The organism is Streptomyces sp. NPDC005728 (assembly GCF_040630895.1).
Classification (GTDB): Bacteria; Actinomycetota; Actinomycetes; order Streptomycetales; family Streptomycetaceae; genus Streptomyces.
The window spans coordinates 1-110,482 of record NZ_JBEXYL010000008.1; the positions used below are offsets into that span (position 1 = coordinate 1).

The window sequence follows — 110,482 nt, forward strand, 5'->3', positions numbered from 1 at the left end:
TACGACTTCCACAAGTGGTTCGGCAACGCCGACATCCAGTCGGACTCGTTCGTCGGCGTCAACGAGTTCTCCTGGTTCGCCCTGTCCTCCAAGCGGGTCACCAGCCTCGCCAACGTCTACCAGCTGGACCAGGGCGACGTGCTCCAGATGGACTTCAACAAGGACGGGTCCAAGGACCACTCCATGGTCGTCACCTACCGCAGCCCGCAGGGCGTGCCGTACGTGACGTACCACTCCACCAACACCTACAACCGGTCGGTGGCCAGCCTCGTCGCGTCGTACCCCACCGCGGCCTTCTACGCCTACCGCACCTGATGCCGCCGGTCCCGCCGCCCCTATGACGAGTCGGGGTGACGGGCCCGCCAGTACGGGTTGTCGTGCGGAAGGGTCGAACTGACCCTTCCGTACATCCCGAACACCATCAGCAGCAGGCCGACCACGAAGCTGAACAGCACGTTCTGGATCTTGAAGGCCAGGAAGTTGTAGTCGGTGTCGAGCAGCGAGAGGTTCAGGAACCCGCTGAGCAGGAACAGGATCCCGAGGGTCATGTTCAGCGTCGAGGCGAAGTTCCCGCCGATCACCATGCCCACGAGCAGCAGCAGCCCCACGCAGATCGACAGGATGCTGAGCGTTCCGTTCGTGTTCAGGCCCATGACGGCGTTTCCGCCGGTGTCGAAGAAGCCGATGTGGTCGACGATGCCGAGGATGCCGAAGGCGATCAGGAACGCGCCCATCACGCCCGCGCCGATCCGGTAGACCATGTTCAGGCGGTGGTCGACCGGAAGGTGATCGTCGAGCCGGATCCGATGCCGCGGTTCCTGGTGCACTGAGTGTGTGGCCATATCCGCCTCCTTCGTGTGCAGCGGAGGCCATACGTATGTCCCAATATCCGCCCGCTGCGGCTCGGCGGCAAACGGCTCAGTGAGCGCCCCGCTCCTCACGGATCTGCGCCACGACCCGGGTCACCGTCTGCCGCACGGCCTCGGTCTCGGTCAGGAAGTGCCAGTAGTCGGGGTGCCGGCCCTCCAGCGTGCCGATCGCCCGCTCCAGCCGGGCCACCGCATCGTCCAGCGGCCGCGCGTGGCGCGGATCCGGCGTCGTACGGCCCGTCATCGCCAGCCGCTGGGCGTCCCGGATCGCGAACCGGGTCCGGTCGATCTCCTGCTGCGGGTCCTTCTGCACGGCGTTCAGCCGGGTGAGCCGGTCACCCGCGGCCGACACCGCTTCGTCCGTGGTGTTCAGCAGCGCCCGCACCGTCGACAGCAGCGAGGTCGCGTCCGCCCAGCGCTGGGCGTCCCGGGCGGCCTGGGCCTCCCGCAGCTTCAGCTCGGCCTGCCGCACGTTCTCCGCGGCCAGCGCCGGCACCTGCTGCAGATCCTGCCAGCACGCCGCCGCGAACCGCCGCCGCAGCTCGCTCAGCACCGGATCGACCTGCCCGGCCCGGGTGGTCAGCGCCTGCGCCCGGGTCCGCAGGCTGACCAGCCGGTGATCGATCTCGGCCGCCTTCTCCGGCAGCCGCTCGGCCTCGGCCCGGATCGCCCCGGCCTCCCGCTGCACCCGCTCGGCGCGCTCCAGGGTCGGCGCCACGCCGTGCTGGCCGGCACCCTGGTTCAGTCTGGTCAGATCCGGCGAGAGAGCGGCGAGCCGCGCGGCGAGATCATCAGCCGCCAGTCCCCTCTCCCGTACGGCGTCCAGCGCGTTGCTCGCACCCAGCAGCGCCTGCCGGGCCCGCTCCACCGCGGGAGCGAGCCGAGCCAGCTGCGTCTCGGCCTTGCCGAGCAGGGGCCCGAGCGAACTGCCGAAGCGGTCCAGCTCCTGCTTGACCTTGGCCAGTTCGTCCCTGGCCGCGGTCAGCTCGCTCCGCGCCCGGGCCGCCGTCGCGGCCTCCAGGTCGTCCCGGTCCAGGTCATGGGCGTCCACGGCCTGGATGTACCGCTGGCTGACCTCGTCGATCCGCCCGCCCAGCGCCGCGAAGTCGGCCACCGCCCGCCGGGCCGCGGGGGTGTCGTCCACGGCCGTGATGGTCTCGATGGAGATCCGCAGGTCCCGCTGCGCGGTGTCCAGTTCGTAGAAGGCGGCCGCCGCGGCGTCCTTCGCGGCCTGCGCCTCGGCCCGCTGGCTCTCCGCCCGCCCGCCGAACCAGCGCCGGGTGCCGCCGCCGGCGAACGCGGCCGGCAGCGCGAGCACGGCGAGCACCGGCAGGCTCATCAGGGTGAGGGTGTCGGCCAGAGCCGAGGGTCGGCCCCGGCCCCGTACGGTGGACGGCGGGTGCGGGTACGACCGCGTTGCTGGCGTGCCCGGTGTCGCCGTCACATCCCTCTCCCGTGCCGTGGTTCGCCCTGGGTGGTGTCATTCTCCCACCCGTTGAAGACGAACACACGGGCCGGTCAGTTCGCCGTGCGCACCGTTACATTCCCCGCAGAAGCCCGCACCGACCCGTCGTCGGAGTGCGGACTCGGCGCCCCGCTCGAATCGGTGACCCGCACGGGCCCGTGATGCCGCGATACGGGTTTGCCGTGCACTGCCCTCGGCAAGGTAGGCTGGCCACTCGTCCTGGGCCCGTGGCTCGGGGCTGGGGTGCGTAGCTCAGGGGTAGAGCGCCTGCCTTACAAGCAGGATGTCGGCGGTTCGAAACCGTCCGCGCCCACCAGGTAGATCGAGAAGCCCCCGACCGGTGCCGGTCGGGGGCTTTCGTGTCACTCCGTCTCCTCGGTCTTCTCCTCGTGGGCGTGCTTCAGCTTCATGCGGGCCTCGACCCGCTCCGGTGCCGCGACCTCGGCCCAGAAGCGGTGGCCGCTGACGAAGACCGCCAGTTCGTGCTCCCGCCGCCGCAGCTTCTCCACCTCGGCCTGCTCGTCCGACGTCCAGCCGGGGGACGCGGGCCGCTCCGCCTTGCGCCAGCCGCTGGTGTCGCTGAAGCCGTCCATCGGCTCGACCGACCAGGGCAGCCGCTTGAGCAGGGCCGACAGCTCGGCCCGGACCTGATGCAGCTCCTCCTGGCCGGCGCGGAGGTCACCGGGGAATTCATAGGTCGTAGCCACGCGGCAATGCTACGCCTGTTCGATTTTGAGTGGCGAGTTCGGTTGTGGGGTTCACGCGAACGAGTTCGTCTCACAGCTGTTCGTGTCACAGCTGGGGGAGCTGTGTCGTCCCAGGGGTGCACCCAGCCGGTGACGACACAGGAGCGCACCATGGAAGCTCGGTTGAACCTCTCCGCCGGCCAGGTCGCAGCGAAGTTCGGGAAGCACCTCGTGGCGGCGGACAGGGCGCTCGCGGGCTCGGCCCTGCCGGCCGCGACGCAGGAACTGGTGAAGATCCGCGCCAGTCAGATCAACGGCTGCGGTTTCTGCGTCGACATGCACACCAAGGATGGCGCGCACGCCGGGGAGACCTCGACGCGCCTCAACCTGGTCGCGGCCTGGCGGGAGGCCACGGTGTTCACCGATGCCGAGCGCGCCGCCCTGGAGCTGACGGAGCAGGGCACCCGGATCGCCGACTCCGCCGGCGGCGTCACGGACGAGGTCTGGGCGAATGCCGCCAAGCACTACGACGAGGACCAGCTCGCCGCCCTGGTCTGCGTCATCGCCCTCATCAACGCCTACAACCGCGGGAATGTCATCGTCCGGCAGCCCGCCGGCGACTACCGGCCCGGCCAGTTCCACTGACGGGCAGGCGGTGGCCGCCGGCGTCGCGCTCGTCTCGGCGGCCTCCACCGTCATGCCGGTGCTGCTCGGCGCCGGCGCCCGGGACTCCTTCGGTCCCGTGCCGACGGGGCCCTCAGTGGCCCGCGGCCCGCAGTTCTCCCATCAGTCGGGCCGCCACCGGGACCGGTACGCCGTGCCGGTCCGACGCGCGCAGCAACGCTCCGCCGATGGCGTCCAGTTCGAGCGGTCGGCCCGCCTCGGCGTCGCGTTGCATGGAGGACTTGGCGGAGGCCGGGAAGGCGTCGTACCGGGACAGGGCCTGGGCCGGGTCCGCGGGGGCGCCGCAGGAGCGGCTGACCGCGGTGGTCTCGGCCACCAGGGCCTCCAGTTCGTCGCGGTGGCGGGTGCGGACCTCGCCGAGGGGGAGGCCGTAGCGGGTGGTGAGCAGGGCGAAGGGGGCGAGGAAGGCCATTTTCGCCCACAGGGCGGCCGTCTCGTCCTCCAGTACGCGGGTGGTCGCGCCGGTGGTGGAGAGGGTGGCGGCCAGAGCGTCGAGGCGGGGACGGGGGACGGGGTCGCCCGTCAGGTCGATCTCCGTGAAGGGGCTGCCGTGGTCGATGACGCCGGGGGCCACGCGGGTCGACTCCACCCGGATCACGGCGGGGGCCACGCGGTCGGGGCGGTAGCGGGTGCGCAGGGCCGCGGGGTGTTCGATGCCGTTCAGCAGCGGTACGACGAGGGCGTCGCCGAGTGCGGCGGGCGGGACGCGGGTGAGGGCGGCGTCCAGGGCGGTGTGCTTGACGGTGATCAGGCAGGCGTCCACCGGTTCGCGCAGCTCGGTGTCCGCCTCGACGGCCGCGGTGAAGTCGCCGAACTGGCGGCTGCGGACCTGGATTCCGGTGCTGCGCAGGGTGTCGGCCGTGGTCTTGCCGGCCAGGCAGATGACGCGGTGGCCGGAGCGGGACAGGAGGGCGGCGAGGAGGCCGCCGGTGCCGCCGGGGCCCAGGACGGCCACGGTCTGCTTCGTCGTCATGAGGATGTTCCTCTCGTCGGTCGGCCCCGGGGTTCGGTGGCCGCCTTCGGTGTGATCCTCGCAGGGGCGTGGGGTGTGCGTGAGACTGGGGGCATGTGCCGGAGTATCAAGACGCTGCGTCCGCCCGTGCTGCCCGGTGAGGCCACCGAGGACGACATCCGCGCCGCCGCGCTGCAGTACGTGCGGAAGGTCTCGGGGTTCCGGGCGCCCGCCGCCCACAACCGCGAGGTGTTCGAACGGGCCGTGGAGGCCGTGGCGGAGGCCACGGCGGACCTGCTCGGAGGACTGGAGGTACGGGGGCAGTCCGTGCGGCAGCCGGGGTAGCTGCCGGTGGCGCGAGCCACCCCGGCCGACGGCCGGTCGCTGCTTCCTCGCCGGGTCCGGTACGGCCTGGTCCTCGTCCGGATGATCGGACGGTTCGGCCCCGGAACCGCCGGCGGCTGTGATCGACTGGGTCGGTCGTCCGGGCGTCGAGAGCGGGGACGGCTCGTCGACCGACCGAAAGGGCCGTATGTCCGCCGCACGACTGGAAGTGGCCGCCACCCCATCGGACCCCGCGCTCCTCCTGCGGCCGTGGCGCGCTGCGGACGCTGCCGCGCTGGCGGAGGCGTACCGGGACGACGACCTGCGTCGCTGGACGAGCGCGGCCGTGGAGGACGAGGCGGACGCGGCCCGGTGGATCGAGGAGCAGCGGCGCGGGTGGGAGGACGGGCGCCGGTTCGCCTTCGCCGTCGTGGAGTCCGGCGGCGATGCGGGCCGGTTGCTGGGGCACATGGTCCTGAAGTTCGCCGCGGATTCCGGCGGCTCGTCCGCCGAGGTCGGCTACTGGACCGCGGCCCCCGCGCGCGGCCGGGGAGTGGCGCCCCGCGGGCTGCTGGCGTTGACCGACTGGGCCTTCGCGTCCTTCGGCGGTGACGGGCTGGCCCGTCTCGAACTGCTCCACCAGGCGGACAACGCGGCGTCGTGCCGGGTCGCGCAGAAGTGCGGGTACGCGTGGACGCGGCTGCTGCCGGCGGCGCCGCCCGCCTTTCCGCTCGACGGGCATGTGCATGTGCGGGAGTACCGCCGGTAGCACCGATCGTGCCGAGACCGAAATGACGGACAACTCGGGCCCGGGAAGGGCATCTTGGCCCGGCCGGAGACGGGGGTGTCCCCGACCGTGCGAGTACCGGGCAGGCATGATGAGGCGGACCGTCCGCTTCCTGTGGACGGTCTGCTGCCATGCGCCCCCACACGCCCGGGAGTCACACCTTTGTCTGCACCGACCCAGGAATCCCCCACGGTCTCCGTCGCCCTGGTCGGGGCCGGACCTCGCGGAACCAGCGTCCTGGAGCGTCTCTGTGCCTCCGCACCGGAACTCCTCGCGCCCGGGGTCCCGCTGACGGTCCACGTGATCGACCCGGCGCCGCCCGGCCCGGGCCGGGTCTGGCGGACCGCGCAGTCGGCCGAGCTGCTGATGAACACCGTGGCGAGCCAGGTGACGCTGTTCACCGACGCCAGCGTGGACTGCTCGGGGCCGATCCGTCCGGGCCCGAGCCTGCACGAGTGGGCGGACGGCGAGCTGGGCCCGGACGACTACCCCACGCGCGCCCACTACGGCCGCTACCTGGAGTGGGTGTTCGCGCGGACGGTCCGGGCGGCCCCGCGGGCGGTGCGCGTCGAGACCCACCGGGCCCGTGCCGTACGACTGGACGACGGCCCCGACGGCAGCCAGGTGCTGACTCTCGAGGACGGCCGCGTGCTGCCCGGCCTCTCGGCGGTGGTCCTGGCCCAGGGGCACCTGCCGACGGCCGCGGACGAGGGGCAGGAGCGGGCGGCCGGACATGCGGCGCGGCACGGTCTGCGTCTCGTCCCGCCCGCCAATCCGGCCGACGTCGACCTGTCCGCACTCGCGCCGGGCGAGCCGGTGCTGCTGCGCGGCCTGGGCCTCAACTTCTTCGACCACATGGCCCTGTTGACCACCGGGAGGGGCGGACGCTTCGTCCGTGACGCCGACGGGGTCCTGCACTACCGGCCGTCCGGCCGGGAGCCGCGCCTGTACGCGGGGTCGCGCCGCGGGGTGCCGTACCAGGCGCGCGGCGACAACGCCAAGGGCCCCTACGGCCGTCACCTCCCGCTGGTGCTCACGCCCGAGGTGATCGAGGGTTTCCGCAAGCGCGCCGACTCCGGTGCGGCGCCCGACTTCCTCGCGGAGGTATGGCCGTTGGTCGCGAAGGAGGTGGAGGCGGTCTACTACGGCGCGCTGACCGGCCGGGCCGATGTCGCCGAGCGCTTCCTGGCCGTGCCGCACGGCGACTCCCGGGAGGCCGTGCTGCTGGACGAGTCCGGGGTCCGTGCCGAGGACCGCTGGAGCTGGGAGCGGGTCTCCCGGCCCTACGGGGACCTGGAGTTCACCGGTCCCGGGCAGTGGCGGGGGTGGCTGCTGGCGTATCTGCGCGAGGACGCGGCGCAGGCCGCCCTGGGCAACGTACGCGGCCCGCTGAAGGCCGCCCTGGACGTGCTGCGCGACCTGCGCAACGAGATACGCCTGGTCGTCGACCACGGCGGCCTGACCGGGGAGTCCCGGCGCGCGCACCTGGACCGCTGGTACACCCCGCTCAACGCCTTCCTGTCCATCGGCCCGCCCAGGCGCCGGATCGAGGAACTGGCGGCCCTGGTGGAGGCGGGGGTGGTCCAGGTGCTGGGCCCGCGGCTGGAGGTGCGCGCCGGGCAGGGGGCGTGGGTGGCGCACTCGCCGGACGTGCCGGGCTCGGCGGTGCGTGTGACGACCCTCATAGAGGCGCGCCTTCCGGAACCCGATCTGCGGCGGACGGCGGACGAGTTGCTCGCGGGGCTGCTGCGCGGGGGCGCCTGCCGGCCGCACACGGTGGACGGTTACGAAACCGGGGGACTGGATGTGACGCGCCGTCCCTATCGCCTGATCGACCGTCAAGGACTGGTCCACACAAGGCGGTTCGCGTTCGGTGTGCCGACGGAAGGGGTGCACTGGGTGACCGCGGCGGGGGCCCGTCCGGGGGTGGATTCGGTCACGCTGTCGGACGCCGACGCGGTGGCGCGGGCCGTCCTGCGGGCGGCCGCGGCCGAAGCGGAACCGCGGGCGGAAGCGGAACCCCGACCTTATGTTGAACTTGCAAGCATTGATTAGGTCCGCCTAACCTGGGTCCCTCGTTCGGTACTGCCGTCCCCCCACCACCGGCCCGTCCCCGGCCGGCACCGAAGAGGAGAACCCCCCACATGTCCGCACGCCTCAACTCCGCTCAGCCGTACGTCATCGGGCTGTTCCGCGTCGTCGCCGGCCTCCTGTTCGCCGTGCACGGCGCCGCCTCGCTCTTCGGTGTCCTCGGCGGCGCCATGGGCTCCGGCGGCGGCACGATCCCGTCCGGCACCTGGCCCGGCTGGTACGCGGCCGTGATCCAGCTGGTCGCCGGCGGGCTCGTCCTGCTCGGCCTCGGCACCCGGGGCGCCGCGCTGGTCGCCTCCGGTTCGATGGCCTACGCGTACTTCGACGTCCACCAGCAGGCCGCCCTGTGGCCCATCCAGAACGGCGGCGAGCTGTCCGTCCTGTTCTGCTGGGCCTTCTTCCTGCTGGTCTTCACCGGCTCCGGCGCCTTCGGCCTGGACCGGCTCGCCACCCGCCGTACGGCGGCGGCGCAGGAGCCGGCCGCCGAGAAGGCCCCGATAGCCGCCTGACCGACCCGGCACGGCACCACGGCCGCGGCCGGCGCGAGAACGAAGAGCGTCGGCCGCGGCCGACGTGTGACCGCAGCGGCCGACGTGTGACCGCAGCGGCCGATGTGTGAACAAGCCATGTCGATCCCATGAGCCCCCCGCGGATCTCCTGTCACACCCCCGGCGTACGCTGTATGGCTGTCATCGGGGGAGCTACGGGGGAGTAGTCGTGTGGGAGAGCGTGGGGTCACTGACCGCCGGTCCATGGATCTATGTCATGGTCAGCCTGTCCGTGCTGCTCGACGTGTTCGTGCCGGTCCTGCCGAGCGGTGTGCTCGTCATCACGGCGGCCACGGCAGCGGCGGCGGGTTCGGGTGCGGCGACGGGACGGGTCCCGCACGACGTGCCGGACATCCTCGCCCTGATCCTGTCCGCCGCGACCGCCTCGGTCCTCGGCGATCTGGTCGCCTACCGGCTGGCCTGGCGCGGCGGTGACCGCCTGGACCGCGCGATAGCCCGTTCGCGCCGTCTGACCGCCGCGCAGGAACGTCTCGGCGACGCGCTGTCCCGGGGTGGCGGCGCCCTGGTCGTCCTGGCCCGCTTCGCCCCCGCCGGCCGCTCGGTGGTCTCGTTCTGTGCGGGGGCCGCCCATCGCCGCGCCCGCGACTTCGTCCCGTGGTCGGCGCTGGCGGGCCTGTCCTGGGCCGCCTACAGCGTCGCCCTCGGCTACTTCGGTGCCCGCTGGCTCGGCGCCACGTGGCTGGCCACGGCCGTGTCGCTCGCGGCGCTGTTCGGGGCCGGGGCCGTGGCCGGGTTCCTGATGCGGCGGCGGCCGGCGTAGCCGTCCGGACACGCGGCCGCCCCCCTCGGGCGGCCGTACGCAGGCGGCGGCCGAGGGGGGCGGGTGGACTCCGGCGGTCTGCGGGACTCCCGGCGGTCAGCGGGCGGTCAGCAGCTCGCCAGGTCGTTCGTCAGCGCGGACTTCTCCGCGGAGTCGACCGAGAGGTCGTAGTAGTACTTCACCTGGACCCAGGCGCGCACGTACGTGCAGACGTACGCGGAGCGGGACGGGATCCACGTCGACGGGTCCTGGTCGCCCTTGGCCTGGTTCACGTTGTCGGTGACGGCGATGAGCTGGGGGCGGGTGACGTCGTTGGCGAAGGCCTGGCGCTGGGCGGTGGTCCACTGGCTCGCCCCGGAGTCCCAGGCCTCGGCGAGCGGCACGAGGTGGTCGATGTCGAGGTCGGAGGCGGCGGTCCAGGTGGCACCGTCGTACGGGGAGTACCAGCTGCCGCTGGTGGCGGTGCAGGCGGAGTTGGTGACGACGTTCGAGCCGTCCCGCTTGAGGATCCACTCGCGGGTGTTGCAGGTGCCCGAGATGGTGATCCAGGTCGGGAAGAGGTCGCGGTTGTAGCCGGTGCGGTTCTCGGTGGCCACGGTGAGCTGGGAGAGGTAGCTGCGGGCGGTGGCGGCGCTGACCGGTGTGGGGAGGGCGGCGGAGGCGCTCGGGGAGTTGAACAGGGCGGCGGAGGCTATCAGGCCCGTGAGGGTCGCGAGTATGCTCAGTCGTCGACGCGCGTAGAACTTCGGCATGCGAACTCCCTGGTGGGGTGGGGGTGTTGGAGCGCGAGCGAGGGAATGCTCGCGGTGCCGTGTTGCGGGAAAGTGAGCGCTCGGTAAGAAGCTAATGACGCGTTCATGACACGACAAGGTCCGGGGCGGAACTTTTGCGTCCCGTACTATGGGGTGTGCAGAAGGGGAGTAGCTCTTCGCCGGACCGTCGACATACTGCTCAGCCAGCCTGAGCCGGCGCCCGGAGGGCGGATTCCGTGAGGACGCCCAGCGAGACCTTCGGCAAGCAGTGCACGCCTGTGCCCCACGGCACGGGTGCCGAGTGTGCTGCCATGCCGAGGTGTCTCATGTGAGGTTCAGCACTCTCGGCGGGGCAGCCCGACCGATTGAGGACTCTTGATCAGCATCACCGTGACGGCGCTCGTCTTCGGCGTCGTCCTCCTCGCCGAACTGCCGGACAAGACCGCGCTCGCCGGCCTCGTGCTCGGCACCCGCTACCGCGCCTCGTACGTCTTCGCGGGCGTCGCCGCCGCCTTCCTGCTGCACGTCGTGCTCGCCGTCGCGGCCGGCAGTGTGCTGACGCTGCTGCCGCAGCAGATCGTGCACGCGCTCACCGGTGTCCTCTTCCTCGGCGGCGCCTCGGTGCTCTTGATGCAGAAGGGCGGGGCCGATGATGACGCGGACGTCCGCAAGCCGGCCGACCAGTCCTTCTGGAAGGTCTCGGGCGCGGGCTTCATGCTCATCCTCATCGCCGAGTTCGGCGATCTCACCCAGATCATGACCGCGAACCTCGCCGCCCGTTACGACGACCCGATCTCCGTCGGGCTCGGTGCGGTCCTGGGTCTGTGGGCGGTGGCCGGACTCGGCATCGTCGGCGGAAAGGCCCTGATGAAGCGGGTGCCGCTGCAGCTGATCACGCAGATCGCCGCCCTGCTGATGCTGGGGCTCGGCGCGTGGAGCCTGTACGAAGCCGTCGCGGGCTGAGCTGAACGGACGGTGAACCCTCGGCGGAGGTGGTGGCGGGACCCGGACAGGTTTTGTACCGTAGAGAAACAAAGTGGCTCCCGCTCGTTCTCCCTGACCGGCGGGCGGGGCCGCCTTGTCCCTCTGTACCTCGGGGTCCCTCGCTTTTGGAGCTGCCGATGCCGGCCACCGTTCTCACCGCCCGCGCCCTCCTGCTCGACATGGACGGCACCCTCGTCAACTCGGACGCCGTCGTCGAGCGCATCTGGCGGCGCTGGGCCGGGCGGCACGGGCTGGACGGCGACGAGGTGATGAAGGTCGTCCACGGCCGGCAGGGCCACGCCTCGATGGCGGTGCTGCTGCCCGCCCGGCCGGTGGAGCAGAACCTCGCCGACAACGCCCGCATGCTCGCCGAGGAGACCGCCGACATGGACGGCGTGGTCGAGGTGCCCGGTGCGGCCGCCTTCCTCGCCTCCCTGGACGGCGTGCCGCACGCCCTGGTGACCTCCGCCGACGTCGCCCTGTCCACCGCGCGGATGGCCGCCGCCGGCCTCCCGCTGCCCGAGGTGCGCATCACGGCCGAGTCGGTCGGTGCGAGCAAGCCCGACCCCGAGGGGTTCCTGAAGGGCGCCGCGGAACTGGGCGTCGATCCGGCGGACTGTGTCGTTCTCGAGGACTCCGGTGCCGGTATCGCGGCCGGGCGCGCCGCGGGCATGACGGTCGTGGGCGTCGGCCCGCGCGCCGCCCTCCACGGCCCCGACGTCGTCGTACCCGACCTCACGCGGGTGCGGGTCGAGGCCCTGGGGGACGGGACGGTCCGGCTGCACGTGGCCTGAACGGCCTCGTCCTCAGTCGTCGGACGGGCCGAGGGAAGGCTCCGTCGTCTCCGACTCCAGGCTCTCCCGGGTGGCCGGGCCGTACACGCCCAGCTCGTCGGCGCGGATGTCGCGGGCCCACTGGTAAGTGCGTACGGCGTCCTCCACGGGGTCGGTGAAGACGCCGTTCGCCTGGTCGTCGTAGAGGTTCAGCTGCCTGAGCCGCAGCTGGAGTTCGGTGACCTCCGGGCCCTTGTCGCCGTGCCGCAGCACCGGCGTGGCGGTGGGTGCCGCGTTCGGGGTGCCGACGGCCGTCGTCGAGGGGGCCGGGGACGCCGACCGGGACGGGGTCGGGGACGGTGTGGGGGCCGGGGCGGAGGAGGAGACGCTGGGGGACGGGCTCGCGGAGGCTGTCCGGGAGGGGGCCGGCGAGGCCGGGCGGGTCGAGGGCGGCGGTGCGGGCGCCGACGACGTGGCCGCTGCCGTCACGTCCGGGACGCTCTCCCGTACCTCCTGGGCCGCCCGCTCCCGCGAGGGCGTGTGGTACGAGAACAGCCCGCTCGCGAAACCGGCCACCGCCACGACCGCGACCCCCGCGCCCGCGACGGACAGCAGGAGCCTGCGGCGGGAGCGGCGCCGGGGTTCCTCCACCGGTGCTCCGCCGGTCTCGGGCGGGTGCGGTGGTTCCGTTTCGAAGAGCCGCAGGTCCGTGGCGTCGGCGCCGGGCAGCGGGCGCAGCGGCAGGGTGGCCTCGACGGCCGGTGCCGGGCGGGTCTCCTGCGGGGCAGGCCCGTCGGGGACTCCCGCGACCTCGACGTACGGGCGGATGCGCAGCGGATCGAAGTCCTCCGCCGCTGCCGCCTGAGCCGTACGTGCCTCGCGCAGGGCGTCGGACGCCCGCTGTGTGCAGTCGCAGGACGGGGTGTTGTCCGCCCCCCTGGGCGCCCCGCACTCGGGGCAGGTGTGCCCCCTCGGTTCCGTCACGCGTTCGTCCCCTCCCCTCGGGAACTCCCGAGTTTATGCAGACCTCCTCCACATACGCCGAACCGGAACACGCGGCAAACCGGCCAGACAGGGACCTCAACAGGCCATAAACGGTGACACCGCCCACGATGAGAGGAGTGCATTCGAGCCCCGGGAGGTCTCCATGGCCCTGGACACGCACGGCACGGAGAAGGAGTCGAACGCCGACGAGCAGGTCTCCGCCCATGTGCTCGTCTCGATCGGCGCCCTGCTGCTCGGGCTGCTGCTCGCCGCGCTCGACCAGACCATCGTGTCGACCGCGCTGCCCACCATCGTCAGCGATCTCGGAGGCCTGGAGCACCTGTCCTGGGTGGTCACCGCCTATCTGCTGGCCTCGACCGCCGCGACCCCGCTGTGGGGCAAGCTCGGCGACCAGTACGGGCGCAAGAAGCTCTTCCAGACCGCGATCGTCATCTTCCTGATCGGCTCCGCGCTGTGCGGCATGGCGCAGAACATGCCCCAGCTGATCGGCTTCCGGGCGCTTCAGGGCCTGGGCGGCGGCGGCCTGATGGTGCTGTCGATGGCGATCGTCGGCGACCTCGTGCCGCCCCGCGAACGCGGCCGCTACCAGGGGCTGTTCGGCGCCGTGTTCGGCGCGACCAGTGTGCTCGGGCCGCTGCTCGGTGGCGTGTTCACCGAGCAGCTCAGCTGGCGCTGGGTGTTCTACGTCAACCTGCCCGTCGGCGTCGTCGCCCTCGCGGTGATCGCCACCGCCCTGCACATCCCGCGTCGGGCCGCCCACCATGTCATCGACTACCTCGGCACCTTCCTGATCGCCGCGGTCGCCACCTGCCTGGTGCTGGTGGCCTCCCTCGGCGGTACGACGTGGGCGTGGGGGTCGCCGCAGATCATCGGGCTCGCCGTGCTGGGCGTCGTCCTCGTCGTCGCGTTCGTCGCCGTGGAGCGCAGGGCCGCCGAACCCGTCCTGCCGCTCAAGCTGTTCCGCATCCGCACCTTCACCCTGGCCGCCGTCATCAGCTTCATCGTCGGCTTCGCCATGTTCGGCGCGATGACCTACCTGCCGACCTTCCTCCAGGTCGTGCACGGCATCTCGCCGACCCTGTCCGGAGTGCACATGCTGCCGATGGTGGTCGGCCTGCTGCTGTCCTCGACCGCCTCCGGGCAGATCGTCAGTCGCACCGGCCGCTGGAAGGTCTTCCCGGTCACGGGCACCGCCGTCACCGCCATAGGCCTGCTCCTGCTGCACCGGCTGGACGAGAACAGCCCGACCGCCGAGATGAGCGTCTACTTCTTCGTCTTCGGCCTGGGCCTCGGCCTGGTCATGCAGGTGCTCATCCTCATCGTGCAGAACGCGGTGTCGTACGAGGACCTGGGCGTCGCCACCTCCGGCGCGACCTTCTTCCGCTCCATCGGCGCGTCCTTCGGCGTCGCCCTCTTCGGCACCGTCTTCACGAGCCGCCTCGGTGACCAGCTCGCCGCCGCCTTCCGGGGCGTGAGCCTGCCGCCCGGCACGACGGCCGACGCCCTCAAGGCCGACCCGCGCGGCATCGCCGCCCTGCCGCCCTCGCTGCGCCCGGCGGCCCTGCACGCGTTCGCGTCGGCCATCACCGACGTGTTCCTGTACGCCGCTCCGGTCGCCGCCCTCGGCTTCCTCCTGGCCTGGTTCCTGAAGGAGGACCGGCTGCGCGGCTCGGTCACCGCGCCGGACGTCTCCGAGACCCTCCCGCCCAACCCGGTCGAACGCTCCTCCTACGACGAGGTGTGCCGCGCGCTGTCCGTGCTCGGCACCCGCGAGGGACGCCAGGAGATCTACCGGAAGATCACCGAGCGGGCCGGGTACGACCTGCTGCCCGCCGCGAGCTGGATGCTGCTGCGCATCCGCAGGTACGGCTCGGTGGAGCCCGGTGTGCTCGCCGAGCGCACCGACGTCCCGCTGCAGGTCGTCCTCAGTGCGGAACGCCAGATCGAGGAGCGGCGCCTGGTCGAACGCAAGGGTCTGGACCTGACGCTCACCGAGTCCGGCCGTGAGGCCGCCGAACGGCTGGCGAAGGCCCGCGAGGACTCCCTGGCCGAGTTGCTGGGCGACTGGTGGCAGCCCGGCCGGTCCACCGATCTGGCCAAGCTGGTGAAGCAACTCACCGGCGAACTGTGCGGCTCGGAGCGCGAGCGGCCACGCGACGGGACGGCGGCCAGGGTCATGTGACGGCCCCGGGTGCCGACAGGTCCTTGCGGAACCAGTGTTCGGCGTACTGGTCGTCGTTGTGCGGCTCGGTCTCGCGGTAGCCGAGGCGGGCGTACAGGGCGCGCGCCTCCACCAGGTCGCTGCGGGTGTCGAGGATCAGGTGCCCGGCCCCCAGGGTCCGGGCGGCCTCCTCGGCGGCGGCGACCAGGAGCGCGGCCCCGCCCTGGCCGCGCATCCCCTCGTACACGAACACCCGGGTGAGTTCGGCCGTGTCCGGGGCGAGCAGCCGCACGCCCGCCGAGCCGGCCGGCTCACCGTCGTACCGGCCGATCAGCAACTGCCCGGTGGGCGGCGCGAGTTCGGCACCGGTCCCGGCCGCGACCTCGCGCTCCAGCTCGTCCGGGTCGGTGCGGTGTCCCTCGTGCAGCAGGTACCAGCGGTCGCTGACCTCCGTGTAGTACGCCCGCCACAGGGCGGCGGCCGCCGGGGAGTCGTACGGTTCCGGGGTGATCGTCCAGGTCATGCCGGCCATTCTCAGGCGCGGTCGCGGACCCTGCGCAAGCGAATATGGGTGACCTCCGGGGAGTCCAGCCAGTCCTCCCGGAGGAACTGCTGTACCAGGTCGGCACAGTCGGCGAGGGACACGTCCTTGCCGCCGGCCGCCTCCCGGGCCGGCTCCAGGGCGAGCGGCGGGGAGAGCTGTCTTCACCCTTGCGCCGAGCGGGCCGCCACGGAATCGACGCGCCGGGCGGCGGAATTTCCGGAGACTGTCCTTCGTGAACCGAACAGATCGTCTCTACGCCCTGGTCGAGGAGTTGCGGGCCGCCGCCCCCCACCCGCGCAGCGCCCGCGCGCTCGCCCGGCGCTTCGAGGTCAGCCTCCGCACCATCGAGCGGGACCTGGCGGCGTTGCAGCAGTCCGGGGTGCCGATCCACGCCGAACCCGGCCGCACCGGCGGGTACGTCCTCGACCGGGAGCGCACCCTGCCGCCGCTGACCATCACCCCGGCCGAGGCGACCGCCCTGGCCGTCGGGCTGCATGCCCTCACCGGGACGCCGTTCGCGGCCGACGCGCGCAGCGCGCTGCACAAGGTGCTGGCCGTGATGCCCGGCCGGGAGCGGCGGGCGGCGGGGGAGCTGGCCGGGCGCGTGCAGCTGCTCGTACCGGTCACGCGGCCGGCCCGGAGCGCCGAGCCGGTGGTGCCCGCCGCGCTGCGGGAGGCGCTGTCGGCGGGGAGGGTGCTCCGCCTGGAGTACGCCGACGCGGCAGGCGCCGCCACCGCCCGGGACGTCGAACCGCTCGGCTTCCTCGGTGGCGAGGAGCACTGGTACCTGGCCGCCTGGTGCCGGCTGCGGGACGCCCCGCGCGGCTTCCGCCTCGACCGCATCCGCACGGTCACGGCCCTCGACGAGCGGGCCCCGGACCGCCCCGTCGACCTGGCCGCGCTGGACACCGTCGGCTCGGACCTGTTGCCCCTCGGCGAGCTGGGAATGTGACGGCAATCACCGACAGGGGGGTGTCGCGGACGGGGCGGAGGCTGGTGCCCGTTCCGAGCAGCGACGATCCTCATCGGAGGCACCAGCCATGACGACGACACCCCTGACGACCGGCACCCTCACCCCCGCCACCGGCATCGCCCTCTTCGACCGCTGGACCGCCCTGTGGAACGGCGACTTGAGCGACCCGGAGGCGTTCCTCGCGCCCGCTTTCCGTATCCGTTTCGGCAACGACCCCGAGAACGCGGCCACCGACGAGATCCACGGCCCGGCCGGCATCGCCTCCTACGTTTCCGACTTCCGTATCCGAAAGCCCGGACTGCGGTACGCCGTCGAGGGGACCCCTCTGGTGGACGGTGGGCTGGGGCAGGTCGCGTCCCGCTGGTACGTGACAGGGCCGGACGGCGCCCAGAAGAGCGGCATCGACATGCTGGAAGTGGTGGACGGGCGCATCGCGACCGTGTGGTCGGTGACCGGACTGCGCCGCTTCGCGCGCTGACGGCCGTTTGTGGCCCGTCTTCCGGGTCACCCGGGGAGAGAGCCGGCCGAAGGAGAGATGGGCCATGGCCAAGGACTGGGAGACCGGGCCGGTGCGGCCCGCACCCGCTGCGGAGGGCCTGGCGGCGGATGCGCGAGGGGAGCAGGCCCTGGGTACCGTCGCGCCTCGCCGGGACGTCGGCGCGGCAGACGACGAGATGCCCGAGGACGGGCTCGGCGTGCCCTCCCCGGGTGAGGTCACCGGGCGTGAGGCGGCGACGACGGAGGGCCGGGGGGCGGATGCCTGGCCGGCCCCGCCCGGCCAGGAGAGCACCGCGCTGCGGGTCCCGCTGCTGCCGCACGGGGAGAGGGAGCAGTGGGAGACGCGGCTGCTGCAGACGGTCGCCGGGTTCGTGGACGCGCCGCGTGCCGCGGTCGAGGAGGCCGACCGGGAGCTGGAGGAGATCGCCGCGCGGTTCGGCGAGGCCGTGACACGACGCCGCCGGACCCTGCGCATGTCCTGGCAGGAAGGAGTGGAGAGCGACACCGAGCAGCTGCGCCTTGCCCTGCGGGACTACGAGGAGCTGGCCGGACGCCTGCTGCACTTCTGACCGGCTACCCCTCCGACCCCGCAACGTCCCCTGTGGCGGCGGCCCTCCGCTGCCGCCACTCCCGTACGACCTCCTCGACGTCGTACGGCTTCTTGCCCAGTGGTGGGCCGGGCGGCGGCCGGAACATCATGTCGCGGATCTTCACGTTGACGTCGGTGATGATCTTGCGGACGATCCGCTCCGTGGGCGCTGCATAGGCCGCCGCGAGCGCGTCCTCGGCCTCCTTGCGCAGCGCCAGCGCCGGAGGCAGCACCGCCAGCCCCTCGCGGGCCATCTTCCGCTTGACCCACCACAGTTCGTCGTACGTGGAGTCGAGGTCGGCGGGCAGCGGCTCGCCCGCGCCCGCCAGCCGGTCGAACTCCCCCCGCTGCTGGGCATCGCGGATCTGGTGGTCGACCCAGGACTCGAACGGGATACCCGGTGGCTTTCGCTCGGTCATGAACCCATTGTGCCGGACGCGGCCCGGCCGGGCGTTTTATCATGCGGCGGCGGTCCGGCAAACGGGCCGCGGCACAAGGACGTTTCAGACGTCGCCGCTTCTTCAGGGGGAACGCACGTGCTCGAACTGACCATGGCCACCGTCTCCGGGGCCGACGCGGGCGCCACGGCCGGCATGACGATGGCCGACGCACCCAGCGAGCCGGGGGCCGTGCTCCGGGTGGGCCGGGACGCGTCCGTGTGCCGGCTGGTCACACCCGAGGACTGGCTGTTCGTCTCCCGGGTCCACCTGGAGTTCCTGTGCGGCCCCGACGGCAGCTGGCAGGTGTCCTGGCTGCGCGGCTCGCAGGCCGAGCCGTCCGCCGAAGTGCGGCTGATCGTCGGCGAGTACGCGCAGACCGTCGGCTACGGCGCCGCCGTCACGCTGCCGCGCGGCGGCTCCGGCGAGATCATCGTCCAGGACCGCACCGCGCCGCGCAGCGTCAACGTGGGCTTCTACCACGAGCTGTGAGCCCCGGGACGGCTCAGCTCAGCACCCGGGCCAGCGCGAAGCCGTCGTACCCCTTGCTGCCCACCGTCTGGAGCGCCGTGCCGGTGAGCCTCGGGTGGGCGGCGATCAGTTCGAGGGCGGCACGGGTGCCGACGATGTCCGCTTCCGTGCTGTCGGCATCGGTGACCCGGCCGCCGCGCACCACGTTGTCCACGACGATGAGGCTGCCCGTGCGGGAGAGTCTGAGCGCCCACTCCACGTAGTGGCTGTTGTTGGCCTTGTCGGCGTCGATGAAGACCAGGTCGAAGGGGGCCGGGTTCTCGTCGGCGAGCTTGGGCAGCGACTCCAGGGCCGGGCCCACCCGCACCTCCACGATCCGGTCCAGGCCGGCGCGGGCGATGTTGCGGGTGGCCACCTCGGCGTGCTTGGCGCTGTACTCCAGGGAGACCAGCCTGCCGTCCTCCGGCAGGGCGCGGGCCAGCCAGATCGTGCTGTAACCGGCGAGCGTGCCGATCTCCAGGATGTTCCGGGCGCCCTGGATCTCGGCGAGCATCTGGAGGAACTTGCCCTGGGGGGCCGTCACGCTGATGTGCGGCAGTCCGGCGGCCTCACTGTCGCGCAGGGCGGCCTGGAGCACATCGTCCTCCGGCGAGAGGTGGCTGCTGAAGTAGAAGTCGACGTCGTCCCAGAGCTGCGACCCGCTCATGCGTCTGCTGCCTTTCCCGAGTGTCTGCCCCGAGTCTTCACCCGAGGCTCTTGGCACGTCTCCCTGAATGGTCTCAGCCGAGCGGCGCGGACGGAGGGAAAGGCGGCGGGGTCCGGACCGGCGGCGGGGGAGCGACCGGCCGCCGGGAACGCCGTACGACGACCAGGACGACGGCCGTGACGACCAGCAGCAGACCGCCACCGACGGTCAGCAGCCACGCCGGGATCCCGGCCACCTCGCGCAGCCGGTCCTCGTGGACCACCTGCTGGACCGGGGTGTCGGCGGCCGTGCGGCGCAGCTCGTGGTCGCCGGAGATCCGGGCCGGGTCCGGGAACTGCTGGTTCAGGGCCGTCAGATAGGGCGTCCCCGTGGCGAGCCTGCCGAGCGCACCGGCCGGCTTGTCGAGGCGGCCGGCGAAGACGACGTCCGGCTGCTGCCCGCCGATCGCCGTGCGTGTCTCCATGCGGTGCGCGGCGAGCACGTACAGGCCGAGGGACTGCGGGGTGCGGGCCAGGCGGGACAGGCGCATCGGGTACACCGGCCGGTCGCTGGCGAAGGTGAGGTGGAGCGGGTCGAGGGCGCCGTGCAGCGGGGTGTGCGAGGACCGGGGCGCGAGCCGTACGGCCACGTACTCCCAGCGCCGGTCGACGTACGGCTGGAGGGCGGTCCTGAGCCTGGCCGGGAAGGTGAAGCCGTTGTCGTGCAGCCAGGTGTCCAGGGCGGCCGGGTCGGTGGCGGTCAGCCGGGCCACGTCGAACGGGCCCAGCCGCTGCCGGTCGACCACGTCGACGCCGCCCGCGGCGGGGGGCGCGGCGGCGGCCGCGTCGTCCTGGTCGTCGAAGGGCCAGTCGCCGTTCCGCGGCCAGAAGTGGTAGCGGGTGCGGTGCACGGGGGCGATGGCGGTGGCCAGCTGGTCGAAGAGGGCCGGGTCGCCGAGGCGGACCGTCGCCCGGTGCGGGACCGGCATGATCCAGGCGGCGCGGTCGGCGTCGCCGCCGACCGTCAGCCGCATGACGATCTGTTCCTGCCGTCCGTCCCAGCGCAGCAGGGACTGCTCGCTGGAGACGGCGATCTGCGAGGCGGGATCCGCGACCATGGCGCCGCAGCCGCAGGCGTAGGCGGGGGCGATGAGCCAGCCGAGCTGGACGCCGAGGAGGGCGAGGACGACGGCGAGGATGCGGGCGCGATTCACGGGGCTACAGACGGCGCCGGTATGTGATCGGTTCCGGCGCTGCGGCCACGCCGCCCCGAAGGGGCGCGGGGAACTGCGCGATCAGCCCCCGCCGGCCCGCACGTAGGCACGGCCCGCCCCCCCCCGACGGCGCTTACCGGGCTTCCACCGAGGGCGCCGACCCCGGCAGCGGCCGCCCCGCGGACTCCGCCATCCGCCACACCGCGAACCCGCCCACGACAGCCGCGGCCATCATGTAGTACGCGGGCATCATCATGTTCCCGGTCGCCCCGATCAGCGCCGTGACCACCAGCGGAGTCGTGCCGCCGAACAGGGACACCGACACGTTGAAGCCGATGGACAGGGAGCCGTAGCGGACCCGGGTCGGGAAGAGCGCGGGCAGCGCGGCCGGCATGGCCGCCGTGAAGCAGACCAGCAGGAGACCCAGCGCACCCATGCCGAGGGCCACGGCCACCAGGCTGCCGTCGCGGATCAGCAGCAGGGCGGGGATCGACAGGAACAGGAAGCCCGCACAGCCCGCGGCGATCACCGGGCGGCGGCCGACCCGGTCGGTCAGCGCACCCGCGAACGGCTGGACGATCATCATCAGCGCCATCACGCCGAGCACGACCAGCAGACCGTGCGTCTCGTCGTACTTCAGCTCGCTGGTGAGGTAACTCGGCATGTACGACAGCAGCATGTAGTCGGTGACGTTGAAGACCAGCACCAGACCCATGCAGAGGAGCAGCGCCTTCCACTGGCCGGCGACCATCTCGCGCAGCGGCACCTTCGGCCGGGCGGCCTCCGCCTTCTCGACCTCCGCCGCGAACGCCGGCGTCTCCTCCAGACGCGTCCGCAGGTACAGCCCGATGATGCCCATCGGGCCCGCGATCAGGAACGGGATCCGCCAGCCCCAGGAGAGCAGGTCGTCCGAGGAGAGCAGGGCCGTCATCAGCGTGACCAGACCCGCGCCGCCGATGTACCCGGCCAGCGTGCCGAACTCCAGCCAGCTGCCGAAGAAGCCGCGCCTCCGGTCCGGCGCGTACTCGGCGATGAACGTCGAGGCGCCCGCGTACTCGCCGCCGGTGGAGAAGCCCTGCACCAGACGCGCGGCCAGCAGGAGCAGCGGCGCTCCGACGCCGATCGTCGCGTACGACGGGATCAGGCCGATCGCGAAGGTGCCCGCCGCCATCATGATCATGGTGAGGGCGAGGACCTTCCGGCGGCCCACGCGGTCGCCCAGGGGGCCGAAGACCAGGCCGCCGAGCGGACGGACCAGGAAGGCCGCGGCGAAGGCGCCGAACGTGGAGAGCAGCTGCGCGGTCGGGTTGCCGGACGGGAAGAAGACCTTGCCCAGGGTGACCGCGATGTAGCTGTACACACCGAAGTCGAACCACTCCATCGCGTTGCCCAGCGCGGCCGCCTTCACGGCGCGCTTGACGAGTGCGGGGTCGGTGACGGTGACGTCGGCGGGGGCCTGTACGGCCCGCGGGGTCTTCAGATGCGGGGTGACGGCTGTGGCGGTCGCCAAAACGGGGCTCGCCTGCCTTTCGTAGGGGACGGGACAGAAAGCGACCATAGGAGCACTTCACCCCTTTACGTCCCGTACCCATATCGATGCAGAGTGCAGCCAAATGCGGTCTACGCAGGTACGCGTGCCCGCTCCCGCGGCCGCCGACGGAGACCGCACTGTGATCCTTGTCGCCCCCGACCGGGGCAACCGCACGCTGCGGTGACGGCCCAGGAGACACGGGAGCCGGTGAAGGCCGGCCGGATCACTTCGGTGGCCGGGCCAGCCGCTCCTGGAGCCGGGCGTGCCGGAACTGGTACACCGGGCCCGTCGCGCGCAGGAGGTTGCGGCGGCGGGCGTCCTCCAGGAAGGACATCAGGCGTACGGGAGTGCCCTCCCGGGCGGAGAGCTGGACGGCGGTGAGGGCGGTGGTGACGGCCAGGTTGTTGACGGGGCCGGACCAGAGGACGGGACCGATGCCGCCCGCCAGGGCGGTGAAGGCGGCACTCTGCAGTCCGAACGGCAACCCGGTGAAACCGGCGAACACCGCCACGGCGAGGCCGGTCAGGATCCCGAGGACCAGTCTGAGTCCGGCGTGGTGCCGCCACACCTCGCGCGGTCCGATCGACCGGGTCTCCGACGTCAGCCGCGGAACCAACTCACGTCTCAGCTGTTCGTACCGCGGGTGCCGCGCACCGATGCCCAGGACGGTGTCGCCCATGAGTTCGTAGCCGCGTCCGCTGACCAGGGTGGCGGCCAAGCCGATCGTTGCGGCGACCGTGTAGAGCACCCACACGGGCACGGGAATACCCAGGAGCCACGCGCCGAGCCAGGAGGTGGTGCCCCAGAAGAGCCAGTTGACGAGCCCGATACGGATCGCCGTCGGCGGGAAGATGTCGCGCCACCCGGCGCTCGGCAGCGGCTGCGGGAAGTTCAGCACCACCACGCCCCAGGCGGTCACTCCGCCGGCCAGGTTGGCGCCCACGAAGCCGATGAGCAGAGCCCAGTACGGGCCCATGATCTGTGAGAGGACGAGGAAACCCGCTGCCGTGTACAACAGGAGGACCACGGTCCCCCAGAGCTTCGCCCTGCCTCGCGGATCCACCCACGACGGCAGGTGCCACCACCGCAGATCCCGCGTGCCCTCCTCGGTGAGCCGCGCGGCGATGTAGCGCAGCGTCCGCTCGGCCGTCTCGGGAGAGCAGGGCGGGCGCCGTTGCCCGGGCCTCGGGGTGTACGCGGCCGTGACCGCGCGGTCCAGCAGGTGGTCCTCGACGGCGCGCGGGGCGGGGAAGTGGTCCGCGTCCAGGAGTTCGTCGACCGGGCCGTCCTCCGGATAGACGTCCCGCAGCAGGCTGATGGCCAGCGGACTGGTCAGTGCCCGGGCGACGGTGCTGTCCGGCTCCTCCCGCAGACGGCCGGTGAGCCTCAGCCAGGCGGGCGGGACGGACTCGGGCAGCCGATGGAGCAGGTACGCGGCGGCGTCGGCGGGACGCACCGGCTGGAGTTCCAGCCCCAGGGAACCGCCTAACCGGGCCTTCTTGGCCACACCCACAGCCTCCAGCGCACGGGAGATCAGGACCAGCCGGAAGGGTGCCGGCTCCAGCGCCCGTACGACGGCCTTCCGCAGCTGAGGACCGACCTCGTCGAGCCCGTCCAGGAACAGCGCGACGCGCCCGTCACGCAGTAACTCACGGGCGCGTTCCTCCCCTTGCCCGCCCCGCAGCAGCGTGTACTCGCGGGACAGCCGGCCCGCCGCCCAGTCGACCGCGCTCTCCCTCTCCGGCTCCCAGCCGTCCAGCGACAACAGCACCGGTACGGGGATGCGCGCCCGGTCCTGCGGGGCCGCCCGCTCGCGGTACGTGAGGGCGTCCAGGAGCAACAGCACGGCGGCCGCCGTCTTGCCCGCCGCCGGAGGACCGACGAGCAGCAGACGGCCCGAGGCCAGGCCCCCGTAGACCTGGTGCAGTTCATCCAGGCCGCCGCCCCCGCGCAGCCGGGCGCCGGTGGCCGCGGGCAGACCGGGCAGCGGGGCGAACCGGGCCCGCGCCCCCTCGGCGGTCGCCCCGGCCGTCCCGCCCGCCACCTGACGTTCACTCACCCGCCAACGGACGGGCAGCGGAGCCGGGTTCAGCAGGCGCCGCAAACCCGCCTCCTCCTGCCACTGGGCGCCCACCACACGAGCCAACTCGTCGGTGACCGCGTCGAGCGGCGATACGGCGACGGTGTAGTTCGTGATGTTGTTCTGGGTGCTGTGACTGCCGATCTGGACGTTGGCCGCGGCGTTGAACGTGTTGTGCGAGACCTCGCCCGAACCGGTCATCCCGCCGACCCGAAGAAGTTCCTCTGGCGGTTGTTGTCGCCGATCTGGACGTTCGCGGGCCCGAGGAAGGTGTTCCCGGACACGACCGGCCCCGCTTTCTCACCGGCCGACCCGAACTCTCGTGCCAGCGCGTTGAGTTCAGCCACGGCGCGGTCCCGCTCCTCCTGCCCCAGGATCTCCAGCAGCGAGGCGAACTCGCCCTGCCACAGCCGCGCGTGCGCGGCCCTGACCCGCTCCCGCTCCTCCTCGTCCGACGCGGCGGCCAGCGCGGCCGCGGTCCGCTCCAGGCGGTCCAGGGCCTCGCTCTCCCGCTCGACGTCGCCCCGCCCGATCAGCCGGGCGCCCCGCGTCTTGAACCAGGCCCAGACATCCGAGCCCGCGGACTCCACGACAGCCGTTCCTCCGGCCGCCGCGGCCGCCGACAGCACCTCTGCAAGCATCGTCGCTCGCCTCCCCGCCCTCAGGTCACCCCGCACTCGAACCACACGTTCTTGCCGCCGCCGGCCCCCGGTGCCACGCCCCATTTGTCGACCACGGCGTCCAGCAGAGTAAGCCCACGGCCACTCTCCGTCTCCGGATTCGGCACGCTTGGTACCAAAGGGAGTTCGCGCCAGCCGTCCGTCACCTCCACCCGCACCCCCGCCGTCTGCCGCATCACCACCAGGGAGCAGCGGCGGTCCGGGACATGGCGTACGACGTTGGTGACCAGCTCGCTGACGGCGAGCTCCAGGGTGTCGGTCAGATGCCCCAGGCCCCACTCCCCGAGCAGCGAGCGGACGATACGGCGGATGTGGCGTACGGAGTGCTCGCCGACGGTGAGGTTCATGCGGTACTGGGGAGTCCGGGGGAAGTAGAGGTTCACAGGACGAGGTTGATGTTGCACAACTACTCTGGGCTACGGAACGGATACAACCGGTCCCGCTGTGGACCGAGTTGCGCGAGAGGGGACCGTGCGTGCCCCATATCAACGTCCTCGACCCGGGCGCCTCGCCGCTCGACTACTACGGCTTCGAGCTGCGCCGCTACCGAGAAGCGGCCGGCCTGACCCAGCGCCAGCGCCGCCGCTCTATCCCTCAAGGGCTCGGCGGAGTTGATCCGGCGCGTGATGGAGGACCGCTATGGAGAGCAAGTGGCGTAAGTCCAGCTACAGCGGCGACCAGGGCGGTGATTGCGTCGAGTGCGCGCCCCTCGGTGGCCTGGCCTGGCTGAAGTCGTCGTACAGCAGTGATCAGGGCGGCAATTGCGTGGAGATCGCCGACGCCCCCTGCGCCACCATCGCCATCCGAGACTCCAAGAACCCGGCGGGACCGATCCTCACGGTCGACCCCGCCGCCTTCGCCCGCTTCCTGGGCTGGACCTCTACAACCGCTGAATGATCGTCCCGGTCGCCAGCCCACCGCCCGCGCACATCGTGATGAGCGCGAACTCCTTGTCGGTGCGCTCCAGTTCGTGCAGGGCGGTGGTGATCAGGCGGGCGCCCGTCGCGCCGACCGGGTGCCCCAGGGCAATCGCACCGCCGTTGACGTTGGCCTTCTCCAGGTCCTGCTCGAAGACCTGAGCCCAGCTCAACACCACGGACGCGAAGGCCTCGTTGATCTCGACCAGGTCGATGTCCTTCAGGGTCATCCCGGCCTTGCCGAGCACGGCCTTCGTCGCGTCGATGGGGCCGTCCAGGTGGAAGTGCGGGTCGGCGCCCACCAGCGCCTGGGCGACGATGCGCGCCCGCGGCTTCAGCTTCAGGGCGCGAGCCATCCGCTTCGAGGCCCACATGATCGCGGCCGCGCCGTCCGAGATCTGTGAGGAGTTCCCGGCCGTGTGGACGGCCGTCGGCATCACCGGCTTCAGTCCGGCGAGCGCCTCCATCGACGTGTCGCGCAGCCCCTCGTCCTTGTCGACAAGGCGCCACATGCCCTGTCCCGCGTGCTGCTCCTCCTCGGTGGTGGGCACCTGCACGGCGAAGGTCTCCCGCTTGAAACGTTCCTCCGCCCAGGCGTGCGCCGCGCGCTCCTGCGAGAGCAGGCCGAGAGCGTCGACGTTCTCCCTCGTCAGCCCCCGGTGCCGGGCGATCCGTTCGGCCGCCTCGAACTGGTTGGGCAGGTCGACGTTCCACTCGTCCGGGAAGGGCTTCCCGGGCCCGTGCTTCGAGCCGGAGCCCAGCGGCACCCGTGACATCGCCTCGACCCCGCAGCTGATCCCGACGTCGATCACGCCCGCGGCGACCATGTTGGCCACCATGTGCGAGGCCTGCTGCGAGGAGCCGCACTGGCAGTCGACGGTGGTCGCCGCCGTCTCGTACGGCAGCCCCATGGTCAGCCAGGCCGTGCGCGCGGGGTTCATGGACTGCTCGCCGGCATGGGTCACCGTGCCGCCGACGATCTGTTCGACCGCGTCGGCGGGGATGCCGGTGCGGCCGAGGAGTTCACGGTAGGTCTCGCCCAGCAGGTAGGCGGGGTGCAGATTGGCGAGCGCGCCGCCGCGCCTGCCGATGGGGGTGCGTACGGCTTCGACGATCACGGGTTCCGCGGCCATGGGGGTGCGTCCTCTCCTCGGTCGCCCGCGCGGCGCGGAGGCGTCCCGGCCCGCCCGCCACGCAGAACTAGAACGCGTACTAGTTCTGTCTGCAGTCTGCTGACATCCTGTCCATTGCCGCAAGAGTCGTGCAGTCTCCGAAGTCGTGATCTGCACGAATTACACACGCGATTGGGGCCGTCGCATGTCTTGCGACTTGTAGAACCCGTTACTACCTTCACGGCAGCCTGTATTCCTGATGAACCGTCAGATGGGTCGTCAGTATGGATCGTCAGCACGGACGACGGGAGCCGCCGATGCACTGCCCCGCGCTGCCCGACGGGTTCGACTTCACCGACCCCGACCTGCTGCACCACCGTGTGCCCCTCCCGGAGTTCGCCGAGCTGCGCCGCACCGAGCCGGTCCGCTGGATCCCGCAGCCGCACGGCCTGGCGGGCTTCGCCGACGACGGCTACTGGGCCGTGACCCGGCATGCGGACGTCAAGTACGTCTCCACACACCCCGAACTCTTCTCCTCGACCCTCAACACCGCGATCATCCGCTTCAACGAGCACATCGAACGCGACGCGATCGACGCCCAGCGGCTGATCCTGCTGAACATGGACCCACCCGAGCACACCCGGGTGCGCCAGATCGTGCAACGCGGATTCACGCCACGCTCCATCCGAGCCTTGGAGGAGCGCCTGCGGGCCCGCGCCGGGGCGATAGTCGAGGCGGCCCGCGCCCGCTCCGGCCCCTTCGACTTCGTCACCGAGGTCGCCTGCGAGCTGCCCCTGCAGGCCATCGCCGAGCTGATCGGCGTACCGCAGGAGGACCGGTCCAAGATCTTCGACTGGTCCAACAAGATGATCGCCTACGACGACCCCGAGTACGCGATCACCGAGGAGGTCGGCGCGGAGTCGGCCACCGAGATCCTCGCCTACGCGATGAACATGGCCGCCGAGCGCAAGCAGTGCCCGGCCCACGACATCGTGACGACGCTGGTGGCGGCGGAGGACGAGGGCAACCTGAACTCCGACGAGTTCGGTTTCTTCGTGCTGATGCTGGCAGTGGCGGGCAACGAGACGACCCGCAACGCCATCACCCACGGCATGCACGCTTTCCTCACCCACCCCGAGCAGTGGGACCTGTTCAAGCGCGAGCGCCCGGCGACGACGGCCGAGGAGATCGTCCGCTGGGCGACCCCGGTCAACTCCTTCCAGCGCACGGCCACCCAGGACACGGAGCTCGGCGGCGTGCAGATCGGGAAGGGCGACCGGGTGGGCCTCTTCTACGCCTCCGCCAACCACGACCCGGAGGTCTTCGCGTCCCCCGACGCCTTCGACATCGCCCGCGACCCCAACCCCCACCTCGGCTTCGGCGGCGGTGGCCCCCACTTCTGCCTCGGCAAGTCCCTGGCGGTGCTGGAGATCGACCTCATCTTCACCGCGATAGCCGACGCCATGCCGGACCTCCGCCTGGTCGGCGACCCCCGCCGGCTGCGCTCGGCCTGGATCAACGGCGTCAAGGAACTCCAGGTCAGCACCGCCTGACCCACCGATCGGGGCCGACGGCTCCCGGCGCCGCCGGCCCACCCCGAGGGAGGCAGGAACACCTCGTCCCTATGCCCGGTTCCTGCCTCCCCCGAGGACGGGGTGCGGCGAGACGCGCGGAGTCGTCGGCCTGCCGGGCCGGGGCTCGGCATCGCCGAGGTGGTAGACGGCTCCGGACTCGCGGCGCGGTGTGCTCACGAGCAGCCAGCCGACCGTCTGTCCCCGTGTGTTCCGGACCTGCCAGGGATCGGAACCCGCCCCCCAGTACACCCGCTGCTCGGAGCGTTCTCCGGGGGCGAGCCGACCGCTCATGTCGTGGCAGTCGTGTCCACGGCTGTCGCCGCACTCGAACAGGACGGCGGGAGAGTCGGTGTCATTGACGAAGACGACCGAGCTGAAGTTGCCAGGGTCCGTGGGATCCATGCCCGCCGGATCGCAGGCACTCAGAGCCAGCGCGACGAGTGCGGCGAGCGGCCAGGCTCTGCGCGGACAAGCACCCAAGTTCAAACTCCCGTTCGGTGACGGCGCTAGAGTCTGGGCCCGATGGATCGCCTTGGGGTGGCGATTCCGGTCACAGGGGGAGTGTGCACGTGGGGAACGGGGCGGCGAGGCGCGGGGTGCTCGTCATGATCGCGGCTGTTCTGGTCGCAGGGTGCGGGGACGGGAAGGGGCGGCCGAGCACGACCGAGGCGGCCCGAGCGCGTGCCTCTCATGCCGTGAACGGAGCGCCGCCGACCGTTCGGCAGCTCAAGGCCCTCGTCTTCCGCGACGGGGAAGTGTCTCAGGTGCAGGGCGGTGAGGCTCCGTTGGAGCCGAGCCGTGCGGACAAGGGTGAGGGCAGGACGTTCCCTCCGGTGTCGGATCCGGCGTGCCAGGTCGTGATCGACACCCGTGACGCGAAGGGGTCGTTCGCCCGGATCTCGCAGATCTTCAACTGGAAGAACAGCGTCTGGCCAGGGACCTCGACCCTCGCGTCCTACGAGGGCGGCAAGGCGGCCACGGCCTTCGGACGGCTCCGGGGTGGTCTGAAGTCCTGCCGGTCCTACACCGGCACCGGCTGGGTCGGCCCGTACAAGGCGCAGTTGACGCCCGAGAAGGCGCCCCGCCTGGGGGACGAAGCCGTGCGTTACCGGCTCGCCATGCCCATGCCGGAGGACCGCCGGCTCAACGAGATGCAGTACACCGTGGTGAGGGTGGGGTCCGTCATCGTCACCTTCGGTGCACAGGACCTCGGCAAGCCACCCGCGTTCCCGGCCGACCTGATCCGGAAACAGGTCGAGCGGCTCAGCGCCGCGCAGCGGCAGCACTGAAGTCCGTACCGCTGCTGCGGGTTCACTCCCGACCCGACGCCACCACGGCCAGCACTCCCGACAACGCCGCCGCGATCAGCAGCGGGATGCCCAGGCCGTGGTGGAGGACCAGCCAGGCGCCGACGGCGGCGCCCGCGGCCATCGCGATCACCGAGGCCGTGCGGCGCGGGGAGCGGTGGCCGGTGGCGTCGCCGAGGCGGGATTCGGAGGCCAGCGCGGTCAGGGTCATCGTCAGGACCGTGGTCGTCAGGTCGGGCACGCCCAGTTTGCGGACCGTCGCGTTGCGCAGGCCCATCGCGAAGGCGGTGAGGGCGATGAGGCTGTAGCGGGTGCCGTTCGTGTCCGGCCAGGCGAAGGCCACCGCCGCCGACGCGCCGACCAGCAGCGCTTCCGCCGCCAGCGTCAGGCGGGTCCATCTGCGGCGCGAGCCCTTGCCGTACCGGGCCGCCACCCGGCCGCCCGCCACCGCGCCCAGCAGGAAACAGCCGAGCGAGGTCGCGGTGTGCGGCACGGAGAAGCCGGGTGCACCGGCCGCGGCGAAGCCGAGAACCACCACGTTGCCGGTCATGTTGGCCGTGAAGACCCGGCCCAGGCCCAGATAGCTCACCGCGTCGATCAGGCCGCTGACCACGGTCAGCGCCAGGAGTACGACCACGAGTCGAACCCCCCGCACCTCCGGGTCCGGCCGGGGCGGCGACGCCGTCGTCATGGTTCCTCCGGTCAGCCGGACGGGCAGGGTGGTGACCAGTCCACCACAAAGGGTGCGCGTCCCTCGGTAACGCCCGGACATACGCGTGCACCCTCGCCGCGACGGGGGGCGAGGGTGCACGTGACGATATGGGGCCCGTCGACCCGCGCAGGGTCGTATCGGGCGGCGCCGGCCGGCAGCGCGCGCTGGTTCAGCGGGGCGGCCCGGCGCCGTGGCGCGGCCGGGAGCCGGGTGGCTCAGTACCAGCCGTTGGCCTGCCAGAAGCTCCAGGCCTGGACGGGGCTGCCGTAGCGGGAGTTCATGTAGTCCAGACCCCACTTGATCTGGGTGGCCGGGTTGGTCTTCCAGTCCGTACCGGCCGTGGCCATCTTGGAGCCCGGCAGGGCCTGGACCAGGCCGTAGGCGCCGGAGGAGCTGTTGGTGGCGGCCGCGTTCCAGCCGCTCTCGTGCTCGACGATCTTGCTGAAGGCGTTGAACTGCGCGGCGTCCGGGATCATCTTGTGCGCGATCGCCTGGGCGGAGGAGGCCTCGGTGGTGGCGGCCTGGGCGGGCGCCGCGGTCAGGGCCATACCGGCGGTGGCGGCAGCCAGAGCGGCGGCGGTGAGGGCCTTCTTCGGGGAAGCGATGCGGCGGATGAAGGAGACGGACACGGAGCACCTCTTGCGTCGGGGACAGGGGATCGCCCGTATGTCCGGGCCGCGCTTCATGCGTGGCCCCATACGTCGGCGCCGCGATCCGTTCGGGTTCGTGGCGCCTGGCGACGTCCTCAACAGAAGCAGGGTCGGGACGGGTCCGCAATGACCCCTTTTACTAGTTGTGGCCGGATCGGCGGCAAAGGTCGCTCGTGTGGCGCCCGTCTCAATGTGCAGGTCGGAAGGGGTGCATGAGAGGACGTATCGGACATTTAGGGCAACGATCCCGGATCGTAGGTGACCTGCGTCATGTGGGGTGCTTCACCGGCGACCTGACAGCCCGGATACGGACCCTCACGCAGCGGGTGCGTCGAATGTGACCGCGGTCTCGAAAGCGGCACGCCGGGTGGCCCGGCGGAGCGCCCGCAGCAGGGCCGGACCGAGGACGAGGGTCAGGACGACCGTGCACAGGGCCCGGCCCAGGTCCCAGCCGAGGGAGGTGGCCAGGCAGTAGGCGACGAACCGGGCCAGGTTGGCGGGGACCGACGCGTCCGGGTCGAAGGCGATGTTCGAGGTCAGGGCGCCCATGAAGGGCCAGCCGGCCAGGTTCATGACCGTGCCGTAGGCGAAGGCCGCGAGGAAGCCGTAGGCCGCCAGCAGAAGCCGTTCGCCACGGCCGCGCAGGCGGGCCCCGCCCGGGAGAAGGCCGGCGCCCATGGTGAACCAGCCCATCGCCAGCATCTGGAACGGCATCCACGGACCGACCCCGCCCGTGAGCAGCGCGGACGCGAACATCGTCACCGAGCCGAGCACGAAGCCGAAGCCGGGGCCGAGCACCCGCCCGCTGAGCACCATAAGGAAGAACATCGGCTCGATCCCGGCCGTGCCCGCGCCGATCGGGCGCAGCGCCGCCCCGGTCGCGGCCAGTACGCCCAGCATGGCGACGGCCTTCGGACCGAGACCGGACTCGGAGATCGTCGCCGCCACGACCGCGACCAGCAGGATCAGCAGGCCCGCGAACAGCCAGGGCGCGTCCTCGGCGTGCGCGCCGATCCGGGAGGCGGGCGGGGCGAGGAACGGCCAGAAGAAGGCGACCACACCGACCGCGCTGACCAGGACCAGGGCAGCGAGGGAGCGGGGGCCCAGCGGGACGGCGCGGACCCGGGTCCGCGAGGAGGCGGTCCGGCCGGAGCGTTCCGGGCTCGTGCCGGAGCGTTCCGGACTCGCGCCGGAGCCTTTCGGGCTCGTGCCGGAGCCGTCCGGACTCGCGCCGTGGCCTTTCGGGCTCGTGCCGGAGCCGTCCGGACTCGCGCCGTGGCCTTGCGCACTCATGCCAGAGCCTTTCGGACTTCGGCCACGGTCAGCCACGGCTGCGGGGCCAGGATCTTGGTGACCTGCGGGGCGAAGGAAGGGGAGGAGACCACGATCTCCGCCGTCGGACCGTCGGCGATCACCTCGCCGTCGGCGAGCAGCACCACCCGGTGCGCGATCTCGGCCGCCAGTTCCACGTCGTGCGTGGCCAGCACGATCGCGTGCCCCTCGGCGGCCAGCGTGCGCAACACCGTGACCAGGCGGGCCTTGGCCGCGTAGTCCAGACCGCGGGTCGGCTCGTCCAGCAGGAGCAGGGGCGGCCGGGCGGTCAGGACGACCGCCAGGGCGAGTGCCAGACGCTGCCCCTCGGACAGGTCACGGGGGTGTGTGTCGTCCGTGATGTCCGGCAGCAGCTCGGACACCAGGGCCCGGCAGGTGCCCGGCGCGGCACCCGCGTCCCGGTCGGCGGCCGCGCACTCGGCGGCCACCGTGTCCGCGTACAGCAGATCGCGCGGCTCCTGCGGGACGAGACCGACCCGGCGCACGAGGTCCCGGGGCTGTGTGCGCCGCGGTACGGCGCCGCCGACCCGGACGGTACCGGCGGTGGGCTCCACCAGCCCCACCAGCGAGCCGAGCAGCGTGGACTTCCCGGCGCCGTTGCGGCCCATCAGCGCGACCGTCTCACCGGCGGCCACGGTCAGGTCGACGTGCCGCAGGGCCGTGATCCGGCTCCGGCGCACGGCCAGGGAGCGGACTTCGGCGACCTGCGCGGGAGCAGCGGGGTCGGGGGCGGCCGCGGCAGCGGTCCGCCGGAAGAGGCGGCGCCGGGGCGACGGCAGCGCGACGCGGAGGGGCTCGGCGGACGGGGACGGCTGGGGTGGGGCCGGCCGGGGCAGGGTCGGCTGGGGTGGGGTCGGCTCGGCCGGGGGTGCTTCGGCGACGAGCGCCTGCCGGCCCTGGGACAGCTGTTCCCGCAGCTCACCGGCGCGGCGGCGGGCGTCCCGGACCGTCAGGGGCAGCGGGGACCAGCCCGCGAGCCGGCCCAGGTCCACCACCGGCGGACACACCGGCGAGACGGCCATCACCTCGGCCGGATCGCCGTACAGCGGGGCGGCGCCCGGGGCGGGCATCAGGACGACCCGGTCGGCGTACTGGATCACGCGTTCCAGGCGGTGCTCGGCCAGCAGGACCGTCGTACCGAGGTCGTGGACCAGACGCTGCAGGACGGCCAGGACCTCCTCCGCGGCGGCCGGGTCGAGCGCCGAGGTCGGCTCGTCGAGGACCAGCACCTGCGGGTGCGGGGTGAGGACCGAGCCGATCGCCACCCGCTGCTGCTGCCCGCCGGAGAGCGTGGCGATCGGGCGGTCACGCAGGTCGGCCAGGCCCAGCAGATCCAGGGTCTCCTCGACCCGGCGCCGCATCACCTCCGGGGCGAGCCCCAACGACTCCATGCCGTAGGCGAGTTCGTCCTCCACCGTGTCCGTCACGAAGTGGGCGAGCGGATCCTGGCCCACCGTGCCGACCACGTCCGCGAGTTCGCGCGGCCTGTGCGTACGGGTGTCCCGGCCGGCCACCGTGACCCGGCCGCGCAGGGTGCCGCCGGTGAAGTGCGGGACCAGCCCGCTGACCGCGCCCAGCACGGTCGACTTGCCGACCCCGGACGGGCCTACGAGCAGCACGAGTTCACCCTCGGGCACCTCGAAGTCCACGCCCCGGACGGTCGGTTCGGCCGCGCCCTCGTACGTGACGCTGACCTCCTCGAAGCGGATCACGACGGCTCCTTGGGGTGGTCCTTGAGGCCCCGGGGGTCCCGGGGAGCCCGGGGCTCCTGGGGGTCCTGGGGTTCCTGAGGGTTCTCGGGTTCCTGGGGGAGGACGAATGCGGGCAGCAGGCCGAGCAGGACGGCCGCGGCCGGCCAGAGCGGGAGGGCGGGGGCGACCAGGGGGACGACTCCGGGGTGCAGCGCGTCCGGATCGCGCACGGACGCGAGCGCGAGCAGCGCGGCGACCGCGGCACCCGAGCCCGCGACCAGCCACGCGTGCACACCCCACGGCTCCGGGCGGTACCGGGTGCGCGGGGTGCGGCGGCCGCCCAGGCGCAGGCCCGCGAGCGCGGCGACGACCCCGGCCCCCAGCACCGGCAGCCCGTACGTGCCGCCCTCCGCCGTGAGCAGCCCGTACGTTCCCGCGCACACGCCGAGCAGTCCGCCGAGGGTGAGCGCGGCCGTCGTACGGCGCACGCGGGCGGGAACGTCGGCGGTACGGCCGTAGCCACGGGCGTCCATCGCCGCGGCGAGGGCGACCGAGCGCTCCAACGCGCCTTCCAGGACCGGCAGTCCGACCTGGAGCAGGCCCCGTACCCCCCGGTCCGGGCGGCCGCGCAGCCGGCGGGCGGCGCGCAGGCGCTGGACGTCCGCGATGAGGTGCGGTGCGAAGGTGAGCGCGACGACCACGGCCACGCCCGTCTCGTACAGCGCGCCGGGCAGGGACTTGAGCAGGCGGGCCGGGCTGGCCAGGGCGTTGGCGGCGCCGACGCAGATGAGCAGGGCGGCCAGCTTCAGGCCGTTGTACCCGGCGAAGAGGAGAGCTTCCGCGGTGACCGGGCCGCCGAGGCGGATGCCCTGCGCCCAGTGGGGGAGGGGGATCTCGGGGAGGGTGAGCAGGACATGGGTGCCCGGGATGGGGGAGCCCAGGACGACCGTGAAGGCGAGGCGGATGAGGAGGACGGCGGCGGCGAGTCGGGCGAAGGCGGAGTAGGAGTGGGCCCAGGGGGCGGTGGAGCGGTGCGTGGCCACGACGTAGCCCGCTGTGGCTATGAGGAGGGCGAGGAGGAGGGGGTTGGTGGTGCGGGTGGCGGCGGTGCCCAGGCCCAGGGACCAGAGCCACCAGGCGCCGGGGTGAAGCTGTGCGCGGCGCTGGTGCCGGGCGGGGGCGGGCAGCGCCTGCCCGCGCTTGCGGGGTGCCGCCGCGCCTCGTGGGTCAGTCACGTCGGCGCCGTCGTGCCTGCCAAGCCGCTGTTGCGCCGAGCAGTACGACCACACTCGCTCCCGCCAGCAGCCCCAGCGAAGGGCCGCCACCCGAGTCCTTCTTCTCCTGCTTCTCCTGCCCCACAGCGCCCGTCCCGTCCGTGGACACCTGCTCACCGCACCCCTTCTGCGGATACCCGCCGATCGCGCACAGCAGGGCGTTGCTGTCGTAGCGGAGGGGCTTGGCCGTCGCGGCCAGGGCCTCGGCCGCCGTCGCGTCGGGGGAGACGCGGGCGCAGGCCGTACGGCGGGCGGGCGGGGTCTCGCCGGACGGGGCGTCCGCGGACGTGCCGAAGTCGATGACGAGCGCCACCCGCTTCGTACCCTGCTTCGCGGGCGTCCCCGCGCAGATCGTCGTGAAGTCCGCCGTGCCGCGCGGCCGGCTCGCGTCCGCGGAGTCCTCGCTCACCGCGAAGCGGAAGCCCTGGACGGCGCCGTCGTCGGGACGCGCCGTCGACGGGCCCGCGGTGGCGTACGACCACCGGCCGCCGTCCCGGTCCCAGAAGGACCAGTAGCGGTAACCGGCGGCATGCGCCTGGGAGGTACCGGCGAGGGCGAGGGCGAGGGCGAGGGCGAGGGCGAGGGCGAGGGCGAGGAGCGCGGCGGCCGGCAGGGCCGCGGCACGGCGGACGGCGGTCACGGCTGCTGCTTCTTCCGGCGGCCGCTGAGCAGGAAGCCGATGCCGATGCCGGCGACGAGGCCGACGCCGACGATCCACCAGACGCGGGTGCCCGAGTCGCTCTCCGTCGTCTCGTCGGGTTCCACGGTGCGGCCGGCCGCCTGCGGGGCCGGACCGGTCGCGTTGAGCGCCTCCACCAGGTTCGTGCCGCCGAAGTCCCGCGGCTGGGCGCCGACCGCGTGGGCGGCGAGGATCAGCTGGGCGTAGGCGGCCGGACCGCTCTGCTGCGCCCACTTCGCGGCGTTCTTCTCCAGCCAGGCGTACGGCTTCTTCGCCTGCGCCGTCCGCCCGTCCGCCGCGAGCGCGACGACCGTGTCCGCGGTGTTGCCGTAGTCGGGCTGGTCCTCGGCGCCGGCCAGGACGGACTTGAGGTGGCCGGTCGAGGCGACGGCGGCCGTGAGGTAGGCGACGGCGTTGTCCGCCACCTGCGCCGGGGTGGGCTTGGCCGAGGCGGTGCAGGCGGGGGTCTTGTCGCCGGCCTTGTCCTCGGCCTTCCCGGGCTCCACGACGAACCCCTTGCCGAGCGCGCCCAGCGCTCCGGCCGCCGTCGCGTCCGCGTTGGCGGCCAGCTTGCCCTTCTTGTCCGGCTGGTAGGCGAGCGCCCCGGCCCCGGAGCCGTCGCAGGGCAGGGACCACTTGGCCAGCAGGTCGTACGGGTTCTTGCCCTTGATGTGCAGCTGGGCGGGGTCCTGGCCGACCGCGGCGAACGCGCCGATCACGACGCCGGTGGAATTGGTGTCGCTGGGAGCGCCGGGGAAGTAGCCCCAGCCGCCGTCCTTGTTCTGGAGCGGCGTCAGCCAGACCAGGGCCTTGCGGACGGCGGCGTCGTGGCCGCCGAGCGTCTGCAGCGCCTGGACGGCGGCGGCCGTGCTGTTGGTGTCGGGCTGGGCGCCGCCCTTGCCCCCACAGGGCTTGGTGGTGTCGGCGCGGAACGCGGCGAAGCCCCCCTTGTCGCACTGCTGCCCGAGCAGCCAGTCGACGGCCGAGGCGGCCGGATGGTAGCCGAGTGTGCGCTGGGCGAGCAGGGCGAGGGACTGGCGCCAGACACCGTCGTACTTCGGGTCCGCCTTGCCGAACAGCCCGGACGGGACCGTCACCTTGGGGGACGCGGACGGGGACGGGTCGGCGGCCGTGGCGGGCGCGGCTGCGGCCAGCACGCCTATCGCGGCGAGAGCCGCGGCACTGCGGCGGACGTTCATGGTCGGCGACTGCCTCTCCCTGCGGGGAACCGGCAGCGCACGGGAACACCCCGGGCGGCTCGGCTCCGTAAACCTCGACGGTGCCGTGCACGGCGGGCCGCCGCGCACGCGAGCCGGTCAACGTCCCGTGCGGGGCAGTCCGGCTCACCGTCGGGTGACGAACGGCTCACGGTTGCGGGTCAGCGCCGGAATTGCACCGGCTTCCCCCCGTACGGGTGTGATGACGACTCCGCCACTTTACCGGCAGCCGTGCGCGGGCCGAGGGGTGGCCGTGGGCACAGGGGAGTGGTGACCGGGGTCACGCGATATCCGGACACCGCCGACGCGACCGCCCGGCTTCCCGGACAGTTCGGGTGCTGCAGGACCCGCGGCGACCGACCGTCGCGGCTGGTGGAGGAGTTGACCGGGGCATGGGGTCGGCCAAGCCGTGTACGCGCGGGCTGGCTGAGCCGCGGGCCGGGCGGTCAAGCCGCGTGCGGGCGGGCTGTTGGGGTGATGGTTGCGCTCAGGTGGTGGGCCATGCGGCGCAGGGTGTGTTCGCAGTCTGCGGGGCTGTCACCTTCGGTGACCCAGTGCGTGGCCCGGCCGGCCGCGGGCGGTCGAGGAGTTGACCCGGGCATGGAGCCGGTCAAGCCGCGTGCGGGCGGGCTGCTGGGGTGATGGTTGCGCTCAGGTGGTGGGCCATGCGGCGCAGGGTGTGTTCGCAGTCTGCGGGGCTGTCACCTTCGGTGACCCAGTGCGTGGCCCGGCCGGCCGCGGGCGGTCGAGGAGTTGACCCGGGCATGGAGCCGGTCAAGCCGCGTGCGGGCGGGCTGTTGGGGTGATGGTTGCGCTCAGGTGGTGGGCCATGCGGCGCAGGGTGTGTTCGCAGTCTGCGGGGCTGTCGCCCTCGGCGACCCAGTGCGCGAGCCGGTCGGCCGGGTCCGCGTGGGCGGCCGCCGTGACGTGGTCGCCGGGTCGCCGGGTGAGGACCATGCGCTCGGCGGACGGCTCGGAACCGGCGGCGGGGGCCATGTCCAGGTGGGTGAGGCTGCCGGTCGCGGCCGGGTAGGCGAACTGGATCGCGGCCGCCCGCTGCCGGGTCGGGGCCACGTCCGGGATCCCGCCGGTTGCCAGTGCGGCGGCGGCTCGCGCGAGGTCGACGCCGGTGGCCCGCTCGACCAGCAGCGGGATCAGGTCGCCGGGCAGATGCGGTACGACGTCCGTGACGCGGGGGCCGCGGGCGGTGAGCCGCAGGCCGATGCGGACGACGGTGTGCGTGAGGCCGAGCGCCCGCACGGTCCGTTCCACCGTGTGCCGGAGGAAGGGGTTGTGCAGCAGTCCGTCATGGGCGTGCACGGAGTGCCGCAGCGGCTGCCGGGCGGGCGGCGGGCCCGGGGTCGTACGGGTGAGTGCGGCGATGCGGACCTCGTCGTCCAGGACGACGGCCTCCACCGAGACCAGCGGGCCCTCGCCGTCCTCCCGGCCGGCCGGCGCGATCCGGTGGCGGGCGAGCAGCGTCTGTAACGCGGCCGGGCCGGTGCAGGCCGCGGCCGCCTCGTACGGGATGCCGGGCAGCCGCAGCCGGGCGGCGACGAGAGCGGCGGCGGTCAGGTGCTCCCTCGTCCAGGTCAGTACGCCGTCGATCCCGTGCCGTGCCGCGTGGTGCGCGACGGCCTCGGCGGTGGCGTCCTCCTGGCCGGGGTCGGCCGCGATGTGGCCGGCCAGGTAGGGGCGTGCCCAGGCGGGCGGCGCCGGGTCGACCAGCACCACCGGGTGGACCGCCGCGATCCGCGCGAGCGGGTGCTCGCCGTACGCGGCCCGGCCGCCGGCCCCGAGGAGAAGGACGGACTGCGGCATCGGAGCCTCACCTTCGCGGGGAGAAGGCGGACACAGGCAGACAGAGAGGCGCCCTGGATGCTGCTCCCCCATAGGCAGCACCCAGGGCGGGTCGATCTTGCTCTCTGTGCCTCGATCTTCACCCACCGCACCGTCAACTGTCAACGATTGCTGCCATTTTCAGCAGCGGGTGTTGTCATGTCTGGTCGGCGCCCGGGGGACCGGGTAGCCTCGCGTCAGCTCAGCCACCGAACGGACGACACGCCCAGGGGGGACCTCGGTGAGTGACGCCTACGCCCCGCTGGCGGACGCGCTGGACCGACTCGGAGAGCTGACCGGCCGCCCCGGCCGGCTGCCGGAGGTCCTGGACGTGGCCGGCCTCTCCTACCGCACCGGCATCCCCGTCGGTGTCCTCGTCGAGCTGCTCTCGGGAGGCCGGGCGCCGGAGACCGGTCTCGCCCAACGGGTCCGGCAGCGGCTGGACTTCATCCGCGAGACCCGGCGCCGGGCCGACGGCAAGCGGTACTCGCTGGACGAGCTGGCCAGGATCGCCGGAACCAGCCGGCAGTGGCTGAGCGAGTGGCGCAAGAGTGGTATGCCGGGCCTCGAACACACCGACCGGCTGCGCCGGTTCTTCGGGCTGCCGGCGGGCTTCTTCATCGCGGACGAACCGGAGGCGCTGCACGAGGCGTTGCGGCCGGTGCTGCAGAGCCTGGAGGCGGAGGCCGACCCGCTGCTGCGGCTGCGGGAGAGCGGGCTCGTACGACTGGCCGCGCGCGCCCCGCAGATGAACGCCCGTCAGCTGTCCACCCTCGCGGACCTGGCAGAGATGATCATCACCTCGGAGCGGGCGGGAGGTCCGGAGGACGCGCAGGGTGCCGAGGGCCTGAAGAGCGCCGTGGACCCGAAGAGCGCCGTGGACCCGAAGGGTGTCGCGGGTCTGAAGGGCGTCGCGGGTCTGAAGGGTGCCGGGCGTGCCTGATTCGGTTCTGGCCGTAAATGATCGTTCCGTGCACGGGAACGTGCAGTTCAAGCCTTCCTGGCTCTATGGTCGCCGCACGCCTGCCGACCGCAAGGACGACGAATGAGCCCCGACAGTTCGCCGAAGTCCCGCAGACCGACGAGATCGCCGAAATCGCCGAAGCGGTTCCTCGAACGGCTCGTCCGCGACACGGCCCGGACGCTGACCCCGCCCACCGAGCCGAAGGCGTTCCTGCACGCGGTCTGTGCCACGCTCAGCCCGCAGCTCGACCGTCCGGTCAGGCTGAAGTTCGTCGCCTTCCCGCCCGGCCTGGACGTCTCCGGCGTCACCTTCGCGATGGACGAGGAGTACATCGTCGTGGTCGAGGACCGGGCGCCGGACGAGCACAAGTTCGTCATCGCGGGGCACGAGATCGGCCACATCCACTACCAGACGCTGGACGTGCACTACCCGGCCGGCATGCCCGCCGCGGCGCGCCGGCTGCTGTCCCAGGCCGAGGAGGACATCCCCTGGGACCAGGTGGTCGCCGTGGCCACCCGGTCGCCCGCCGCGACGGCGGCCGCGGCGGAATGGGAGGCAGAGGAGTGCGGGCTGCGGCTCGCGGCGAAGTTCTCCAGGGTCGTGGGTCCGGGCGCGGCGTCCGGCCGTACGACCCAGGACACCCTCACCGGGCGGCTGTCGTCCTCGCTGGGCAACATCGGCGGGCCGTGATGCGCTGGGACCTGGCGGGTTCCTTCACCGCCTACGCCGTCCCGGCCGTGCTGCTCGCGGTGGCCTTCGTGATCAAGCTGCCGCTGCTGCGGCGGGCCTGGCAGGACCCGATCCTGAGGGCCACCGCGCTGCTGCTCGGCATCGGCGCGATCGTCTTCGCCTCGCTGCCGCCGGGAAACCTGCACCGCATCAACGAGATCACCGGCGTGCCCAACTTCGCGGGACTGTGGGTCTATTCCCTGCTCACCGCGTACTGCGGGGCCTGTCTCTGGCTGATCATCACCTGGCGCGAGCCCCCGTCGGCGGTCCGCCGTCGGCGCACCCGTACGGTCCGGATGGTCTACGCCGCCATCATCCTCGGCCTGTGGACGACCTTCCTGCTCGGCGACCCCCATGTGGAGCGGCTGCGGGACCTCGACACCTACTACGCCAACACGCCCTGGATGCGCGAGTTCGCCCTGCTCTACCTGGTCGCGCACATGGTCTCCGCGGTGGTCGCGGCGGGCATCCTGTGGGCCTGGTTCAAGGAGGTCGAGGACACCTGGCTGCGCCGGGCCGTGGTCTTCCTCCAGGTCGCCTACGCGCTCGGGCTCATCTTCGACATCGCCAAGCTCGCCGCGATCGGCGCCCGCTGGAGCGGCCGTGACTGGGACTGGCTGTCGACGTACGTCGCGCCGCCGTTCGCCATCGCCGAGGCGGGACTGGTCGCGGTGGGCTTCATCGCCGGGCAGGCCGGCCCGGTCGTGGAGGAGCGCCGTCGCCTGGTCCGCACCCACCGGCGCCTCAAGCCCCTGTGGCAGGCGATGCTGACCGTCACGGCCCCGTCCGCCCCGGCGACCGGGCGGGTCAGCGGCGCCGCCCTCCGCCTGGAACTGCGCCGGGCCGCCATCAACGACGGCCTCCTCAAACTCGCCCCCCACCTCAGCACCTCCCGCCGCATCCGAACCCACCGGTCGGCCACGGCAGCCGGCTACCCCGACGCCGCCGCACGGGGCATCGCGGGAGCGGTGGACATCCTGCTCGCAACGGAAGCGCTGCGCTCGGCCGAGGCGGGGGAGGAGCGGACGGCACCCGAGCAGCCGGTGCCCGCGCAGGTGCCGCCGGCCGAGTCCGGGTCCGGATCCGGGCCCGTTCCCGTCGGTCTGTCCGAGCCTCCCGCCGATGTCCCCGACAGTGAGCTGGAGTGCGTCGCGCAGGCCCTGCGGTTGCATGCGTCGGTTGTCGAATCGTTCCGCCGGGAGGCGGTCGCCACAGAAGGTCGCACCTCATATGCCTGACATACGCACCGCCCGCCGGACCGCGCTCGTGATCGGCGGCAGTACGGCCGGCATGCTCGCCGCCTCCGTGCTCGCGAGCCGCTTCCACGAGGTCACGATCGTGGAGGCCGACCGGCTGCCGGAGGGACCCGAGCCGCGCAAGGGGCTGCCCCAGGCCCGCCACGCCCACCTGCTGTGGTCCGGCGGCGTGACCGCGCTGGAGGAACTGCTGCCGGGCGTCACCGGGGAACTGGTCGGCAAGGGGGCCGGGCTGATCGACGTGATGGCGGACCTGGTGAGCAAGGCGCCCTCGGGCCAGTGGTTCCGGCGGTTCACCGACTCCCGGCACCACATGATCGTGTGCAGCCGGGACCTGCTGGACGCGGTGATCCGGGCCGACGTCCTCGCCCGGCGCCGCATCACGCTGCTCGACGGTACGAGGGTGGTGGGCCTCGCGGACGAGAAGGGGCGGGTGACCGGCATCCGCGTACCGCACGGGCCGGACGGACGGCCGGCCACCCTCCACGCCGACCTGGTGATCGACGCGAGCGGCCGCGGCTCCCAGGCACAGAAGTGGCTCCAGGAACTCGGCCACGCCCCGGTGGAGGAGCGGGTGGTCGACGCGGGCGTCGCCTACGCCAGCCGCGTCTACGCCGCCCCCGGCGGTACCACCGGGCTGCGCTACCCGGTCGTGAACGTCCAGGCCGACCCACGGGACGCGCCCGGCCGGGGCGGAGTCGTCGTACCGATCGAGGGCGACCGCTGGCTGGTCACGCTCTCGGGCACCCGCGGCGGCCGGCCCACCGCCGATCCGGACGAGTTCGAGCACTTCGCGCTCACCGGCCTCAAGGACCCGGTCATCGGCCACCTCCTCGCCCAGGCCAAGCCGCTCACCGACCCGGTCACCACCCGCAGCACGGCCAACCGCCGCCGCTACTACGAGAACGCGGAGACCTGGCCGGACGGCTTCGCGGTCATCGGGGACGCCGTCGCCGGGTACAACCCGGTCTACGGCCACGGCCTCTCCGTCGCCGCGCAGAGCGTGCAGGCACTCGGCCGGGTCCTCGACCGCCACGGTCCCACCGCCCCCGGCACCGCGCGCCGCATCCAGCGCGCGGTGGCCGGGCCGGTCGGCAACGCCTGGAACCTGGCGGTGGGCCAGGACGCCTACTACCCCGGGGCCGCGGCCAATCCGCCGACCGCCGTCGAGCGGCTGCTCACCGCGTACGTCGACAAGGCGGTCGCCGCCGGATCCGAGAACCCGCGCGCCCTGCACGGCCTGCTGGACGTGATGAGCCTGAAGACGCCGGCGGCCCGTCTTTTCGCCCCCGACATGCTGTGGAACATCTGCTTCGGCCCCCGCAGGGGACCCCTGCCCGGCCCGCCGCTGAGCCAGGAGGAACGGGAGGCGGCGGGCCTCGGCTGACTCACACCGCCACGTACGCCACCGGCTCACTCCCCGGCACCGGTTCCGCGCGCCCCAGCTTGACCAGGCGTCGCAGATGGGCCTCGGCCTCCGAGACCGCGATGTTCCGCGACCCGTAGGGGATGTCGGGCCAGGGACGGTTCCACTCCATGTGCTCGGCCAGTTGCCAGGGGGTGAGCGGCTCGGAGAGGAGGGCGAGCAGGCCGGTGAGGCGTTCCTCGTGGTGGCTGAGCAACTGCCCTACCCGGGCGGGCGCGTCGGTGAAGGCGTGCTGGTGGGCCGGGAGCACCTCGGCGGGGGCGAGACGGCCCACCCGCTCCAGGGAGTCGAGGTAGTCGCCGAGGGGGTCGGTGACGGTGGCGTCGTCGGGGTCCTCGTACAGGCCGATGTGCGGGGTGATCTCCGGGAGGACGTGGTCGCCGCTGAACAGTCGCCCGTGGCCAGGCAGTCGGGCCGGGTGCGCCTCCTCCAGATGCAGGCAGACGTGGCCGGGCGTGTGGCCCGGGGTCCATATCGCGCGCAGCCGGCGGCCGGGCAGGCCGAGGAGTTCGCCGGGGACGATCTCGCGGTCCGGCAGGGCGGGCGCGAGGCCGGGCAGGGTACGGCGGCCCCGGGCGGCGCGCAGCGGGGCGATGTGTTCCTCGGGCGCCCCTGCCGCCGCCAACTTTGCGGCCATGTACGCGTACCAGCGCCCCGGACGCGTCTCCCGCGCCCTGCGTACGAGGGCGGCGTCGGCCGCGTGCATCGCCACCCACGCCCCGGAGGCCTCGCGGACCTGCCCCGACAGCCCGTGGTGGTCCGGATGGTGGTGGGTGATGACCACCCCGTGCACCTCCGCGACGGACGTGCCACAGGCGGTCAGCCCGTCCGTCAGGGCCGCCCAGGACGCCGGGTCGTCCCAGCCCGTGTCCACCAGGACCGGACCCCGGTCGGTGTCCACGACGTACACCAGCGTGTGACCGAGGGGGTTGTCCGGGATCGGGACCTGGACCGACCGTACGCCCCCGCCGTGATCGAACGTCTTCGACATCCGTCCTCCACCCCGTCGCCCGCGCCCCACAACCATGGCCACTATAGCCAGAACTGACAAGCCGTCAGATATCCCGGAGCAAGTCGAACACCTCCGGGCTCGCCACGCGCCCGGGCCGTCCTGCGCCCCTGCCGGCCGCGGGCGGTACCTCGACCGGATGCGTGTGCCCACGCTGCGAGTGATGATGGCAGGGGGTGCCGACGACGTCGAAGACGTCCCCACACCACTTGGTGCCGTTGGCCGCGCAGTGCAGGGTGTAGACCGAGCCGCCCTGAGTGATGATCTTGTAGAACGCGTCACTGCCCTGGGCGTCGACCGACACGTCGCAGACCGGGGAATTGGTGGGGAAGCCGGTGATCGTGCTGAGGTCGATCCAGCCGGCGGTGTTGGCGGGGCCGGAAACGATGTTCGGGTTGTCCGGGTTGGTGTTGGTGTTGGGGCGCCTTCCGGCGAAGGGCACCCCATTGACGAGTGCGGCGAGGAATTGCTCCATGCCGTTCGACTTCGCCGAATCGACGCCGGTGCCGCACGCCGTCGCGGTGGCGGTCACGGTCGCGGTCGCCGTTGCGGTGGTGGTGGCGGTCACGGTCGCCGTCGCGGTGGTGGTCGCCGTAGCCGTAGCCGTAGCCGTAGCCGTAGCCGTAGCCGTAGCCGTAGCCGTAGCCGTCGCCGTCTTCGTCACCGTGACGGTGGGCTTCGGGTGCTGGGTCTCGCAGTCGTCGTCGCCGCCCGCACGATGGCGTGGCTTGTCGTGGTCGCAGTGGGGGTCACTGACGTACGTCGCGCCCGACCGGGAGGTCACGCCGGCGGCCACCGCCACCGCGGGGGTCGCCACCGTGACCGTCACCGCTGTCGCGATCGCGGCGAGCCTGCGGACCCTGTTGAGCCCGCCGTGAGCCGCCGGCCCGAGGTGCGAGGTCGTCCTGCGCTCAGGACTCATGTGGGTACTCCTTGTCCTTGGAGTCTCGGGCGTTCCCCGAGTCTGAGTGCGAGCTCGACCTGGGCACACCGGAGCACCGGTGCAATCATGAGGAAACACGCTTGTAGATCAATAAATCGGACTAGTCCTTGCCTCCTGAACGAGGTGCCTCCACGGACGGCCCGCGCGGTATCACGCCGCCGGTGCCCGCGCCGGCGGCAAACCCGCTGGTGCGGGCCTCTTCGGTGCCGGCCATTGCTCCCTATAACTAGAACTGATATCAGTTCTGAAACAGCGTCAGAAACATGCAGTGCGGCGGGAGGCAGTCGGCCATGACCGAGCTCGTGGAACACGGACAGCTGTTCATCGGCGGGGAGTTGACCGAACCCCTGGGCAAGGACGTCATCGAGGTGATCTCCCCGCACACCGAGGAGGTCATCGGCCGGGTGCCGCACGCCTCCCGCCAGGACGTCGACCGGGCGGTGGCCGTCGCGCGCCGGGCCTTCGACGAAGGCCCCTGGCCGCGTGCGACGTTGGAGGAGCGGATCGAGGTCGTCACCCGGATCAAGGACGGCATCGCCGCCCGGCACGAGGAGATCGCCCGGGTGATCTCCTCGGAGAACGGCTCCCCGTACTCCTGGAGCGTCCTCGCCCAGGCGCTCGGCGCGATGATGGTGTGGGACTCGGCGATCCGGGTCGCACGGGACTTCACGTACGAGGAGCGCCGCGACGGGGTCCTCGGCCCGATCCTGGTGCGGCGCGAACCGGTGGGCGTGGTCGCGGCCGTCGTCCCGTGGAACGTCCCGCAGTTCGTGGCCGCGGCCAAGCTCGCCCCCGCGCTGCTGACCGGCTGCACGGTCGTGCTCAAACCGTCCCCGGAGTCCCCGCTGGACGCGTACCTGCTCGGTGAGATCGCCCGCGAGGCCGGCCTGCCGGAGGGCGTCCTGTCGATCCTCCCCGCCGACCGCGAGGTCAGCGAGTACCTGGTCGGGCACCCCGGCATCGACAAGGTCTCCTTCACCGGCTCGGTCGCGGCCGGCAGGCGGGTGATGGAAGTGGCCGCCCGGAATCTCACCCGGGTCACGCTGGAGCTGGGTGGCAAGTCGGCGGCGGTCGTGCTGCCCGACGCGGACGTGTCGGCGGCGGTCGCGGGCATCGTCCCGGCGGCCTGGATGAACAACGGGCAGGCGTGTGTCGCCCAGACCCGCATCCTCGTCCCGCGCGCCCGCTACGACGAGTTCGCGGACGCCTTCGCGCAGGCGGCGGGCGCCCTGCAGGTCGGCGACCCGCTGGATGCGGCCACCCAGGTCGGCCCTCTGGTCGCCCGGCGCCAGCAGCAGCGCAACCTCGACTACATCCGGATCGGCCAGGAGGAGGGTGCCAAGATCCTCACGGGCGGCGGCCGCCCGGCCGGTCTCGAGCGCGGTTGGTACGTGGAGCCCACCCTCTTCGGCGACGTCGACAACTCCATGCGGATCGCCCGCGAGGAGATCTTCGGCCCCGTGATCTGCCTGCTCCCCTACGGCGACGAGCAGGAGGCCGTGAAGATCGCCAACGACTCGGACTACGGCCTGTCCGGCAGCGTGTGGACGGCCGACGTCGAGCACGGCATCGAGGTCGCCCGGCAGGTCCGTACCGGCACCTACTCCGTCAACACCTTCAGCCTCGACATGCTCGGCCCGTTCGGCGGCTACAAGAACTCGGGGCTGGGGCGGGAGTTCGGCCCCGAGGGCTACGGCGAGTACCTCGAGCACAAGATGATCCACCTGCCGGCGGGGGCGTAGGGATGGGCGACCGCTGGCACGTCGAGGTCGACCGGTCCGTGTGCATCGGCTCGGCCCAGTGCCTCCACCATGCCCCGGACGGCTTCCGTCTCGACACCGCCCGCCAGTCCCACCCCGCCGAACCGGACACCGACGCGAGCGAACAGGTCCTGGACGCGGCCGAGAGCTGCCCGGTGGAGGCGATCGTGATCACCCTGCTGGGCAGCGGGGAGCCGGTGTTCCCACCCGAGGAGTAGCCCCCGCGCGACGGCACGTCATGATGGAAATTTTTCCCATTTGTCGGGTTCCGTCGCGCCTATCGGGATTATCCTGATAGAGCCTACGAGGCGAGTGAGGGAGTCCGACCGGAGTAGCCGACTTTGGCGAGACGCACAGGCATCCGCCGAGGCCGACAGCGACGGTAGGGCTGAGAGGCCGAAAAGCAGCAGTCAGGCCGGACGGCGACCCCTAACACCTGATCCGGTTCATACCGGCGAAGGGAACCCGTCTCGTAGGTTTCGTCTGTCCCGGCGAGGGTCCGTCGCCGAGGCCACCCCCTTGTCACGAGGGTGTCAGTGCGACGCGTCCGGGTCCGTCAGGTCGATCAGCCGGCACACCGTCTCGATGTCGATCTTCACCTGTGCGATGGAGGCGCGGCCCGAGAGCCAGGTGATCAGGGCCGAGTGCCAGGTGTGCTCGATGACCCGGACCGCGGAGAGCTGCTGCGGGGTCGGGTGCTCCAGCCCCACCGCGTCCAGGATGATCGCCGTGGTCTGCCGGGAGACCTGGTCGACCTCGGGGGAGACGCTGCGGTCGGCGAAGGTGAGGGCGCGGACCATCGCGTCGGCCAGGTGCGGCTCCCGCTGCAGGGCGCGGAAGGCCCGCATCAGGGTCTCCGCGACCCGCTCGGCCGCCGTGTCGCCCGCCGGGGGCTTCTTGCGCAGGGTGCCGTGCATGTGCTCCAGCTGGTCCTGCATGGTGGCGACCAGCAGGTGCACCTTGGACGGGAAGTAGCGGTACAGGGTGCCGAGGGCCACCTGCGAGGACTCGGCGACCTCGCGCATCTGTACGGCGTCGAAACCGCCCCGGCTGGCCAGCTGCGCGCTCGCGTGCAGGATCCGGCGTCGGCGGGCCTCCTGCCGCTCGGTCAGCGGCGCCGAAGGGGGCCGGACGCTACTGGCTTCCAGCTTGGATTCCGCAGGCATGGGACCCGTTCCGTGACAGTCGGTGAGGACATCTGTAGGGCACGTGATCATCCTGCACGGCGGGGGTCCGGGCCGTGGCGTGAATCACCTGATCCACTGCTCCCAGTGCCCCTACCTGCCGGTAGATTCAGAGCCTCTTGAACGATCAAGTCTGAAACTTGTTCTAGATTAGCGTCCCGTCGTAGTGTCGCGGGACAGTGCAGGGAGAAGGGGGCCCGGAGTGACCGCTGAGGCCAGTCAGGCGGGTCCCCGACCGGACCTCGCAGCCGACGGCGAGCGACCGCTCAACATCGCGCTTCTCACCTATAAAGGGAACCCGTTCTGCGGCGGCCAGGGCGTCTACGTACGGCACCTCTCCCGCGAGCTGGCCCGCCTCGGCCACCGGGTGGAGGTCATCGGCTCGCAGCCCTACCCCGTCCTGGACGAGAGGTACGAGGGCCTGAGCCTGACCGAGCTGCCCAGCCTCGACCTGTACCGCCAGCCCGACCCCTTCCGGACCCCCCAGCGGGACGAGTACCGGGACTGGGTCGACGCCCTGGAGGTCGCCACCATGTGGACCGGCGGCTTCCCCGAACCGCTGACGTTCTCCCTGCGCGCCCGCCACCATCTGCGCGCCCGGCGCGGTGAGTTCGACGTCGTCCACGACAACCAGACGCTCGGCTACGGCCTGCTCGGCGACATCGGCGCGCCCCTGGTCACCACCATCCACCACCCCATCACCGTCGACCGGCAGCTGGAGCTGGACGCGGCCGAGGGCTGGAAGCGCCGCTACTCGGTGCGCCGCTGGTACGCCTTCACCCGGATGCAGAAGCGCGTCGCCCGCCGCCTGCCCTCCGTGCTCACCGTCTCCGGCACCTCCCGCCAGGAGATCGTGGACCACCTCGGCGTCCGCGACGACCGCATCCACGTCGTCCACATCGGCGCCGACACCGACCTGTTCGCGCCGAATCCGGCCGTCCCCCAGGTGCCCGGACGGATCGTCACCACCTCCAGTGCGGACGTGCCCCTCAAGGGCCTGGTCTTCCTCGTCGAGGCGCTCGCGAAGGTGCGCACCGAGCACCCGGCCGCCCACCTCGTCGTCGTCGGCAAGCGCCCCCAGGAGGGCCCGGTCGCCCAGGCCGTCGAGCGCTACGGCCTCGACGGCGCCGTCGACTTCGTCAAGGGCATCTCCGACGCCGAACTGGTCGACCTGATCCGCTCGGCGGAGGTCGCCTGCGTGCCCTCGCTCTACGAGGGCTTCTCGCTGCCCGCCGCCGAGGCCATGGCCACCGGCACCCCGCTGGTCGCCACCACCGGCGGCGCGATCCCCGAGGTCGCCGGCCGTGACGGCGAGACCTGCCTGGCCGTACCGCCGGGTGACGCGGGTGCGCTGGCCGCCGGGCTCGGCCGGCTGCTGGGGGACCCGGAGCTGCGGGTGCGGCTCGGTACGGCGGGCCGGCAGCGGGTGCTGGAGAGGTTCACCTGGGCCCGCGCCGCCGAGGGAACGGTAGCCCGCTACCGCGAGGCCATCGCCGTCCCCCACGCGGGCACGGCCCCCGGCCGCTCCGCGGCCGCAGCGAGCGCTGCCCCGGCACCCGCCACGACCGACACCGGCATCTCTTCCGAAAGCAGGGCCACGTGCTGACCGTCGACTTCTCCCGGTTCCCGCTCGCCCCGGGCGACCGTGTCCTGGACCTCGGCTGCGGGGCCGGTCGGCACGCCTTCGAGTGCTACCGGCGCGGCGCGCAGGTCGTGGCCCTCGACCAGAACGCCGAGGAGATCCGCGAGGTCGCCAAGTGGTTCGCGGCGATGAAGGAGGCCGGCGAGGCACCGGAGGGCGCGACCGCGACCGCGATGGAGGGCGACGCCCTCGCGCTGCCCTTCCCGGACGAGTCCTTCGACGTCGTCATCATCTCCGAGGTGATGGAGCACATCCCCGACGACAAGGGCGTGCTCGCCGAGATGGTGCGCGTGCTGAAGCCCGGCGGCCGGATCGCGATCACCGTGCCGCGCTACGGGCCCGAGAAGGTCTGCTGGGCGCTGTCCGACGCCTACCACGAGGTCGAGGGCGGCCACATCCGCATCTACAAGGCCGACGAACTGCTGGCCAAGGTCCGCGAGGCGGGCCTGAAGCCGTACGGCACCCACCACGCGCACGGCCTGCACTCGCCGTACTGGTGGCTCAAGTGCGCCTTCGGCGTGGACAACGACAAGGCGCTGCCGGTGCGGGCGTACCACAAGCTGCTGGTCTGGGACATCATGAAGAAGCCGCTCGCCACCCGCATCGCCGAGCAGGCGCTGAACCCGGTCATCGGCAAGAGCTTCGTCCTCTACGCGACCAAGCCCCACCTGCCCCGGCTCGCCGAGACCGACGGGGCGGCCGCCAAGTGACCACTCCCCGGACAGAACACCTCGTCCTGCCCGGGGTCCTCACCGCCGAGCAGGCCGCCGCGACCGTGCGCGGCATCCTCGCCGTACAGCGGGAGGACGGGGCGATCCCGTGGTTCCGTGGCCACCACCTCGACCCGTGGGACCACACCGAGGCAGCCATGGCGCTGGACGCGGCCGGCGAACACGAGGCCGCCGAGCGGGCGTACACCTGGCTCGCCACCCACCAGAACGAGGACGGCTCCTGGTACGCCGCCTACGCCGACGGCGCCCACGACGATGTCACCGACCGCGCCCGCGAGTCGAACTTCGTCGCCTACATAGCCGTGGGCGTCTGGCACCACTACCTGTCCACCGGGGACGACACGTTCCTGGACCGCATGTGGCCCACCGTCTACGCGGCCGTCGAATGGGTGCTGCGGCTCCAGCAGCCCGGCGGCCAGATCGGCTGGCGCCGCGAGGACGACGGCACGCCCACCGCGGACGCGCTGCTCACCGGCAGCTCCTCCGTCCACCACGCCCTGCGCTGTGCCCTCGCCATCGCCGAGCAGCGTGAAGAGCCGCAGCCGGACTGGGAGTTGGCGGTGGGGTCGCTGCGTCACGCGATCCGCCGCCACCCCGAACGCTTCCTCGACAAGGACCGCTACTCGATGGACTGGTACTACCCGGTCCTCGGCGGCGCCCTGACCGGAGCGGAGGCCAAGTCCCGCATCGAGGCGGACTGGGACCGCTTCGTCGTGCCCGGGTTCGGCGTCCGCTGCGTGGTCCCCAACCCGTGGGTGACCGGCGGCGAGTCCAGTGAGCTGGCCCTGGCCCTGTGGGCGATGGGCGAGTCCGACCGCGCCCTGGAGATCCTCCAGTCCATCCAGCACCTGCGCGACGCGGAGAGCGGCCTGTACTGGACGGGCTACGTCTTCGAGGACAGCGCCATCTGGCCCCTCGAACTCACCACCTGGACCGCGGGCTCCCTCCTGCTCGCCGTCGCCGCCCTGGGCGGCCACGACGCCACGTGCGCGGTCTTCGGCGGGGAACAGCTGCCGGCCGGCCTGGACGCCGACTGCTGCCGCTGAACCACCGGCACCGGTTGAAACCCGGACGGCCCCGCCCGAGTGGCGGACATCGGCCGTCCGGGTGAGGCTGCCGTAGGAAGCACCCGCTCGGGGAGACACGTCCGGAGGACCCCGTGCCCGTACCGATACGGCGCCTCTGCGTGGCGCTCACCCTGTGCTGCGCCCTGCTGGCCGGCTCCACGGCCTGCGGCGCCAGCAGCAGTGACCAGACCCGTACGAAGACCACGGCGGAGGCGGTCGCCCTCGACGCGGCCACGCCCAGCCCGAGCACCTCGGCCGAGCGGCAGAAGTTCGCCAAGGCCCGGTTCGTGGCGAACGCGGGCCTCGCCGCCGGCGCGACCTACCAGTGGATCGTGAAGCCCTGGAAGGCGGGCAAGTTCAAGAAGGGCGCCAAGGGCCGCAAGCTGGCGCTGTTGAAGGCCGGCCTGGCCGGCGCCTTCGCCTACAACCGGCTCAAGGCCGCCCAGAAGAACGCCCAGGGCGACCCGACGCTCTCCAAGGCCCTCGCACCGCTCACGGCCGGCATCGAAGCCCTGAAGAACCTGCCCGCCAAGCTGCGCAAGGGCGACGACAACGCGGCCGGTTCCTTCGACGACATCATCAACAAGGTGAAGGAAGCAGGCCAGGATGCCGGCGCCCCGGTCAAGGACCAGGTGCCGTCCGCCTCGCAGCTGAGCGGCGGCTAGGAGTTCAGTTCCGCCAGCACCCTGAGGGTGTGCGGGTCCGGTGACAGGGCCAGCAGGTCCGTCACCGGGCCCTTGCGCCACAACTCCAGGCGTTCCGCTATGCGTTCGCGCGGGCCCACCAGGGAGATCTCGTCGGCGAAGGCGTCCGGCACGGCCAGCACGGCCTCCTCGCGCCGCCCGGCCAGGAACAGCTCCTGGATCCGCCGCGCCTCCTCCTCGTAGCCCATGCGGGCCATGAGGTCGGCGTGGAAGTTGCGCGCCGCATGCCCCATCCCGCCGATGTAGAAGCCGAGCATGGCCTTCACGGGCAGCAGCCCCTCCGCCACGTCGTCACACACCTTCACCCGGGCCATCGGCGCCACCATGAACCCCTCGGGCAGCTCCCGTACCGCGTCCCCGTACACCTCGGGCCGGCTCGGCGCCCAGTACAGCGGCAGCCAGCCGTCGGCGATCCTGGTCGTCTGGGCCACGTTCTTGGGGCCCTCCGCGCCCAGCAGCACGGGGAGACCGGGGCGCAGGGGGTGGGTGATCGGCTTCAGCGGCTTGCCCAGACCGGTCCCGTCCGCACCCCGGTACGGCAGCGGATGGAAGGAGCCGTCCGCCTCCACCGGCGCCCGGCGCCGCAGCACCTGGCGTACGACGTCCACGTACTCCCTGGTCGCGGTCAGCGGCGACCTGGGGAACGGCCGGCCGTACCAGCCCTCCACCACCTGCGGCCCGGACAGGCCGAGCCCGAGCAGCACGCGGCCGCCGGAGAGGTGGTCCAGGGTGAGCGCGTGCATCGCGGTGGCGGTCGGGGTGCGCGCCGCCATCTGGGCAACCGCCGTGCCCAGTCCGATCGTTGAGGTCTGCGCGGCGATCCAGGTCAGCGGTGTGAAGACGTCCGAGCCCCAGGACTCCGCCGTCCACACGGAGTGGTAGCCGAGCCGCTCCGCCTCGCGGGCCAGCGGCACATGACCGGCGTCCGGGCCGCGTCCCCAGTAGCCGAGTGCGAGACCGAGCCGCATGCCATGCCTCCTGACGTACCGTCAGTTCCTAGCCGGGAGGCGACTGTACGGCAACGGCCCCCCGCCCGGAAGGGCGAGGGGCCGCTCGGTGAACGGTCGTACGGCTCAGCCGCGCTGGATCCCCGTGGTGTCCTGGAGCACACCACGGCGGCCGTCCTGGGTCTGGGCGACCAGCGCGGCACCGCGCTGCTCGACCGCCAGGTACCAGGTGCCCGGCGCCAGTTCGGCGATCGGCGTCGGCGAGCCGTCCTCGGCGAACAGCGGACGCGTCATGGGCACGGCGAACCAGAACGGCGAGAAGTCCGATCCGGCAGCGGCCGGCTGCGGCGCCGGGGCGGCGGCCTGCGGGCCCGGCTGCCCGAACGGCTGGCCCGGCTGCGGCTGGGCACCGTACGGCTGCTGCGGGGCCGGTGCGCCCGGGTAGCCGTAACCGCCGGGCGGCTGGGCACCGTAGGGCTGCGGGGCCGCCCCCGGCTTGGGAGCCGGGACCAGGGCCGCCTGCAGAGCGGGGACCAGGGGGGTGGCGATGGCGGCTGCGGCCAGGAGGAGAGCGGCGATGAGGCCGAGGATGAGGCCGGAACCGGTGTCGACGCTCGAGCTGCCGAACTCGTCGCTGAACGCGCCCAACGGGTCGATGATCGTCCAGAACGAGGTCCACGCGGCAAAGAGCGTGAAGGCGACACCGACCTGGCCGAGTTCGAGGCCGGCGACCTTGCGAGGCTGCGGGAGGGCTCGGGCGACGACGATGAGGACCGCACCGATGATGCCGCCGACGTACATGCTCATCACCAGGCCGAGGTTGTCCCAGGCGTTGGGGATGTCGCTGCCGGAGGTGTCGAACGTGTCGAGGAACGACGCGATGAACAGCAGGACAGCTGCTCCGATCACCACGCCGTCGCCTCTAGTGAGGGAGCGGATATTCACTTCAAAGGTCCTTCGTAGGTCGTCACGTCGTCGGTAGACACTATCGTCCACATGATCGGCCTGTCCGGCCGGTTCCGCCCGACGGTCACGACCCACGCAGGAAACTCACGATTCCCTCAGAGATCCCCTGCGCGGCCTTCTGTCGCCAGGCGCCGCTGGTCAGCAGTGCCGCGTCCTTGCTATCGCGCATGTTGCCGCACTCGATGAAGACCTTGGGAACCGTTGACAGATTGAGACCGCCCAGGTCCTGACGTGTGACGAGACCGGTACCGTCGCCCACGTAGTTGGAGGGGGGTTCGCCCGTGACGCGCAGGAAGTTGCCCGCGACGCGCTCGCCGAGGTCGCGGGAGGAGTCGACGATCGGGCGGGTGTCCGCGGCGCCGGCGTGCACGGACGCGGGAAGGATGACGTGGAAGCCGCGGTCGCCCTCCGCCGAGCCGTCGGCGTGGACGGAGATGGCGGCGTCCGCGTGCGCCGTGTTGCCGATCCGGGCCCGCTCGTCGACGCACGGACCCCAGGGCGGGGAGTCGCCGTCGTGCGTCAACTTCACGGTGGCGCCCTGCTCTTCCAGGAGCGTGCGCAGCCGGTGGGCCACGTCCAGCGTGAACCGGGCCTCCGTGTAGCCCGAGTTGGTGGACGTGCCGGTGGTGTCGCACTCCTTCTTGTTCGTGCCGATGTCCACCGGGCGGTTGATCTCGGCCGTGTGCTGGAAGTTCCCGGGGTTGTGGCCCGGGTCGATGACGACGACCTTGCCCTTGAGGGTGCCGGAGGCAGCGGGGGCCGACGTCGTGGGCGTCGGGCTCGCCTGCTTGGCGTCGTCGGTGGCGGGCGCCGACCAGGGCTTGGCGGTGCTCGGCGAGGCCGCGGAGGTCCGCGCGCCCGCCGTGTCCGAGCCGCCGGAACCACCGGACCCGCCCACCGCCTCGTACACCAGCCAGCCCAGCAGGGCGCCGGGCACGAGCGCGGCGAGCGCGACGGTCAGCGGCCCGCGACGGGGTCGGCGGGGCTGCGGGGGATCGAAGTCAGGGCCTACGTACGACACGAGTGCGACTCTAACCGCGGGTCCGGATCGCCGCCTCCGTTCGCCGCAGGACGCGCAGCGAGCCGGTCGCCGACACCTCCGTGAAGGCACCGGAGCCGAGGGCGCGAAGGTAGACGCGGTAAGGGGCCTGGCCGGTGAACTCGTCCTCCGGGTGTGGGAAGACGTCGTGGATGACGAGCAGGCCGCCCTCGGCCACATGGGTGGCCCAGCCCTCGTAGTCGGCGTTCGCGTGCTCGTCGGTGTGGCCGCCGTCGACGAAGACGAGGCCGAGCGGGGAGTTCCAGATCGCGGCGATCTGCGGGGAGCGGCCGACCAGGGCGACCACGTGGTCCTCCAGGCCCGCCCCGTACAGGGTCCGGCGGAACGTCGGCAGCGTGTCCATCAGGCCGATCTCGGGGTCGACGGTCTCCGGGTCGTGGTAGTCCCAGCCGGGCTGCTGCTCCTCGCTGCCCCGGTGGTGGTCGACGGTGAGTGCGGTGACCCCGGCCTCGCGGGCGGCGTCGGCGAGCAGGATCGTGGACCGCCCGCAGTAGGTGCCGACCTCCAGCAGCGGCAGCCCCAGCTGCCCGGCCTCGACGGCGGCCGCGTACAGGGCGAGCCCCTCGTCCACGGGCATGAAGCCCTTCGCCGCCTCGAACGCGGCCAGGATCTCGGGCTTGGGTGCCGCGGTCATGGGGGTCCTTTCGGTTGTACGACGTGCTCGTCCTGTACGACGTTCTCGGGCGCCCCATGCTGTCGCACCCCCCGCCGCCGAAGCGACAGGGGGTGCGCAGGAGTGGCAGGGCTCTCAGGCGCTGACGGTCTCACCGGGCAGCGACAGGTCCAGCTCGACCGCCCGCTCGTCGCCCGCGTGACTCGCGGACGAGGCCAGCGGTCCGTGCCCGGCGGCCTTCGCGGCCAGGACGTAGGCACCCTCGGCGGGGACCGCGACCGCATAGCTGCCGTCCTCGGCGGAGACGGTCGCGCCCGCCTGGCGGCCCCGGCGGTCGATCAGGGTGACCTTGGCACGGGCGACCGGGGTGCCCTCGGCGTCCAGCACCCGGCCGCGGAAGCCCCGCAGGACCTCCTCGGCGTGCTCGATGGCGGCCTCCTCCTCGCTGCTCGCGCGCAGCTGGGTGTGCTGGGCCGGGCGGGCCGGCTTGGGCAGGAACACCGCGAGCAGCAGGCCCACCGCGACGGCGGCGGTGGCGATCAGGAAGGAGACGCGGAAGCCGTGCATGGTCGGGATCTCGACCCCGCCCACGTTGTTCGCCGTGTTGGCCAGCACCATGCCGATGACGGCGCTCGACACCGACGTACCGATGGAACGCATCAGCGTGTTCAGGCCGTTGGCCGCGCCCGTCTCCGAGGCCGGGACCGCGCCGACGATCAGCGCGGGCAGCGAGGAGTAGGCGAGACCGATGCCGGCGCCGAGGACCACGGAGGTGACGATCGTCTGCCAGGCCGCGTCCATCAGGCCGAGGCCGCCGCCGTAGCCGAGAGCGATGATCAGCAGGCCGGTGATCAGGGTGGTCTTGGGGCCGTAGCGGGCGGACAGGCGGGCGTAGACCGGCGCCGTGAACATCATCGTCAGGCCCAGCGGGGCCACGCACAGGCCCGCGACGACCATGGACTGGCCGAGGCCGTAGCCGGTCGCCTTCGGTAGCTGGAGCAGCTGGGGCAGGACGAGCGAGACGACGTAGAAGCTGACGCCGACCATGATCGAGGCGAGGTTGGTGAGCAGCACCTCGCGACGGGCGGTGGTGCGCAGGTCGACCAGCGGCGCCTGGATGCGCAGCTCGTACAGGCCCCACAGCAGGAGAACGACGAGGGACGCGGCGAACAGGCCGAGTGTCGTACCCGAGGACCAGCCCCAGTCGCTGCCCTTGGTGATGGGCAGCAGGAGCAGCACCAGGCCCGTGGACAGGCCTATCGCGCCGAGCAGGTCGAAGGAGCCCTCGGCGCGCATCGGGGACTCCGGTACGGCGAGGAGGGTGAGGCCGATGGCGAGTACGCCCAGGCCGGCCGCGCCGTAGAACAGGGCGTGCCAGTCGGTGTGCTGGGCCACCAGGGCCGCGGCGGGCAGGGCGAGGCCGCCGCCGACGCCGATCGAGGAGCTCATCAGGGCCATGGCCGAGCCGAGCCGCTCGCGCGGCAGCATGTCCCGCATCAGGCCGATGCCCAGCGGGATGGCGCCCATGGCGAAGCCCTGCAGGGTGCGGCCCGCGATCATCGTGAGCAGCTGGCTGGTGAGCGCGCTGACCAGGGCGCCGACCACCATCACGGCGAGGCTGAGGATCAGCATGCGCCGCTTGCCGTAGAGGTCGCCGAGCCGGCCCATGATCGGGGTGGCCACGGCGCCGGAGAGAAGGGTCGAGGTGAGGACCCAGGTGGCGTTGCTGGGGGCAGTGTCCAGCAGCTGCGGCAGGTCCTTGATGACCGGCACGAGCAGCGTCTGCATCACCGCGACGACGATGCCCGCGAAGGCGAGCACCGGGACCACAGCCGCGCCGGCCCTCCGGTCGGGCTGGTCGGTCGTCGTGTGGGTCATGGGGTAAGGCCTTCCGCGCGAGATAAGTGCCCGGTAAACCTCGTATGCACAGGCAACTATTCCGTTGCTTCGGGCCTCTAATGAATTCTTGACCCTTCCATGGGTTTCTGATCTACCGTCAGACTCTGGTGCCTTGGTGGAACACGTTCTAATTTGGCCCGCCATGAAGGCCTATGTCGCCGGGGTCGGAATGACCCGCTTCGAGAAACCCGAGACCCGTGCATGGCAGTACTGGGACATGGTGCGGGAGGCGGGGAGCGCGGCACTCGCCGACGCCGGGATCGCGTACACGGATGTGGAACAGGTTCCCGTCGGCTACTGCTTCCAGCCCTCGACCGCCGGCCAGCGCGCCGCCTACGAACTCGGCCTGACCGGAGTCCCGGTCTACAACGTCAACAACAACTGCGCGACCGGCGCGACCGCGCTCATGCTGGCCCGGCAGCTGGTCGAGGGCGGGGCCTGCGACTGCGTTCTCGCGCTCGGCTTCGAGAAGATGAAGAAGGGCGCGCTCGGGGGAGGCGCCGGCGGAGGGGCCCGCGGCGGAGCCGCTGATGACTGGAGCGCGACGTCCCCCGTGGCCCGGCACTACGGCGTCATGGCCGCCCGGCACGGCTTCGAGCCGAGCCCGCCGACCGCCCAGATCTTCGGGGACGCCGCCCGCGAGCACATGGAGCGGTACGGCACCACCGAGGCGCAGCTCGCCGCGGTCGCCGCCAAGAACCACCGCCACTCGGCGCACAACCCCTACGCCCAGTTCCGCGACGTGTACGACGTGGCCGACATCCTCGCCGCCCGCATGGTCCACCGGCCGCTGACCAAGCTCCAGTGCTCGCCGACCTCGGACGGAGCGGCGGCGGCCGTGGTGGTGTCGCAGCGGTTCGCCGAGGAGCGCTCCCTGACCGGCCTGGTCGAGATCGCCGGGCAGGCCATGACCACGGACACCGAGGAGTCCTTCGCGTCCGGCTCGTGCATCGACGTCGTCGGACAGCCGATGTCCCGCGAGGCGGCACGCCGGGCGTACGAGCGTGCCGGGCTCGGCATCGAGGACGTGCACGTCGTCGAGCTGCACGACTGCTTCTCGGTCAACGAACTGCTGACGTACGAGGCGCTCGGCATGTGCCCGGTCGGAGAGTCCGGCAAGCTCGTGGAGTCGGGGGCGACGACGTACGGCGGCCGCTGGGTGGTGAACCCTTCGGGCGGGCTGATCTCCAAGGGGCATCCGCTGGGCGCCACCGGCCTCGCCCAGGCCGCCGAACTGGTCTGGCAGCTGCGCGGCGAGGCGGGGGAGCGGCAGGTGCCCGGGGCCGGGGTCGGCCTCGCCCACAACATCGGGCTGGGCGGGGCGGCGGTGGTGACGCTGCTGCGGGCGGTGTAGGTCGTAGGGCCCAGGGGTCCGTGGTCCGAAATGCCGATGCAAGGACCGTAACCGGGTTGAGAGCATGACACCCATGCTCGAAGCCACCGACCTCTCCCACATATCCCGCCGCACCGCGCCCCCGGCCTGGCTGGTGGTCGCGCTGGCCTGCGCCGGGCAGTTCCTGGTCGTGCTCGACGTGTCCGTGGTCAACGTCGCGCTGCCGTCGATGCGCACGGATCTCGGACTGAGCGACTCGGGGCTCCAGTGGGTGGTGAACGCGTACGCCATCGCCTTCGCCGGCTTCATGCTGCTCGGCGGGCGGGCCGGTGACCTGTACGGCCGCAAGCGGATGTTCCTCGTCGGTCTCGGCCTCTTCACGGTGGCCTCGCTGGGCGGCGGTCTGGCCCAGGAGGACTGGCAGCTGCTGCTGGCGCGGGCCGTGCAGGGACTGGGCGCGGCGGTCCTGGCGCCCGCGACGCTCACGCTGGTGACGGCCGCGGTGCCCGAGGGGCAGGCCAGGGCCCGGGCGATCGCGACCTGGACCGCGGTGGGCGCCGGCGGCGGGGCCGCGGGCGGAGTGGTCGGCGGGGTGCTGGTGGACGTGCTGTCCTGGCGCTGGGTGCTGCTGATCAACGTGCCGGTGGGCGCGGTGGTGCTCGCCGGTGCCGTGCTCTGGCTGACGGAGAGCCGCGCCGGGGACCGGCGGCGCCTGGACCTGCCGGGCGCGCTGCTGGTGACGGCCGGCCTCGCGACCCTGGCCTACGGCATCGTGCAGACGGAGGCGGAGGGATGGTCGGCCGCGGCCACCCTGGTCCCGCTGTCCGCCGGACTGGCCCTCATCGGCCTGTTCCTGCTGGTCGAGGCCCGTACGACGGCTCCGCTGATGCCGCTCGGACTGCTGCGGCTGCGCTCGGTGGCGTCGGCGAACACGGCGATGTTCGTCTCCGGCTCGGCGATGTTCTGCATGTGGTACTTCATGACGCTGTACTCCCAGAACGTGCTCGGCTACTCGCCGCTGGAGGCCGGTCTCGCCCTGGTGCCCAGCTCGCTGGCGGTGGTGCTGGGCTCCAAGCTGGCGCCGCGCCTGATGCGGTCGGCCGGGGCGCGCACGGTGGCGGCCCTGGGCACGCTGGTGGCCGCGGTGGGCTTCGGCTGGCAGTCGACGATGAGCGCGCACGAGGGGTACGTCACCGGGATCATGGTCCCGGGGATCCTGATGATGCTCGGCGCGGGCCTGGCCGCGACCCCGCTGGCCTCGCTGGCCACGTCGGGTGCGGCGCCGGGGGATGCCGGACTGGTGTCGGGGCTGGTCAACACCTCGCGCACGATGGGCGGTTCACTCGGGCTCGCCGTCATGTCGACCATCGCCGCGGCAGGCACGGGCAGCGGCGGCGGCGCCGAGGCGCTGACGGACGGCTACGCGCTCGCCTTCCGCACGAGCACCGCGATGCTGCTCGGCGGGGCGGTGCTGATGCTGCTGTGGCTGCCGAGAAGAATTTCTCCGGTTTCCGCGAAGTGAGGCAACGGTCCGGGCGCCCCGTGGACTCCTTCTGACATCTAGGAGGTGCCCATGGGGGATCGGAAGCAGGCCCGGGACGAGGAGTTCCAGAGCTTCCTGGTCGGCCGCTGGCCGCGGCTGATGCGTACGGCGTTTCTCCTCACGGGGGAGCAGCACGCCGCGGAGGACCTGGTCCAGTCGACACTCGAACAGGTCTACGTGGCCTGGCGCAGGGTCGGCTCGGCCGACGACCCGGAGGCGTACGTACGGCGCGTGATGATCAACGCGCACGCGCGCAGGCACAGAAGAAGGCTGAAGGAGTTCCTGGCGCCGAAGGACGACTCGGGCCTGGTGCGCGAGGTGCCCGACACGGGCGACCGCATCGCACAGGCCGACGACCGCAGCGCCCTGCTCAAGGCGCTCGCCCAGCTGCCCGTGCGGCAGCGGGAGGCGGTGGTGCTGCGCTACTGGGAGGACCTGACGGAGACCCAGACGGCGGAGGCGATGGGCTGCTCGGTCGGCACGGTCAAGAGCAACGCGGCCAAGGGGATCGCGAAACTCCGCGCCGTACCGGGGCTGGCGGAGACGGTGACGCAGGGAGGGCGGAAGTGATGAGCGCGGACCGGGAGAACCAGGACATGACACAGACGGACATCGCCTTTCTTCTCGCGCACGCCGCGGACGAGGTCGAGATCGGTGCGGCCCCCGTGCAGGCGGTCATGCGCGGCGGACGCCGGCGCAGGGCGCGGCGCTGGGCGGTGGCGACGGCCACGACGCTGGCCCTGGCCGGATCGACGGCCGGCACGCTGGCGGTGACGGGGCTGCCGGGCGGGGGGCACGGGGAGCGGCAGGCGAACGTGGCGAAGCCGCCGGCCTCGCCGGAGGCGCGGCATGTGTACGAGCCGCAGCGGACCGAGCTGGCACGGGGGACCTACCAGGGCAAGGAGTGGCACGTCAGCGTTCAGGTGTGGGGAGCGCCGCGCAACGAGGCCGAGGCGGACCGGCAGTTCGACGCCATGGCCGAGCTGGGCATCAAGCCGGCGGACGCGCGCAAGCCCGCCGACCTGATCGGCTGGATCTCGTACTTCGCGACCCGGGGCTGGGGCGACGGTCGGCCGCAGCAGGTGATGTTCAACTCGGTCAGGAAGTTCGAGCCTTTCTCGGGCACGGACCTGGAGGCCGCCGCGACCCGCCTGGGATTCGGCGGTGAGAGCTCCGGCCGCCTGGTGATCGGCATGGTCGCCAAGAGCGCCCGGCAGGTCAGCTGTCACTGGAAGGACGGCACGACGGCCGTGGCCGAGCCGGCCGAGGGCTTCTCCGCCCACGACACGGGATCGGCGATCCGCTCGGTGGACGGCTTCCAGGGGGCCAACTGGTTCGTGTGCACGGCACCGGCAGGGACGTCCTATGCGTCGGCGGAGGTGACGAAGTAGGCCGCCGGGAGGTCACAGCCACCCCTGCTGCCGGGCCTCCCGCACCGCCTCCGCCCGGTTCCGGGTCCCCGTCTTGCCGATGGCGGCGGACAGGTAGTTGCGGACCGTCGACTCGGACAGATGCAGTTTCGCGGCGACGTCGGCGACCGTCGCCCCGTCCGCCGACGCGTTCAGCACCTCGCACTCCCGGGCCGTCAGCGGGTTCGGCCCGGCGCTCAGCGCGGCCGCGGCCAGCGCCGGGTCGACCACGGTCTCCCCGGTGAGCACACGCCGGATCGCCTGGGCCAGCTCCTCCACCGGCCCGTCCTTGACGAGGAAGCCGGCCGCTCCGGCCTCCATGGCCCGGCGCAGATAGCCGGGCCGGCCGAAGGTGGTCAGGATCAGTACCCGGCAGTCCGGGGCCTGCTCACGCAGCTCGGCCGCCGCGTCCAGGCCGCTGATGCCAGGGAGTTCGATGTCCAGCAGGGCCACGTCCGGCCGGTGCAGCAGCGCGGCGTCCACGATCGCGTCGCCGGCCGAGACCTGGGCGACCACTTCGATGTCGTGCTCCATGCCGAGCAGGAGGGCCAGGGCGCCGCGCATCATGCCCTGGTCCTCGGCGAGCAGGACCCGGATGTTCTTCACCTCCCAAGCGTAGCCAAGGGCTGCACATTAAAGACTCGTCATTGTTCCGGTCCGCCGGGGTTGACGGTCCTCGGTCACGCGCAAACAATCGCCTCTGCATTTCCGGTAATTGTTCGGAATTTCGACGTCGCATTGGTCCGGTATTTCGATCGAACGATGTTCGGCATATCGACCAACTCGGCCGACCCCCGCACCGCCCTACGAGGAACCGAAGAGGTGCACCGTGCTCCCACGACTCCTGCGCTCCTGTCCACGGCGGCTCACAAGCGCCGCCCTGTCCCTGCTCGCGGCCCTCGCGACCATCGCCGCGCTCGTCGTCGGCGCCCCGCCGGCCGCCGCCGCGAGTTCGCTGCCCTGTGACGTCTACGCCGCCGCGGGCACGCCCTGCGTCGCCGCGCACAGCCTGGTCCGGGCTCTGTACTCGTCGTACAGCGGCTCGCTCTACCAGGTGAAGCGGGCCTCCGACGGCGCCACCGCGAACATCGGCCTGCTGGCCACCGGCGGTTATGCCGACGCGGCCGCCCAGGACTCCTTCTGCTCCGGCACGACCTGCATCATCACCGAGATCTACGACCAGTCGGCACGTCACAACCACCTCACCGTCGAGGGCGCGGGCGGGGCCGGCGCGGCCGATGTCGGGGCGCCGGCGGACGCACTGCCGGTGACCGTCGGCGGGCACCAGGTCTACGGCCTGGAGATCTCCGCCGGCATGGGATACCGGGACAACACCACCTCGGGCGTGGCCGTGAACGGGCAGGCCGAGGGGATGTACATGGTGACCTCCGGCACCCACGTCAACAACCGCTGCTGCTTCGACTACGGCAACGCCGAGACGAACAACCTGGACACCGGCAACGGCCACATGGACGCCATCAACTTCGGCACCGAGTGCTGGTTCTCGCCCTGCTACGGGCAGGGGCCGTGGGTGCAGGCCGACCTGGAGAACGGGCTCTTCCAGTCCGACGCCGGGTACAGCAAGAACACGTCCGACACGGGCACCGGGCCGACGCCGTTCGTGACCGCGCTGCTGAAGAACAACGGGCAGAACCATTTCGCGCTGAAGTACGGAAACGCGCAATCCGGCGGGCTGACGACGACCTATTCCGGGGGCGAGCCGACCGCCGGCGGCTACTCGCCGATGCATCAGGAGGGCGCGATCGTGCTCGGCACCGGCGGTGACAACAGCAACGGCTCCATCGGCTCCTTCTTCGAGGGCGTGATGACCTCCGGCATCCCGACGGACGAGGCCGACGAGGCCGTACAGAGCAACATCGTCTCCGTCGGCTACGGCGGCCCCACCGGCAGCACCGGCACGCTGAGCGCCGGCTCGGAGATCTCGCTGCGCGCGACGACCTCCTGCTGCACCACCGAGTACGTCCGCCACCAGAACAACGCGGCCGTCATCTCCCCGGTGACATCGAGCAGTTCGTCCCTCGACAAGAACGACGCGACCTGGATCGTGCGCCGGGGGCTCGCCGACAGCTCCTGTGTCTCCTTCGAGTCGCGGAACTATCCCGGTGACTTCCTGCGCCACTACGACTTCCGGCTCTCCCGGCAGCCCATGGACGGCACCGGTCAGTTCCGGGCCGACGCCACCTTCTGCCCGCAGACCGGCAAGAGCGGCACCGGCACCTCGTTCGCCTCGTACAACTACCCGACGAGGTACCTGCGCCACTACGACCACAACGTCTACATAGCGAGCAACGGCGGCTCCAACACCTGGGACAGCAGCGCCTCGTGGAGCGCCGACGTGAGCTGGGCGGTCAGCTCGCCCTGGGCGCCGTAGCCACCCCCGAAGCGGTCAGTTCCGCCGGCTCCACCGGGAGTTCGGCGGTGACCGTGAAGCCGCCGCGCGGCGACGGGCCGGCGCTGAGGGAGCCGCCCGCCGCCGCGAGGCGCTCGGTCAGGCCCTTCAGGCCGGTGCCGCCGATGCCCTCCGCCGGGCGCGTGACGGCCTTGCCGCTCCCGTTGTCCGTGACGGTGAGCCTCGCCCGCTCGGTGGTGCTCTCGACGGTGATCTCGCAGCAGGTGGCGTCGCTGTGCCGGACGACGTTGGTGATCGCCTCGCGCACCACCCAGCCGAGCAGTGCCTCGCTCTGCGGGGCCAGCGGCGTCCCGGACTGGCGCACCAACGGCTCCATGCTCGCCGCGGACAGCGCGGAGCGGGCCCGGGTCAGCTCGGTGGCAAGGCTGCCCTCGCGGTAGCCGGTCACCGCCTCGCGGATCTCGGTGAGCGCCTGCCGGCCCACCGACTCGATGTCGCCGATCTGCGTGAGCGCGGCGTCCATGTCGCGCGGGGCCAGCCGCCGGGCCGCCTCCGACTTCACCACGATCACCGACAGGGTGTGGCCGAGCAGGTCGTGCAGATCACGGGAGAAGCGCAGCCGCTCCTTCTCCACCGCCCGCCGGGCCAGCTCCTCCCGGGCGGCACGCAGTTCCCGCACGGCCTCGGACAGGCCGAGGATCGCGGCGGTCACCATGCTCGACAGGAAGGTGGCGTAGCCGATGTTCGACGCATCCCCCCAGCCGTCGCGGACGCCGGAGACCGCTCCCGCGTACACCGAGAGCAGCACACCGGTACGGCCCAGCCAGGGACCGCGCAGGGTGGCGCCGGTCGCGAGGCCCAGCAGCGGGAAGAACATCAGCCAGTTGCCGCCGTACCCGAGACCGAGGCCCGTGGTCAGCAGGCCCATCAGCGCCAGCGCCACCCGGGTGGAGACCGCCTCGCGCCTGGCCCGGTCGAAGGCGCGGAAGGTGACGTAGACGTACAGCGAGTTGAAGGCGAGCAGGCCCAGGCCGCCGATCCACGGGTTCGGGGTCTCGCCCTGGAGCAGGTTGGAGAAGGACCCGAGGCCCATCAGCAGCCAGGGCAGCAGGGCGAAGCCGGTGGGCGGCGGGCCGGGGTGGTCGCCGGCCGGGACATCCCCCTTCTTCCGGGCGGCCTTCTGCTCGGTCCTGAAGCGCTCCATGTCCGCCTGCCATCGGGCCCGCGCCACCCGTGCGGCCTCGATGCGGCGTCTTGCTTCCGCCCACCACGACATCTCTTCGTCCCCCGATCAGATGGTCCCCGCCCGACGGCGGTACGACAGCACAGCGTACGAACCGAACGCGGGCATCGGCAGATGCGGATGTACGGACCCGGGCAGGACAAATGTCACTGGCCCCCTCACGGGCCGGGCGCGTCCCGCCTGACGCGGTGTCAGGAGTCTTCACAACTGTGGAGCGCTGGGCTATACAGGGGGCGCCGGACTGGAACGCGTTCTAGATCCGCCCGTGGACGACCTCGGTGCGGCCGACGGTGCGGACGTCCGCACCGAGGTCTTGAGACCCGTCAGGAGCCCCATGCCCATCGACGCAGCCAAGGCCCTCGCCGCCGAGCCCCGGACCGGTGAGATCACCTGGACCGCCAAGGACGTCCAGCTCTACCACCTCGGCATCGGCGCCGGCGCGAACCCGGACCAGGACAGCCCCGCCACCGACCCCGACGAGCTGCGCTACACCCTGGAGTCCCGGCTGCACGTCCTGCCGAGCTTCGCCACCGTCGCCGGCGCCGGCGCGCCCGCGGTGATCAGCGGCCTGTCCCTGCCCGGCATCGAGGTCGACCTGGCCAAGGTGCTGCACGGCGGGCAGAGCCTGCACATCCACCGGCCCCTGCCGGCCGAGGGCACCGCCACCGCCACCGGCCGCATCGCCGCCGTCCACGACAAGGGCAAGGCGGCCGTCCTCGTCCTACGCACCGAAGTCGCCGACGCCGAGGGGCCGTTGTGGACCGGCGACTCCCAGATCTTCCTGCGCGGCGAGGGCGGCTGGGGCGGCGACCGCGGCCCGAGCGCCCGCCTCGAACCGCCCGCCGGCGAACCCGACCGGACCGTCGAACGGCCGATCCGCCCCGACCAGGCCCTGCTCTACCGCCTCTCCGGTGACCGCAACCCACTGCACGCCGACCCCGAGTTCGCCAAGCTCGCCGGGTTCGACCGGCCCATCCTGCACGGGCTGTGCACCTACGGCATCACGCTCAAGGCGGTCGTGGACACGCTGCTCGGCGGCGATGTGACCCGCGTCCGCTCCTACAGCACGCGGTTCGCCGGCGTGGTGTACCCGGGGGAGACCCTGCGGATCCGGATGTGGCGCACGGACGGACAGGTGCGGGCCGAGGTGAGCGCGGTGCAGCGGGACGATGCGCCCGTCCTCGCCGACACCGTCGTCCAGCACTCCTGACAGCACGCCCGAAACAGTCCGAGGGGAGCCACACCATGCGCGCAGCCGTACTGCACGAGATCGGACAGGAAAAGCTGGAGGTCCTCGACGACATCGAGGCGGTGGGCTTCGGGCCCGGCAGGGTGAGGGTCCGGGTGCGCGCCACCGGGCTGTGCCACTCGGACCTGTCCGCGATGAACGGGGTGCTGCCGCAACCGGCCCCGTTCGTGCCCGGCCACGAGGGCGCGGGCGAGATCCTCGAAGTCGGCGAGAACGTACGGCACCTGAAGCCCGGCGACCGCGTCGTCCTGTGCTGGCTGCCCGCCTGCGGCTTCTGTCCCGCCTGCAAGCGTGGCCAGACCCAGCTGTGCCTGGCCGGGTTCATGAACGCGGGCACCCCCAACTTCAGGCGCCCCGGCGGTGACGTCTTCGGCTTCGCGGGCACCGGCACCTTCGCCGAGGAGGTCGTCGTGGACGCGGGCTGCGCCGTGCCGATCCCGGACGACGTGCCCTTCGACGTCGCCGCCCTCATCGGCTGCGGGGTGACGACCGGACTCGGCGCCGCCCTCAACACCGCCGACGTGGAAGCCGGTTCGTCGGTCGCCGTCATCGGCTGCGGGGGCGTCGGCATCTCCGCGGTGCAGGGGGCGCGGCTGAAGGGCGCCGCCGAGATCGTCGCCGTCGACCCGGTCGCCTCCCGGCGCGAGTCCGCGCTCAGGTTCGGTGCCACGAAGGCCGTTTCACCGGAGGAACTGGCCGACGCCAAGCAGCAGGTCACCGGCGGCGAGGGCTTCGACTACGTCTTCGAGGTCGTCGGCAGGTCCGGCACCGCCCGCACCGCGTACGAGAACACCCGGCGCGGCGGCACCCTCGTCGTGGTCGGGGCGGGCGCCATGGACGACTTCCTCCAGCTCAACATGTTCGAGCTGTTCTTCGACGAGAAGCGGATACTGCCCTCCATGTACGGCGGCGGGGACGTCCTGCGCTCCTACGAGCGCACCATCGCCCTGTGGCGGGCGGGCCGCATCGACCTGGCCGGCCTGATCACCCACCGGGTGCCGCTGGCGGAGATCAACGAGGCACTGGACCAGATGCGTACCGGGACGGCCCTGCGTACGTGCATCGAGATCTGAGGACTCCACGGATGTCACTGCCACTTGAGGGGCTGTCCGCCGTCGTCACGGGCGCCGGGCGCGGCCTCGGCCGGGCCGAGGCCCTCGAACTCGCCCGGCTCGGCGCGGCCGTCGTCGTCAACGACTACGGACAGCCCGGCCGCGACGGCTCCGGCGAGGCGTCGGCCGCCCCCGCCGAGAAGGTCGCCGCCGAGATACGCGAGCAGGGCGGCCGGGCGGTCGCGCACACCGGGGACGTCGCCGACCTGCCGCAGGCACGCGCACTCGTCGGCCTGGCCGTCTCCGAGTTCGGCAAGCTGGACGTCCTCGTCAACAACGCGGGCATCCTGCGCGACCGCATGGTCTTCTCCATGACCGAGGACGAGTGGGACTCGGTGATCCGCGTCCATCTCAAGGGACACTTCAACACCACCCATTTCGCCGCCGCGCACTGGCGGGACCGCTCCAAGGCGGCCGGGGGACCGGTGTACGGGAGGATCGTGAACACCTCCTCGGAGGCGTTCCTGGCCGGCTCCGCCGGACAGCCCAACTACGCGGCGGCGAAGGGCGGAATCGTCGGCCTGACCACCTCCACGGCGCTCGCCCTCGCCAAGTACGGCGTCACGGCCAACGCGATCTGCCCCCGCGCCCGCACCCGGATGACGGAGGACGTCTTCGCGGGCCTGGCCCGGCCCGAGGACCGGCTCGATCCGCTCGCCCCCGAGCATGTCGCCCCGCTCGTCGGCTACCTGGCCTCGCCCGCCGCCGCCCGGGTCAACGGCCAACTGCTCGTCGTCCACGGTGGCATGGTCGCCGTGGTGGACCGGCCGCGGGTACGGGCGAAGTTCGACAGCAAGCAGGAGACGTTCACCTACGACGAACTCGACGCGCTGCTCACCCCGCACTACGCGGACCGGCCGCCGGGGGAGACGTTCGCGGCGGCGGAGGTGCTGGGCCTCAAGCGCGGCTGAACCAAAGGGAAGAAAAGGAAGAGGGGTGCCCGTCGTCCGACGGGCACCCCCTCGTTCTCGCTTTTCCCACTACCGCCAGGAAACCGCCTCGGCGGGCTCCTCGGCCGGCTTGCGGTGACGCCCGCGAGGAGCCGTCTCACCGTCCTGGGCCGCGATCGGGCCCCGGTGCCGGCCGTGCCCTGCCGCCTCCTGAGAGTCGGCAGACAGCGGCCGAGTCGTGCTGATGTCGCTCATCGGAAGAATTCACCCCGTCATACATGATCTCTTACAGCCGGGCGAGTGTAACCGGCACACCACGGGCCGAATCCAGGCGGGCACGCCGACCGGTGCTACTTCGTTACAAGTCGCCCCAGCGGCGCCTGTTGCAGGGGGACGGGACGGGCCATCACAGGTTCCGGAGGATCCGGTTCCGCCGTCTCCCAGTACACCTCGGGCGCCCCGGCAGCCGTGTCGTCCCGGACCGGATCCCCCGGACCGGCGCCCCCCGAACCTCCCGGTCCCCCCAGCCCCATGGCGGCCGTACCGTGCACGGCCCTCGTATCCCCCGGGGCCACCGTTCCCCCGCAGGGTGCCGTCAGCTCCGCCACGCCGCACGGGACCTCCCCCGTGGCGTAGGGCAGCCGCAGCACCCCGTCCCGCGTCCACAACCCGGCCCCGTGCAACCACCCCTCCGGCGCCGGAAGATGGCGCACCAGCCGCTCGGCCGGCCGCCAGATGCCGACCCAGCTGCCGGACGGTCCGTCGATGCGCAGCGCCACCGCACAGTTCTCCGGCATCAGCACCTGCTCCGGCTGGATCGCGAACGGCGTCACCGGGCAGTCCCGGACGCGCAGGCACTCCGGGAAGCGCACCGGCAGCGTGCTGCCCATGACCCCCCAGCCCAATCGTTCCTGCCCCGGGGAGGGTGCGTCCGAGGAGATCAGCAGCAGCCCGCTGTCCGGGTCGGCGAGCAGCAGCCGGTCGTCGCTGTCCGCCGCGATCTGCAGCAGGGGCGAGATCTCGCCACCGCGCTCCAGGTCGACCACGACCGTCTTGGTGCGCCCGCCGAGTTCCCGGTCGAGCGCGAGCATCCGCCCGGTGCGGTCCAGCCAGACCCCGCCCGAGCAGCGCCCGGGGAACTCCGCCAGTCGCTCGGGCCCGAAGGCGCCACCCGCCACCAGCCACACCGCCGTGGCGCGCGGACCGACGGCGAGGCCGAACGCGTCCGCCCCGCCCGGCGCCGGCGGCAGCAGGGTGAACCGGGTGCCCGGTTCCGGGCACTCCACCGCTCCCAGCGGCAGCTCGCCGGTGCCGGGGCCGGTCGGGTACAGCAGCGAGAAGGTGTGCCGCTGATCCACGAACCGGTGGATCAGCACCCGCCCGTCCGCCATCGGCTGCACCCGGGTGCCGGGCTCCTCCGGCTGGTTCCCCGGCAGCGGGACGGCGTACGGCTCCGGGCCGTCCAGCGTCCAGCGCTCCGGGAACCAGGAGCCACCGTCCAGCGCGAGCCGGGCGGCGTACGCGCCGTTCGTCGTGATGGCGCACCCCGTCCCCGGCACACCGTCGTCCTCACCGGTGGAGGGGGGTTCGATCGCACAGGCAGTCATCGTTCGGTCACCTCCAGCGACGAAGCTAGTTTTCGTACGCACAGACGTGGGACCCGCCGAACCCCGCTTCACACGTACGTGTGGCGCAGAAGCGATTCAGCTGAGGAAGTGGGTGCCCCTGTGCAGAGCGGGACCGGGGAAGCGGATGCGGTACAGCCCCGCAGAACAGCCAGGTAGCCTTTTCCCCGTGCCCCGTCTGTCTGAAGTCATCGCCGCGCTGGAGAACCTGTGGCCCGCCGAGCGGGCCGAGTCCTGGGACGCGGTCGGCACGGTCGTGGGCGATCCCGACCAGGGGGTCACCCGGGTCCTGTTCGCCGTCGACCCCGTCCAGGACATCGTCGACGAGGCGGTGAAGCTCGGCGCCGACCTGCTGGTCACCCACCACCCGCTCTATCTGCGCGGGACGACCACGGTCGCGGCCTCCACCTTCAAGGGCCGGGTCGTGCACACGCTCATCAAGAACGACATCGCGCTGCACGTCGCCCACACCAACGCCGACACGGCCGACCCGGGCGTCTCCGACGCACTCGCCGGAGCGCTGGACCTGCGGGTGGTACGACCCCTCGTGCCGGACCCGGCCGACCCCGAGGGCCGCCGGGGCCTGGGCCGCGTGTGCGAACTCGACCACCCGCTGACCGTGCGCGAGCTGGCCGCCCGGGCCGCCGAGCGGCTGCCCGCCACCGCGCAGGGCATCCGGGTGGCCGGCGACCCCGAGGCCGTCGTCCGCACGGTCGCCGTCAGCGGCGGCTCCGGCGACAGCCTCTTCGACCAGGTCCGCGCGGCCGGCGTCGACGCCTTCCTCACCTCCGACCTGCGCCACCACCCGGTGGCAGACTTCACGGCGTCCGTCGCCCACAGTCCTCTCGCGCTGCTCGACGCGGCGCACTGGGCCACCGAGTGGCCCTGGTGCGAGCTGGCTGCAACCCAGCTCGACGAGATCTCCGACCGTCACGGCTGGGACCTGCGCGTCCACGTGTCCAAGACGGTCACCGACCCCTGGACCGCCCACGCGGCGTCCCCCGTCACGGCCCACCCGTCGCCCACCACCACCCTTCCAACGAGCGCTTCGCGCGCCCCTTCCCATACAACGGGAGCCCCCAACTGAACGCCGCGCCCGCCGACCAGATCCGACTCCTCGACGTCCAGGCCCTCGACGTCCGCCTGCAGCAGCTCGCGTACAAGCGGAGGTCCCTGCCCGAGCACGCCGAGATCGAGTCGCTGACCAAGGACCTCACGCAGCTGCGCGACCTGCTCGTCGCCGCGCAGACCGAGGAGAGTGACTGCGCCCGCGAGCAGACCAAGGCCGAGCAGGACGTGGACCAGGTGCGCCAGCGTGCCGCCCGCGACCAGCAGCGCCTGGACTCCGGCGCCGTCACCTCGCCGAAGGACCTGTCCAACCTCCAGCACGAGATCGCCTCCCTCGCCAAGCGCCAGGGCGACCTGGAGGACATCGTCCTGGAGGTCATGGAGCGCCGCGAGGGCGCGCAGGAGCGGGTCGGCGAGCTGACCGAGCGGGTCGCCTCCGGCCAGTCGAAGATCGACGACGCGAGCGGCCGCCGGGACACCGCGTTCGAGGAGATCGACGCCGAGGCCGCCACGGTGACCAAGGAGCGCGAGGTCATCGCCGGCTCCGTCCCCGCGGACCTGCTCAAGCTGTACGACAAGCTGCGCGAGCAGCAGGGCGGCATCGGCGCGGCCAAGCTGTACGCCCGCACCTGCCAGGGCTGCCGCCAGGAGCTGGCGATCACCGAGCTGAACGAGATCCGCGCGGCGGCGCCCGACACCGTGGTCCGCTGCGAGAACTGCCGGCGCATCCTGGTGCGCACGGCCGAGTCGGGCCTGTAGGGAGCGGACGCGGTGCGGGAGTTCATTGTCGAGGCCGACGGCGGGTCACGGGGCAACCCCGGGCCCGCGGGCTACGGGGCCGTGGTGAGCGACGCGGCGACGGGGGAGACCCTGGCCGAGGCGGCCGAGTACATCGGCGTCGCCACGAACAACGTGGCCGAGTACCGGGGCCTGCTGGCCGGCCTGCGCGCCGCGCACGCCCTGGACCCCACCGCCCCGGTGCACGTCCGGATGGACTCCAAGCTGGTCATCGAGCAGATGTCGGGCCGCTGGAAGATCAAGCACCCCGACATGAAGCCCCTCGCGGCCGAGTCGGGCCGGGTCTTCCCGCAGGGCCAGGTCACCTACGAGTGGATCCCGCGCGAACGCAACAAGCACGCCGACCGTCTGGCCAACGAGGCGATGGACGCGGGCGCCAAGGGCGGACAGTGGTCCCCGTCCGGGTCCCGGGCGGCCCTGGACACCCCGCCCGCCGTCCCCGAGCCGTCGGGCCCGCCCGGGGACGCGGCGGCGGGTGCGGCGAAGGTCCGAGCCGCCGTGGCTGCGGGCAGCCGGGCCGCTGAGGCGGCTCCCGTCCCGCAGAAGGCGGCACCTGCCGGCGAGCAGCACCATTCCGCCGCCGGAGCGGAACGCACCGCCACCTCCGGCGAGCAGCGCCCCTCGACCCCGGGCTGGAGCGCCGCCCCCGACCTCGGCGCGCCCGCCACCTTCGTCCTCCTCCGCCACGGCGAAACCCCGCTCACCCCCCAGAAGCGCTTCTCCGGCAGCGGCGGCACGAACCCCTCCCTCTCGGACGTGGGCCGTGAGCAGGCCCGGCGTGTGGGGGAGGCACTCGCGAGGCGCGGCACGATCGAGGCGGTCGTAGCCTCCCCGCTCGCCCGCACCCGGGAGACCGCCGGCATCGTGGCCGCCCGCCTCGGCCTGGGCGTGGAGATCGAAGAGGGCCTGCGGGAGACGGACTTCGGCGCCTGGGAGGGGCTCACCTTCGCCGAGGTCCGCGAGCGCCACCCGGAGGACCTGAACACCTGGCTCGCCGACCCCGAGGCCCACCCCACCGGCGGCGGCGAGAGCTTCGCGGAGACCGCCGTCCGGATCGAGGCGACCCGCAAGGAGCTGGTCGCGGCCTACGCGGGCCGTACGGTCCTGCTGGTCACGCACGTCACCCCGATCAAGACCTTCGTGCGCCTCGCCCTCGGCGCCCCGCCCGAGTCGCTGTTCCGCATGGAGCTGTCCGCCGCCTCCCTGTCGGCGGTGGCGTACTACGCGGACGGCAACGCGAGCGTGCGGCTGTTCAACGAGACGTCCCACCTGCGTCCCTGAGCCCGGCGGCGGCCCGCGCCAGCTCCTCGATCCGGGCCCAGTCCCCGGCGGCCACCGCGTCCGCCGGGAGCATCCAACTTCCGCCCACACAGCCGACGTTGGGCAGCGCGAGATACTCCGGCGCGGTCGCCGGACCGATCCCGCCGGTCGGGCAGAAGCGGGCCTGCGGCAGCGGACCGGCCAACGACCTCAGATAGGCCGTGCCGCCCGCCGCCTGAGCCGGGAAGAACTTCATCTCCCGCACCCCGCGCTCCAGCAGGGTCACGACCTCCGACGTGGTCGACACTCCCGGCAGGAACGGAACCCCGGACGCCCGCATCGCCGTCAGCAGCGCGTCCGTCCATCCCGGGCTGACCAGGAAGCGCGCCCCGGCCGCCACACACTCGGTCACCTGCTCCGACGTGAGGACCGTACCCGCCCCCACCACCGCGTCCGGCACCTCTGCGGTGATCGCGCGGATCGCGTCGAGTGCGGCCGGCGTCCGCAGCGTCACCTCGATCGCGGGCAGTCCGCCGGCCACCAGGGCACGCGCCAGCGGTACGGCGTCGGAGGCGTCGGACACGACCACGACGGGCACGACGGGCGCGAGATCCAGCACGGAGGCAGCCGAAGGGGAGGGCAGCGGTGAGGTCATGCCCTCATCGTGCCCAGCGATGTCAGCATGCGCAAAGCGTGTTGCACATGCTGCAACGCTAGTGCTCCCTCAATGGATCTCCTCCACCAGCACATCCAGCGACCACGGCTTCCCGGCCCGCCCCGGCGCCTGGGCCTCCACCTCGTACCCGAGGTCCCGCAGCGCCTCCACCAGCGCGGCGGGGTCCTTCGGCGCGGTCCCGGCCGACAGCAGGCTCCGTACGATCCGGCCCTTCGTCGCCTTGTTGAAGTGGCTGACGACCTTCCGCGTCGGCGCGTGCAGCACCCGTACCGTCGCGGTCCGCCCCGCGACCTCGCCCTTCGGCTTCCAGGCGGCCGCGTAGGCGGCGGAGCGCAGGTCCAGCACCAGGCCGTCGCCGGCCGCCGCGGGCAGCACCTCGGCCATCGGCGCCCGCCAGTGCCCCGCCAGCGCGCCCAGACCCGGCAGCTTCACACCCATCGAGCAGCGGTAGGAGGGGATGCGGTCCGTGACCCGCACCGCGCCCCACAGCCCCGAGAAGACCAGCAGCGAACGTGCCGCGCGCTTCTTCGCCGCCGCGTCCAGCGAGGCCAGGTCCAGGGCGTCGTAGAGGACACCGGTGTAGATCTCCCCGGCGGGGCGGGCCCCGGCCGTCCGCAGTCCGGCGTTCTTCGCGACCTCGCCGCGCAGCCCCTCGCTCAGCCCGAGCACCTCACGCGCCTTCTCGTTCTGCTCGGGGTCCCCGCCGCACAGCTCGACCAGCTCACCGAGCACGGCCTCCCGCGCGCCGGTCAGACCCGGCAGCGACAGCGACTCCAGCTTCAGCGGGGCGCCACGGCCCGAGGACGCCTTTCCCTCCGAGGGCGGCAGCAGGACAAGCACGGGTACTCCTTCTCTCCGGTTCTGCGCCAGCGTACGGGGTGCTGCGCAGGCACCTTCGCCCTACGCTCGACACATGCCCCGCCGCAGGATCCGCGTGACCGGCGCCCCCAAGGCCCCCTCCGGGCCGCCCTCGCAGCGCTCCGCGCCGGACTCGGCACAGCGGAGGTCTTCCCCGCCGAGGTCCAGGAGGAGGCCGAGCGCTCGGCGAAGGCGCCCGCCCTGCCGTCGTACGACGTCACGGACCTCCCCTTCTTCACCGTCGACCCGCCCGCGTCCACCGACCTCGACCAGGCGATGCACCTGTCCCGGCAGGGGAGCGGCTACCGGGTCCGGTACGCCATCGCCGACGTCGCCGCCTTCGTCGCACCCGGCGGCGCGCTGGACGCCGAGGCGCACAAGCGGGTGAACACCCTCTACTTCCCCGACGAGAAGGTCCCGCTCCATCCCACCGTGCTCAGCGAGGGCGCAGCGAGCCTGCTGCCCGACCGGACCCGGCCGGCCGTGCTGTGGACCCTCGACCTGGACGCGGAGGGCCGTACCGTCGCCGTCGACGTGCGCCGGGCCCTGGTGCGCAGCCGGGCGAAGCTCGACTACGCGGGCGTACAGCGGCAGATCGACGGCGGGACGGCCGAGGAACCGGTCGCGCTGCTGAAGGAGATCGGCCTCGCCCGGGAGCGGCTGGAGGTCGAGCGCGGCGGCATCTCGCTGGGCGTCCCCGAGCAGGAGATCACCGAACGGGACCACACCTACGAGCTGGCCTTCCGCGCCCCGCTGCCCGCCGACGGCTGGAACGCCCAGATCTCCCTGCTCACCGGCATGGCCGCGGCCGGCCTGATGCTGGCCGCCGGCACCGGAATCCTCCGTACCCTCCCGGCCGCGCCCGACGGCGCCGTGGCCCGCCTGCGCCGTACCGCGGTCGCCCTGCACATCGACTGGCCGCACCACGTGTCGTACGCCGCGCTGATCCGCACCCTCGACCCGCACGACACCCACCACGCCGCTTTTCTCCAGGAGTGCACGACCCTGCTGCGCGGCGCGGGCTACACGGTCTTCCGGGACGCGGACCTGCCCGCGATCACCACCCACGCGGCCGTCGCCGCCCCCTACGCCCACTGCACGGCCCCGCTGCGCCGGCTCGCCGACCGCTACGCCGCCGAACTCTGCCTCGCGGCCGCCGCCGGCCAGGCCTCGCCCGCCTGGGTCCTCGCCGCACTCGACGCACTGCCGCAGCAGATGACCGAGGGCAGTCGCCGCGCGGCCGAGGTCGAGCGGGAGTGCGTCGACATCGTGGAGGCCGCTCTCCTCAAGGACCGGGTCGGAGACGTCTTCGACGGCTGCGTGGTGGACCTCTCGGACCGCCAACCGACCGTCGGAACCGTGCAGTTGACGTCCCCGGCCGTGATCGGCCGGATCGAGGGCGAGCACCTCCCGCTCGGCGAACGCCTGCGCGTCCGGCTCACCCGAGCGGATCCGGGGACGGCGAAGATCCTTTTCGCGCCCGCGTGAGGGCCCGTACCAGGCCGTCGGTGTGCCGGAAGGTGTGGCGCTCGTGACGCCGACCGGGATCAGCGCAGACGTTGACGTCGCGGCAGGGTCACGCGGCGGGCCATGCGGTGTTCGGGGGCGTGCCGAGCCAGCGGTCCAGGGCCTCGGGCAGGGCCTCCCGCAGGTCCTCGGGCAGCGCGTCGGTCCCGCCACCGTCCGCCGCCCACGCCACGAACCCGTCCGGCCGTACGAACAGCGCGGCCAGGCCCGGCCGGGCGGGGCAGGCGGCCGTCAGGACGTCCAGCCGGTCGTCGTACCCCTCGGCGCGGGCGCGCAGCTTCGGGTCGTCCGCGAGGTCGAGGAGCAGGGCCCGGCCGGAGTGCAGGTGGTCGCCCAGCCGGGTGCCGTCGGAGAGCTCCAGGTCGGGGGCGCTGTGGCCGGTCAGCGGGTGGTCGCCGGGAAGGTCGTAGTGCTGCCGGACGCCGGAGATCTGCGTGACCAGGTAGGTGGTGCCGGTGGTGGTCAGCGCCATGTCCGTGACCACCCGGCGCAGGGCGCGGGCGTGCCGGTCGGGGCGCATCAGGGCGATCTGGGCGCGGGTCCAGTCCAGCACCCAGGCGCCGAGCGGGTGCCGTTCGGCGGTGTACGTGTCCAGCAGGGCCGCCGACGCCCGGCCGCGCACCACCGCGGCCAGCTTCCAGCCGAGGTTCATCGCGTCCCCGATACCGAGGTTGAGCCCCTGACCGCCGAACGGCGAGTGCACGTGCGCCGCGTCCCCCGCGAGCAGCACCCGGCCCCTGCGGTACTCGGTGGCCTGGCGGGCGTTGTCGGTGAACCGGGTCGCCGTGACCACCTTGGTGATGGTCACCTCCGGCACCCCTGACACCCGGCGCAGGCTCGCCTGCAGTTCCTCGGCGGTGACGCGCGCCGACCGGTCGGCCGGGGGCCCGTCGAACTCCACGCTGAGGACGCGACCCGGGAAGGGGCCGTGGACGTACGTCCCCACGTCGGTCGTGTTCCAGCCCTCGCCGAGCCGCTCGGCGCCGGTCAGCTCCACGACGGCCTGATAGCCGGTGATCTCCGGGTCCGTCCCCGGGAAGTCGAACCCGGCGAGCTTGCGGACGGTACTGCGGCCACCGTCGCAGCCGGCCAGCCAGCCGGCCCGGATCTCCTCGGGGTCGCCCTCGAGAGCACGGACGTGTACGGTCACGCCGTCCTCGTCCGCCGCGAAGCCGGTCAGCTCCACGCCCCGGCGGACCTCGACGCCCAGCTCGGCGGCCCGCGCGGCCAGGATCCGCTCCAGTTCGGCCTGCGGCACACCGAGGCCGGCCTCGGCGGCCGGCCCGACATCCGCCCAGGCCGGGTCGGAGCCGTCGAACAGATCGGGGTCCATCATGATCCCGGCGAAGTGCCCGGCGAACTTCGGGGGGATCCTGGGCTTTCCGCCCTCCTTGCCGACGGCCTCCTTCCTGAAGGCCCTCAGCCGTTCCCGCGCCGCCTCCCACACCGCGGCCATCTCCGGCAGCAGGCCCCGCCGGTAGAACGCCACCGCGCTGGGGATGTTGACCGCGCCCGCCTTGATCGTCTCGTCCACCTCGGTCAGCCGTTCCACGACCAGTACCCGGGCCCCGCCGAGCCGCAGCTCGCAGCCGAGGAACAGCCCCACCGGCCCGGCGCCGGCCACCACCACGTCGTAATCCGTCGTCGTCATGGACTTCACTGTAGTCACTAAAAGTTTTGAGCGGATATATTTTCTACATGAACGAGGAGCTTTCCCTGAGGGAGCGCAAGAAGCGGGAGACGCGACAGCGGATCTCGGGCATCGCGACGGGACTGATCGCCGCGCGCGGCTTCGACGCGGTGACGGTCGCCGAGGTGGCCCGCGAGGCGGGTGTCTCCACCATGACCGTCTTCAACTACTTCCCGCGCAAGGAGGACCTGTTCCTCGACCGCATTCCCGAGGCCGCCGAACTGTTCGCCGCAGCCGTACGTGAACGCGCCCCCGGTGAGACCCCGCTGGCCGCCCTGCGCCGCCTGGCGCTCCGACTCCTGGACGAGCGGCACCCGCTGGGCGGAATGGCGGAGCGCTTCACGCACTTCTGGCGGATCGTCATCGACTCGCCCGCCCTGCGTGCCCGTGCCCGCGAGGGCGTCGAGGAGGTCGAAGAGGCCTTGGCTTCCGCCCTCGCCGAGGCCGGCGCGGCCGACCCGCACCTCCTGGCGGCCCTGACCGTGGCCGCGTACCGCACGCTCTACGTCACCTCCGCGCGCCGTCTGCTGGCGGGGGATCCGGTGGGGGAGGTCGCGGGAGACCACCGGGTGCGGCTGGAGGCGGCGTTCGCGGCACTGGGGCGGGTGGCTCCCCGGTAGCCCACTCCTTGACGGCTGACGGCGTTGGCGATACCCGCGCGCCGGGCTCCCCGCCGGGCTGGAGGACCGGGCCGCGCTGCCGCTGCTGCGGGCCTGCGCCGGCGACCTGGACCTGGCCCGCGCCGTCTGGGCCTTCGCCCACGGCATGGTGATCCTGGAGATCCACGGCCGGTTTCCGGCCGACGCCGACCTGGCCGCGGCATGGAAGCGGGGCCTGAAGGCGTTGCACCCTTAGCAGGCAGCACGGCAAGGGGGTGTCCGGTGGGTCCGGTGGCGGAACAGGCGTTGTGGACGAGAGCGCGGCTGGGCCGGTGCGGCCCCCCGCTCGACCTGCTGACCGCGAACTTCCGCCGGCACGTCTACGCCCCGCACGCCCACGACGAGTACACGATCGGCGTCTGCGTGGGCGGCTCCGAGGTGATCGACTACCGCGGCGGCCACATCCGCACCGGGCCCGGCACGATCGTCGTCCTCGAACCCGGCGAGATACACACCGGCGGACCCGGCACCACCACCGACGGCTACGCCTACCGGGCGCTGTACGCCGAGCCGTCCCTGCTGGCCGACGGCACCCTCGGCGGCCTCCCGCACTTCCGCGAACCACTCCTGGAGGACCCCGAGCTGGCCATGGCCCTCCGCCGCGCGCACACCGAACTCAGCGCCTGCCCTGACCCCCTGGAGGCCGAATCCCGGCTCCCCTGGCTGCTGACGGCCCTGGCCTGCCGCCACTCCACGGCCAGACCGGTCTCCGACCGCATTCCCGGCGCCGCCACCCTGGCCCTGACCGTCCGCGACCGCCTGGCCGACGAACTCACCGCCCCACCCTCCCTCGCCCTGCTCGCGGCCGACCTGGGCCTCTCCCGCTACCAGCTCCTACGAGCCTTCCGTACGACCATGGGGGTACCCCCCTACGCCTGGCTGGCCCAGTACCGGGTGACCAGGGCGCGCGTCCTGCTGGAGACAGGCCTCCGCCCGGCCGAGGTCGCCGTGCTCGTCGGCTTCGCCGACCAGGCGCACCTCACGCGCTGGTTCCGCCGGGTACTCGGAGTGACCCCGGCGGCGTACCGCAACAGCGTTCAAGACCGCTGAGGGGCAGACGGCCGAAACTCGCCCCATGACTGCACGAGGCTGGTTCCTGTTCTCCCTGATGGGAGTGGTCTGGGGCATCCCCTACCTGATGATCAAGGTGGCGGTGGACGACCTGTCCCCCTCCGTGGTGGTGTTCACCCGCTGTGCCGTGGGCGCGGCCCTCCTGCTCCCCTTCGCGATCCGCAGCGGTGGCCTCATCCGGACCGTCCGAACCCACTGGCTCCCCCTGCTGGCCTTCGCGTGCATCGAGATCATCGGCCCGTGGTTCACGCTCACCGACGCGGAACGGCACCTGTCCAGCTCGACGGCCGGCCTGCTGATCGCGGGCGTCCCGATAGTCGGAGTCCTCCTCTCCCGCTTCTTCGGGCAGGCGGAGAGGCTCGGAGCCCGCCGCATCACGGGCCTGACCCTGGGCCTGGCGGGCGTGACAGTCCTCACCCTCCCGCACCTGACCGGCGGCGACGCCCGCTCGCTGGCCGAGGTCTTCCTGACCGTCCTGGGCTACGCGACCGCGCCTCTGATAGCCGCACGCAGCCTGAAGAACGTCCCGTCTCTGCACCTCACGGCGGCCTGCCTGACCCTGGCGGCCCTGGTCTACGCCCCCGCGGCAGCCCTCACCCGCCCCTCCTCCGTCCCCTCGCCCTCGGTCCTGGCCGCGCTGGCCGGCCTGGGAGTGATCTGCACGGCGGTGGCCTTCGTGGCCTTCCTGGAACTGATCAAGGAGGTGGGCCCGACCCGCTCGACGGTCATCACGTACGTCAACCCGGCGGTGGCGGTGGCGGCAGGAGCCCTGTTCCTGAACGAGTCCTTGACGCCCGGCATCGTCCTGGCCTTCACCCTGATCCTGGCAGGCTCGGTCCTGGCGACGGCCTCCGCCGGTCCCCGCCGGCCCACACGCCCGGTACCATGGTCGACACGGCAGACGAGCCGGGCGGACGGCCGCGTGGAGTCCCCCTAGGGGGCTTCCCGAGGAACGTCCGGGCTCCACAGGGCAGGGTGATGGCTAACGGCCACCCGGGGTGACCCGCGGGACAGTGCCACAGAAAACAAACCGCCCGGCGCTCAGGCGCTGGGTAAGGGTGAAACGGCGGTGTAAGAGACCACCAGTGCCCAGGGCGACCTGGGCAGCTAGGTAAACCCCACCCGGAGCAAGGTCAAAAGGAGCGCCGTGAAAAGCGCTCTGCGCGGACGTTCGAGGGCTGCCCGCCCGAGTCCGCGGGTAGACCGCACGAGGCCGGTGGCAACACCGGCCCTAGATGGATGGCCGTCGCCGAGGGACCCGCGAGGACCCCTCGGAACAGAACCCGGCGTACAGCCCGACTCGTCTGCCCCTCAGGGCTCTTGACCAGCAGAACGCAGGTCAGGGGCCCCTTTTCGTTTCGTCGGGCGCTCGACTCATCCGGCACACAGCCCCCTTGCGTCACAGAAGTGGTCATCTAGTCGCATAGAACGATTGATCGGTTGTTCATTGGCCAACTTGTGGCAAACTCGGCTCAGCAACGGAGCGAGGCGGGGAGCCACCATGCCATCAGTTGATCCGTCCTTCGGGAAGGAGCTGCGCCGACAAAGAAACGCGTCGGGCATGTCACTGGCCCAGCTGGCAGCCAAGGTCCATTGCTCGAAGGCGTACTTGAGCAGGGTCGAACGAGGGCTGCGCAATCCCAGCGACTCGCTCGCCCTGCTGTGCGACGCGAAACTGGGCGCGGGAGGGCAGCTTGTCGCGCTGCGCAACCGCCCGGTGCGGCAGCTCGAGGACCTGTCCGCCTTATCCGCCGCGGAGTTCGGCAGTCCCGGCCCCTGGTCGCTCCAGTTACGTGCCGACGGCACGAGCGACTTCACTGCATACGGCTCGGCGGCGCCCGCCGAGGGCGACGCACCCGCCGTCGCGGCCAAGTGGGCCCTCGCGCCCGGCGTCCAGGAGACCGGCTCGGCGAACGACACGCTCACCGTCTTCCGGGCCATGCTCCACCAGCACCGCGCCCTCGGGCAGTGTTCCAGCCCGGCTGTCGTCGCCCCGCTGAGCATCGCGGCGACCGCCGCCCTGCGGGGGTTGAGCCGCACCGTGCCGTCCGCCCAGCGGGCGGCGACTCTCCGACTCGCCGCCCGCTTCGCCGAGTACACCGGATGGATGGCACAGGAGGCCGGCGACGACCAGGCCGCCCGGTGGTGGACCGGCCAGGCCACGACCCTCGCCGAGGCGGGCGGGGACGACGAGATGGCCGCGTACGCGCTGGTACGCCAGGCCGAACTCGCTCTCTACCAGGGTGACTCGATGTCCACGGTCGCGCTGGCCACCGAGGCCGGTGCCCGGGCTCGCGACCGCCGGACGAAGGAACTGGCCGCGCAGCGCCAGGCCCAGGGGTACGCCCTCCTGGGCAGGGAGAGCGAGTGCCGGCGCGCGCTGGAACGCGGTGCCGAACTCGCGAGCGCCACCCGGCCGCAGGACCACGGCACCCCTGTGCTCGGCAGCACCCACCTGCCCGACCTCTCCGCCTTCGTCACGGCGTGGTGCCTGCGGGAACTCGGCGAGGCCGAGCAGGCCGTCGCACTGCTCGACACCGGCCAGGACACCATGGCCCCGCACGCGGGGCGCGCCCGCGCCCGCCACGGTGCCCGGCTGGCTCTGGCCCTCGCGGAGGCGGGGGACATCGAGCGCGCGTGCGCGGTGGCCGCGTTGGTCGCCCAGGATGTCATCACGACCGATTCCGCCACCGTCCGGGCCGACTTGAGGCAACTACGGTCGTCCCTGGCCGCACGGCGCAAGCATCCCGTCGTCCGGGACATCCTTCCGGTCATCGCCGAGAGCCTGCGCGGAAGCCCGGACCTGCGGGCAGGCGCCGACTGAGTCGACGTCACCGAGTCCGATCCGAACTGCGGGTACCCGAGTACCCCACACCCTCCGGCCCCAGTGCAGTCCCCGTCCGGCCCCGTCAGCGGCGCCGAACCCGTCCTTCCTGCCCGGTCCGTCCCCGGCCGCCCCTGCCGGCCCGTAGGTGTCCCGTTGCCCGCGGAAGTGGCCACAGGCAACACGTTGACCGCTCACAAGACGACTGAAAACGTCGGTTTATCTACGGGTCCCACCCGTCAGCCGCCCCTCCGGACGCCCCGTGCATCCGGAAGCGCCGCGTACGCCCTCCCCGTGAATCGAGGAACAGCATGGCCCCCTCCGTCTTCGTCAACTTCTGCCGTGCCGACACCGGCACCCTCGCCTCGCACATCGAAACGGCCCTGCGCGCGGAGTTCGGCAAGGAAGAGGTGTTCCGCGACCGGTCCGACATCGAGGGAGGTTCCTACTTCCCCGACCAGATCGCGAAGAATCTGAGGAAGTGCGACATCCTGCTCGCGATCATGGGCGCGGGATGGGTCTCGGTCACGGACGAGCACGGCCGCCGCCGCCTCGACGACCCCAAGTACTGGGTCCGCTGGGAGATCGAGCGTGCCCTGGAGTGGGGCCTCGTCGTCCTTCCCGTCATGGTCGACGGCGTCGACATGCCCGACAAGAAGCAACTCCCGGTGGAACTTCATAAATTGACGATGCGTCAGAACATTCCGTTCCGTCCGGAGCACCCCGGTATCGACTTTCCGCCCCTCTTCGAGGAGATCCGCACCGCAGTTCCCGCGCTCGGCTCCCGACGGCGGGGCGGCACCGCCACCGGAAACGGCGTGTCGCTCTCCGGCGGCCGCTTCGATCACGCCGCGGTGGTCGTCGGCGGCGAGGGCAACACCGCCAACAACTACAACTTCACCCCCGGACGCGAGGACGGGGACGAGGACGAGGTGCGTCCATGAGCGCGACAGACGACCCCCCGGCGGACACCGCCCCCGAACACGGAACCGCGGCCGACCGGGGCACGGACGCCCCGCAGGCCGACAGCGGTCCCGCCGACTCCACGGCCACCGGAGACGCTCGCCCCGACGACGCCGACGCCGCGCCCCGTGAGACGACCGGTGGCGTGGCGCACGACGACGACCCGAGCCCGAGGGACGCACCGCACACCGCGGACCCCCGGGCCACCGCTCCCGGAGGGCCCCGCGCAGCCACGCCGTCCCGGCCCGGACAGCGGGACACCGGCCAGACCGACCAGGCCGAGGCGCTGGAGGGGCTGGAGGCGTTCAACAGCGCGCTCGCCTTCACGGGCAACGCCTACACGCTGAACGTGGGCACGTCCCCGCCCGCCGAGTTCCAGCGCATCCCCGTCGACACCGCCGAGACGTCCCGGGCCCACCGGCTGCACCAGGAAGTGGCCGACCAGGAGGCGATGGCCACCTGCCTCGCCGAACACCACCTCGTCGTGCTGTACGGGCCGAACGGCAGCGGGCGGGAGCACACGGCGCTCTTCCTGCTGGCCGGGCGGTGCGGCAGCGCCGGCCTCAGCGTCCTGCACGGCGACGAGGCCAGGCTGACCCAGGCCCTGATCGAGCAGAACGGCCGGCGGCTACGTGCAGGACAGGGCATCCGGGTCGACGTGGGCACCCACCTCCCCGCCCCGGCCACGCTCGACGCCCTGCGCCGGCGCGCCCGCGAGCGCGGGTCGTACGTCGTCCTGATGGTCGAGGACGCGCGGAGCGAACCCGGCGACCTGGGCCCCCACGGCTTCCACCACCGCAGGCCGGAACCGAGGCCCGTGCTGGCGGCACACCTGGGTGCGGCGCTGGAGGAGCACCGCACCCGGTGCACCCCGGAGCAGGACGACTGCACCCACCAGCACCGGCGGGAGTTCAAGGACCGGATCCTGCAGGACCCGCGGACACAGGCGGCGCTCGCCACGGCCGCCTCGGTCGACTGGGTCACCCGATTCGCCCGGGACCTCGCCGCATGCCTGCACGAACCCGCGGAGACACTCGACACTCTCCTCGACACACCCCACGGAGACCTGAGAAGCGTGGCGAGGCGGTACCTGAAACCGCCACAGCCGCAGACGTCCGCACCGGTGATCGATCCGCACCAGCAGGCGCTACGCATCGTCTACGTCCTCGGCCACGACCTGCCGCTGTCCGACGTCATCCGGATGGGCGCGGTACTGAGCACCGAGGTGCTGCGTGCCGAGAACCGGGACACGGTGCCCGCCCGTCAGGTCTTCGAAGCGGACCTCGACCGCCTGGTGCCGCCCGGCACCGGCATCGCCGCCGCACCCGGCACCGGCCTGTCCGACAACCCGCGCCGCGCCCGGATCGCGGATCCGGAGCTGATGCCGGCCGTCGCGGAGGTCATCTGGCACGACCTGCCATGGCTGCGTGAACCGATGGTGGAGTGCCTGAAGAAGCTGGCGCGCGACGACCTGGAGCGGGTCCGGACGCGAGCCGCGGTGATCGCCGGCCATCTGCTGCGGCACGACTTCGACAGCGTCTACCGGGACCTGGTCAAGCTCTGGGCGGTCAGCAAGTGGATGACCGACCGGCGGTGCGCGGCCCTGGCCATGGCCGTCGCGCGGGCGGCCGATCGGCCCTGGCTGACGGAACGCATCGAGAAGCAGGTCGCCGACTGGGCCCGCAGTCCCAGGACCGAATTCCAGGACAGCGCGGCACGCGCCTACGGCACTCCGGTGGGCACCGGGGAAGTACCGGGCACCCTGCCGGCCCTGGAGGCGCTCGCCGGACGGCCGGAGCTGGTCCTCTACGCCTCCGTCGCCTACTCGACCGCCGCGTTGTTCTTCGCTCCCGGCGGGGCCGAGCCGGTCGCCGAGGCGCTCGGCCGGTGGGTCCGTTCGCGCAACGCCAACCTCCCCCGGCACGCGGCCCGTGCCCTGCTCGTCATCGGCCCGTTCGCCGTCGGACCGGAGCTGCCGTCCCGGCCGAGGCTCGCCCAGCAGGCGATGGCCGACGCCGAGCGCGAGGAGACCCTCCTGCTGCTGTGGCGGCGCGCACTCATCGAGCCGGCGCACTCCGGACGGGCATGGCAGCTGCTGCGGCAGTGGCTGCTGGCCGCCGACGAGGACGAGGAACTCGCCCGGTTCCTCGAGAAGTTCGTGCCCCGGGTGTGCCTGCCCCGGCTCGGCAACCGTGCCGCCTTCCATCTGCGCCGGTGGGCCCGGCTGCAGCCGGATGCCAGGTGCGTGGCGCAGCTGCTGCTGACGCTCAGCCGGCTCTGAAGCCCCGCCCGCCCTCGACCCTCGTGCGGGACCCGCCCCAGGGTTTTGCACCCCGACATCCGACACCCGACCGCAATTCAAGGAGGACCAGCCATGGGACGACGGCCCAAGGGCCTGCTCGCCACGGTGCGCGATTCGATCCGCGTGTGGTGGCGCTCCAAACACGACGACCCCTCCCCGCAGGAGACGGAGACCACCGGGTCCGACGCGGACGCCTCCGCGCCGGTGACCCGGCCCAAGGACGTGTACGTGCAGTCGCGGCCACAGAAAACCCCGCTGTCCATGGCTGCCCACGGCGACGTGTTCTCCTTCGAGGTCTTCCCCACCCTCCAGTGGAGCAGCCAGGAGATGTCCCGGGACACGCTGAAGTCACGTGTGCCGGAGCACGAGGAGACGGCCCGCGAGGAGCTGATCCGGGTCGCCTGGTCGGCGGCGCGCGCCTGCGACCCTGCCGACCCGGTCGCCGCCGAGGCGGCGGTCAACGCGGCGCTGCTGACCGAGGGCAACTGGTGCTTCGACGACACCAGCGGCCGCATCCGCTGCACGCCCTCGGTACGGGTGCGGGTCGACCCGGCGCTGCGTGAGCACGTACTGCCGCACCACTTGGACGAGTTGACGCTCAGGGAGACGGAGCGGCTGGGCCTGGTCAGGGCGGAACGGGCCCGGACGCTCACCGAGGCCTGGCTGAAGGTGATCAGCGACCTGGAGCTGCTCGGCGAGCTCGACGCGCATCAACGGCGCCTGCTGGTGCCGTTCGCGGCCGCCTTCGCCGACCAGGAGTTCCGCAAGGTGATGGAGGGCCTGCGCCAGTACCGGCGTACGACCATCGACGCGCTGCGCGCGGCGCTCGACGGAGCGAGCGGCAGCCACCGGGAGGCCGGCCTCTTCGAGTTCGCCGACGCCTACGACAAGGCGCTCAGCGCGTTCTGCCGGGAGATGGGCGTCGGCCCGTTCTCCTGGGTCGAGAACGCCGTCGCCGCCGAGGGACCGGACAGGTGAGCGCCGGACAGCGGCACCGCCGGCACGGCGAACCCTGCGGCACCCGTGGCCCGTCCCGCCGTACGGTCCGCAGGTCCGCCGCTGCCCGGGCCGTCGGTGCCCTGGCCGGTCTCGCCCTGCTCGCCGGCGGCCTCGCCGGCTGCGGGTCGGACGACCCCAGGGCCGGGTGCGGCTGGATGAAGAAGCAGACCCCGGCCGCCGGCGCCGACAGCACCGTGGTGCTGGTCGACGGCTCGCGGTCCGTGCACGGCACGGGATCCGGCGCCCCGGGCCTCGACTACGGCCGGATGGTCGGCGACCTGCTCGCCAAGAACGACAAGAACGACCAGGTCGTCTCCATCGGCACGTTCGGCGGCCCCGACGCAGACGTCGAGTGGACCGTGCAGCGGCAGCCGGCCTCCTGGCGCAGGAGCAACCCCAACCCGGGCAACCAGGAGGGCAACCGCGAGGACGCGAACCAGTGCCTCCGGGACGACATCGCGGCGGCCCAGCACAAGAAGCCCGCCGCCGGCGGCACCGACGTCCTCGGCGCCCTCGCGGCGGGAGCGGACCTGTTCGACGGCGTGCGGGGCGAGCGACGGCTGCTGGTGCTGAGCGACGGGCTGTCCACCGACGGCTGCGCGAACCTGCGTTCCGCGCAGTTCGGATCGGCACCGGAACTCACGTCGGTCGTCTCCGTGTGCGACTCAGAGGGCGAGTTCGGGGAACTCCCCGATCTGCGCGGCGCCCACGTCACGTTCGTCGGCCTCGGCCGCTCCACCGGCCGCCAGCCCTCGGCGAACCGGGGGCAGCGGGCGTGGCTGGCCAAGCTGTGGACGACTCTGTGCGAACGCTCGGGTGCCGCCCACGGGGCCTGCACCGTCGACAACGCCCCGGTGGCCGAGGGGAACGAGCCCGGCAAGGAGTCCGGTGGCTCCTTCCCGGACGACCCGGTGGTGCGGTTCGGCGACGACGGCCCCCGGACGTTCTCGTTGTCGGGCACGGCCCTGTTCGACACCGACTCCGCGCGCGTGCGCCCCAAGGCACTGCCCCTGCTCGCCGCCCTCGCCGACAACACCCTGCGCAGAGGGGCGCTCGACCGGGTCGTGGTCGACGGGTACGTCGATCCGCGCGGCGGGACCGCCAACGACCAGTCGCTCTCCCGGGCCCGCGCGGATGCCGTGGCGAAGGTGCTGGTCGAGCACGGGGTGCCCGCGTCGCGGGTGGAGGCGCACGGCCGGGGCCGGTCACCGGGCTGCCCCGGGGACAAGGCCGCGGCATCCATGTCCCGGCAGCAGCGGTTGCAGTGCGACCGCCGCGTGGAGGTCAGGATCATCACGAAGTGAGGCGGGACATCCCCAGATGAAAGTCAACGGAAGCAACGGCGCGGGGCAGCAGGGCGGCCCTCGGGACGCGCCCATACCCTGCCCCAAGTACACCCGACCCGCCGACGCCCCCCTCGGCCGCCGTCCGTCCGGACGCCCTGTCGACCCGGTGGACAGCCGCGAACGCGCCCTGCTGATGCGGGCGTTCACACGGGCCAACACCGGCCTCAGCAAAGCCCAGGACAGGCTCGGGGAGCTGGGGACGAAACTCCTGGAGACGTTCCAGGACGCGCTGACGGCGATCGACGCGGTGGAACGGCTCACGGTCGGCCGGGCGGCGGGCGAGGCACGGCGCCAGGTCGGCGCGGTGCGTGCCCGGCACACCGAGGACGGACCGGAGGGGCTCCGCCGCGGCCGCCGGCCGTGGTCGTGGCTGCGATGGATCATGGTCACGCTCAGCGCTCTGTTCGACTTCCCGTTCGTCGGCAGCGCCACGGCGCAGGTCCTGAGCGTCGGGCCGGGCGGCGCCTGGCACGACTTCGTGTACGGCCTCAGCTACCTGGTCGCGATCGGCGTGGCCGGTCTCCAGCTCGGGCTGGGCCATCTGCTCGGTGCCTCGCTGTTCCGCCTGCAGGTGCGCAGCGGCCGGCGCACCGAGCGCGTGCTGCGCGGCCCGAAGGAGGCCTGGCGGCACTGGTGGCGCAAGGAGGGCCCGCGGGTGGAGACCCGGCGCCCCGACGACCTGCCTTGGCCGGGCCTCGTCCTGCCTGTCCTGGCCAATCTCACGCTGATCGCCCTGCTCGGCGTCACCGCGCACTCCCGGGCGCAGCAGGCCAACTTCTCCGACTTCGGGGCCGGCGGCGACGTCATGGCGGTCTTCCTCGTCACCGCGCTCGCCCTCGCCACCCTGGTGACCACGGTCCTCGCGCACAATCCGTACGCGGAGAGCGACAAGGAGGCGAAGAACTCCGCAGCAGCCGCCCAGAAGAGCGTGGACGTGCTGGTTCCGCACGCGCGACGGCTGCTCGCCGCGCACAGCGTCTCCTGGCACCGGTTGCGCGCCGCCCTCGAACAGGCCCGGACCGACGCGCACCACGCCGTGGACGACGCCTGTGCCGCGATCGTGGAGGAGCGCGCCGACACCGGTGTCGCCGGAATGCTGGAACTGCCGCTGCGGGAGTACGCGTGGCCGTCCGACGAGGAGCACGGCGGCCCCGCGACACCGCGGCTGCAACTGGAGGTCCTCGACCACGGCGAGGGCCTGCTGAGGCGGTACGACCCGAGTCTGCTGGAGAACTGGCTGGAGGACACGGTCGAGGAACTCAACACCCAGTTCGAACTGCCGGACACCGCCCCGCCTGCCGAGGAGGGGGCGCCGGAGGCATGAGCGCACACCGCCGCCTCGACGAGCAGGAGCTCAAGCACCTGGAGCTCCTGCAGAGCGTGATCAGCCGGCTCAGCAACAACTCCTTCCTGATCAAGGGCTGGTGCATCACCGTCAACAGCGTGCTGGTCGCCGCGGCAGCGCGCAGCCCGGGCTGGCGACCGGTCCCGGTGGCGGTCGCGGTGGCGGTCGGTTTCTGGTTGCTCGACGGCTACTACCTCCGTCAGGAGCGGCTGTTCCGTGCCGTCTACGAGAAGGTCGCCCACCGTCTTGACGACCCGCCACCCGCGTTCACCATGGACGCCGAGCGGTACGGCGGCCCCGTTCCCTGGTCCGCGGTGCTGCTCTCCCGGCCGATGCTCTTCTGCTACGGCGTGCTCGCGACCGCCGACACCCTGCTGATCATCTTTCTGAGCTGAGCTGAGCTCAGCGCTCGGCCGGACCCATCGTCCAGGGCCGCCGCTCCCGGCCCGGACGGCCCGAGCCGCTACCCTCCTGCGGGGTGGTCCAGGGCAACAGGATCCCGTCTCCCTGCCGCCGCGGCACCACGTGGACGTGCAGATGCCGAACGGTCTGGGTGGCCGCCGCGCCCCGCGAGGTGATGACGTTGCAGTCGCCCACTTCGGCGGCGAGTTCGGCGGCGTGCCGCATCGTGGTCGCGGAGACGGCCGGGTCGGCGGCCACGTCGGGAACGTGCGTCTTCGGAAGCACCAGTACGTGCCCGGGGGTGACACCTCCGCCCCGAGGCGTGATCGCCAGCGTGTCCGTCCAGTCGCGCACCACATGGGCGGGTGCGACACCGCGCACGATCCGGCAGAACGGGCAGTCGGTCCGCAACCGCCGGTCGAAGCCGGGCCCGCCTTCCGTCCACTGACGGTCCTCGACCTCGTGGGACATGACTCCTCCAAACGCCAGTGGCCTCGCAAACGTCGCGCAGTCACCGTACGGGCATCTCGACCAGCAGACTCGACCGGCACCCGGCACCCGGCACCCGGCACCCAGGGCGCCCTTCTTCTGTGACCCTCATGCCCTTTCAGGAGTCCCCGCTGCCGGACCTCATGGCTCCACCGAGGTGATCACAGACCTTCAGGCGCCTCACGTGCCCTCCTCGCCATCCACGACTGACAAGACCATCGGGCAAGCGCGCCCACGGCGATGGCCGCGAGGACGGCTCCCCAGTCGATGACGTGGGGCAGCCCGGGGCAGAAGGCGAAAAAGGCGAGCGTGGCGACGAGGCACCCGAAGAACGCGGCGATCCCGGCTCGGTGCCGCCGTGTTTCCCCTACCTGGTCCGCGTTCTTCCTCTGCTGTTGCTCGACCATGAAGGACTCACTTCGTGATGTGGTGGCACTGACTCACGCGGCGCACCCGTTGACGTAGAGCTGCGCGCACGCCTTGCCATAACGAGGCAACGTCCGGGGAGAGTTGCTCCGCATCGGGTCGATCTTGCACTCACTGTGCGTCTTCCCGCGTGAGGTGTGACATCTCCGATTGGTGGTGTCCGCGTAGGTGAAGTCGATGCGCCAGTTGCAGAATCCGCTGCCGAGGGCCGCGACGAAGGCGCAGTCGACGTCGGCGTTCTGATAGGTGATCTTCCTGCCAACGCCGCGAACGATGTGTGTGAACATGCAGCCGGTCGGGACCTTCACCGTTGCGCCGCCCACGCTGTACTCGAAGGTGTGCACGGGAGTTGATCCGATCGCAGTGGCGTGCGCGCCCGTCGGCGAGGCGAGGACCAGGGCGCCTGCCGCGGCCAGAGCCGTGGTGAGGCGTGTGAGGTGATACCTGGCCAAGGCGGTTCCTCCCGGTGATCTCACGGTGAAGCACTCGGGACAACCGGGTCCTGCGGCAGGCCGTTGCAGGGTTGCGTTTGATCTGCCGCGATTGAGTGATCAGGACACAGACTGCTGACATGCAGAAACGATGGTTGTGTGCGTGTGTTGCAGCACCGGCGCGTGGCGACGTGTGTCCTGCACCGATCAAACGGCTCACGCCGGCGGAGTGAGCGGGCGCTCCCGTACCCGCTGCAGATGCCGGCCGAACACCTCTCGCGCGTCCGGCGTCAGCGTGCGCAGGGCGACGGCCTGGCCCTGGACGGTGAGCCGGCGTACCGCCCGTCCACCGTCTCCCGCGCTCTTTCCTCCCTGCCGGTGACCTTCAGGAACGTAGGCTGATCGACATGAAGATTCTCGGTCTGTGCGGAAGTCTGCGATCCGGGTCGCTGAACGCGGCCGTGCTGCGCTCGGCGGTGGACCTGACGATCCCTCCGCGGGAACTCGTCGTCGAGCCGGACCTGGGCCGCCTGCCCTTCTTCAACGCCGACGTCGAGGAGACCGCGCTGCCTTCGACCGTGGCGGAACTGCGGTCCGCGGTCGGCGCGTCGGACGGTCTGCTGATCGTGACCCCCGAGTACGCCCACGGAACCTCCGGCGTGCTGAAGAACGCCCTGGAGTGGATGGTCGGCGGAGGTGAGACAGCCGACAAGCCGGTGGCCCTGGCGAGCGCATCCCCTGCGGTGACCGGCGGCGACCACGCCCGCGCCTGGCTGGCCCAGACCCTCACCGTGATGGGCGCTCAGGTGATCCCGCAGGACCTGCGCATCCCGCAGGCCACACGGAAGATCGCGGACGGCAGGGTCACGGACGAGCCGACCCTGGCCGCCCTGCGCGACCTGCTGGACGACCTGGCCCACGCCGTGGTCAGGGCCCGCGAGGAGAACGACACCTTCGCCTCCTGACCCACCGGGTGTCCCCGCTCACCGCGGGGGCACCCGAGCTGGTCCGGGAAGACCCGGGCGTGCCGGGCCCCGCGATTCCGGCATGATCCGCCCGACAGGGTCTAGTCCTGGTCTAGTCCTCGAACAGCACCTCCTGCTCGCCCACCGTCTTCTGCCGCACCCGCCGGTTCCGCGCCCCCACCACCACCGCCGTGACCGCCGCCGTCACGCCGAGGGCCACCGGGACCATCCAGCCCTGGTCGAACACATGGCCGAGCGCGTGGTCGAGGGAGAGGCGGCCCGGTCCGGTGACGGCGAGGCCGGCCGCGTTCAGGCCCAGCGTGGCCGCGTACTCGTAACCACCCGACTGGGCGAAGAAGCCGTTGGGCATGTGCACCGCCGCGGCCCCGGCCATCGCGCCGGCCGCCGCCGCGCCCGCCGCCGGGGTCGCGAGGCCCAGCGCCAGCAGCGTGCCGCCGCCCGCCTCCGCCAGCCCCGCCGCCGTCGCGCTCGCCCGGCCCGGCGCGAAGCCGACGGACTCCATGAACTGGCCGGTGCCTTCCAGGCCGTGTCCGCCGAACCAGCCGAACAGTTTCTGCGTGCCGTGCGCGGCGAGCACCCCGCCGGTGCCCAGCCGGAGCAGCAGCAGGCCCAGATCGCGTCGGTCGTAACAGGTCACGGTGACTCCCATGCAGCCAGGCGGACAGGTCCCTCCCGCCTCTCCACCGTCGCATCCCGGACCCCGACGGGCCCGCCGCGGAGGGCGTTCGGGTGGCGGGTCCCGGGGAGCGGTGTGAGCCTGGCGCCATGACGATTCAGCCAGCCAAGCTCAGCGATCCGGCCGTCCGGGCCTTCGTCAGCGCCGTCAACTCCCACGACCGCGAGGGCTTCCTGTCCCTCCTCTCGCCCGACGCGACGATGTCCGACGACGGCGCCGACCGGGACCTCGCCGATTGGATCGACCGGGAGATCTTCTCCTCCCACGGTCACCTGGAGGTCGACAACGAGTCCCGGGGCGGCCGCGACCTCATCGCCCGCTACCGCAACGACACCTGGGGCGAGATGCGCACCCGCTGGCACTTCGAGGTCGAGGACGACGGCAGGATCTCCCGCTTCGAGACCGGGCAGGCATAGCCCGGCCGTACCGGGGCTTGCCTTCGTGTGCACTTCAACTCCTAGCGTTCCCGGGCATGGAGACCACCAGCAGGACACTGGGACGCAGCGGTATCGAAGTGAGCGCCCTCGGCTTCGGGTGCTGGGCTGTCGGCGGCGAGTGGCAGGCTGCCGACGGACAGCCCCTCGGCTGGGGCAAGGCCGACGACGAGGAGTCCGTGCGGGCCGTGCACCGTGCCCTCGACCTCGGCGTCACTTTCTTCGACACCGCCGACGTCTACGGCACCGGGCACAGCGAGGAGGTCCTGGGCCGCGCTCTGGGCGGGCGGCGGGACCAGGTCGTCATCGCCACCAAGTGGGGCAACGTCTTCGACCCGGACACCCGCACCCTCACCGGCACCGACGACACCCCGGAGTACGCGCGCCGCGCCCTCACCGCCTCCCTGCGCCGCCTCGGCACCGACCACGTCGACCTGTACCAGCTGCACCTCTCCGACGCCGATCCGCACCGGGCGGCCGAACTCCGGGACCTGTGCGAGGAGTTGGTCGCCGAGGGGCTCGTCCGCGCGTACGGGTGGAGCACCGACGACCCCGAGCGCGCCGCCGTCTTCGCGAAGGGCACGCACTGCACGGCCGTACAGCACCGGCTCAACGTGCTCCAGGACGCGCCGCAGCTCGTGGAGCTGTGCGAGCGGCTGGAGCTGGCGAGCGTCGACCGGAGCCCGCTCGCCATGGGGCTGCTGACCGGGAAGCGGCGCGAGCCACTCGAGGCGGGGGACATCCGCAGCAGGCCGCCGACCTGGCTGGAAGGGTTCGGGGGTGACGGCTCCGGTGCCGACCCCGCGTGGCTGGGCCGTATCGAGGCGCTGCGCGAGATCCTCACCAGCGACGGCCGCACCCTCGGCCAGGGCGCCCTGGCCTGGCTGTGGGCACGCAGCCCGCGCACCGTGCCGATCCCCGGCTTCCGCACCGTCGCCCAGGCCGAGCAGAACGCGGGCGCGATCGCGAAAGGGCCGCTCGACGCCGGGCAGTTGGCCGAGGTCGACCGCCTGCTCGGGCGCTGAGCGGCCCCGACGGGCCGTGCGGCGGGGTCAGGAGCCGTGACCGCCGTACTGCTGCTGCGCGTACTGCTCCTGGGCGTACCGGCCGTACGCCTGCTGCCGTGCCGTGCCGCCGCCTTGCTCGGTGAGCGTGATCCGACCCGCCCTGATGGTGGCCAGGCGCGGCGCGCGGCGGGCGATGGAGGAGTCATGGGTGACCAGGACGAAGGTCAGCCCGTGCTCCCGCCACAGGCCCTCCAGCAGGGCCATGATGTCGTCGCGGGTGCCCTCGTCGAGGTTGCCGGTGGGCTCGTCGGCGAGCAGCACCTTCGGGTTCTTCACCAGCGCACGGGCGATGGCGACGCGCTGCTGCTGGCCGCCGGACATCTCGGAGGGCACGTGCGTGAGGCGCTCGCCGAGACCGACCGAGCGCAGTGCCTCGGCCGCCCGTTCCCGGCGCTCGGCGGGCTTGACCCCGAGCGGGACGAGGGCGGTCTCGACGTTCTCCTGAGCGGTGAGCGTCGGGATGAGATTGAACGCCTGGAAGATGATGCCGATCTTCTCGGCGCGCAGCCGGGTCAGCCGGGCCTCGCTGATCGTGGCGAGGTCGACGCCGTCCAGCTCGACACTGCCGGCGGAGGGGCGGTCGAGCCCGCCGATCATCTGCAGCAGGGTGGACTTGCCGCCGCCCGTCGGGCCCTGGATGACGACCTGGTCGCCGTCGGCGATGGTGAGGTCGACGCCGCGCAGCGCCTCCACCGTCTCCTTGCCCCGCGTGTACCGCTTGGTGACGCCGGTGAGTCTGTACATGGGTGCTCCGTGAGTGAAGAAGGGGGTCAGGAGACGCTGCGCAGGGCGTCGGCCGGGCGCATCCGGGAGGCGCGCCAGCCGCCCATGGCGCCGGCGATCAGACCGCCGGCCACCGCGAGTCCGACGGCGAGGGCGATGGTGGTCGGGGAAACGGGCGCGGACAGCGCGATCTCCAGGGTGTTCGTGGTGGACTGCCGGCCGGGGCCGCCCATGCCGCCGCCCGGGCCGCCCATGCCACCACCGGTGCTGCCGAGCTGTGCGGTCAGCTTCGGGCTGACCGCGGTGACCGTGTAGGCGGCCGCGAGGCCCAGCGCGATGCCGAGGCCGCCGCCGACCAGGCCGTTGACCATGGACTCGCCGACCACCTGCCGGGTCACCCTGCGGCTCGGCCAGCCGAGCGCCTTCAGCGTGCCGAACTCCCGCACCCGGCGGGAGACGGCCGAGGAGGTGAGCAGCGCGGCCACCAGGAAGGCGGCGACCAGGACGGTCAGGGAGAGCCACTTGCCGACGCTGCCGGCCAGGTCGGAGGCCGTGGACAGTGAGCCGGAGACGGTGGAAGCCAGGTCGGAGGAGGTGGTGACCGTCGTACCGGAGATGTTGCTCTGGATCGTCTTCTTGACCGTGGAGATCTGCTGCGAGTCGGTCGCCTTGACGTAGATCGTGGTGACCTGGTTCTTGGCGTCACCGAGCGACTGGGCCTGCTTCAGCGGCAGGTAGACGTCGGTGGTGGACTCGCTGCTGTCCGGGGTGGCGATGCCGATGACCGTGTACGTGGTGCCGGAGATCTTGAAGGTCGAGCCGACCTTGTACTTCTTCTCCTTGGCGTACGACGTACTGACCACCGCGACCTTCGCGTCGGTCTGCGCCGAGGTGAAGGTCTTCCCGGAGGTGATCTTCGACGTGGCCAGCGGGCCGAGGGCCTGGTCGGTGACGTCGACGCCGGCCACCGAGTAGCTGTTGACGTTGAAGTCGGCGCCGCCGCCCTGCACCTGCGGCTGCCCGCTGCCGCCACCGCTGCCGCCCGGCCCGCCCTGCTGCTGACCGCTGCCGCTGGACGACTGCGCCTTGCCCTGGGTGAAGGAGCCGTCGACCTTGGTGACGTTCAGGGAGAGGGCGCCGACCGCGCTCGCCACGCCCTTCTGCGCGGCGACCTGCTCGACCAGCGAGGACTTCAGGGCCTGACCACCCTGCGTCATCACCCGGTCCGAACTCTGCGAGGTCTTGCTGCTCGACTTGGCGTCGAACGAGAAGTTCGGGCCCTGCGAGCTGCCCGCCTTCGGGGCCGACCGGGCCTTGGTGACGGTCATGTCGGTGCCGAGGCCGTACAGCGACTTCAGGACCTTGTCCTGCGCCTGCGTCATGCCGGCCGACACCGAGTTGACGGTGATGACCAGCGCGATTCCGAGCGCCAGACCCATCGCGATGACCAGAGCGGCCTTCTTGCGCCGGCTCAGCTCTCGCTTGAGATAGATGCCAAACATCCCGTTCCTCGAAGGTTCTCGGCGCCCGCTGTGGGCGCGGCCACAAGCTAGGGAGGAACCTTTGCGGCGCACTGAGTAAGAGATGTGCCAGAGCTGAGAAAGCGGGGTAGGTGATCAAATTTTCATAAGACGGCAAATTCCGTACGGCAGAGAGTCTCCTGCAAGGAAACGCCTGTTGGATGCGGTGTACGGTCCCGGGGTGCGTGAATGTTCCCGGATCAGCCGACGTGCCGTCCTAGGGCTGACGGCCGCCGCCCTCCCCCTGTCCGCAGCCGCCCCCGCCTCTGCCGCGACCGTCATAGGCGGTGAGCGGCTGGCCCGTACCGGAGTCCAGGTGCGCGGCGCCGGCGGCCTGCCCGGGAAGCTGACCGCCCGCTCGTGGCTGGTCGCCGACTGCGAGAGCGGCGAGGTGCTCGCCTCCTTCAACGCACACCGGCGCCTGGCACCCGCGTCCACGCTGAAGATGCTGTTCGCGGACACCGTGCTGAAGAAGTTCGAGCGGACCGAGCGGTACAAGGTCACCGACGCGGACCTCGCGGACATTCCGGCCGGCTCCAGCCTCGTCGGCATCAAGCCCGGCCTCACCTACACCGTCGAGCAGCTGTGGCAGGGCGTGTTCCTGCGCTCCGGCAACGACGCGGTGCACGTGCTCGCGCACATGAACGGCGGCGTCGCCGGGACGGTCGCCGAGATGCAGGCCAAGGCCGAGGACCTGCAGGCCCTGGACACCCATGTGGTCAGCCCGGACGGCTTCGACCACAGGGGCCAGCTCTCCTCGGCGTACGACCTCACGCTCTTCGCCCGGCACGGCCTCAAGGACGCCGACTTCCGTGGCTACTGCGGCACGCGGACCGCCGACTTCCCGGCGGGCGGCAAGAAGACCTTCCAGATCCAGAACACCGACCGCCTGCTCACGGGGGCGTGGGGGCTGGGCACGTACGAGGGCCTGATCGGTGTGAAGAACGGCTACACCAGCCACGCCGGCAACACCTTCACCGGCGCGGCCACCCGGGGCGGCCGGACCCTGCTGGTCACCGTGATGCATCCCGTCGAGGGCAGCAACGCCGTCTACGAACAGACCGCCGCGCTGCTCGACTGGGGCTTCGGGCGCGGGCGTTCGGCGCAGGCGGTGGGCACGCTCGTCGAACCGGTCAGCGAGGGCGGGGCGGGCGCGAGTCAGGCGCCCACGCGGAAGACGGCCCGGGCCGCGGCCGGGGCTCCCGGCTCGGCGTCCGGGCACCCCACGACGTGGCGGCTGGCGGAGGGCGCCGCGGGTACGGCGGCACTGCTGGGCGCGGGCGCGTGGGCGCTGCGGCGGCGCATCTCCCGGACGAAAACGGCCGACGTCCGGCCGGAACCGGAGAGCGAGCCCGGGGGACGGCACCGGCGCTGAGCCGCCCGACGGCATGCCGCGGCAGCCGTTCCACCGACCGGTGTGTACCTCGCGGTCCCACGCGAGGCCCACCCCCAACTCCGGTCCGGTGGAACGGCTGCCGACTCCCCCCTCGGTGTGGCTACGGAACCTCCGTGCTCCAAGTGTGAAGCTCTCGTGGAGGAAAGTTGAGCATATGCGGCCGACCGGCCGCAATAGTGCGGACGTTGAAACTCCGCTTGTGGAAGCTGGGGCGCCGGGTCCCACCCCTGCCCGGCCTCGCCCTCGATGCCGCCCTCGACGCCGCCCTCAGCCTCGCCCGACATAGGGCATCGCCGTCGCCAGCACCGTCACGAACTGCACGTTCGCCTCCAGCGGCAGCTCGGCCATGTGCCGCACGGTGCGCGCCACGTCGGCCGCGTCCATCACCGGTTCCGCGACGGTCTCCCCGTTCGCCTGCAGCACTCCGGTCTGCATCCGGGCCGTCATGTCGGTGGCCGCGTTGCCGATGTCGATCTGCCCGACCGCGATCCGGTACGGCCGCCCGTCGAGGGACAGCGACTTGGTGAGACCGGTCAGGGCGTGCTTGGTCGCGGTGTAGGCGACCGAGTGCGGGCGGGGCGTGTGGGCGGAGATGGAGCCGTTGTTGATGATCCGGCCGCCCTGCGGGGCCTGTCCCTTCATCCGCCGGTACGCCGCCTGTGCGCACAGGAACGCCCCGTTGAGGTTGGTGTCCACCACGTGCCGCCAGGCGTCGTAGGGCAGATCCTCGACGGGCACCCCGCCGGGACCGGACGTCCCCGCGTTGTTGAACAGCAGGTCGATGCGCCCGAACCGCTTCACGGCCGCCGCGAACAGGGCTTCCACGTCCTCGGGCCGGGACACGTCGGTGCGCACGGCGAGCGAGGAGGCCCCGGGTGCCAGGGCCGCCGTCTCCTCCAGCGTCTCGGTGCGCCGGCCGGCCAGTGCCACCGACCAGCCGGCCCGCAGCAGCTCCACGGCGACGGCCCGCCCGATGCCGGAGCCTGCGCCGGTCACCACCGCGATCTTCGATTGCCTGTCAGTCATGACTCCGCAGCGTAGGCGGAAAGTCCGTCATGCGGAATCGGATGTCCGCCATGCGGCTAACGGGGGTGGTGGCCGCATCTCCGGCCGCCCCGCCCTCGCTCATGCGTGCCTCGGCAGTGTGTACGAACTGAGAGCATGGGTGCCGGTTGTTTCACCCAGGGAGGGGCCCATGCCCGAGCACACGGCGGCATCGACACCGGAAACGGAGCACCCCTCCACCACCGTCCCGTCCGCGTCCGCGGCCACCCGCCGCACCGGCCTGCTCGTCGTCCTCCTCCTCGGCGGCCTCACCGCCACACCCCCGCTCGCGATGGACATGTACCTCCCGTCCCTGCCGGAGGTCACCCGCTCCCTGCACGCCCCCGCCGCCACCGTCCAACTCACCCTCACCGCCTGTCTGGCCGGCATGGCGCTCGGGCAGCTGGTCGTCGGCCCGATGAGCGACCGCTGGGGCCGCCGCCGACCGCTGCTGACCGGCCTCGCCGTCTACCTTCTCGCCACCGCCCTGTGCGCCCTCGCGCCCACCGTCGAGACGCTGGTCGCCTTCCGGCTGGCGCAGGGCCTCGCGGGCGCGGCCGGAATCGTCATCGCGCGGGCCGTCGTACGCGACCTCTACGACGGCGTGGCCATGGCCCGCTTCTTCTCCACCCTCATGCTGGTCTCCGGCACCGCGCCGATCGTGGCCCCACTGATCGGCGGGCAGATCCTGCGGGTGACGGACTGGCGGGGCGTGTTCGTCGCCCTCACCGCGGTCGGGGCCGCGCTCGCCGCGCTCGTCTGGCTGCGGCTGCCCGAGACGCTGCCGCCCGCCGAACGGCACGGCGGGGGAGTCGGGGAGGCCCTGCGCACGATGCGCGGCCTCCTCTCCGACCTGCCCTTCGCCGGCTACATGCTCACCGGTGGCTTCGCCTTCGCCGCGCTGTTCGCCTACATCAGCGCCTCGCCGTTCGTCGTCCAGGAGATCTACGGCGCCTCCCCGCAGACCTTCAGCCTGCTCTTCGGGCTCAACTCGGTCGGCCTCGTGGTCGCCGGCCAGATCAACGGCAAGCTGCTGGTGGGCCGGGTCAGCCTGGACAAGGTGATCGCCACCGGGCTCACGGTGATCGTGCTCGCCGCGACCGCCCTGCTGCTGATGTCCGCCGGCGTCTTCGGCGAGGTCGGTCTGGTCCCGATCGCCGCCGCCCTGTTCGTCCTGATGACCGCGATGGGCCCCACCCTGCCCAACGCCCAGACCCTCGCCCTGCTGCGCACCCGGCACGCCGCCGGCTCCGCCTCCGCCCTGCTCGGCACCACCTCCTTCCTCGTCGGAGCGGTCGCCTCCCCACTCGTCGGCGTCGCCGGAGAACACACCGCCGTCCCCATGGCGGTCGTCCAACTGGCGGGAGCACTGGCAGCGGCGGCCTGCTTCATGGGAATGTGCCGTCCCTGGAACAGACGTGCGAGGTCGGAGGGAGACGACAACTGAGCGCACCGAAACTGCGCGCCGGCCCACCCGAACGGGCCGGGCTCGACCCCACGGAACTGGCGCACCTGTCCACCGAGGTGCACGCCCTCACCGCCGGAGCACGCCCCTGGGCCACCGGTGCCGTCGTCATGGCCGGACGCGGCCCCGTGATCGCCGTCGCCGAGGCCGCCGGCTGGGCCGTCCGCCACGCCTCCTACGACCCCGAGACCGACACCGGCGTCGCACTGCCGCCCGCCGACCGGGTCCCGATGACCGTCGACACCCCCTTCGACCTGGCCTCCCTCACCAAACTCTTCACCTCGGTCGCCGCCGTGCAGCAGATCGAGCGCGGCACCCTCGGCATGGACGCCCGCATCGGCGCCTACCTGCCCGAGTTCACCGCGGCCGCCGCACACGGCATCACCGTGCGGCAGCTGCTCACCCACACCTCCGGGCTGCGGCCCGAACTCCCGCTGTACGACTGCCCGGACGACACCGCCCGACTCGCCCTGCTCCGCGCCGAGGCGCCCACCGCCGAGCCCGGCAGGTACCTCTACTCGGACCTGAACATGATCCTGCTCCAGTTCGTCCTGGAACGGATCACCGACCGCACCCTCGACGTCCTCGTCGAGGACGGCATCACCCGCCCGCTCGGCATGACCGCCACCGCCTTCGGGCCCTGCCCCGGTGCGGCGGCCACCGAGGACCAGCGGCGGCCGTGGGCCAAGACGGACCGGGGGATGCTGCGGGGCGTGGTCCACGACGAGAACGCCTGGGCGCTCCGCGGGGTGGCGGGCCACGCGGGCCTCTTCTCCACCGCGCACGACCTCGCGGTCTTCTGCCGCGCCCTGCTCGCGGGCGGCGCGTACGGCCCCGCGCGCATCCTCGGCCCCGACTTCGTGGAACTCCTGCTGACCCCGCCGGGCCTGGGCTTCGCCGTGGATCAGCCGTGGTTCATGGGCGAGCTGGCGGGCAGGGGAGCGGCGGGCCACACCGGCTTCACCGGCACCTCACTGGTCCTGGACCCGGCGACGGACACCTTCCTGGTGCTGCTGGCCACCACCGTGCACCCGCGCAGACGATCACCGGACAGCAGGCCGAGGGCGGCCGCTGCCACGCGCCTGGCGAGAGCCGTACGCGGTGCCCGACCCCAGGTGGCTCCGACCCGGTCGGGGTAGCTGAGAGAATCACCGGGTGAACGCCCCGGCCGACCCGACCGACACCCTCCGCGCCTCCCTGGCCGCGCTCCTGGACGGACTTCCGCCCAGACAGGCCGCCGCAGCCGTGGAACGCCTGATCGCCAACTACCGCGGGGCCACCCCCACCGACGCCCCCATCCTCCGCGACCGCGCCGACGTGGCCGCCTACGCCGCCTACCGCATGCCGGCCACCTTCGAGGCGGTCCACTCGGCCCTGGAGGCGTTCGCAGCGGCCGTACCCGACTGGACGCCCGCCAGTCACGTCGACGTCGGCGGTGGCACCGGCGCCGCCACCTGGGCCGTCACCGCCACCTGGCCCGGCGAGCGCAGCGTCACCGTGCTGGACTGGGCCGAGCCCGCGCTCGCCCTCGGCCGGGAGATCGCCGCCGCCAACCCGGCCCTGCGCGACGCCCGCTGGCAGCGCGCCCGCATCGGCACCGCGCTCACCCTCGAGAGCGCCGACCTCGTCACGGTGTCGTACGTCCTCAACGAACTCGCCGAGGCCGACCGCACGGCCCTCGTCGACGCGGCCGCGGCCGCCGCGCAGTCCGTCGTCATCGTGGAGGCGGGCACCCCCGCCGGCTACGCCCGGGTCATCGAGGCCCGCGACCGCCTGATCCGCGCCGGATTCCGCATCGCCGCCCCCTGCCCGCACAGCGCCGCCTGCCCCATCGTCCCCGGCACGGACTGGTGCCACTTCTCGGCCCGGGTCAGCCGCTCCTCCCTGCACCGCCAGGTCAAGGGCGGCTCCCTGGCCTACGAGGACGAGAAGTTCAGCTACGTCGCCGCCACCCGGCTGCCCGCCGGGCCCGCCCCCGCCCGGGTGGTCCGGCGCCCGCAGATCCGCAAGGGCCAGGTCCTCCTCGACCTGTGCGAGAGCGACGAGCAACTGCGCCGCACGACGGTCACCAAACGCCACGGCGACCTGTACAAGGCGGCCCGGGACGCCGACTGGGGGGACCCGTGGCCGCCGGACTCCGCGGAGCCCCGGGGCCCGGTGTCGTAGCCGCTTGTTAGCTTCGACCCATGGTGAAGAAGCCTGCCCCCGACGCCACCCGCCGCAGCGAGAAGTCCCGTCGGGCGATCTACGCCGCCGCCCTCGCCCTGGTCGGCGAGGTCGGCTACCCGAAGACCACCGTCGAGGGCATCGCCGCCCGGGCCGGGGTCGGCAAGCAGACGATCTACCGGTGGTGGGGGTCGAAGGCGGACGTGCTGCTGGAGGCCTTCCTCGACCTCGGCGAGCAGGCGGCCCGGGCGGCGGGGCAGGAGCCGTACACCATCCCGGACACCGGCGATCTCGCCGCCGACCTCAAGGCGGTGCTGCGGGCCACCGTCGACGAGCTGCTCGACCCGCGCTTCGAGGCGCCCGCCCGCGCGCTGGCCGCCGAGGGCGTGGTCAGCGAGCAGCTCGGCCGCGAGTTCGTCACCCAGCTCCTCGAACCCCAGCTCCAGCTGTACGTCGACCGGCTGCGCTCCGCCCAGGACGCCGGCGCGGTACGCCCCGACGCGGACCCGCGCATCGCCCTGGAACTCTTCGTCTCCCCCCTGGCCCAGCGCTGGCTGCAGCGCACGGGCCCGATCTCCTACGACTACACGGACACCCTGGTCGACTACGCCCTGCACGGACTCGCCCCCCGATGACGCGCTGTGAGGCACCTCTCCTCCCGCGCCCGCGGATCCCGCTCCGGCCCCCCGAAGCATCGGAAGATGGGACGATAAGGCATGCTGTCCGCACAACAGCGAGGCGAGGCGATAGATGAGCGCGACGTTCGGCGGCCGGACGGGCCGACAGGGCATACTCTCCCAGTGGCTGCTCGGACGCCGTCCGAAGGAGACCGTCGCCGACGTCGGCGGCCGTGAGGCCCTGCTGCTCGCCGTCGCCGCAGCGGGACTGCCCCTCGCACCCGCCGCGTACCCCGCCCCCGGCTACCGCTGTTCCTGCGACCGCGTCGGCTGTCCCACCCCGGCCCGGCACCCGGTGTCGTTCGCCTGGCAGACGCAGTCCACGACGGACCCCGCGCAGATCGAGCGCTGGGCCCGGCACCAGCCGCAGGCCAACTTCATCACCGCCACCGGCCTGGTGCACGACGTCCTGGACGTGCCCCTGGAGGCGGGCCGGGAGGCACTGGACCGGCTGCTCGGCACCGGTGTGGAGGTCGGCCCGGTCGCCGAGAGCGACGACGGCCGCATGCTGTTCTTCACCCTCACCCGGGGCACCCCCGAGGACGAGGACGAGTGGTGGCCCTGCGAGCTGGACTGCCGCCCCGAGACCATGGACGAGCATCCGGGCCTGCGCTGGCACTGCCGCGGCTCCTACGTCCTCGTACCGCCCGCCCGGCTGCCCGGCGACGACCAGCAGGTGCGCTGGGTCCGCGGCCCCGAGCATCCGCTGCCCGACCCGCTGAGCCTGCTGGAGGCGCTCACGGACGCCTGCGCCCGCCACGTCGGCACGGAGGCCGACCACGCGGACGCCACCTGGCCCCTGCGGCGCTGAGCCCGCCTGCGGGGGCCTACTCGCCCTGTGCGGCCGTCAGTCCCTGGACCCGTCCGAGGATCGACACCCGGCCACTGCCCGCCGGGTCGAGGGCGGCCTCGTTGGAGATGAACTCCAGCGTGAGCGACTGCTTGACCTCGCCCTTGGTCAGGGCCTGCACGTCCTTGTTCGGGGACGGCACGGAGGTTCCCGCGGCGGCGGTCCGCTTCTCGTAGTGGTGCGTGGTGAAGAACACCAGCGCCCCACCGTCCGCCGTGCGCAGCGCGAGCGGCGCGTAGTCGCCGTGGGTCAGCGGCTCGTCGATGAACTGCCGGACCAGGCCCGGCTTCTTCGCCAGCTTCTGGCGGTCCGTGCGCCAGCCGCTGGTGTTGCGGCCGTTCGCGAAGGCCGTGCCGCCGCTCTTCAGGTAGTCCGTGTAGTCCTTGCTCAAGTCGGCGGGCGGCACCGCCAGTTGCGTGGAGCCGGCCGGCACGGCCTCGCCCCAGCCGTCCGCGTCCTTCTTGAACTGGGGTACGTCACCGGGCGCGAGCAGGGTCAGATACGCCACCTGCCAGGGCCCGCCGACGTCGTCCCGGGTGAACACCAGCAGCCAGCGGAAGTTCCCGGCCTTGTTGCCCTTGGCGTCCGCGACGAACCAGCGGGGCCAGCCGGCCTTCTTGGGGATCGTGAACTTCGCGTCCGTCAGCTCCAGCGGGCTGTGGTTCGCGTTGCCCGACGGGCTGTTGGCGTGCCCGGCCTTCAGCCGGGCGCCGTCGATGTCGGCGAGGGCGCCCGTGACGTGGTCCGCGTCCAGGGAGCGGTCGTAGGCCTTGTCGGCCCTGTTGTACGCGTCCGTGAACTGCGTGAGCGCCTTGGCGGCCTCGGCGCGGGTGGCGGCGGGGAGCATCTCGCGCTCCCCGTGCACCACCACGCATCCGCTCGCCGTCAGTGCCATGGCGGTCAGCGAGACCGCCATGAGCACGTTCCGGTCACGCCTGCGGAGCCTTCGACGGCTGCGTTCCCTGGTCATGAGGTGCCTTCACCTTCCCCTTCCCGGAGGCGAACCCTACCGGGGCGAGGAAGATTGCGAGTGTCGGGATCAGGTACAGCAGCCACACCGTGACCTGGACCACGGTCGGGTCGGGCTGGAAGTTGAACACGCCCTTCAGCAGCGTGCCGTACCAGCTGTCCGGCTCGATGGTGCCGCTGATGTCGAAGGCCAGATCCCGGATGCCCGGGATCCAGTTGGCCTCCTGCAGGTCGTGGAAGCCGTACGCGAGCACGCCCGCCGCGACCACGACCAGCATGCCGCCGGTCCAGGTGAAGAACTTGGCCAGGTTGATCCGCAGCGCGCCCCGGTAGAACAGCCAGCCCAGGAGGACCGCCGTGGCGAGACCGAGGGCCACGCCGACCAGCGGGCGCGGGGTGCCGTCGCTCGCCGCGTGCACCGACGCCCAGACGAACAGGGCGGTCTCCAGGCCCTCCCGGCCGACGGCCAGGAACGCGGTGGCGACCAGCGCGCCCGTACCCATGGCGAGGGCCGCGTCCAGCTTCCCGTGCAGCTCGGACTTCAGGTGCCGGGCGGTGCGCCGCATCCAGAACACCATCCACGTCACCAGGCCGACCGCGATGACCGACAGGGAGCCGCCGAGCGCCTCCTGAGCCTCGAACGTCAGCTCCTGGGAGCCGAATTCGAGGGCGCAGCCGAAGCCCATCGCGATGGCGACCGCGATGCCGATGCCGATCCAGATCGGCTTCACGGCGTCCCTGCGGTCCGTCTTCACCAGGTAGGCGATGAGGATGCAGACGACGAGCGACGCCTCGAGGCCCTCGCGCAGGCCGATCAGGTAGTTGGAGAACACGGGCTATGCCTCCTCGGAGAACAGCGTGCGGCCCCACCAGTCGTGCTTGTCCCGGACGCCGGGCGGAACGGCGAAGACGGCCGAACCGACGTGCTGGATGTACTCGTTGAGCGCGTCCTTCGCCGACAGCTGCCGCTGCAGCGGGACGAACCCCTTGCGCACGTCACGCTGGTAGGCGAGGAAGAACAGGCCCGCCTCCAGACGGCCCATGCCGTCGGTGCCGTCGGTGAAGGAGTAGCCCCGGCGCAGGATGGTGATCCCGTCGTTGGAGTCGGGGTGCGCGAGGCGCACGTGCGCGTCCGGCTTCATCGCCTTCAGGAACGGCTTGTCACGCTCCTTGGCCTTGCCGACCGGGGCGCCCTCGCCCTTGTCGCGGCCGAAGATGTCCTCCTGCTCCTGCAGCGAGGTCCGGTCCCAGGTCTCGATGTGCATGCGGATGCGCCGGGCCACGAGGTACGACCCACCGGTCATCCACTTCGTGCCGTCGCCCTCGTCGGCCCACACGAACTTCTTCAGCCGGTCCGTCTCGGTGCCCGCGATGTTGCGGGTGCCGTCCTTGAACCCCATCAGGTTGCGGGGCGTCTGGGCGTCCGGGGTGGTGGACGAGGTCTTGCCGAAGCCCAGCTGGGACCAGCGGATGGCGACCTTGCCGAAGCCGATGCGGGCCAGGTTGCGGATGGCGTGCACGGCGACCTGCGGGTCGTCCGCGCAGGCCTGGATGCACAGGTCGCCGCCGGTGCGCGTCCTGTCGAGGTTGTCGCCCGGGAACTGGGGCAGGTCGACCAGCGCCGCGGGCCGCTTGCCGGACAGCCCGAACTTCTCGAAGAGGGACGGCCCGAAGCCGATGGTGAGCGTCAGCCGCGAGGGCTTCAGACCCAGGGCCTCACCGGTGTCGTCCGGCGGTGCCTCGGCCAGTCCGCCGTACGCGCCCTCGCCGACCGGCTTCCCGGCGGTCATCCGGCGCGCGGCCTCGGTCCAGTCCTTCAGCATCTGCACGAACTCGGCGCGGTCCTCGGTCTTCACGTCGAACGCGGCGAAGTGCAGCCGGTCCTGGACCGGCGTGGCGATGCCGGCCTGGTGGGCGCCGTGGAACTCCACGGCGGCACCCACCTCGGCGGCCGCCGGATCCACGTCGTTGCCCGTCTTGGCCGCGGCCACCGCGCCGCCGGCCGCGGCGGCGCCGAGCGCGAGCCCGGCACCGCCCCAGCCGATCAGCGCACGACGGGAGGGGGAGGTGCTGTCCTGGGTCTCGGTCATCGCCGTCCTCTCCTACTTCACGACCGCTGCGGCGAGCTTGGACAGCGGCTCCGCGAGGGCGTTGACCGCGTCCGACAGCTCCTTGCGCTGGTCCTTGGTGACCTTGTCGTACGAGACGAAGTCGTACCCGTTCTTGTCGGCGCGGTACTTGTCGAGCAGCGTGTTCAGCGCCCCGAACTGCTTGTCGAGCTCGGTGGTCAGCGCGGAGTCGTTCTTCGACGCGACCGGCTTCAGCAGCTCGTACGCCTTCTGCGCGCCCTCGACGTTGCCCTTGAAGTCGACCAGGTCGGTGTGCGAGTAGCGGTCCTCCTCGCCGGTGACCTTGCCGGTGGCGACCTCGTCCAGCAGCTCCTTGGCGCCGTTGGCCATGGAGGTCGGGGTGATCTCGGCCTTGCCGACCCGCCCCTGCCAGTCCTTCAGGTCGGTCACCAGCTGGTCGGCGAGGGTCTTCTCCTCGTCACCGATCTTCTTGTCCTCCCAGAGGGCCTTCTCCAGGCGGTGCCAGCCGGTCCACTTCTGGCCGGCCTCCAGACCGTCGGCGCGCGTGTCGGTCTTGGGGTCGATGTCACCGAAGGACTCGGCGATCGGCTCGGTGCGCTCCCAGCCGAGGCGCGAGGGGGCGTACGCCTTCTTGGCGGCCTCCAGGTCGCCGGCCTTGATCGCCTTCGCGAAGGTCTCGGCGAGCGGCACGGTGGTGTCCGCCTGCTCCTGGGCGTACTCGCGGTAGTCGGCGACCGCCTTGTCGAGCTGCGGGTCGCGCCGGCCGACCTTGCCGGAGCCGGTGACCGTGAGCTTCTGCCGGACGCCGCGGCCCTTCATGCCCGGGACGCAGGCGATCTCGTACGAGCCCGCCTTCACCTCGGCGGTCAGCGTGTACTTGGTGCCCGGGCCGATGTTCTCCTTCTCGGAGACGATCCGGTCGTCCGGGAACAGGATCTCGACCTCGGTCGCCTTGGAGCCCTTGTTCTCGATCTTCAGCGTGACGTGGCCGGCCGGGACCGACTTCGCGGAGGTCTCGCACTTGGAGTCGGCTGCGGTCACCTGGATCGCGTCGCCGTCCTTGGCGTCGCTCTTCGCCGTGCAGGCCGTGAGGGCGGTCAAAGCCGCCGTGGCGACGGCGGCGGTGACGGTGAGTCGGGCGGCTCGCATGCAGGCTCCAAGCGGGGGACGGTGTGGTGAGGCTGGCCTAACTTACATGAGGCTTACCTCACCCATACCCGCCCGGGTGGTGATTCAGCTCTCACGGAAATGTCACAGACACGGCTTGATCTCGACGGCTCAAAACAGGCGTCAAGGGAAGGTAAAGGAGAGGTCAAGACAGAAGCCTCGACCGACGGGCCCTCGGCCGCGACATGACCGGCGCACGGGGGTAATCCGCTGTCGGACACCCTGTTCCCTCCCTGAGACTGGCCTGCATGGACAGATCGCACAGGGAACTGCTGGGGCCGGGCGGCCTGGTGCTGGACGTGCGGGGCCGGCCCGGTCCGCCGCCGTTGCGCTTCGAGTGCGCGCCCGGCGGTCGGCTGCTACTGCGGCAGGGGGAACTACCGGTGCTGCTGGGCCGCGAGGAACAGGGTGGCTGCTCGCGGGAGGGGCTCTTCGTGCACCGGCTGGCGGGCTACCGCTCGCCGCTGCCGCCGCCCCGCTCGGCGCGGCAGCGTCGGCCGGGCAACTGGGTGCACCAGTACGCGCGTTGGCTGGAGGAGGCGCCGCAGGACGGGCCGCTGCATGAGGGCCGTTGGCTCCTCGGGGAGCGCCACCGGTTTCCGACGTACGTCTGGTGGGGTGACTTCCTGCGGGACTGGCCCGGCGGCCACCTTGACTGGTGTGCGGGCGGCTGGGAGGGCGTCGTGCCGCTGCGGCCGCTGTCGCCGGAGGACGATCCGCGGGTGAGGGTGTACCGGAAGCACGCGCGCGAGGGCACGCTCGCGCCGGTTCTCCTGTGGTGGGTCACGCTCCTCGACGGCTGGGTGGTCCTCGACGGCCACGACCGTGCCGTCGCGTCCCTCGCGGAAGGCCGGACCCCGCCCTGTGTCGTGCTGACGCGGGTGCCGGACGAGGAGGACTGGCGACGGACCGCCGACGAGGTGACCCAGGGACACGAACGGAGGACGGAGCGGCTGGCCGCCCGCCCCGCCGACCCCGGTGCCGAGCGGCAGCGGGACACGCTGGTACGGGCGTACGGCGACGTCATGTCCTCGCTGCCGTACGAGCCGGCCCCCACCCGCTCCTGGCCCCTCCCGGGCGGCGCCCCCGCCTGGGACGCGCTCGCCCGTGACGCGATGCTTCAATTCCCAAGTGACTGATTACGACGTACTCCGCGTCTTCTGCGGGCCGAACGGCGGCTACGGCAACGAACTCGGTGTCGTCCGCGAGGGCTCGGTGATGCCCGAGCGGAGCGACCGGCAGGAGCTGGCCGCCAAGCTCGGCTTCAGCGAGACCGTGTTCGTGGACGACCCCGAGCGCGGGGTGATCGACATCTACACTCCCACCCTGCGCCTGCCCTTCGCCGGTCACCCCTGCGTCGGCACGGCCTGGCTGCTGGACGTGCCCGAACTGGTCACACCCGCCGGGGTGGTCGGGGCCCGTCTGGACGGCGAGTTCAGCTGGATCGAGGCCCGCGCGGAGTGGGCCCCGCCGCGCACCCTGCGCCAGTACGCCACCGCCGCCGAGGTCGACGCCCTCGACGTGCCGCCGCCGGGTGAGTGGATCTATGCCTGGGCCTGGGAGGACGAGGCGGCCG

Annotated in this window: 108 protein-coding genes, 1 tRNA gene, 1 other RNA gene, 4 pseudogenes and 2 riboswitches (1 of these 116 cut by a window edge); of the genes and pseudogenes, 65 read left to right on the forward strand and 49 right to left on the reverse strand. The window is 72.3% G+C overall.

What is annotated here, in order from left to right; genetic code table 11:
• Positions 1-315 (forward strand): amidase domain-containing protein (locus ABZ471_RS08115; RefSeq protein ID WP_359063718.1); only part of this gene is annotated, 315 nt, incomplete at its 5' end.
• A gap of 20 nt (positions 316-335) precedes the next feature.
• Here ABZ471_RS08115 and ABZ471_RS08120 read toward each other — a convergent pair.
• The gene (locus ABZ471_RS08120; RefSeq protein WP_359063720.1) at positions 336-842 is read right to left on the reverse strand and encodes a DUF4383 domain-containing protein; all 507 of its coding nucleotides are present in this window, start codon (positions 840-842) and stop codon (positions 336-338) included.
• 76 nt (positions 843-918) lie between these two features.
• Positions 919-2,208: a hypothetical protein gene (locus tag ABZ471_RS08125; RefSeq protein ID WP_359063723.1), complete on the reverse strand. Its 1,290-nt coding sequence runs from the start codon at positions 2,206-2,208 to the stop codon at positions 919-921.
• 367 nt (positions 2,209-2,575) lie between these two features.
• On the opposite strand from ABZ471_RS08125, the gene ABZ471_RS08130 reads away from it, so the two are divergent.
• Positions 2,576-2,650, forward strand: a tRNA-Val gene (locus ABZ471_RS08130).
• Between the two features lie 46 nt (positions 2,651-2,696).
• Here ABZ471_RS08130 and ABZ471_RS08135 read toward each other — a convergent pair.
• The gene (locus ABZ471_RS08135; protein WP_359063725.1) at positions 2,697-3,041 is read right to left on the reverse strand and encodes a hypothetical protein; all 345 of its coding nucleotides are present in this window, start codon (positions 3,039-3,041) and stop codon (positions 2,697-2,699) included.
• A 150-nt stretch (positions 3,042-3,191) separates the two neighbouring features.
• Here ABZ471_RS08135 and ABZ471_RS08140 point away from each other — a divergent pair, with 150 nt between their 5' ends.
• Positions 3,192-3,665 (forward strand): carboxymuconolactone decarboxylase family protein, encoded by a 474-nt coding sequence (locus tag ABZ471_RS08140; protein ID WP_359063727.1) that lies wholly within the window; start codon positions 3,192-3,194, stop codon positions 3,663-3,665.
• A 112-nt stretch (positions 3,666-3,777) separates the two neighbouring features.
• On the opposite strand, the gene ABZ471_RS08145 is transcribed toward ABZ471_RS08140, so the two are convergent.
• The gene (locus ABZ471_RS08145; RefSeq protein WP_359063729.1) at positions 3,778-4,677 is read right to left on the reverse strand and encodes a 2-dehydropantoate 2-reductase; all 900 of its coding nucleotides are present in this window, start codon (positions 4,675-4,677) and stop codon (positions 3,778-3,780) included.
• A gap of 93 nt (positions 4,678-4,770) precedes the next feature.
• On the opposite strand from ABZ471_RS08145, the gene ABZ471_RS08150 reads away from it, so the two are divergent.
• The 5 genes from ABZ471_RS08150 (at position 4,771) to ABZ471_RS08170 (ending at position 9,187) form a co-directional block, all read left to right on the forward strand.
• Positions 4,771-5,001 carry a DUF2277 domain-containing protein gene (locus tag ABZ471_RS08150; RefSeq protein WP_359063731.1) on the forward strand — a complete coding sequence of 77 codons (231 nt, stop codon included), beginning with the start codon at positions 4,771-4,773 and terminating at the stop codon, positions 4,999-5,001.
• A gap of 187 nt (positions 5,002-5,188) precedes the next feature.
• The gene (locus ABZ471_RS08155; protein ID WP_359063733.1) at positions 5,189-5,749 is read left to right on the forward strand and encodes a GNAT family N-acetyltransferase; all 561 of its coding nucleotides are present in this window, start codon (positions 5,189-5,191) and stop codon (positions 5,747-5,749) included.
• A 180-nt stretch (positions 5,750-5,929) separates the two neighbouring features.
• On the forward strand, positions 5,930-7,822 hold the full coding sequence (locus ABZ471_RS08160; protein WP_359063735.1) for an FAD/NAD(P)-binding protein: 1,893 nt from the start codon (positions 5,930-5,932) through the stop codon (positions 7,820-7,822).
• Positions 7,823-7,911: 89 nt separating this feature from the next.
• Positions 7,912-8,367 carry a DoxX family protein gene (locus ABZ471_RS08165; RefSeq protein WP_359063737.1) on the forward strand — a complete coding sequence of 152 codons (456 nt, stop codon included), beginning with the start codon at positions 7,912-7,914 and terminating at the stop codon, positions 8,365-8,367.
• A gap of 256 nt (positions 8,368-8,623) precedes the next feature.
• Positions 8,624-9,187: a VTT domain-containing protein gene (locus ABZ471_RS08170; RefSeq protein WP_359063739.1), complete on the forward strand. Its 564-nt coding sequence runs from the start codon at positions 8,624-8,626 to the stop codon at positions 9,185-9,187.
• A gap of 107 nt (positions 9,188-9,294) precedes the next feature.
• Here ABZ471_RS08170 and ABZ471_RS08175 read toward each other — a convergent pair whose 3' ends face one another.
• Positions 9,295-9,939 (reverse strand): HNH endonuclease family protein, encoded by a 645-nt coding sequence (locus tag ABZ471_RS08175; protein WP_359063741.1) that lies wholly within the window; start codon positions 9,937-9,939, stop codon positions 9,295-9,297.
• 375 nt (positions 9,940-10,314) lie between these two features.
• On the opposite strand from ABZ471_RS08175, the gene ABZ471_RS08180 reads away from it, so the two are divergent.
• Positions 10,315-10,902, forward strand: coding sequence for a TMEM165/GDT1 family protein (locus ABZ471_RS08180; RefSeq protein WP_359063743.1), 588 nt, complete (start codon positions 10,315-10,317; stop codon positions 10,900-10,902).
• A 158-nt stretch (positions 10,903-11,060) separates the two neighbouring features.
• The gene (locus ABZ471_RS08185; RefSeq protein ID WP_359063745.1) at positions 11,061-11,717 is read left to right on the forward strand and encodes an HAD-IA family hydrolase; all 657 of its coding nucleotides are present in this window, start codon (positions 11,061-11,063) and stop codon (positions 11,715-11,717) included.
• A 12-nt stretch (positions 11,718-11,729) separates the two neighbouring features.
• Here the strand turns inward: ABZ471_RS08185 and ABZ471_RS08190 are convergent, their stop codons facing one another.
• Positions 11,730-12,680: a peptidoglycan-binding protein gene (locus tag ABZ471_RS08190; protein WP_359063747.1), complete on the reverse strand. Its 951-nt coding sequence runs from the start codon at positions 12,678-12,680 to the stop codon at positions 11,730-11,732.
• Positions 12,681-12,843: 163 nt separating this feature from the next.
• Here ABZ471_RS08190 and ABZ471_RS08195 point away from each other — a divergent pair, with 163 nt between their 5' ends.
• A complete protein-coding gene (locus ABZ471_RS08195) occupies positions 12,844-14,883 on the forward strand; it encodes an MFS transporter (RefSeq protein WP_359063749.1) in 2,040 nt (679 codons plus the stop codon).
• Here ABZ471_RS08195 and ABZ471_RS08200 read toward each other — a convergent pair.
• On the reverse strand, positions 14,876-15,394 hold the full coding sequence (locus tag ABZ471_RS08200; protein WP_359063751.1) for a GNAT family N-acetyltransferase: 519 nt from the start codon (positions 15,392-15,394) through the stop codon (positions 14,876-14,878). The genes ABZ471_RS08195 and ABZ471_RS08200 overlap by 8 nt on opposite strands.
• A 244-nt stretch (positions 15,395-15,638) precedes the next feature.
• On the opposite strand from ABZ471_RS08200, the gene ABZ471_RS08205 reads away from it, so the two are divergent.
• The 3 genes from ABZ471_RS08205 to ABZ471_RS08215 all read left to right on the forward strand — a co-directional run bounded on the left by ABZ471_RS08205 (position 15,639) and on the right by ABZ471_RS08215 (position 17,446).
• A complete protein-coding gene (locus ABZ471_RS08205; protein WP_359063754.1) occupies positions 15,639-16,358 on the forward strand; it encodes a YafY family protein in 720 nt (239 codons plus the stop codon).
• Between the two features lie 88 nt (positions 16,359-16,446).
• The gene (locus tag ABZ471_RS08210; protein ID WP_359063756.1) at positions 16,447-16,857 is read left to right on the forward strand and encodes a nuclear transport factor 2 family protein; all 411 of its coding nucleotides are present in this window, start codon (positions 16,447-16,449) and stop codon (positions 16,855-16,857) included.
• Between the two features lie 64 nt (positions 16,858-16,921).
• Positions 16,922-17,446, forward strand: a complete 525-nt coding sequence (locus ABZ471_RS08215) for a hypothetical protein (protein WP_359063758.1) — start codon at positions 16,922-16,924, stop codon at positions 17,444-17,446.
• A gap of 4 nt (positions 17,447-17,450) precedes the next feature.
• Here the strand turns inward: ABZ471_RS08215 and ABZ471_RS08220 are convergent, their stop codons facing one another.
• Positions 17,451-17,885 (reverse strand): DUF1992 domain-containing protein, encoded by a 435-nt coding sequence (locus tag ABZ471_RS08220; RefSeq protein ID WP_359063761.1) that lies wholly within the window; start codon positions 17,883-17,885, stop codon positions 17,451-17,453.
• Positions 17,886-18,002: 117 nt separating this feature from the next.
• Between ABZ471_RS08220 and ABZ471_RS08225 the strand changes: the two genes are divergently transcribed.
• Complete coding sequence (locus ABZ471_RS08225; protein WP_359063763.1) at positions 18,003-18,395, forward strand: hypothetical protein; 393 nt, start codon at positions 18,003-18,005, stop codon at positions 18,393-18,395.
• A 13-nt stretch (positions 18,396-18,408) separates the two neighbouring features.
• On the opposite strand, the gene ABZ471_RS08230 is transcribed toward ABZ471_RS08225, so the two are convergent.
• The 6 genes from ABZ471_RS08230 to ABZ471_RS08255 form a co-directional block, all read right to left on the reverse strand.
• A complete protein-coding gene (locus tag ABZ471_RS08230; RefSeq protein ID WP_359063765.1) occupies positions 18,409-19,080 on the reverse strand; it encodes an O-methyltransferase in 672 nt (223 codons plus the stop codon).
• A gap of 73 nt (positions 19,081-19,153) precedes the next feature.
• On the reverse strand, positions 19,154-20,272 hold the full coding sequence (locus tag ABZ471_RS08235) for a DUF2330 domain-containing protein (RefSeq protein WP_359063767.1): 1,119 nt from the start codon (positions 20,270-20,272) through the stop codon (positions 19,154-19,156).
• A gap of 133 nt (positions 20,273-20,405) precedes the next feature.
• Positions 20,406-21,830 carry a glycine betaine/L-proline transporter ProP gene (gene proP, locus ABZ471_RS08240; RefSeq protein ID WP_359063769.1) on the reverse strand — a complete coding sequence of 475 codons (1,425 nt, stop codon included), beginning with the start codon at positions 21,828-21,830 and terminating at the stop codon, positions 20,406-20,408.
• 196 nt (positions 21,831-22,026) lie between these two features.
• Positions 22,027-24,084: a hypothetical protein gene (locus ABZ471_RS08245; RefSeq protein ID WP_359063771.1), complete on the reverse strand. Its 2,058-nt coding sequence runs from the start codon at positions 24,082-24,084 to the stop codon at positions 22,027-22,029.
• On the reverse strand, positions 24,081-24,524 hold the full coding sequence (locus ABZ471_RS08250) for a hypothetical protein (protein ID WP_359063773.1): 444 nt from the start codon (positions 24,522-24,524) through the stop codon (positions 24,081-24,083). The genes ABZ471_RS08245 and ABZ471_RS08250 overlap by 4 nt, the downstream gene beginning before the upstream one ends.
• A 20-nt stretch (positions 24,525-24,544) precedes the next feature.
• The gene (locus tag ABZ471_RS08255; RefSeq protein WP_359064043.1) at positions 24,545-24,910 is read right to left on the reverse strand and encodes an ATP-binding protein; all 366 of its coding nucleotides are present in this window, start codon (positions 24,908-24,910) and stop codon (positions 24,545-24,547) included.
• A gap of 128 nt (positions 24,911-25,038) precedes the next feature.
• Between ABZ471_RS08255 and ABZ471_RS08260 the strand changes: the two are divergent.
• Both ABZ471_RS08260 and ABZ471_RS08265 read left to right on the forward strand, forming a co-directional pair.
• Positions 25,039-25,140, forward strand: a pseudogene (locus tag ABZ471_RS08260) (XRE family transcriptional regulator); the annotation flags it as partial.
• Positions 25,141-25,202: 62 nt separating this feature from the next.
• On the forward strand, positions 25,203-25,460 hold the full coding sequence (locus ABZ471_RS08265; RefSeq protein WP_359063775.1) for a DUF397 domain-containing protein: 258 nt from the start codon (positions 25,203-25,205) through the stop codon (positions 25,458-25,460).
• On the opposite strand, the gene ABZ471_RS08270 is transcribed toward ABZ471_RS08265, so the two are convergent.
• Positions 25,444-26,613 (reverse strand): steroid 3-ketoacyl-CoA thiolase, encoded by a 1,170-nt coding sequence (locus ABZ471_RS08270; RefSeq protein WP_359063777.1) that lies wholly within the window; start codon positions 26,611-26,613, stop codon positions 25,444-25,446. The two genes, ABZ471_RS08265 and ABZ471_RS08270, sit on opposite strands and share 17 nt — an antisense overlap.
• A gap of 296 nt (positions 26,614-26,909) precedes the next feature.
• Between ABZ471_RS08270 and ABZ471_RS08275 the strand changes: the two genes are divergently transcribed.
• A complete protein-coding gene (locus ABZ471_RS08275) occupies positions 26,910-28,145 on the forward strand; it encodes a cytochrome P450 (RefSeq protein WP_359063779.1) in 1,236 nt (411 codons plus the stop codon).
• 69 nt (positions 28,146-28,214) lie between these two features.
• Here ABZ471_RS08275 and ABZ471_RS08280 read toward each other — a convergent pair whose 3' ends face one another.
• Positions 28,215-28,568 carry a hypothetical protein gene (locus ABZ471_RS08280; RefSeq protein WP_359063781.1) on the reverse strand — a complete coding sequence of 118 codons (354 nt, stop codon included), beginning with the start codon at positions 28,566-28,568 and terminating at the stop codon, positions 28,215-28,217.
• Between the two features lie 431 nt (positions 28,569-28,999).
• Here ABZ471_RS08280 and ABZ471_RS08285 point away from each other — a divergent pair, with 431 nt between their 5' ends.
• On the forward strand, positions 29,000-29,455 hold the full coding sequence (locus tag ABZ471_RS08285; protein WP_359063783.1) for a hypothetical protein: 456 nt from the start codon (positions 29,000-29,002) through the stop codon (positions 29,453-29,455).
• Positions 29,456-29,477: 22 nt separating this feature from the next.
• On the opposite strand, the gene ABZ471_RS08290 is transcribed toward ABZ471_RS08285, so the two are convergent.
• The 8 genes from ABZ471_RS08290 to ABZ471_RS08325 form a co-directional block, all read right to left on the reverse strand.
• On the reverse strand, positions 29,478-30,164 hold the full coding sequence (locus ABZ471_RS08290) for a YoaK family protein (RefSeq protein WP_359063785.1): 687 nt from the start codon (positions 30,162-30,164) through the stop codon (positions 29,478-29,480).
• Positions 30,165-30,400: 236 nt separating this feature from the next.
• Positions 30,401-30,814, reverse strand: a complete 414-nt coding sequence (locus ABZ471_RS08295) for a transglycosylase SLT domain-containing protein (RefSeq protein ID WP_359063787.1) — start codon at positions 30,812-30,814, stop codon at positions 30,401-30,403.
• Positions 30,815-31,150: 336 nt separating this feature from the next.
• Positions 31,151-32,128, reverse strand: a complete 978-nt coding sequence (locus ABZ471_RS08300) for an ECF transporter S component (RefSeq protein ID WP_359063789.1) — start codon at positions 32,126-32,128, stop codon at positions 31,151-31,153.
• A complete protein-coding gene (locus ABZ471_RS08305; protein WP_359063791.1) occupies positions 32,125-33,879 on the reverse strand; it encodes an ATP-binding cassette domain-containing protein in 1,755 nt (584 codons plus the stop codon). Before ABZ471_RS08305 ends, ABZ471_RS08300 begins: the two co-directional genes overlap by 4 nt.
• Positions 33,876-35,045 (reverse strand): energy-coupling factor transporter transmembrane component T, encoded by a 1,170-nt coding sequence (locus tag ABZ471_RS08310; protein WP_359064045.1) that lies wholly within the window; start codon positions 35,043-35,045, stop codon positions 33,876-33,878. The genes ABZ471_RS08305 and ABZ471_RS08310 overlap by 4 nt, the downstream gene beginning before the upstream one ends.
• A gap of 40 nt (positions 35,046-35,085) precedes the next feature.
• Entirely contained in the window at positions 35,086-35,772 is a 687-nt protein-coding gene (locus ABZ471_RS08315; protein WP_359063793.1) for an SCO2322 family protein, read from the reverse strand.
• Complete coding sequence (locus ABZ471_RS08320) at positions 35,769-37,010, reverse strand: prenyltransferase/squalene oxidase repeat-containing protein (RefSeq protein ID WP_359063795.1); 1,242 nt, start codon at positions 37,008-37,010, stop codon at positions 35,769-35,771. The genes ABZ471_RS08315 and ABZ471_RS08320 overlap by 4 nt, the downstream gene beginning before the upstream one ends.
• A 115-nt stretch (positions 37,011-37,125) precedes the next feature.
• Positions 37,126-37,257, reverse strand: a riboswitch (cobalamin riboswitch).
• A gap of 545 nt (positions 37,258-37,802) precedes the next feature.
• Positions 37,803-38,849 (reverse strand): hypothetical protein, encoded by a 1,047-nt coding sequence (locus ABZ471_RS08325; RefSeq protein ID WP_359063797.1) that lies wholly within the window; start codon positions 38,847-38,849, stop codon positions 37,803-37,805.
• Between the two features lie 259 nt (positions 38,850-39,108).
• On the opposite strand from ABZ471_RS08325, the gene ABZ471_RS08330 reads away from it, so the two are divergent.
• The 4 genes from ABZ471_RS08330 to ABZ471_RS08345 all read left to right on the forward strand — a co-directional run bounded on the left by ABZ471_RS08330 (position 39,109) and on the right by ABZ471_RS08345 (position 43,203).
• Positions 39,109-39,810 carry an XRE family transcriptional regulator gene (locus ABZ471_RS08330; RefSeq protein ID WP_359063799.1) on the forward strand — a complete coding sequence of 234 codons (702 nt, stop codon included), beginning with the start codon at positions 39,109-39,111 and terminating at the stop codon, positions 39,808-39,810.
• Positions 39,811-39,912: 102 nt separating this feature from the next.
• Positions 39,913-40,521, forward strand: coding sequence for a hypothetical protein (locus ABZ471_RS08335; RefSeq protein ID WP_359063801.1), 609 nt, complete (start codon positions 39,913-39,915; stop codon positions 40,519-40,521).
• Positions 40,521-41,798, forward strand: a complete 1,278-nt coding sequence (locus ABZ471_RS08340; RefSeq protein WP_359064047.1) for an MAB_1171c family putative transporter — start codon at positions 40,521-40,523, stop codon at positions 41,796-41,798. The genes ABZ471_RS08335 and ABZ471_RS08340 overlap by 1 nt, the downstream gene beginning before the upstream one ends.
• A complete protein-coding gene (locus tag ABZ471_RS08345; RefSeq protein WP_359063803.1) occupies positions 41,791-43,203 on the forward strand; it encodes an FAD-dependent monooxygenase in 1,413 nt (470 codons plus the stop codon). The genes ABZ471_RS08340 and ABZ471_RS08345 overlap by 8 nt, the downstream gene beginning before the upstream one ends.
• A 1-nt stretch (position 43,204) precedes the next feature.
• Here the strand turns inward: ABZ471_RS08345 and ABZ471_RS08350 are convergent, their stop codons facing one another.
• A complete protein-coding gene (locus ABZ471_RS08350) occupies positions 43,205-44,233 on the reverse strand; it encodes an MBL fold metallo-hydrolase (protein WP_359063805.1) in 1,029 nt (342 codons plus the stop codon).
• A gap of 64 nt (positions 44,234-44,297) precedes the next feature.
• Complete coding sequence (locus tag ABZ471_RS08355; protein WP_359063807.1) at positions 44,298-44,726, reverse strand: hypothetical protein; 429 nt, start codon at positions 44,724-44,726, stop codon at positions 44,298-44,300.
• Here ABZ471_RS08355 and ABZ471_RS08360 point away from each other — a divergent pair.
• The 3 genes from ABZ471_RS08360 (at position 44,725) to ABZ471_RS08370 (ending at position 47,172) form a co-directional block, all read left to right on the forward strand.
• Positions 44,725-45,129 (forward strand): hypothetical protein, encoded by a 405-nt coding sequence (locus ABZ471_RS08360; protein WP_359063809.1) that lies wholly within the window; start codon positions 44,725-44,727, stop codon positions 45,127-45,129. The two genes, ABZ471_RS08355 and ABZ471_RS08360, sit on opposite strands and share 2 nt — an antisense overlap.
• A 355-nt stretch (positions 45,130-45,484) precedes the next feature.
• A complete protein-coding gene (locus ABZ471_RS08365) occupies positions 45,485-46,936 on the forward strand; it encodes an aldehyde dehydrogenase (protein ID WP_359063811.1) in 1,452 nt (483 codons plus the stop codon).
• 2 nt (positions 46,937-46,938) lie between these two features.
• Positions 46,939-47,172 carry a ferredoxin gene (locus ABZ471_RS08370; RefSeq protein ID WP_359063813.1) on the forward strand — a complete coding sequence of 78 codons (234 nt, stop codon included), beginning with the start codon at positions 46,939-46,941 and terminating at the stop codon, positions 47,170-47,172.
• Between the two features lie 86 nt (positions 47,173-47,258).
• A riboswitch (TPP riboswitch) is annotated at positions 47,259-47,434 on the forward strand.
• Between the two features lie 53 nt (positions 47,435-47,487).
• Here ABZ471_RS08370 and ABZ471_RS08375 read toward each other — a convergent pair.
• A complete protein-coding gene (locus tag ABZ471_RS08375) occupies positions 47,488-48,120 on the reverse strand; it encodes a TetR family transcriptional regulator (RefSeq protein ID WP_359063815.1) in 633 nt (210 codons plus the stop codon).
• A 220-nt stretch (positions 48,121-48,340) separates the two neighbouring features.
• On the opposite strand from ABZ471_RS08375, the gene ABZ471_RS08380 reads away from it, so the two are divergent.
• From ABZ471_RS08380 to ABZ471_RS08395, 4 genes are all read left to right on the forward strand, one after another.
• A complete protein-coding gene (locus ABZ471_RS08380) occupies positions 48,341-49,744 on the forward strand; it encodes a glycosyltransferase family 4 protein (RefSeq protein WP_359063817.1) in 1,404 nt (467 codons plus the stop codon).
• Entirely contained in the window at positions 49,738-50,490 is a 753-nt protein-coding gene (locus tag ABZ471_RS08385) for a class I SAM-dependent methyltransferase (protein WP_359063819.1), read from the forward strand. Before ABZ471_RS08380 ends, ABZ471_RS08385 begins: the two co-directional genes overlap by 7 nt.
• Positions 50,487-51,557 (forward strand): prenyltransferase/squalene oxidase repeat-containing protein, encoded by a 1,071-nt coding sequence (locus tag ABZ471_RS08390; RefSeq protein WP_359063822.1) that lies wholly within the window; start codon positions 50,487-50,489, stop codon positions 51,555-51,557. Before ABZ471_RS08385 ends, ABZ471_RS08390 begins: the two co-directional genes overlap by 4 nt.
• 113 nt (positions 51,558-51,670) lie before the next feature.
• A complete protein-coding gene (locus tag ABZ471_RS08395) occupies positions 51,671-52,243 on the forward strand; it encodes a hypothetical protein (protein WP_359063824.1) in 573 nt (190 codons plus the stop codon).
• On the opposite strand, the gene ABZ471_RS08400 is transcribed toward ABZ471_RS08395, so the two are convergent.
• From ABZ471_RS08400 to ABZ471_RS08420, 5 genes are all read right to left on the reverse strand, one after another.
• Positions 52,240-53,250: an LLM class F420-dependent oxidoreductase gene (locus ABZ471_RS08400; RefSeq protein ID WP_359063826.1), complete on the reverse strand. Its 1,011-nt coding sequence runs from the start codon at positions 53,248-53,250 to the stop codon at positions 52,240-52,242. The genes ABZ471_RS08395 and ABZ471_RS08400 overlap by 4 nt on opposite strands.
• A gap of 105 nt (positions 53,251-53,355) precedes the next feature.
• Entirely contained in the window at positions 53,356-54,174 is an 819-nt protein-coding gene (locus ABZ471_RS08405; protein WP_359063829.1) for a hypothetical protein, read from the reverse strand.
• Between the two features lie 85 nt (positions 54,175-54,259).
• Positions 54,260-55,216 (reverse strand): N-acetylmuramoyl-L-alanine amidase, encoded by a 957-nt coding sequence (locus ABZ471_RS08410; RefSeq protein WP_359063831.1) that lies wholly within the window; start codon positions 55,214-55,216, stop codon positions 54,260-54,262.
• Between the two features lie 10 nt (positions 55,217-55,226).
• Positions 55,227-55,889 carry a class I SAM-dependent methyltransferase gene (locus ABZ471_RS08415; protein WP_359063833.1) on the reverse strand — a complete coding sequence of 221 codons (663 nt, stop codon included), beginning with the start codon at positions 55,887-55,889 and terminating at the stop codon, positions 55,227-55,229.
• A 114-nt stretch (positions 55,890-56,003) separates the two neighbouring features.
• Entirely contained in the window at positions 56,004-57,746 is a 1,743-nt protein-coding gene (locus ABZ471_RS08420) for an MFS transporter (protein WP_359063835.1), read from the reverse strand.
• A gap of 163 nt (positions 57,747-57,909) precedes the next feature.
• Here ABZ471_RS08420 and ABZ471_RS08425 point away from each other — a divergent pair, with 163 nt between their 5' ends.
• The 4 genes from ABZ471_RS08425 (at position 57,910) to ABZ471_RS08440 (ending at position 62,034) form a co-directional block, all read left to right on the forward strand.
• On the forward strand, positions 57,910-59,121 hold the full coding sequence (locus ABZ471_RS08425; RefSeq protein WP_359063837.1) for a lipid-transfer protein: 1,212 nt from the start codon (positions 57,910-57,912) through the stop codon (positions 59,119-59,121).
• 73 nt (positions 59,122-59,194) lie between these two features.
• Positions 59,195-60,622 (forward strand): MFS transporter, encoded by a 1,428-nt coding sequence (locus tag ABZ471_RS08430; protein ID WP_359063839.1) that lies wholly within the window; start codon positions 59,195-59,197, stop codon positions 60,620-60,622.
• A gap of 51 nt (positions 60,623-60,673) precedes the next feature.
• Entirely contained in the window at positions 60,674-61,213 is a 540-nt protein-coding gene (locus ABZ471_RS08435) for a SigE family RNA polymerase sigma factor (protein WP_359063841.1), read from the forward strand.
• Positions 61,213-62,034, forward strand: coding sequence for a hypothetical protein (locus ABZ471_RS08440; protein WP_359063843.1), 822 nt, complete (start codon positions 61,213-61,215; stop codon positions 62,032-62,034). The genes ABZ471_RS08435 and ABZ471_RS08440 overlap by 1 nt, the downstream gene beginning before the upstream one ends.
• 12 nt (positions 62,035-62,046) lie before the next feature.
• Here ABZ471_RS08440 and ABZ471_RS08445 read toward each other — a convergent pair whose 3' ends face one another.
• Complete coding sequence (locus tag ABZ471_RS08445; protein ID WP_359063845.1) at positions 62,047-62,658, reverse strand: response regulator transcription factor; 612 nt, start codon at positions 62,656-62,658, stop codon at positions 62,047-62,049.
• 223 nt (positions 62,659-62,881) lie between these two features.
• Here ABZ471_RS08445 and ABZ471_RS08450 point away from each other — a divergent pair, with 223 nt between their 5' ends.
• A complete protein-coding gene (locus ABZ471_RS08450; protein WP_359063847.1) occupies positions 62,882-64,444 on the forward strand; it encodes an alpha-L-arabinofuranosidase B in 1,563 nt (520 codons plus the stop codon).
• Here ABZ471_RS08450 and ABZ471_RS08455 read toward each other — a convergent pair.
• Entirely contained in the window at positions 64,422-65,699 is a 1,278-nt protein-coding gene (locus ABZ471_RS08455) for a sensor histidine kinase (protein WP_359063849.1), read from the reverse strand. The two genes, ABZ471_RS08450 and ABZ471_RS08455, sit on opposite strands and share 23 nt — an antisense overlap.
• Before the next feature lie 301 nt (positions 65,700-66,000).
• Here ABZ471_RS08455 and ABZ471_RS08460 point away from each other — a divergent pair, with 301 nt between their 5' ends.
• Genes ABZ471_RS08460 through ABZ471_RS08470 form a run of 3 tightly spaced genes read left to right on the forward strand, consistent with a single transcriptional unit; the run spans position 66,001 to position 68,938 of the window.
• Positions 66,001-66,876 (forward strand): MaoC/PaaZ C-terminal domain-containing protein, encoded by an 876-nt coding sequence (locus ABZ471_RS08460; RefSeq protein WP_359063851.1) that lies wholly within the window; start codon positions 66,001-66,003, stop codon positions 66,874-66,876.
• A gap of 35 nt (positions 66,877-66,911) precedes the next feature.
• The gene (locus ABZ471_RS08465) at positions 66,912-67,988 is read left to right on the forward strand and encodes a Zn-dependent alcohol dehydrogenase (RefSeq protein WP_359063853.1); all 1,077 of its coding nucleotides are present in this window, start codon (positions 66,912-66,914) and stop codon (positions 67,986-67,988) included.
• A gap of 11 nt (positions 67,989-67,999) precedes the next feature.
• A complete protein-coding gene (locus tag ABZ471_RS08470) occupies positions 68,000-68,938 on the forward strand; it encodes a 3-oxoacyl-ACP reductase (protein WP_359063855.1) in 939 nt (312 codons plus the stop codon).
• A 329-nt stretch (positions 68,939-69,267) separates the two neighbouring features.
• Here ABZ471_RS08470 and ABZ471_RS08475 read toward each other — a convergent pair whose 3' ends face one another.
• Positions 69,268-70,524: a hypothetical protein gene (locus ABZ471_RS08475; protein ID WP_359063857.1), complete on the reverse strand. Its 1,257-nt coding sequence runs from the start codon at positions 70,522-70,524 to the stop codon at positions 69,268-69,270.
• A 187-nt stretch (positions 70,525-70,711) separates the two neighbouring features.
• On the opposite strand from ABZ471_RS08475, the gene ABZ471_RS08480 reads away from it, so the two are divergent.
• The 3 genes from ABZ471_RS08480 to ABZ471_RS08490 are packed head-to-tail and all read left to right on the forward strand — an operon-like array spanning position 70,712 to position 73,689.
• Positions 70,712-71,629: a Nif3-like dinuclear metal center hexameric protein gene (locus tag ABZ471_RS08480; protein ID WP_359063859.1), complete on the forward strand. Its 918-nt coding sequence runs from the start codon at positions 70,712-70,714 to the stop codon at positions 71,627-71,629.
• The gene (locus tag ABZ471_RS08485) at positions 71,626-72,369 is read left to right on the forward strand and encodes a C4-type zinc ribbon domain-containing protein (protein WP_359064049.1); all 744 of its coding nucleotides are present in this window, start codon (positions 71,626-71,628) and stop codon (positions 72,367-72,369) included. Before ABZ471_RS08480 ends, ABZ471_RS08485 begins: the two co-directional genes overlap by 4 nt.
• A 12-nt stretch (positions 72,370-72,381) precedes the next feature.
• A complete protein-coding gene (locus ABZ471_RS08490) occupies positions 72,382-73,689 on the forward strand; it encodes a bifunctional RNase H/acid phosphatase (protein ID WP_359063861.1) in 1,308 nt (435 codons plus the stop codon).
• Here the strand turns inward: ABZ471_RS08490 and eda are convergent.
• Positions 73,661-74,323: a bifunctional 4-hydroxy-2-oxoglutarate aldolase/2-dehydro-3-deoxy-phosphogluconate aldolase gene (gene eda / locus ABZ471_RS08495; protein ID WP_359063863.1), complete on the reverse strand. Its 663-nt coding sequence runs from the start codon at positions 74,321-74,323 to the stop codon at positions 73,661-73,663. The two genes, ABZ471_RS08490 and eda, sit on opposite strands and share 29 nt — an antisense overlap.
• A 69-nt stretch (positions 74,324-74,392) precedes the next feature.
• Complete coding sequence (gene yaaA / locus ABZ471_RS08500) at positions 74,393-75,184, reverse strand: peroxide stress protein YaaA (protein ID WP_359063865.1); 792 nt, start codon at positions 75,182-75,184, stop codon at positions 74,393-74,395.
• A 73-nt stretch (positions 75,185-75,257) separates the two neighbouring features.
• On the opposite strand from yaaA, the pseudogene ABZ471_RS08505 reads away from it, so the two are divergent.
• Positions 75,258-76,690: pseudogene (locus tag ABZ471_RS08505) on the forward strand (RNB domain-containing ribonuclease).
• An 88-nt stretch (positions 76,691-76,778) separates the two neighbouring features.
• Here ABZ471_RS08505 and ABZ471_RS08510 read toward each other — a convergent pair.
• Positions 76,779-78,380, reverse strand: coding sequence for an FAD-dependent monooxygenase (locus ABZ471_RS08510; RefSeq protein ID WP_359063867.1), 1,602 nt, complete (start codon positions 78,378-78,380; stop codon positions 76,779-76,781).
• 47 nt (positions 78,381-78,427) lie between these two features.
• On the opposite strand from ABZ471_RS08510, the gene ABZ471_RS08515 reads away from it, so the two are divergent.
• The 12 genes and pseudogenes from ABZ471_RS08515 to ABZ471_RS08570 all read left to right on the forward strand — a co-directional run bounded on the left by ABZ471_RS08515 (position 78,428) and on the right by ABZ471_RS08570 (position 90,323).
• Positions 78,428-79,039 carry a TetR/AcrR family transcriptional regulator gene (locus ABZ471_RS08515; RefSeq protein ID WP_359063869.1) on the forward strand — a complete coding sequence of 204 codons (612 nt, stop codon included), beginning with the start codon at positions 78,428-78,430 and terminating at the stop codon, positions 79,037-79,039.
• 46 nt (positions 79,040-79,085) lie between these two features.
• Positions 79,086-79,274: pseudogene (locus ABZ471_RS08520) on the forward strand (TetR-like C-terminal domain-containing protein); the annotation flags it as partial.
• 35 nt (positions 79,275-79,309) lie between these two features.
• Complete coding sequence (locus ABZ471_RS08525) at positions 79,310-80,128, forward strand: AraC family transcriptional regulator (protein WP_359064051.1); 819 nt, start codon at positions 79,310-79,312, stop codon at positions 80,126-80,128.
• Between the two features lie 88 nt (positions 80,129-80,216).
• Positions 80,217-80,933 (forward strand): annotated as a pseudogene (locus tag ABZ471_RS08530) (DMT family transporter); the annotation flags it as partial.
• A 118-nt stretch (positions 80,934-81,051) separates the two neighbouring features.
• Positions 81,052-81,456, forward strand: an RNA gene (gene rnpB / locus ABZ471_RS08535) — RNase P RNA component class A.
• A 194-nt stretch (positions 81,457-81,650) separates the two neighbouring features.
• On the forward strand, positions 81,651-82,973 hold the full coding sequence (locus tag ABZ471_RS08540; RefSeq protein ID WP_359063871.1) for a helix-turn-helix transcriptional regulator: 1,323 nt from the start codon (positions 81,651-81,653) through the stop codon (positions 82,971-82,973).
• Between the two features lie 311 nt (positions 82,974-83,284).
• On the forward strand, positions 83,285-83,917 hold the full coding sequence (locus ABZ471_RS08545) for a TIR domain-containing protein (protein WP_359063873.1): 633 nt from the start codon (positions 83,285-83,287) through the stop codon (positions 83,915-83,917).
• The gene (locus ABZ471_RS08550) at positions 83,914-86,217 is read left to right on the forward strand and encodes a hypothetical protein (RefSeq protein ID WP_359063875.1); all 2,304 of its coding nucleotides are present in this window, start codon (positions 83,914-83,916) and stop codon (positions 86,215-86,217) included. The genes ABZ471_RS08545 and ABZ471_RS08550 overlap by 4 nt, the downstream gene beginning before the upstream one ends.
• A gap of 93 nt (positions 86,218-86,310) precedes the next feature.
• The gene (locus ABZ471_RS08555; protein WP_359063877.1) at positions 86,311-87,216 is read left to right on the forward strand and encodes a hypothetical protein; all 906 of its coding nucleotides are present in this window, start codon (positions 86,311-86,313) and stop codon (positions 87,214-87,216) included.
• Complete coding sequence (locus ABZ471_RS08560) at positions 87,213-88,541, forward strand: OmpA family protein (RefSeq protein WP_359063879.1); 1,329 nt, start codon at positions 87,213-87,215, stop codon at positions 88,539-88,541. The genes ABZ471_RS08555 and ABZ471_RS08560 overlap by 4 nt, the downstream gene beginning before the upstream one ends.
• Before the next feature lie 16 nt (positions 88,542-88,557).
• Positions 88,558-89,907: a hypothetical protein gene (locus tag ABZ471_RS08565; protein WP_359063881.1), complete on the forward strand. Its 1,350-nt coding sequence runs from the start codon at positions 88,558-88,560 to the stop codon at positions 89,905-89,907.
• On the forward strand, positions 89,904-90,323 hold the full coding sequence (locus ABZ471_RS08570; RefSeq protein WP_359063883.1) for a hypothetical protein: 420 nt from the start codon (positions 89,904-89,906) through the stop codon (positions 90,321-90,323). The genes ABZ471_RS08565 and ABZ471_RS08570 overlap by 4 nt, the downstream gene beginning before the upstream one ends.
• Before the next feature lie 7 nt (positions 90,324-90,330).
• Here ABZ471_RS08570 and ABZ471_RS08575 read toward each other — a convergent pair whose 3' ends face one another.
• The 3 genes from ABZ471_RS08575 to ABZ471_RS08585 all read right to left on the reverse strand — a co-directional run bounded on the left by ABZ471_RS08575 (position 90,331) and on the right by ABZ471_RS08585 (position 91,697).
• The gene (locus ABZ471_RS08575) at positions 90,331-90,801 is read right to left on the reverse strand and encodes an HIT family protein (protein WP_359063885.1); all 471 of its coding nucleotides are present in this window, start codon (positions 90,799-90,801) and stop codon (positions 90,331-90,333) included.
• A 179-nt stretch (positions 90,802-90,980) separates the two neighbouring features.
• Positions 90,981-91,226, reverse strand: a complete 246-nt coding sequence (locus tag ABZ471_RS08580; RefSeq protein WP_359063887.1) for a hypothetical protein — start codon at positions 91,224-91,226, stop codon at positions 90,981-90,983.
• A gap of 33 nt (positions 91,227-91,259) precedes the next feature.
• Entirely contained in the window at positions 91,260-91,697 is a 438-nt protein-coding gene (locus ABZ471_RS08585) for a hypothetical protein (protein WP_359063889.1), read from the reverse strand.
• Between the two features lie 386 nt (positions 91,698-92,083).
• Here ABZ471_RS08585 and ABZ471_RS08590 point away from each other — a divergent pair, with 386 nt between their 5' ends.
• A complete protein-coding gene (locus tag ABZ471_RS08590) occupies positions 92,084-92,641 on the forward strand; it encodes an NADPH-dependent FMN reductase (RefSeq protein ID WP_359063891.1) in 558 nt (185 codons plus the stop codon).
• 112 nt (positions 92,642-92,753) lie between these two features.
• Here ABZ471_RS08590 and ABZ471_RS08595 read toward each other — a convergent pair whose 3' ends face one another.
• The gene (locus ABZ471_RS08595) at positions 92,754-93,299 is read right to left on the reverse strand and encodes a DoxX family membrane protein (protein ID WP_359064053.1); all 546 of its coding nucleotides are present in this window, start codon (positions 93,297-93,299) and stop codon (positions 92,754-92,756) included.
• 128 nt (positions 93,300-93,427) lie between these two features.
• Between ABZ471_RS08595 and ABZ471_RS08600 the strand changes: the two genes are divergently transcribed.
• Positions 93,428-93,754: a nuclear transport factor 2 family protein gene (locus tag ABZ471_RS08600; RefSeq protein ID WP_359063893.1), complete on the forward strand. Its 327-nt coding sequence runs from the start codon at positions 93,428-93,430 to the stop codon at positions 93,752-93,754.
• Positions 93,755-93,810: 56 nt separating this feature from the next.
• Positions 93,811-94,797: an aldo/keto reductase gene (locus ABZ471_RS08605; RefSeq protein WP_359063895.1), complete on the forward strand. Its 987-nt coding sequence runs from the start codon at positions 93,811-93,813 to the stop codon at positions 94,795-94,797.
• 27 nt (positions 94,798-94,824) lie between these two features.
• On the opposite strand, the gene ABZ471_RS08610 is transcribed toward ABZ471_RS08605, so the two are convergent.
• Positions 94,825-95,583: an ABC transporter ATP-binding protein gene (locus tag ABZ471_RS08610; protein WP_359063897.1), complete on the reverse strand. Its 759-nt coding sequence runs from the start codon at positions 95,581-95,583 to the stop codon at positions 94,825-94,827.
• Between the two features lie 26 nt (positions 95,584-95,609).
• Entirely contained in the window at positions 95,610-97,064 is a 1,455-nt protein-coding gene (locus ABZ471_RS08615; RefSeq protein WP_359063900.1) for an ABC transporter permease, read from the reverse strand.
• Positions 97,065-97,263: 199 nt separating this feature from the next.
• Between ABZ471_RS08615 and ABZ471_RS08620 the strand changes: the two genes are divergently transcribed.
• Entirely contained in the window at positions 97,264-98,457 is a 1,194-nt protein-coding gene (locus ABZ471_RS08620) for a serine hydrolase (protein WP_359063902.1), read from the forward strand.
• A 288-nt stretch (positions 98,458-98,745) separates the two neighbouring features.
• Here ABZ471_RS08620 and ABZ471_RS08625 read toward each other — a convergent pair whose 3' ends face one another.
• Positions 98,746-99,504: an SDR family oxidoreductase gene (locus tag ABZ471_RS08625; RefSeq protein ID WP_359063904.1), complete on the reverse strand. Its 759-nt coding sequence runs from the start codon at positions 99,502-99,504 to the stop codon at positions 98,746-98,748.
• 169 nt (positions 99,505-99,673) lie between these two features.
• Here ABZ471_RS08625 and ABZ471_RS08630 point away from each other — a divergent pair, with 169 nt between their 5' ends.
• From ABZ471_RS08630 to ABZ471_RS08650, 5 genes are all read left to right on the forward strand, one after another.
• Positions 99,674-100,969 (forward strand): multidrug effflux MFS transporter, encoded by a 1,296-nt coding sequence (locus ABZ471_RS08630; RefSeq protein WP_359063907.1) that lies wholly within the window; start codon positions 99,674-99,676, stop codon positions 100,967-100,969.
• Positions 100,921-102,126: a serine hydrolase domain-containing protein gene (locus ABZ471_RS08635; RefSeq protein ID WP_359063909.1), complete on the forward strand. Its 1,206-nt coding sequence runs from the start codon at positions 100,921-100,923 to the stop codon at positions 102,124-102,126. Before ABZ471_RS08630 ends, ABZ471_RS08635 begins: the two co-directional genes overlap by 49 nt.
• A gap of 16 nt (positions 102,127-102,142) precedes the next feature.
• A complete protein-coding gene (locus ABZ471_RS08640; protein WP_359063911.1) occupies positions 102,143-103,153 on the forward strand; it encodes a small ribosomal subunit Rsm22 family protein in 1,011 nt (336 codons plus the stop codon).
• Between the two features lie 20 nt (positions 103,154-103,173).
• On the forward strand, positions 103,174-103,788 hold the full coding sequence (locus ABZ471_RS08645; RefSeq protein WP_359063913.1) for a TetR/AcrR family transcriptional regulator: 615 nt from the start codon (positions 103,174-103,176) through the stop codon (positions 103,786-103,788).
• A 115-nt stretch (positions 103,789-103,903) separates the two neighbouring features.
• Positions 103,904-104,641, forward strand: coding sequence for a bifunctional DNA primase/polymerase (locus tag ABZ471_RS08650; RefSeq protein ID WP_359063915.1), 738 nt, complete (start codon positions 103,904-103,906; stop codon positions 104,639-104,641).
• A 16-nt stretch (positions 104,642-104,657) separates the two neighbouring features.
• Here the strand turns inward: ABZ471_RS08650 and ABZ471_RS08655 are convergent, their stop codons facing one another.
• Genes ABZ471_RS08655 through efeO form a run of 4 tightly spaced genes read right to left on the reverse strand, consistent with a single transcriptional unit; the run spans position 104,658 to position 108,888 of the window.
• Positions 104,658-105,650, reverse strand: coding sequence for a hypothetical protein (locus tag ABZ471_RS08655; protein WP_359063917.1), 993 nt, complete (start codon positions 105,648-105,650; stop codon positions 104,658-104,660).
• The gene (efeU, locus tag ABZ471_RS08660; protein ID WP_359063919.1) at positions 105,610-106,482 is read right to left on the reverse strand and encodes an iron uptake transporter permease EfeU; all 873 of its coding nucleotides are present in this window, start codon (positions 106,480-106,482) and stop codon (positions 105,610-105,612) included. Before efeU ends, ABZ471_RS08655 begins: the two co-directional genes overlap by 41 nt.
• A 3-nt stretch (positions 106,483-106,485) precedes the next feature.
• Entirely contained in the window at positions 106,486-107,739 is a 1,254-nt protein-coding gene (efeB, locus tag ABZ471_RS08665; RefSeq protein WP_359063921.1) for an iron uptake transporter deferrochelatase/peroxidase subunit, read from the reverse strand.
• A gap of 12 nt (positions 107,740-107,751) precedes the next feature.
• The gene (gene efeO / locus ABZ471_RS08670) at positions 107,752-108,888 is read right to left on the reverse strand and encodes an iron uptake system protein EfeO (RefSeq protein ID WP_359063923.1); all 1,137 of its coding nucleotides are present in this window, start codon (positions 108,886-108,888) and stop codon (positions 107,752-107,754) included.
• A gap of 266 nt (positions 108,889-109,154) precedes the next feature.
• Here efeO and ABZ471_RS08675 point away from each other — a divergent pair, with 266 nt between their 5' ends.
• Both ABZ471_RS08675 and ABZ471_RS08680 read left to right on the forward strand, forming a co-directional pair.
• A complete protein-coding gene (locus ABZ471_RS08675; protein ID WP_359063925.1) occupies positions 109,155-110,045 on the forward strand; it encodes a hypothetical protein in 891 nt (296 codons plus the stop codon).
• Positions 110,038-110,482, forward strand: partial view of a PhzF family phenazine biosynthesis protein gene (locus tag ABZ471_RS08680; protein WP_359063927.1) — the 5' portion only. The gene runs 200 nt beyond the window's last position; 445 of the gene's 645 nt are visible here — the first part of the coding sequence; it begins with the start codon at positions 110,038-110,040; its stop codon lies off the right edge, out of view. The genes ABZ471_RS08675 and ABZ471_RS08680 overlap by 8 nt, the downstream gene beginning before the upstream one ends.

What these genes read in the sequence shown, in the direction of transcription:
- ABZ471_RS08120 (WP_359063720.1), bottom strand. Translation starts at nt 842, where the DNA reads ATGGCCACACACTCAGTGCACCAGGAACCGCGGCATCGGATCCGGCTC.
- ABZ471_RS08125 (WP_359063723.1), bottom strand. Translation starts at nt 2,208, where the DNA reads ATGAGCCTGCCGGTGCTCGCCGTGCTCGCGCTGCCGGCCGCGTTCGCC.
- ABZ471_RS08140 (WP_359063727.1), top strand. Translation starts at nt 3,192, where the DNA reads ATGGAAGCTCGGTTGAACCTCTCCGCCGGCCAGGTCGCAGCGAAGTTC.
- ABZ471_RS08145 (WP_359063729.1), bottom strand. Translation starts at nt 4,677, where the DNA reads ATGACGACGAAGCAGACCGTGGCCGTCCTGGGCCCCGGCGGCACCGGC.
- ABZ471_RS08150 (WP_359063731.1), top strand. Translation starts at nt 4,771, where the DNA reads ATGTGCCGGAGTATCAAGACGCTGCGTCCGCCCGTGCTGCCCGGTGAG.
- ABZ471_RS08155 (WP_359063733.1), top strand. Translation starts at nt 5,189, where the DNA reads ATGTCCGCCGCACGACTGGAAGTGGCCGCCACCCCATCGGACCCCGCG.
- ABZ471_RS08165 (WP_359063737.1), top strand. Translation starts at nt 7,912, where the DNA reads ATGTCCGCACGCCTCAACTCCGCTCAGCCGTACGTCATCGGGCTGTTC.
- ABZ471_RS08170 (WP_359063739.1), top strand. Translation starts at nt 8,624, where the DNA reads ATGGTCAGCCTGTCCGTGCTGCTCGACGTGTTCGTGCCGGTCCTGCCG.
- ABZ471_RS08175 (WP_359063741.1), bottom strand. Translation starts at nt 9,939, where the DNA reads ATGCCGAAGTTCTACGCGCGTCGACGACTGAGCATACTCGCGACCCTC.
- ABZ471_RS08185 (WP_359063745.1), top strand. Translation starts at nt 11,061, where the DNA reads ATGCCGGCCACCGTTCTCACCGCCCGCGCCCTCCTGCTCGACATGGAC.
- ABZ471_RS08195 (WP_359063749.1), top strand. Translation starts at nt 12,844, where the DNA reads ATGGCCCTGGACACGCACGGCACGGAGAAGGAGTCGAACGCCGACGAG.
- ABZ471_RS08200 (WP_359063751.1), bottom strand. Translation starts at nt 15,394, where the DNA reads ATGGCCGGCATGACCTGGACGATCACCCCGGAACCGTACGACTCCCCG.
- ABZ471_RS08210 (WP_359063756.1), top strand. Translation starts at nt 16,447, where the DNA reads ATGACGACGACACCCCTGACGACCGGCACCCTCACCCCCGCCACCGGC.
- ABZ471_RS08215 (WP_359063758.1), top strand. Translation starts at nt 16,922, where the DNA reads ATGGCCAAGGACTGGGAGACCGGGCCGGTGCGGCCCGCACCCGCTGCG.
- ABZ471_RS08220 (WP_359063761.1), bottom strand. Translation starts at nt 17,885, where the DNA reads ATGACCGAGCGAAAGCCACCGGGTATCCCGTTCGAGTCCTGGGTCGAC.
- ABZ471_RS08230 (WP_359063765.1), bottom strand. Translation starts at nt 19,080, where the DNA reads ATGAGCGGGTCGCAGCTCTGGGACGACGTCGACTTCTACTTCAGCAGC.
- proP (WP_359063769.1), bottom strand. Translation starts at nt 21,830, where the DNA reads ATGGTCGCTTTCTGTCCCGTCCCCTACGAAAGGCAGGCGAGCCCCGTT.
- ABZ471_RS08245 (WP_359063771.1), bottom strand. Translation starts at nt 24,084, where the DNA reads ATGACCGGTTCGGGCGAGGTCTCGCACAACACGTTCAACGCCGCGGCC.
- ABZ471_RS08250 (WP_359063773.1), bottom strand. Translation starts at nt 24,524, where the DNA reads ATGCTTGCAGAGGTGCTGTCGGCGGCCGCGGCGGCCGGAGGAACGGCT.
- ABZ471_RS08255 (WP_359064043.1), bottom strand. Translation starts at nt 24,910, where the DNA reads ATGAACCTCACCGTCGGCGAGCACTCCGTACGCCACATCCGCCGTATC.
- ABZ471_RS08265 (WP_359063775.1), top strand. Translation starts at nt 25,203, where the DNA reads ATGGAGAGCAAGTGGCGTAAGTCCAGCTACAGCGGCGACCAGGGCGGT.
- ABZ471_RS08270 (WP_359063777.1), bottom strand. Translation starts at nt 26,613, where the DNA reads ATGGCCGCGGAACCCGTGATCGTCGAAGCCGTACGCACCCCCATCGGC.
- ABZ471_RS08275 (WP_359063779.1), top strand. Translation starts at nt 26,910, where the DNA reads ATGCACTGCCCCGCGCTGCCCGACGGGTTCGACTTCACCGACCCCGAC.
- ABZ471_RS08280 (WP_359063781.1), bottom strand. Translation starts at nt 28,568, where the DNA reads ATGGATCCCACGGACCCTGGCAACTTCAGCTCGGTCGTCTTCGTCAAT.
- ABZ471_RS08290 (WP_359063785.1), bottom strand. Translation starts at nt 30,164, where the DNA reads ATGACGACGGCGTCGCCGCCCCGGCCGGACCCGGAGGTGCGGGGGGTT.
- ABZ471_RS08300 (WP_359063789.1), bottom strand. Translation starts at nt 32,128, where the DNA reads ATGAGTGCGCAAGGCCACGGCGCGAGTCCGGACGGCTCCGGCACGAGC.
- ABZ471_RS08320 (WP_359063795.1), bottom strand. Translation starts at nt 37,010, where the DNA reads ATGAACGTCCGCCGCAGTGCCGCGGCTCTCGCCGCGATAGGCGTGCTG.
- ABZ471_RS08325 (WP_359063797.1), bottom strand. Translation starts at nt 38,849, where the DNA reads ATGCCGCAGTCCGTCCTTCTCCTCGGGGCCGGCGGCCGGGCCGCGTAC.
- ABZ471_RS08335 (WP_359063801.1), top strand. Translation starts at nt 39,913, where the DNA reads ATGAGCCCCGACAGTTCGCCGAAGTCCCGCAGACCGACGAGATCGCCG.
- ABZ471_RS08340 (WP_359064047.1), top strand. Translation starts at nt 40,521, where the DNA reads ATGCGCTGGGACCTGGCGGGTTCCTTCACCGCCTACGCCGTCCCGGCC.
- ABZ471_RS08345 (WP_359063803.1), top strand. Translation starts at nt 41,791, where the DNA reads ATGCCTGACATACGCACCGCCCGCCGGACCGCGCTCGTGATCGGCGGC.
- ABZ471_RS08350 (WP_359063805.1), bottom strand. Translation starts at nt 44,233, where the DNA reads ATGTCGAAGACGTTCGATCACGGCGGGGGCGTACGGTCGGTCCAGGTC.
- ABZ471_RS08360 (WP_359063809.1), top strand. Translation starts at nt 44,725, where the DNA reads ATGCCGTTCGACTTCGCCGAATCGACGCCGGTGCCGCACGCCGTCGCG.
- ABZ471_RS08355 (WP_359063807.1), bottom strand. Translation starts at nt 44,726, where the DNA reads ATGGAGCAATTCCTCGCCGCACTCGTCAATGGGGTGCCCTTCGCCGGA.
- ABZ471_RS08365 (WP_359063811.1), top strand. Translation starts at nt 45,485, where the DNA reads ATGACCGAGCTCGTGGAACACGGACAGCTGTTCATCGGCGGGGAGTTG.
- ABZ471_RS08370 (WP_359063813.1), top strand. Translation starts at nt 46,939, where the DNA reads ATGGGCGACCGCTGGCACGTCGAGGTCGACCGGTCCGTGTGCATCGGC.
- ABZ471_RS08375 (WP_359063815.1), bottom strand. Translation starts at nt 48,120, where the DNA reads ATGCCTGCGGAATCCAAGCTGGAAGCCAGTAGCGTCCGGCCCCCTTCG.
- ABZ471_RS08400 (WP_359063826.1), bottom strand. Translation starts at nt 53,250, where the DNA reads ATGCGGCTCGGTCTCGCACTCGGCTACTGGGGACGCGGCCCGGACGCC.
- ABZ471_RS08415 (WP_359063833.1), bottom strand. Translation starts at nt 55,889, where the DNA reads ATGACCGCGGCACCCAAGCCCGAGATCCTGGCCGCGTTCGAGGCGGCG.
- ABZ471_RS08420 (WP_359063835.1), bottom strand. Translation starts at nt 57,746, where the DNA reads ATGACCCACACGACGACCGACCAGCCCGACCGGAGGGCCGGCGCGGCT.
- ABZ471_RS08425 (WP_359063837.1), top strand. Translation starts at nt 57,910, where the DNA reads ATGAAGGCCTATGTCGCCGGGGTCGGAATGACCCGCTTCGAGAAACCC.
- ABZ471_RS08430 (WP_359063839.1), top strand. Translation starts at nt 59,195, where the DNA reads ATGCTCGAAGCCACCGACCTCTCCCACATATCCCGCCGCACCGCGCCC.
- ABZ471_RS08435 (WP_359063841.1), top strand. Translation starts at nt 60,674, where the DNA reads ATGGGGGATCGGAAGCAGGCCCGGGACGAGGAGTTCCAGAGCTTCCTG.
- ABZ471_RS08440 (WP_359063843.1), top strand. Translation starts at nt 61,213, where the DNA reads ATGAGCGCGGACCGGGAGAACCAGGACATGACACAGACGGACATCGCC.
- ABZ471_RS08455 (WP_359063849.1), bottom strand. Translation starts at nt 65,699, where the DNA reads ATGTCGTGGTGGGCGGAAGCAAGACGCCGCATCGAGGCCGCACGGGTG.
- ABZ471_RS08460 (WP_359063851.1), top strand. Translation starts at nt 66,001, where the DNA reads ATGCCCATCGACGCAGCCAAGGCCCTCGCCGCCGAGCCCCGGACCGGT.
- ABZ471_RS08465 (WP_359063853.1), top strand. Translation starts at nt 66,912, where the DNA reads ATGCGCGCAGCCGTACTGCACGAGATCGGACAGGAAAAGCTGGAGGTC.
- ABZ471_RS08470 (WP_359063855.1), top strand. Translation starts at nt 68,000, where the DNA reads ATGTCACTGCCACTTGAGGGGCTGTCCGCCGTCGTCACGGGCGCCGGG.
- ABZ471_RS08475 (WP_359063857.1), bottom strand. Translation starts at nt 70,524, where the DNA reads ATGACTGCCTGTGCGATCGAACCCCCCTCCACCGGTGAGGACGACGGT.
- eda (WP_359063863.1), bottom strand. Translation starts at nt 74,323, where the DNA reads ATGACCTCACCGCTGCCCTCCCCTTCGGCTGCCTCCGTGCTGGATCTC.
- ABZ471_RS08510 (WP_359063867.1), bottom strand. Translation starts at nt 78,380, where the DNA reads ATGACGACGACGGATTACGACGTGGTGGTGGCCGGCGCCGGGCCGGTG.
- ABZ471_RS08515 (WP_359063869.1), top strand. Translation starts at nt 78,428, where the DNA reads ATGAACGAGGAGCTTTCCCTGAGGGAGCGCAAGAAGCGGGAGACGCGA.
- ABZ471_RS08540 (WP_359063871.1), top strand. Translation starts at nt 81,651, where the DNA reads ATGCCATCAGTTGATCCGTCCTTCGGGAAGGAGCTGCGCCGACAAAGA.
- ABZ471_RS08545 (WP_359063873.1), top strand. Translation starts at nt 83,285, where the DNA reads ATGGCCCCCTCCGTCTTCGTCAACTTCTGCCGTGCCGACACCGGCACC.
- ABZ471_RS08550 (WP_359063875.1), top strand. Translation starts at nt 83,914, where the DNA reads ATGAGCGCGACAGACGACCCCCCGGCGGACACCGCCCCCGAACACGGA.
- ABZ471_RS08555 (WP_359063877.1), top strand. Translation starts at nt 86,311, where the DNA reads ATGGGACGACGGCCCAAGGGCCTGCTCGCCACGGTGCGCGATTCGATC.
- ABZ471_RS08565 (WP_359063881.1), top strand. Translation starts at nt 88,558, where the DNA reads ATGAAAGTCAACGGAAGCAACGGCGCGGGGCAGCAGGGCGGCCCTCGG.
- ABZ471_RS08570 (WP_359063883.1), top strand. Translation starts at nt 89,904, where the DNA reads ATGAGCGCACACCGCCGCCTCGACGAGCAGGAGCTCAAGCACCTGGAG.
- ABZ471_RS08575 (WP_359063885.1), bottom strand. Translation starts at nt 90,801, where the DNA reads ATGTCCCACGAGGTCGAGGACCGTCAGTGGACGGAAGGCGGGCCCGGC.
- ABZ471_RS08580 (WP_359063887.1), bottom strand. Translation starts at nt 91,226, where the DNA reads ATGGTCGAGCAACAGCAGAGGAAGAACGCGGACCAGGTAGGGGAAACA.
- ABZ471_RS08590 (WP_359063891.1), top strand. Translation starts at nt 92,084, where the DNA reads ATGAAGATTCTCGGTCTGTGCGGAAGTCTGCGATCCGGGTCGCTGAAC.
- ABZ471_RS08600 (WP_359063893.1), top strand. Translation starts at nt 93,428, where the DNA reads ATGACGATTCAGCCAGCCAAGCTCAGCGATCCGGCCGTCCGGGCCTTC.
- ABZ471_RS08605 (WP_359063895.1), top strand. Translation starts at nt 93,811, where the DNA reads ATGGAGACCACCAGCAGGACACTGGGACGCAGCGGTATCGAAGTGAGC.
- ABZ471_RS08610 (WP_359063897.1), bottom strand. Translation starts at nt 95,583, where the DNA reads ATGTACAGACTCACCGGCGTCACCAAGCGGTACACGCGGGGCAAGGAG.
- ABZ471_RS08615 (WP_359063900.1), bottom strand. Translation starts at nt 97,064, where the DNA reads ATGTTTGGCATCTATCTCAAGCGAGAGCTGAGCCGGCGCAAGAAGGCC.
- ABZ471_RS08625 (WP_359063904.1), bottom strand. Translation starts at nt 99,504, where the DNA reads ATGACTGACAGGCAATCGAAGATCGCGGTGGTGACCGGCGCAGGCTCC.
- ABZ471_RS08630 (WP_359063907.1), top strand. Translation starts at nt 99,674, where the DNA reads ATGCCCGAGCACACGGCGGCATCGACACCGGAAACGGAGCACCCCTCC.
- ABZ471_RS08645 (WP_359063913.1), top strand. Translation starts at nt 103,174, where the DNA reads ATGGTGAAGAAGCCTGCCCCCGACGCCACCCGCCGCAGCGAGAAGTCC.
- ABZ471_RS08650 (WP_359063915.1), top strand. Translation starts at nt 103,904, where the DNA reads ATGAGCGCGACGTTCGGCGGCCGGACGGGCCGACAGGGCATACTCTCC.
- ABZ471_RS08655 (WP_359063917.1), bottom strand. Translation starts at nt 105,650, where the DNA reads ATGACCAGGGAACGCAGCCGTCGAAGGCTCCGCAGGCGTGACCGGAAC.
- efeB (WP_359063921.1), bottom strand. Translation starts at nt 107,739, where the DNA reads ATGACCGAGACCCAGGACAGCACCTCCCCCTCCCGTCGTGCGCTGATC.
- efeO (WP_359063923.1), bottom strand. Translation starts at nt 108,888, where the DNA reads ATGCGAGCCGCCCGACTCACCGTCACCGCCGCCGTCGCCACGGCGGCT.
- ABZ471_RS08675 (WP_359063925.1), top strand. Translation starts at nt 109,155, where the DNA reads ATGGACAGATCGCACAGGGAACTGCTGGGGCCGGGCGGCCTGGTGCTG.